Annotated in this window: 110 protein-coding genes and 2 tRNA genes (1 of these 112 only partly in view); 44 read left to right on the forward strand and 68 right to left on the reverse strand. The window is 72.5% G+C overall.

Features of this window, described 5'->3' with window-relative positions:
* Nucleotides 1-57 precede the first annotated feature (57 nt).
* A complete protein-coding gene (gene htpG, locus ACWEN0_RS41205) occupies nt 58-1,953 on the reverse strand; it encodes a molecular chaperone HtpG (protein ID WP_451985944.1) in 1,896 nt (631 codons plus the stop codon).
* 161 nt (nt 1,954-2,114) lie between these two features.
* Between htpG and ACWEN0_RS41210 the strand changes: the two genes are divergently transcribed.
* The 3 genes from ACWEN0_RS41210 to ACWEN0_RS41220 all read left to right on the forward strand — a co-directional run bounded on the left by ACWEN0_RS41210 (nt 2,115) and on the right by ACWEN0_RS41220 (nt 5,047).
* Nucleotides 2,115-3,053 carry an alpha/beta hydrolase family esterase gene (locus tag ACWEN0_RS41210; protein ID WP_451985946.1) on the forward strand — a complete coding sequence of 313 codons (939 nt, stop codon included), beginning with the start codon at nt 2,115-2,117 and terminating at the stop codon, nt 3,051-3,053.
* 64 nt (nt 3,054-3,117) lie between these two features.
* Nucleotides 3,118-3,579 carry an HNH endonuclease gene (locus tag ACWEN0_RS41215; protein WP_451985948.1) on the forward strand — a complete coding sequence of 154 codons (462 nt, stop codon included), beginning with the start codon at nt 3,118-3,120 and terminating at the stop codon, nt 3,577-3,579.
* Nucleotides 3,580-3,694: 115 nt separating this feature from the next.
* Complete coding sequence (locus ACWEN0_RS41220; protein WP_451985950.1) at nt 3,695-5,047, forward strand: protein kinase domain-containing protein; 1,353 nt, start codon at nt 3,695-3,697, stop codon at nt 5,045-5,047.
* Here ACWEN0_RS41220 and ACWEN0_RS41225 read toward each other — a convergent pair.
* On the reverse strand, nt 5,044-5,928 hold the full coding sequence (locus tag ACWEN0_RS41225) for a LysR family transcriptional regulator (RefSeq protein ID WP_451985952.1): 885 nt from the start codon (nt 5,926-5,928) through the stop codon (nt 5,044-5,046). The genes ACWEN0_RS41220 and ACWEN0_RS41225 overlap by 4 nt on opposite strands.
* A gap of 71 nt (nt 5,929-5,999) precedes the next feature.
* On the opposite strand from ACWEN0_RS41225, the gene ACWEN0_RS41230 reads away from it, so the two are divergent.
* Nucleotides 6,000-6,917 carry a DMT family transporter gene (locus ACWEN0_RS41230; protein ID WP_451985954.1) on the forward strand — a complete coding sequence of 306 codons (918 nt, stop codon included), beginning with the start codon at nt 6,000-6,002 and terminating at the stop codon, nt 6,915-6,917.
* Here the strand turns inward: ACWEN0_RS41230 and ACWEN0_RS41235 are convergent.
* Genes ACWEN0_RS41235 through ACWEN0_RS41265 form a run of 7 tightly spaced genes read right to left on the reverse strand, consistent with a single transcriptional unit; the run spans nt 6,823 to nt 16,940 of the window.
* Nucleotides 6,823-8,649 (reverse strand): exo-alpha-sialidase, encoded by a 1,827-nt coding sequence (locus ACWEN0_RS41235; protein WP_451985956.1) that lies wholly within the window; start codon nt 8,647-8,649, stop codon nt 6,823-6,825. The genes ACWEN0_RS41230 and ACWEN0_RS41235 overlap by 95 nt on opposite strands.
* 2 nt (nt 8,650-8,651) lie before the next feature.
* The gene (locus ACWEN0_RS41240; protein WP_451985958.1) at nt 8,652-10,613 is read right to left on the reverse strand and encodes a beta-galactosidase; all 1,962 of its coding nucleotides are present in this window, start codon (nt 10,611-10,613) and stop codon (nt 8,652-8,654) included.
* Nucleotides 10,613-11,536, reverse strand: a complete 924-nt coding sequence (locus ACWEN0_RS41245) for a dihydrodipicolinate synthase family protein (RefSeq protein ID WP_451985960.1) — start codon at nt 11,534-11,536, stop codon at nt 10,613-10,615. Before ACWEN0_RS41245 ends, ACWEN0_RS41240 begins: the two co-directional genes overlap by 1 nt.
* A complete protein-coding gene (locus ACWEN0_RS41250) occupies nt 11,536-12,474 on the reverse strand; it encodes an oligopeptide/dipeptide ABC transporter ATP-binding protein (RefSeq protein ID WP_451985962.1) in 939 nt (312 codons plus the stop codon). The genes ACWEN0_RS41245 and ACWEN0_RS41250 overlap by 1 nt, the downstream gene beginning before the upstream one ends.
* A complete protein-coding gene (locus ACWEN0_RS41255) occupies nt 12,471-14,375 on the reverse strand; it encodes a dipeptide/oligopeptide/nickel ABC transporter permease/ATP-binding protein (protein WP_451985964.1) in 1,905 nt (634 codons plus the stop codon). Before ACWEN0_RS41255 ends, ACWEN0_RS41250 begins: the two co-directional genes overlap by 4 nt.
* Nucleotides 14,372-15,331 (reverse strand): ABC transporter permease, encoded by a 960-nt coding sequence (locus ACWEN0_RS41260; RefSeq protein ID WP_451985966.1) that lies wholly within the window; start codon nt 15,329-15,331, stop codon nt 14,372-14,374. The genes ACWEN0_RS41255 and ACWEN0_RS41260 overlap by 4 nt, the downstream gene beginning before the upstream one ends.
* A 13-nt stretch (nt 15,332-15,344) precedes the next feature.
* On the reverse strand, nt 15,345-16,940 hold the full coding sequence (locus ACWEN0_RS41265; RefSeq protein WP_451985968.1) for an ABC transporter substrate-binding protein: 1,596 nt from the start codon (nt 16,938-16,940) through the stop codon (nt 15,345-15,347).
* A 140-nt stretch (nt 16,941-17,080) separates the two neighbouring features.
* On the opposite strand from ACWEN0_RS41265, the gene ACWEN0_RS41270 reads away from it, so the two are divergent.
* Entirely contained in the window at nt 17,081-17,806 is a 726-nt protein-coding gene (locus ACWEN0_RS41270) for a FadR/GntR family transcriptional regulator (protein ID WP_451985970.1), read from the forward strand.
* A 124-nt stretch (nt 17,807-17,930) separates the two neighbouring features.
* On the opposite strand, the gene ACWEN0_RS41275 is transcribed toward ACWEN0_RS41270, so the two are convergent.
* From ACWEN0_RS41275 to ACWEN0_RS41295, 5 genes are all read right to left on the reverse strand, one after another.
* Complete coding sequence (locus ACWEN0_RS41275) at nt 17,931-18,569, reverse strand: LuxR C-terminal-related transcriptional regulator (protein ID WP_451985972.1); 639 nt, start codon at nt 18,567-18,569, stop codon at nt 17,931-17,933.
* Between the two features lie 2 nt (nt 18,570-18,571).
* On the reverse strand, nt 18,572-18,961 hold the full coding sequence (locus tag ACWEN0_RS41280; RefSeq protein ID WP_451985974.1) for a hypothetical protein: 390 nt from the start codon (nt 18,959-18,961) through the stop codon (nt 18,572-18,574).
* A 29-nt stretch (nt 18,962-18,990) separates the two neighbouring features.
* On the reverse strand, nt 18,991-20,199 hold the full coding sequence (locus ACWEN0_RS41285) for a cytochrome P450 (RefSeq protein ID WP_451985976.1): 1,209 nt from the start codon (nt 20,197-20,199) through the stop codon (nt 18,991-18,993).
* Nucleotides 20,200-20,360: 161 nt separating this feature from the next.
* Nucleotides 20,361-21,752 carry an aspartate aminotransferase family protein gene (locus ACWEN0_RS41290; RefSeq protein WP_451985978.1) on the reverse strand — a complete coding sequence of 464 codons (1,392 nt, stop codon included), beginning with the start codon at nt 21,750-21,752 and terminating at the stop codon, nt 20,361-20,363.
* A gap of 117 nt (nt 21,753-21,869) precedes the next feature.
* Nucleotides 21,870-22,364 carry an Lrp/AsnC family transcriptional regulator gene (locus ACWEN0_RS41295; RefSeq protein WP_451985980.1) on the reverse strand — a complete coding sequence of 165 codons (495 nt, stop codon included), beginning with the start codon at nt 22,362-22,364 and terminating at the stop codon, nt 21,870-21,872.
* A gap of 172 nt (nt 22,365-22,536) precedes the next feature.
* Here ACWEN0_RS41295 and ACWEN0_RS41300 point away from each other — a divergent pair, with 172 nt between their 5' ends.
* The gene (locus tag ACWEN0_RS41300) at nt 22,537-23,910 is read left to right on the forward strand and encodes an APC family permease (protein WP_451985982.1); all 1,374 of its coding nucleotides are present in this window, start codon (nt 22,537-22,539) and stop codon (nt 23,908-23,910) included.
* Between the two features lies 1 nt (nt 23,911).
* Here the strand turns inward: ACWEN0_RS41300 and ACWEN0_RS41305 are convergent, their stop codons facing one another.
* Nucleotides 23,912-24,463, reverse strand: a complete 552-nt coding sequence (locus ACWEN0_RS41305) for a copper resistance CopC family protein (RefSeq protein WP_451985984.1) — start codon at nt 24,461-24,463, stop codon at nt 23,912-23,914.
* A gap of 225 nt (nt 24,464-24,688) precedes the next feature.
* Between ACWEN0_RS41305 and ACWEN0_RS41310 the strand changes: the two genes are divergently transcribed.
* The 7 genes from ACWEN0_RS41310 to ACWEN0_RS41340 are packed head-to-tail and all read left to right on the forward strand — an operon-like array spanning nt 24,689 to nt 28,666.
* On the forward strand, nt 24,689-25,180 hold the full coding sequence (locus ACWEN0_RS41310; RefSeq protein WP_451985986.1) for a L,D-transpeptidase: 492 nt from the start codon (nt 24,689-24,691) through the stop codon (nt 25,178-25,180).
* Nucleotides 25,181-25,192: 12 nt separating this feature from the next.
* Nucleotides 25,193-25,987 (forward strand): putative protein N(5)-glutamine methyltransferase, encoded by a 795-nt coding sequence (locus ACWEN0_RS41315; protein ID WP_451985988.1) that lies wholly within the window; start codon nt 25,193-25,195, stop codon nt 25,985-25,987.
* Entirely contained in the window at nt 25,984-26,460 is a 477-nt protein-coding gene (locus ACWEN0_RS41320; RefSeq protein WP_451985990.1) for an RNA polymerase sigma factor, read from the forward strand. The genes ACWEN0_RS41315 and ACWEN0_RS41320 overlap by 4 nt, the downstream gene beginning before the upstream one ends.
* Nucleotides 26,457-27,050 carry a methylated-DNA--[protein]-cysteine S-methyltransferase gene (locus tag ACWEN0_RS41325; RefSeq protein WP_451985992.1) on the forward strand — a complete coding sequence of 198 codons (594 nt, stop codon included), beginning with the start codon at nt 26,457-26,459 and terminating at the stop codon, nt 27,048-27,050. The genes ACWEN0_RS41320 and ACWEN0_RS41325 overlap by 4 nt, the downstream gene beginning before the upstream one ends.
* A gap of 40 nt (nt 27,051-27,090) precedes the next feature.
* Nucleotides 27,091-27,804, forward strand: a complete 714-nt coding sequence (locus tag ACWEN0_RS41330; protein ID WP_451985994.1) for a 2OG-Fe(II) oxygenase — start codon at nt 27,091-27,093, stop codon at nt 27,802-27,804.
* Entirely contained in the window at nt 27,801-28,178 is a 378-nt protein-coding gene (locus ACWEN0_RS41335) for a hypothetical protein (protein ID WP_451985996.1), read from the forward strand. Before ACWEN0_RS41330 ends, ACWEN0_RS41335 begins: the two co-directional genes overlap by 4 nt.
* On the forward strand, nt 28,178-28,666 hold the full coding sequence (locus ACWEN0_RS41340; protein ID WP_451985998.1) for a methylated-DNA--[protein]-cysteine S-methyltransferase: 489 nt from the start codon (nt 28,178-28,180) through the stop codon (nt 28,664-28,666). The genes ACWEN0_RS41335 and ACWEN0_RS41340 overlap by 1 nt, the downstream gene beginning before the upstream one ends.
* On the opposite strand, the gene ACWEN0_RS41345 is transcribed toward ACWEN0_RS41340, so the two are convergent.
* A complete protein-coding gene (locus ACWEN0_RS41345; protein WP_451986000.1) occupies nt 28,667-29,269 on the reverse strand; it encodes a LysE/ArgO family amino acid transporter in 603 nt (200 codons plus the stop codon).
* 70 nt (nt 29,270-29,339) lie between these two features.
* On the opposite strand from ACWEN0_RS41345, the gene ACWEN0_RS41350 reads away from it, so the two are divergent.
* On the forward strand, nt 29,340-30,218 hold the full coding sequence (locus ACWEN0_RS41350) for a LysR family transcriptional regulator ArgP (RefSeq protein WP_451986002.1): 879 nt from the start codon (nt 29,340-29,342) through the stop codon (nt 30,216-30,218).
* A 13-nt stretch (nt 30,219-30,231) separates the two neighbouring features.
* Here ACWEN0_RS41350 and ACWEN0_RS41355 read toward each other — a convergent pair whose 3' ends face one another.
* The gene (locus ACWEN0_RS41355; protein WP_451986004.1) at nt 30,232-31,596 is read right to left on the reverse strand and encodes a hypothetical protein; all 1,365 of its coding nucleotides are present in this window, start codon (nt 31,594-31,596) and stop codon (nt 30,232-30,234) included.
* Between the two features lie 107 nt (nt 31,597-31,703).
* Between ACWEN0_RS41355 and ACWEN0_RS41360 the strand changes: the two genes are divergently transcribed.
* Nucleotides 31,704-32,945, forward strand: coding sequence for an ATP-grasp domain-containing protein (locus ACWEN0_RS41360; RefSeq protein WP_451986006.1), 1,242 nt, complete (start codon nt 31,704-31,706; stop codon nt 32,943-32,945).
* Nucleotides 32,946-32,965: 20 nt separating this feature from the next.
* Nucleotides 32,966-34,993 carry a hypothetical protein gene (locus ACWEN0_RS41365; RefSeq protein WP_451986008.1) on the forward strand — a complete coding sequence of 676 codons (2,028 nt, stop codon included), beginning with the start codon at nt 32,966-32,968 and terminating at the stop codon, nt 34,991-34,993.
* Here ACWEN0_RS41365 and map read toward each other — a convergent pair.
* The 6 genes from map to ACWEN0_RS41395 all read right to left on the reverse strand — a co-directional run bounded on the left by map (nt 34,965) and on the right by ACWEN0_RS41395 (nt 40,931).
* Complete coding sequence (gene map / locus ACWEN0_RS41370; protein WP_451986010.1) at nt 34,965-35,744, reverse strand: type I methionyl aminopeptidase; 780 nt, start codon at nt 35,742-35,744, stop codon at nt 34,965-34,967. The genes ACWEN0_RS41365 and map overlap by 29 nt on opposite strands.
* Before the next feature lie 80 nt (nt 35,745-35,824).
* Nucleotides 35,825-37,126 (reverse strand): aldehyde dehydrogenase family protein, encoded by a 1,302-nt coding sequence (locus ACWEN0_RS41375; RefSeq protein WP_451986012.1) that lies wholly within the window; start codon nt 37,124-37,126, stop codon nt 35,825-35,827.
* Between the two features lie 4 nt (nt 37,127-37,130).
* Nucleotides 37,131-38,615: a CoA transferase gene (locus tag ACWEN0_RS41380; RefSeq protein ID WP_451986014.1), complete on the reverse strand. Its 1,485-nt coding sequence runs from the start codon at nt 38,613-38,615 to the stop codon at nt 37,131-37,133.
* Nucleotides 38,612-39,508, reverse strand: a complete 897-nt coding sequence (locus tag ACWEN0_RS41385; protein ID WP_451986016.1) for a 3-hydroxyacyl-CoA dehydrogenase family protein — start codon at nt 39,506-39,508, stop codon at nt 38,612-38,614. The genes ACWEN0_RS41380 and ACWEN0_RS41385 overlap by 4 nt, the downstream gene beginning before the upstream one ends.
* Nucleotides 39,505-40,251 (reverse strand): acetoacetate decarboxylase, encoded by a 747-nt coding sequence (locus ACWEN0_RS41390; protein ID WP_451986018.1) that lies wholly within the window; start codon nt 40,249-40,251, stop codon nt 39,505-39,507. Before ACWEN0_RS41390 ends, ACWEN0_RS41385 begins: the two co-directional genes overlap by 4 nt.
* A gap of 53 nt (nt 40,252-40,304) precedes the next feature.
* Nucleotides 40,305-40,931: a TetR/AcrR family transcriptional regulator gene (locus ACWEN0_RS41395; RefSeq protein ID WP_451986020.1), complete on the reverse strand. Its 627-nt coding sequence runs from the start codon at nt 40,929-40,931 to the stop codon at nt 40,305-40,307.
* A gap of 65 nt (nt 40,932-40,996) precedes the next feature.
* Here ACWEN0_RS41395 and ACWEN0_RS41400 point away from each other — a divergent pair, with 65 nt between their 5' ends.
* Nucleotides 40,997-42,514, forward strand: a complete 1,518-nt coding sequence (locus tag ACWEN0_RS41400) for an FAD-dependent monooxygenase (protein WP_451986022.1) — start codon at nt 40,997-40,999, stop codon at nt 42,512-42,514.
* 43 nt (nt 42,515-42,557) lie between these two features.
* Here ACWEN0_RS41400 and ACWEN0_RS41405 read toward each other — a convergent pair whose 3' ends face one another.
* Entirely contained in the window at nt 42,558-43,577 is a 1,020-nt protein-coding gene (locus ACWEN0_RS41405; protein WP_451986024.1) for a hypothetical protein, read from the reverse strand.
* Between the two features lie 121 nt (nt 43,578-43,698).
* On the opposite strand from ACWEN0_RS41405, the gene pip reads away from it, so the two are divergent.
* Nucleotides 43,699-44,625 (forward strand): prolyl aminopeptidase, encoded by a 927-nt coding sequence (pip, locus tag ACWEN0_RS41410; RefSeq protein WP_451986025.1) that lies wholly within the window; start codon nt 43,699-43,701, stop codon nt 44,623-44,625.
* Here pip and dmpG read toward each other — a convergent pair.
* Nucleotides 44,622-45,647 (reverse strand): 4-hydroxy-2-oxovalerate aldolase, encoded by a 1,026-nt coding sequence (dmpG, locus tag ACWEN0_RS41415; protein ID WP_451986026.1) that lies wholly within the window; start codon nt 45,645-45,647, stop codon nt 44,622-44,624. The two genes, pip and dmpG, sit on opposite strands and share 4 nt — an antisense overlap.
* Nucleotides 45,644-46,543: an acetaldehyde dehydrogenase (acetylating) gene (locus ACWEN0_RS41420; RefSeq protein ID WP_451986028.1), complete on the reverse strand. Its 900-nt coding sequence runs from the start codon at nt 46,541-46,543 to the stop codon at nt 45,644-45,646. The genes dmpG and ACWEN0_RS41420 overlap by 4 nt, the downstream gene beginning before the upstream one ends.
* 75 nt (nt 46,544-46,618) lie before the next feature.
* On the opposite strand from ACWEN0_RS41420, the gene ACWEN0_RS41425 reads away from it, so the two are divergent.
* A complete protein-coding gene (locus ACWEN0_RS41425; protein ID WP_451986030.1) occupies nt 46,619-47,002 on the forward strand; it encodes an OsmC family protein in 384 nt (127 codons plus the stop codon).
* A gap of 82 nt (nt 47,003-47,084) precedes the next feature.
* Entirely contained in the window at nt 47,085-47,300 is a 216-nt protein-coding gene (locus ACWEN0_RS41430) for a hypothetical protein (RefSeq protein WP_451986032.1), read from the forward strand.
* A gap of 99 nt (nt 47,301-47,399) precedes the next feature.
* Here ACWEN0_RS41430 and ACWEN0_RS41435 read toward each other — a convergent pair whose 3' ends face one another.
* The 3 genes from ACWEN0_RS41435 to ACWEN0_RS41445 all read right to left on the reverse strand — a co-directional run bounded on the left by ACWEN0_RS41435 (nt 47,400) and on the right by ACWEN0_RS41445 (nt 51,087).
* Nucleotides 47,400-48,890: a rhamnogalacturonidase gene (locus ACWEN0_RS41435; protein ID WP_451986166.1), complete on the reverse strand. Its 1,491-nt coding sequence runs from the start codon at nt 48,888-48,890 to the stop codon at nt 47,400-47,402.
* Between the two features lie 196 nt (nt 48,891-49,086).
* Nucleotides 49,087-50,280, reverse strand: coding sequence for an elongation factor Tu (gene tuf, locus ACWEN0_RS41440; RefSeq protein ID WP_451986034.1), 1,194 nt, complete (start codon nt 50,278-50,280; stop codon nt 49,087-49,089).
* Nucleotides 50,281-50,514: 234 nt separating this feature from the next.
* Nucleotides 50,515-51,087: a cupin domain-containing protein gene (locus tag ACWEN0_RS41445; protein ID WP_451986036.1), complete on the reverse strand. Its 573-nt coding sequence runs from the start codon at nt 51,085-51,087 to the stop codon at nt 50,515-50,517.
* Between the two features lie 18 nt (nt 51,088-51,105).
* On the opposite strand from ACWEN0_RS41445, the gene ACWEN0_RS41450 reads away from it, so the two are divergent.
* The 3 genes from ACWEN0_RS41450 to ACWEN0_RS41460 are packed head-to-tail and all read left to right on the forward strand — an operon-like array spanning nt 51,106 to nt 53,245.
* On the forward strand, nt 51,106-51,591 hold the full coding sequence (locus tag ACWEN0_RS41450; protein ID WP_451986038.1) for an N-acetyltransferase family protein: 486 nt from the start codon (nt 51,106-51,108) through the stop codon (nt 51,589-51,591).
* 5 nt (nt 51,592-51,596) lie between these two features.
* Nucleotides 51,597-52,586, forward strand: coding sequence for a sigma-70 family RNA polymerase sigma factor (locus tag ACWEN0_RS41455; protein ID WP_451986040.1), 990 nt, complete (start codon nt 51,597-51,599; stop codon nt 52,584-52,586).
* Nucleotides 52,587-52,618: 32 nt separating this feature from the next.
* Entirely contained in the window at nt 52,619-53,245 is a 627-nt protein-coding gene (locus tag ACWEN0_RS41460) for a hypothetical protein (protein WP_451986042.1), read from the forward strand.
* Here the strand turns inward: ACWEN0_RS41460 and ACWEN0_RS41465 are convergent.
* Nucleotides 53,190-53,774, reverse strand: a complete 585-nt coding sequence (locus ACWEN0_RS41465) for a helix-turn-helix domain-containing protein (RefSeq protein ID WP_451986044.1) — start codon at nt 53,772-53,774, stop codon at nt 53,190-53,192. The genes ACWEN0_RS41460 and ACWEN0_RS41465 overlap by 56 nt on opposite strands.
* A 76-nt stretch (nt 53,775-53,850) precedes the next feature.
* On the opposite strand from ACWEN0_RS41465, the gene ACWEN0_RS41470 reads away from it, so the two are divergent.
* The 3 genes from ACWEN0_RS41470 to ACWEN0_RS41480 all read left to right on the forward strand — a co-directional run bounded on the left by ACWEN0_RS41470 (nt 53,851) and on the right by ACWEN0_RS41480 (nt 56,008).
* Nucleotides 53,851-54,783: an NAD(P)/FAD-dependent oxidoreductase gene (locus ACWEN0_RS41470; protein WP_451986046.1), complete on the forward strand. Its 933-nt coding sequence runs from the start codon at nt 53,851-53,853 to the stop codon at nt 54,781-54,783.
* A 40-nt stretch (nt 54,784-54,823) separates the two neighbouring features.
* A complete protein-coding gene (locus tag ACWEN0_RS41475; RefSeq protein ID WP_451986048.1) occupies nt 54,824-55,279 on the forward strand; it encodes a group II truncated hemoglobin in 456 nt (151 codons plus the stop codon).
* 162 nt (nt 55,280-55,441) lie between these two features.
* Nucleotides 55,442-56,008: a TIGR03086 family metal-binding protein gene (locus tag ACWEN0_RS41480; RefSeq protein ID WP_451986050.1), complete on the forward strand. Its 567-nt coding sequence runs from the start codon at nt 55,442-55,444 to the stop codon at nt 56,006-56,008.
* Here ACWEN0_RS41480 and ACWEN0_RS41485 read toward each other — a convergent pair.
* Complete coding sequence (locus tag ACWEN0_RS41485; RefSeq protein WP_451986052.1) at nt 55,980-56,885, reverse strand: NAD-dependent protein deacetylase; 906 nt, start codon at nt 56,883-56,885, stop codon at nt 55,980-55,982. The two genes, ACWEN0_RS41480 and ACWEN0_RS41485, sit on opposite strands and share 29 nt — an antisense overlap.
* Entirely contained in the window at nt 56,885-57,787 is a 903-nt protein-coding gene (locus tag ACWEN0_RS41490; RefSeq protein ID WP_451986054.1) for a bifunctional helix-turn-helix transcriptional regulator/GNAT family N-acetyltransferase, read from the reverse strand. The genes ACWEN0_RS41485 and ACWEN0_RS41490 overlap by 1 nt, the downstream gene beginning before the upstream one ends.
* 87 nt (nt 57,788-57,874) lie before the next feature.
* Between ACWEN0_RS41490 and ACWEN0_RS41495 the strand changes: the two genes are divergently transcribed.
* Nucleotides 57,875-59,239: a serine/threonine-protein kinase gene (locus tag ACWEN0_RS41495; protein ID WP_451986056.1), complete on the forward strand. Its 1,365-nt coding sequence runs from the start codon at nt 57,875-57,877 to the stop codon at nt 59,237-59,239.
* Here the strand turns inward: ACWEN0_RS41495 and ACWEN0_RS41500 are convergent.
* Nucleotides 59,229-60,143: a DUF3800 domain-containing protein gene (locus ACWEN0_RS41500; protein ID WP_451986058.1), complete on the reverse strand. Its 915-nt coding sequence runs from the start codon at nt 60,141-60,143 to the stop codon at nt 59,229-59,231. The genes ACWEN0_RS41495 and ACWEN0_RS41500 overlap by 11 nt on opposite strands.
* 138 nt (nt 60,144-60,281) lie before the next feature.
* On the opposite strand from ACWEN0_RS41500, the gene ACWEN0_RS41505 reads away from it, so the two are divergent.
* On the forward strand, nt 60,282-61,817 hold the full coding sequence (locus tag ACWEN0_RS41505; RefSeq protein ID WP_451986060.1) for a hypothetical protein: 1,536 nt from the start codon (nt 60,282-60,284) through the stop codon (nt 61,815-61,817).
* On the opposite strand, the gene ACWEN0_RS41510 is transcribed toward ACWEN0_RS41505, so the two are convergent.
* From ACWEN0_RS41510 to ACWEN0_RS41520, 3 genes are read right to left on the reverse strand one after another with little or no spacing between them, the layout of a single operon-like run.
* Nucleotides 61,814-62,245, reverse strand: coding sequence for a Rieske (2Fe-2S) protein (locus ACWEN0_RS41510; RefSeq protein ID WP_451986062.1), 432 nt, complete (start codon nt 62,243-62,245; stop codon nt 61,814-61,816). The two genes, ACWEN0_RS41505 and ACWEN0_RS41510, sit on opposite strands and share 4 nt — an antisense overlap.
* Nucleotides 62,246-62,255: 10 nt before the next feature.
* On the reverse strand, nt 62,256-62,807 hold the full coding sequence (locus ACWEN0_RS41515) for a DUF6529 family protein (RefSeq protein WP_451986064.1): 552 nt from the start codon (nt 62,805-62,807) through the stop codon (nt 62,256-62,258).
* Nucleotides 62,807-63,457 (reverse strand): hypothetical protein, encoded by a 651-nt coding sequence (locus tag ACWEN0_RS41520; RefSeq protein ID WP_451986066.1) that lies wholly within the window; start codon nt 63,455-63,457, stop codon nt 62,807-62,809. Before ACWEN0_RS41520 ends, ACWEN0_RS41515 begins: the two co-directional genes overlap by 1 nt.
* Nucleotides 63,458-63,608: 151 nt before the next feature.
* Between ACWEN0_RS41520 and ACWEN0_RS41525 the strand changes: the two genes are divergently transcribed.
* Together ACWEN0_RS41525 and ACWEN0_RS41530 are read left to right on the forward strand one after the other, a co-directional pair.
* The gene (locus ACWEN0_RS41525) at nt 63,609-64,631 is read left to right on the forward strand and encodes an alpha/beta hydrolase (protein ID WP_451986068.1); all 1,023 of its coding nucleotides are present in this window, start codon (nt 63,609-63,611) and stop codon (nt 64,629-64,631) included.
* On the forward strand, nt 64,628-65,485 hold the full coding sequence (locus ACWEN0_RS41530) for an alpha/beta fold hydrolase (RefSeq protein ID WP_451986070.1): 858 nt from the start codon (nt 64,628-64,630) through the stop codon (nt 65,483-65,485). Before ACWEN0_RS41525 ends, ACWEN0_RS41530 begins: the two co-directional genes overlap by 4 nt.
* On the opposite strand, the gene ACWEN0_RS41535 is transcribed toward ACWEN0_RS41530, so the two are convergent.
* The 7 genes from ACWEN0_RS41535 to ligD (ACWEN0_RS41565) form a co-directional block, all read right to left on the reverse strand.
* A complete protein-coding gene (locus ACWEN0_RS41535) occupies nt 65,443-65,784 on the reverse strand; it encodes a DoxX family protein (RefSeq protein WP_451986072.1) in 342 nt (113 codons plus the stop codon). The two genes, ACWEN0_RS41530 and ACWEN0_RS41535, sit on opposite strands and share 43 nt — an antisense overlap.
* A 94-nt stretch (nt 65,785-65,878) precedes the next feature.
* Nucleotides 65,879-66,343, reverse strand: coding sequence for a GNAT family N-acetyltransferase (locus tag ACWEN0_RS41540; RefSeq protein ID WP_451986074.1), 465 nt, complete (start codon nt 66,341-66,343; stop codon nt 65,879-65,881).
* The gene (locus ACWEN0_RS41545) at nt 66,340-66,528 is read right to left on the reverse strand and encodes a hypothetical protein (protein WP_451986076.1); all 189 of its coding nucleotides are present in this window, start codon (nt 66,526-66,528) and stop codon (nt 66,340-66,342) included. The genes ACWEN0_RS41540 and ACWEN0_RS41545 overlap by 4 nt, the downstream gene beginning before the upstream one ends.
* Complete coding sequence (ligD, locus tag ACWEN0_RS41550) at nt 66,525-67,517, reverse strand: non-homologous end-joining DNA ligase (protein ID WP_451986078.1); 993 nt, start codon at nt 67,515-67,517, stop codon at nt 66,525-66,527. Before ligD (ACWEN0_RS41550) ends, ACWEN0_RS41545 begins: the two co-directional genes overlap by 4 nt.
* A gap of 32 nt (nt 67,518-67,549) precedes the next feature.
* Nucleotides 67,550-67,969, reverse strand: a complete 420-nt coding sequence (locus ACWEN0_RS41555) for a DUF6292 family protein (protein WP_451986080.1) — start codon at nt 67,967-67,969, stop codon at nt 67,550-67,552.
* Between the two features lie 56 nt (nt 67,970-68,025).
* A complete protein-coding gene (locus tag ACWEN0_RS41560; RefSeq protein WP_451986082.1) occupies nt 68,026-68,430 on the reverse strand; it encodes an STAS domain-containing protein in 405 nt (134 codons plus the stop codon).
* Between the two features lie 235 nt (nt 68,431-68,665).
* Complete coding sequence (gene ligD / locus ACWEN0_RS41565; protein WP_451986084.1) at nt 68,666-69,589, reverse strand: non-homologous end-joining DNA ligase; 924 nt, start codon at nt 69,587-69,589, stop codon at nt 68,666-68,668.
* 61 nt (nt 69,590-69,650) lie between these two features.
* On the opposite strand from ligD (ACWEN0_RS41565), the gene ACWEN0_RS41570 reads away from it, so the two are divergent.
* On the forward strand, nt 69,651-69,872 hold the full coding sequence (locus ACWEN0_RS41570; protein WP_451986086.1) for a hypothetical protein: 222 nt from the start codon (nt 69,651-69,653) through the stop codon (nt 69,870-69,872).
* 44 nt (nt 69,873-69,916) lie between these two features.
* Here the strand turns inward: ACWEN0_RS41570 and ACWEN0_RS41575 are convergent.
* From ACWEN0_RS41575 to ACWEN0_RS41590, 4 genes are all read right to left on the reverse strand, one after another.
* Nucleotides 69,917-69,987, reverse strand: a tRNA-Cys gene (locus ACWEN0_RS41575).
* A gap of 84 nt (nt 69,988-70,071) precedes the next feature.
* Nucleotides 70,072-70,144, reverse strand: a tRNA-Leu gene (locus ACWEN0_RS41580).
* Between the two features lie 267 nt (nt 70,145-70,411).
* Nucleotides 70,412-71,152: an ANTAR domain-containing protein gene (locus tag ACWEN0_RS41585; RefSeq protein ID WP_451986088.1), complete on the reverse strand. Its 741-nt coding sequence runs from the start codon at nt 71,150-71,152 to the stop codon at nt 70,412-70,414.
* Between the two features lie 59 nt (nt 71,153-71,211).
* Nucleotides 71,212-71,595, reverse strand: a complete 384-nt coding sequence (locus ACWEN0_RS41590; protein ID WP_451986090.1) for an STAS domain-containing protein — start codon at nt 71,593-71,595, stop codon at nt 71,212-71,214.
* 216 nt (nt 71,596-71,811) lie between these two features.
* Here ACWEN0_RS41590 and ACWEN0_RS41595 point away from each other — a divergent pair, with 216 nt between their 5' ends.
* Entirely contained in the window at nt 71,812-72,732 is a 921-nt protein-coding gene (locus ACWEN0_RS41595) for a PfkB family carbohydrate kinase (RefSeq protein WP_451986092.1), read from the forward strand.
* 5 nt (nt 72,733-72,737) lie between these two features.
* On the opposite strand, the gene ACWEN0_RS41600 is transcribed toward ACWEN0_RS41595, so the two are convergent.
* Nucleotides 72,738-72,920: a hypothetical protein gene (locus ACWEN0_RS41600; protein WP_451986094.1), complete on the reverse strand. Its 183-nt coding sequence runs from the start codon at nt 72,918-72,920 to the stop codon at nt 72,738-72,740.
* An 88-nt stretch (nt 72,921-73,008) separates the two neighbouring features.
* Nucleotides 73,009-74,577, reverse strand: coding sequence for a glycoside hydrolase family 13 protein (locus ACWEN0_RS41605; protein ID WP_451986096.1), 1,569 nt, complete (start codon nt 74,575-74,577; stop codon nt 73,009-73,011).
* 40 nt (nt 74,578-74,617) lie between these two features.
* Between ACWEN0_RS41605 and ACWEN0_RS41610 the strand changes: the two genes are divergently transcribed.
* Complete coding sequence (locus ACWEN0_RS41610; protein ID WP_451986098.1) at nt 74,618-75,442, forward strand: class I SAM-dependent methyltransferase; 825 nt, start codon at nt 74,618-74,620, stop codon at nt 75,440-75,442.
* A 19-nt stretch (nt 75,443-75,461) separates the two neighbouring features.
* Here the strand turns inward: ACWEN0_RS41610 and ACWEN0_RS41615 are convergent, their stop codons facing one another.
* From ACWEN0_RS41615 to ACWEN0_RS41650, 8 genes are read right to left on the reverse strand one after another with little or no spacing between them, the layout of a single operon-like run.
* A complete protein-coding gene (locus ACWEN0_RS41615) occupies nt 75,462-75,845 on the reverse strand; it encodes a hypothetical protein (protein WP_451986100.1) in 384 nt (127 codons plus the stop codon).
* 8 nt (nt 75,846-75,853) lie between these two features.
* On the reverse strand, nt 75,854-78,949 hold the full coding sequence (locus ACWEN0_RS41620; RefSeq protein WP_451986102.1) for a WXG100 family type VII secretion target: 3,096 nt from the start codon (nt 78,947-78,949) through the stop codon (nt 75,854-75,856).
* Complete coding sequence (locus ACWEN0_RS41625) at nt 78,949-79,266, reverse strand: hypothetical protein (protein ID WP_451986104.1); 318 nt, start codon at nt 79,264-79,266, stop codon at nt 78,949-78,951. Before ACWEN0_RS41625 ends, ACWEN0_RS41620 begins: the two co-directional genes overlap by 1 nt.
* Nucleotide 79,267: 1 nt before the next feature.
* Nucleotides 79,268-79,525 carry an acyl carrier protein gene (locus tag ACWEN0_RS41630; protein WP_451986106.1) on the reverse strand — a complete coding sequence of 86 codons (258 nt, stop codon included), beginning with the start codon at nt 79,523-79,525 and terminating at the stop codon, nt 79,268-79,270.
* Nucleotides 79,518-81,137, reverse strand: a complete 1,620-nt coding sequence (locus ACWEN0_RS41635) for a fatty acyl-AMP ligase (RefSeq protein ID WP_451986108.1) — start codon at nt 81,135-81,137, stop codon at nt 79,518-79,520. The genes ACWEN0_RS41630 and ACWEN0_RS41635 overlap by 8 nt, the downstream gene beginning before the upstream one ends.
* Nucleotides 81,138-81,147: 10 nt before the next feature.
* Entirely contained in the window at nt 81,148-81,744 is a 597-nt protein-coding gene (locus tag ACWEN0_RS41640; protein WP_451986110.1) for a cysteine hydrolase, read from the reverse strand.
* Nucleotides 81,737-83,125 (reverse strand): MFS transporter, encoded by a 1,389-nt coding sequence (locus tag ACWEN0_RS41645; RefSeq protein ID WP_451986112.1) that lies wholly within the window; start codon nt 83,123-83,125, stop codon nt 81,737-81,739. The genes ACWEN0_RS41640 and ACWEN0_RS41645 overlap by 8 nt, the downstream gene beginning before the upstream one ends.
* Nucleotides 83,122-83,565, reverse strand: coding sequence for a MarR family winged helix-turn-helix transcriptional regulator (locus ACWEN0_RS41650; protein WP_451986114.1), 444 nt, complete (start codon nt 83,563-83,565; stop codon nt 83,122-83,124). The genes ACWEN0_RS41645 and ACWEN0_RS41650 overlap by 4 nt, the downstream gene beginning before the upstream one ends.
* A gap of 131 nt (nt 83,566-83,696) precedes the next feature.
* Between ACWEN0_RS41650 and ACWEN0_RS41655 the strand changes: the two genes are divergently transcribed.
* On the forward strand, nt 83,697-84,176 hold the full coding sequence (locus tag ACWEN0_RS41655) for a DUF2087 domain-containing protein (protein WP_451986116.1): 480 nt from the start codon (nt 83,697-83,699) through the stop codon (nt 84,174-84,176).
* On the opposite strand, the gene ACWEN0_RS41660 is transcribed toward ACWEN0_RS41655, so the two are convergent.
* Entirely contained in the window at nt 84,173-85,114 is a 942-nt protein-coding gene (locus tag ACWEN0_RS41660) for a sigma-70 family RNA polymerase sigma factor (RefSeq protein ID WP_451986118.1), read from the reverse strand. The genes ACWEN0_RS41655 and ACWEN0_RS41660 overlap by 4 nt on opposite strands.
* A gap of 41 nt (nt 85,115-85,155) precedes the next feature.
* Nucleotides 85,156-85,671: a bifunctional nuclease family protein gene (locus tag ACWEN0_RS41665; protein WP_451986120.1), complete on the reverse strand. Its 516-nt coding sequence runs from the start codon at nt 85,669-85,671 to the stop codon at nt 85,156-85,158.
* A gap of 160 nt (nt 85,672-85,831) precedes the next feature.
* Here ACWEN0_RS41665 and ACWEN0_RS41670 point away from each other — a divergent pair, with 160 nt between their 5' ends.
* Nucleotides 85,832-86,302, forward strand: coding sequence for an SRPBCC family protein (locus ACWEN0_RS41670; RefSeq protein WP_451986122.1), 471 nt, complete (start codon nt 85,832-85,834; stop codon nt 86,300-86,302).
* Nucleotides 86,303-86,383: 81 nt separating this feature from the next.
* The gene (locus ACWEN0_RS41675) at nt 86,384-87,817 is read left to right on the forward strand and encodes an MFS transporter (RefSeq protein WP_451986124.1); all 1,434 of its coding nucleotides are present in this window, start codon (nt 86,384-86,386) and stop codon (nt 87,815-87,817) included.
* Here ACWEN0_RS41675 and pdxR read toward each other — a convergent pair.
* Nucleotides 87,742-89,154 carry a MocR-like pyridoxine biosynthesis transcription factor PdxR gene (pdxR, locus tag ACWEN0_RS41680; protein WP_451986126.1) on the reverse strand — a complete coding sequence of 471 codons (1,413 nt, stop codon included), beginning with the start codon at nt 89,152-89,154 and terminating at the stop codon, nt 87,742-87,744. The two genes, ACWEN0_RS41675 and pdxR, sit on opposite strands and share 76 nt — an antisense overlap.
* A gap of 81 nt (nt 89,155-89,235) precedes the next feature.
* Here pdxR and ACWEN0_RS41685 point away from each other — a divergent pair, with 81 nt between their 5' ends.
* Entirely contained in the window at nt 89,236-90,453 is a 1,218-nt protein-coding gene (locus ACWEN0_RS41685) for an MFS transporter (RefSeq protein ID WP_451986128.1), read from the forward strand.
* Here the strand turns inward: ACWEN0_RS41685 and ACWEN0_RS41690 are convergent.
* On the reverse strand, nt 90,428-91,900 hold the full coding sequence (locus ACWEN0_RS41690) for a helix-turn-helix domain-containing protein (protein ID WP_451986130.1): 1,473 nt from the start codon (nt 91,898-91,900) through the stop codon (nt 90,428-90,430). The genes ACWEN0_RS41685 and ACWEN0_RS41690 overlap by 26 nt on opposite strands.
* A gap of 164 nt (nt 91,901-92,064) precedes the next feature.
* Here ACWEN0_RS41690 and ACWEN0_RS41695 point away from each other — a divergent pair, with 164 nt between their 5' ends.
* Genes ACWEN0_RS41695 through ACWEN0_RS41705 form a run of 3 tightly spaced genes read left to right on the forward strand, consistent with a single transcriptional unit; the run spans nt 92,065 to nt 94,770 of the window.
* On the forward strand, nt 92,065-93,078 hold the full coding sequence (locus ACWEN0_RS41695; protein WP_451986132.1) for an amidohydrolase family protein: 1,014 nt from the start codon (nt 92,065-92,067) through the stop codon (nt 93,076-93,078).
* A gap of 1 nt (nt 93,079) precedes the next feature.
* On the forward strand, nt 93,080-93,754 hold the full coding sequence (locus ACWEN0_RS41700) for an iron-sulfur cluster assembly protein (protein WP_451986134.1): 675 nt from the start codon (nt 93,080-93,082) through the stop codon (nt 93,752-93,754).
* Nucleotides 93,751-94,770, forward strand: a complete 1,020-nt coding sequence (locus ACWEN0_RS41705; RefSeq protein WP_451986136.1) for an NAD(P)-dependent alcohol dehydrogenase — start codon at nt 93,751-93,753, stop codon at nt 94,768-94,770. The genes ACWEN0_RS41700 and ACWEN0_RS41705 overlap by 4 nt, the downstream gene beginning before the upstream one ends.
* 146 nt (nt 94,771-94,916) lie before the next feature.
* Here ACWEN0_RS41705 and ACWEN0_RS41710 read toward each other — a convergent pair whose 3' ends face one another.
* The 3 genes from ACWEN0_RS41710 to ACWEN0_RS41720 form a co-directional block, all read right to left on the reverse strand.
* The gene (locus tag ACWEN0_RS41710; RefSeq protein ID WP_451986138.1) at nt 94,917-95,705 is read right to left on the reverse strand and encodes a hypothetical protein; all 789 of its coding nucleotides are present in this window, start codon (nt 95,703-95,705) and stop codon (nt 94,917-94,919) included.
* An 86-nt stretch (nt 95,706-95,791) separates the two neighbouring features.
* Nucleotides 95,792-97,309 (reverse strand): CehA/McbA family metallohydrolase, encoded by a 1,518-nt coding sequence (locus ACWEN0_RS41715; protein WP_451986140.1) that lies wholly within the window; start codon nt 97,307-97,309, stop codon nt 95,792-95,794.
* Nucleotides 97,310-97,409: 100 nt separating this feature from the next.
* The gene (locus tag ACWEN0_RS41720) at nt 97,410-97,736 is read right to left on the reverse strand and encodes a hypothetical protein (protein WP_451986142.1); all 327 of its coding nucleotides are present in this window, start codon (nt 97,734-97,736) and stop codon (nt 97,410-97,412) included.
* 530 nt (nt 97,737-98,266) lie between these two features.
* On the opposite strand from ACWEN0_RS41720, the gene ACWEN0_RS41725 reads away from it, so the two are divergent.
* On the forward strand, nt 98,267-98,506 hold the full coding sequence (locus ACWEN0_RS41725) for a hypothetical protein (RefSeq protein WP_451986144.1): 240 nt from the start codon (nt 98,267-98,269) through the stop codon (nt 98,504-98,506).
* A gap of 294 nt (nt 98,507-98,800) precedes the next feature.
* A complete protein-coding gene (locus tag ACWEN0_RS41730; protein ID WP_451986146.1) occupies nt 98,801-104,269 on the forward strand; it encodes an ATP-binding protein in 5,469 nt (1,822 codons plus the stop codon).
* Between the two features lie 63 nt (nt 104,270-104,332).
* Here ACWEN0_RS41730 and ACWEN0_RS41735 read toward each other — a convergent pair whose 3' ends face one another.
* Together ACWEN0_RS41735 and folP are read right to left on the reverse strand one after the other, a co-directional pair.
* Nucleotides 104,333-105,073 (reverse strand): pyrimidine reductase family protein, encoded by a 741-nt coding sequence (locus tag ACWEN0_RS41735; protein ID WP_451986168.1) that lies wholly within the window; start codon nt 105,071-105,073, stop codon nt 104,333-104,335.
* On the reverse strand, nt 105,070-105,939 hold the full coding sequence (gene folP / locus ACWEN0_RS41740; protein WP_451986148.1) for a dihydropteroate synthase: 870 nt from the start codon (nt 105,937-105,939) through the stop codon (nt 105,070-105,072). Before folP ends, ACWEN0_RS41735 begins: the two co-directional genes overlap by 4 nt.
* Nucleotides 105,940-106,135: 196 nt before the next feature.
* Between folP and ACWEN0_RS41745 the strand changes: the two genes are divergently transcribed.
* Nucleotides 106,136-107,455, forward strand: a complete 1,320-nt coding sequence (locus ACWEN0_RS41745; protein ID WP_451986150.1) for a M14 family zinc carboxypeptidase — start codon at nt 106,136-106,138, stop codon at nt 107,453-107,455.
* Nucleotide 107,456: 1 nt separating this feature from the next.
* On the opposite strand, the gene ACWEN0_RS41750 is transcribed toward ACWEN0_RS41745, so the two are convergent.
* The gene (locus ACWEN0_RS41750) at nt 107,457-108,488 is read right to left on the reverse strand and encodes a class I SAM-dependent methyltransferase (protein WP_451986152.1); all 1,032 of its coding nucleotides are present in this window, start codon (nt 108,486-108,488) and stop codon (nt 107,457-107,459) included.
* Nucleotides 108,489-108,550: 62 nt separating this feature from the next.
* The gene (locus ACWEN0_RS41755; protein WP_451986154.1) at nt 108,551-109,036 is read right to left on the reverse strand and encodes a PadR family transcriptional regulator; all 486 of its coding nucleotides are present in this window, start codon (nt 109,034-109,036) and stop codon (nt 108,551-108,553) included.
* A gap of 557 nt (nt 109,037-109,593) precedes the next feature.
* Here ACWEN0_RS41755 and ACWEN0_RS41760 point away from each other — a divergent pair.
* Nucleotides 109,594-110,151 carry the beginning of a sialidase family protein gene (locus ACWEN0_RS41760; RefSeq protein ID WP_451986156.1) on the forward strand. The gene runs 939 nt beyond the window's last position, so only the first 558 of its 1,497 coding nucleotides appear in the window; the start codon lies at nt 109,594-109,596; its stop codon lies off the right edge, out of view.

Below are 110,151 nucleotides of genomic sequence, written 5' to 3' on the forward strand. Positions count from 1 at the left end.
TTGTGTGGGGGGGGGGGTAGCCCCCCCCCCACCACTCACGACGAGCCGCGGCAGAACTCAGAGGGTCTTCTCCAGGCGGCTCGCCAGCAGCTTGATGAAGCGGGCCGGGTCGCCCAGCTCGCCGCCTTCGGCGAGCAGGGCCATCCCGTAGAGCAGTTCGGCCGTCTCGGCGAGCCCGGCGTCGTCCGGGCGCGCCGCGTGGGCCTCGCGCAGGCCGGTGACCAGCGCGTGCTCCGGGTTCAGCTCGAGGATGCGCTTGATCGGCGGCAGCTCCTGCCCCATCGCGCGGTACATCTTCTCGAGCGTCGGGGTCAGGTCGTGGGTGTCCCCGACGATGCACGCCGGCGACGTCGTCAGCCGCGACGAGAGCCGGACCTCCTTGACGTCCTCGCCCAGCGCCGTGCCCATCCAGCCCAGCAGGCCTTCGAAGTCCTTCTTCTGCTGCTCACGCGCGACCTCGGTGGCCTTCTTGTCCTCGTCCGACTCGAGGTCGACCTGGCCCTTGGCGATCGACTGGAACTGCTTCCCGTCGAAGCCCGGCACCGCGTCGACCCACATCTCGTCGATCGGGTCGGTCAGCACCAGCACCTCGTAGCCCTTGGCCCGGAACGCCTCCATGTGCGGGGAGTTCTCGATGGCCGGGCGCGACTCGCCGGTCATGAAGTAGATGTGCTCCTGGCCGTCCTTCATCCGCTCGACGTACTCGCGCAGCGAAGTCGGCTTCTCCGCGTCGTGCGTCGAGGAGAACGACGAGATCTCCAGGATGGCTTCGCGGTTCTCGAAGTCGTCGAGCAGGCCTTCCTTGACCGCGCGGCCGAACTCGCGCCAGAACGTCGCGTACTTCTCGGCGTCGGCGGTCATCATCGACTTCACCGTCGAGAGGACCTTCTTCACCAGGCGACGGCGGATCAGCTGGATCTGCCTGTCCTGCTGCAGGATCTCGCGCGAGACGTTCAGCGAGAGGTCCTGGGCGTCGACGACGCCCTTGACGAACCGCAGGTACTCCGGCACCAGCGATTCGCAGTCGTCCATGATGAAGACGCGCTTGACGTACAGCTGCACGCCGCGCTTGCGCTCCCGCAGGAACAAGTCCATCGGGGCCTGCGACGGCAGGAACAGCAGGGCCTGGTACTCGAACGTCCCCTCGGCGTTGAGCCGGATCGTCTCCAGGGGGTTCTGCCAGTCGTGGCTGACGTGCTTGTAGAACTCGTGGTACTCGTCCTCGGTGACCTCGCTCGACGAGCGCGCCCAGAGCGCCTTCATCGAGTTGACCGTCTCGGGCTCGGCGTCTTCGCCTTCGCCCTTCATCCGGATGGGCCAGGTGATGAAGTCGGAGTACTTCTTGACGATCTCCCGGATCTTCGCCGGGGACGTGTAGTCGTAGAGGTGGTCCTCGGCGTCTTCCGGCTTGAGGTGCAGGGTCACCGTGGTGCCCTGCGGCGCGTCTTCGACCTCCTGGATCGTGTACGTGCCTTCGCCGGTCGACTCCCAGCGGACGCCTTCGGCGGTGCCGGCCTTCCGGGTCACGAGGGTGACCTTGTCGGCGACCATGAAGCTCGAGTAGAAGCCGACGCCGAACTGGCCGATGAGGTCCTGCGACGCCGCTGCGTCCTTGGCTTCCCTCAGCTTGGTCAGGAACTCCGCGGTGCCGGACTTGGCGATCGTGCCGATGAGGGCGACGACGTCCTCGCGGCTCATGCCGATGCCGTTGTCCCGGACCGTGAGGGTCCGCTCGGCCGGGTCCGTTTCGAGCGTGATGTGCAGATCGGTGGTGTCCGCGCCGAGGTCCTTGTCGCGGTACGACTCCAGCCGGAGCTTGTCGAGGGCGTCGGAGGCGTTGGACACGAGCTCCCGCAGGAAGGTGTCCTTGTTCGAGTAGATCGAATGGATCATCAGCTGCAGCAGCTGACGCGCTTCCGACTGGAACTCCAGCGTCTCGATCGGGGTGGTCACTTCCGTTCCTTTCGGTGCAACGGCCGAGGTGGGCCGATCCTACCGACGGGGTCCGACAACCCCGGCCGTCACCCGGTCGCGCACTTTATGAACGCAATCTGGCAGGCCCGGTCGAGCGGGGTGATGCTGGCCACGCCCCGCTGCCGATCAAGGAGGATCGAGTGCCCGGACGCCTTCCCCGGTGGGCCGCCGCGTTCGCCGCGGCCTGTGCCCTGACCACCGCCTTCGCCGCTCCCGCCGCCGCGGCGGGCGTCGTCGACCACCCCGTCCGCACCACCGGCTGCGGCCGCGCCGCGCCGGTCCCGGCCGGGGTGACGACCACGCGGCACGTCGTCTCGGGCGGCCTCGACCGCGAGTACACGGTGCACCTGCCGGCGCACTACGACCCACGGCGGGCGTACCCGCTGCTGCTGTCGTTCCACGGCCACAAGCGCACGTCGCAGTACCAGGAGGAGCTGTCCGGCTTCTCGGCACTGGACGCGATCTCCGTCTACCCGCAGGGCCTGGTCGGCACCGACGGCGAGACGGCGTGGACCGGCGCGCCCTATTCGGCGTCGGCCGACGACGTGCTGTTCACCAGCGACCTGCTCACCTCGCTGCAGCGCACGCTGTGCGTCGACGTCGACCGCATCTTCGCGGCCGGGAAGTCCAACGGCGGCGGGTTCGTCGGCGTGCTGGCGTGCCGCCTGGCCGGCCGGATCGCGGCGTTCGCCCCGGTGTCGGGCGCGTTCTACCCGCAGGGCGGCGCCTGCGCTCCGAGCCGGGACGTCCCGGTCCTCGACTTCCACGGCACCGCCGACACGACGATCCCCTACACCGGCAACCCGGCCAAGGGCCTGCCCGCCATCCCCGACTGGCTCGCCGCGTGGTCCACAAGGGACGGTTGCCTCCCGAAACCCGTGACGTGGACGCCGGTTTCCGGCGTGCTCGCCCAGAAGTGGCTCGGCTGCGACCACCACGGCGCCCTCGAGCACTACCGCGTCGAAGGGGCCGGGCACGTCTGGCCCAGCACGCAGCCGAACAACGACTCGGCCACCCCGGCCGTCATCGACGCGACCCCGGTGATCTGGCGGTTCTTCCGCGCGCATCCGCTGCGCTGAAACACGATTGACGCACCGCTTTCCTCTCGGCGACGATTTTCGCCGAGAGGAAAGAAGGTGTGTTGTGAAGGTACTCGTCCTGAACGCCGGTTACGAGCCGCTGCAGACCGTGTCGGTTCCGCACGCGATCCGGATGCTCGTGCGGCACGTCGCCGAGATCCACGAGGCCGAGGACGGTCTCGCCTACGGCCTGTTCCCGCGCCCGAAGATCGTGCGGTTGCTGCGTTATGTCGTCATGAAGTGGCGATATACGCAGCCGCCGCGCTGGTCCCGCCGCGGGGTGCTGACCCGCGACGGCCACCGCTGCGCGTACTGCGGCCGCCGCGCGACGACGATCGACCACGTGACGCCGCTGAGCCGCGGTGGCGCGCGGACGTCGTGGCTCAACACGGTCGCCGCGTGCGGTGGCACGTCCCGCAGCTGCAACGCCCGCAAGGCGGACAAGCTCCCGGCCGAGGCCGGGATGACGCTGCGGTTCACGCCGTACGTGCCGACGTGGGACCAGCTGCACGTGCCCGCCGCGTGACGCGCGGCCTGCCCCCGGGCAGGCCGCGCCCGTCGGCGTGCCGGGGCCGGGGTCGTTAAGCTCGAACCGATCGTCCCCCGCATCCGTGTGTTCCGGGGAAGGCCGGGAGGTCGTCGTGACCGACGCAGGACAGCTGATCGCCGGGCGCTACCGGCTGGCCGAGCGGGTCGGCCAGGGCGCGATGGGCGTCGTCTGGCGAGCTCGTGACCAGCGGCTCGACCGGGTCGTCGCCGTGAAGCAGCTGGGCTACGAACCGGCGATCGGCCAGGCCGCCGGCGCCGAGGCCGCCCAGCGCGCCCAGCGGGAGGCCCGGCTGACCGCGCGCCTACGGCACCCGCACGCGATCACGGTCCACGACGTCGTCGAAGAGGACGGCGAGCCGTACCTGGTCATGGAGTACCTGCCGTCGCGGAGCCTGGCCGACCTGCTGCTCGACCGCGAAAGCCTGCCCGCCGACGAGGTCGCGCGCATCGGCGTGCAGGTCGCGTCCGCGCTGGCCGCCGCGCACGCCGAGGGCATCGTGCACCGCGACGTCACCCCCGCCAACGTCCTGATCGGCGACTCCGGGATCGCCAAGATCGCCGACTTCGGCATCTCCCGCGCCACCGGCGAAGGCACGGTGACCGGCGGCGGCTTCATCGCGGGCACGCCCGCCTACCTGTCCCCCGAAGTCGCAAGCGGCCGCGACGCCGGCTTCCCCGCCGACGTGTTTTCCCTCGGCGCCACGCTCTACCGCGCGCTCGAGGGCGTCCCGCCGTTCGGCAACGACGACAACGCGATCGCGTTGCTGCTGCGGGTCGCCCGCGAGAACCCGATCCCGCCGCGGCACCGCGGCCCGCTCGCCGAGGTGCTCGGCCGCCTCCTGCACCGCGACCCGGCCCAGCGCCCGGCGATGGCCGAAGTCCAGGACCTGTTCGAGGCTGTCACCGGCGGCCGGCCGCTGCCGCCGCCCCGCCCGCGGCCCCGCACCGAGACGCGTCTGCTGCGCGTCCGCCGGTCGAGGCGCGGCGTGGTACTGGCCTGCGCCGGCGGCGTGGTGCTGCTGGCGCTGGGGGTGGTGATCGGGACCGCGGTCGTGCCGGACCGCGGCACGCCGGTCGCCGCCGCGCCCGTGACGTCCACGTCGCCACCGCCGGCCCCGTCGACGACCCCCGCCGACCTGGGCTGCGCCGCTCGCTACGAGGTGACGAACTCCTGGCCGGGCGGCTACCAGGTGCAGGTGACGGTCCGCAACGACCGCTCCGCCGACCTCGCGGGCTGGAGCGTCCGCTGGGCCCTGCTGGACGGGCACCACATCACGGGCCTGTGGAACGGCACCTTCACGGTGGAGGGCTCGACGGTGACGGTCGACAACGCGGCCTGGAACGCGAAGCTCGACGCGGGCGGGTCGACGACGTTCGGCTTCATCGCCCTCACCGGCACGGGCGACGCCGCCGGGCGTCCGCAGCTGACCTGCCGGACGGTCTAACCGCCGACGGTCCACTCACCGCCCGCACGCTCCAGCCGGTCCAGCACCGCCCGGATGTCCGGCCGCCGCGCCGTCCCCGGCCGGGTCAGCGCGAACACCCGCCGCGTCAACGGCTCTTCCAACGGGTGCAAGCCGACGTCGAGCGGACCCGGCGGAAGTGCCATCGCCGGGACCAGTGCGACTCCGGCACCCGCGGCCGCCAGCGCCACGAGCACCGCGAAATCCGGGGACTCCGCGACCACCGACGGCACGAACCCCGCCGCGCCGCAGGCTCGTTGGATCATCTCGTAGCACGACAGATCCGACGTCGGGACCAGCCACGGCTGTCCGGCGAAGTCGGCCAGGCGGACCGGCGTTCCGTCCGCCGGGCCGGCCATCGCCAGCAGCACCGGGTCCTCGAGCAGGGCCCGCTCCTCGAACCGGGACGGGACGTCCCGAGGCAGCAGCGAATAGCTGTGCACGACGGCGATGTCGACGTCCTGGCGGCGCAGTGACTCCAGGGCCGTGCCCGGCTCCTGCACCAGCAGGCGCAGCGAGACCGGTCCGCCCCACGCGCGCGGCAGCAGTGCACGTGCCGCGGAAGCGAACGCGGCCACCCGGACCGTCCCCGAGCCGTTCTCGGTCACCTCGGCCAGGGCCGACTCCGCCGCGGCCAGGTCGTCGAGGATGACTTCCGCGTGCGAGACCAGCAGCCGCCCGGCCGGGGTGAACGCCAGGCCCCGGCCCTGCTTCTCCAGCAGCGGGACGCCCGCCTCCCGTTCGAGGGCCGCCAGGTGCTGGGAGACGGCGGGCCCGGTCAGGTGCAGTGCGGCAGCCGTCGCGGCGACGGTCCGGTGCTGGGCGAGGGCGTACAGGACGCGCAGGCGGCGAAGCTCCAACATGAAGTCAGACTTCCTGATCCAAGAAGAAACCGTAACTGGTGCTTACGCAGCATACCGCTGACGATGGACGGGTGAAACTCTTCGCACTCGCCCTCACCGTCGTCCTGTGGGCGGCGGCGTTCCCCGCCATCAAGGTCGGCCTCGACGGCTACGGCGTCGCCGGGCTGTCCTTCGCCCGGCTCGCCGTCGCGTCGGCCGTCCTGCTGCTCGCCGCGCCGATCCTCAAGGTGCGCCTGCCCCGCCGCAGGGACCTGCCCCTGATCGCGGTGTGCGGGCTCGCCGGGATGAGCGCGTACCAGGTGCTGCTCAACTGGGGTGAGGTGCACGTCCCGGCGGGCACCGCGAGCCTGCTCGTCTCGGTGGCGCCGGTGTTCAGCGTCCTGCTCGCCGCGGTGTTCCTCGGCGAGCGGCTGACCGCCACCAAGGTCCTCGGCAGCGCGGTGGCGCTCGGCGGCAGCACGCTCATCGCGGCCGGCAGCGGCCTGGCGTACTCGAGCGCCGCGTGGGTCGTCCTGGCCGCCGCGGCCGTCCAGGGCGTCTACCACTTCTGCAGCAAGCCCCTGCTCAAGCACTACACGGGACTCGAAGTCGCCTGCTACGCCATGTGGGCCGGGACGCTCTTCCTCCTGCCCCTCGCCCCGGAAGCCTTGCGTGGCAGCGAAAACCCGCAGGCGACGATCGCCGTGGTCTTCCTCGGCGTGCTGCCCTCGGCCGCCGGGTTCGTCGCGTGGGGCTGCGCCGTCGCGCGGCACTCGATCGCCGTCGCGACCGGCGCGCTCTACCTCGTGCCCGCGATCGCCCTCGCCGTCGCGTTCGTCTGGCTGGGCGAGGTCCCGACCTGGGTGGACGCCGCCGGCGGCGCGCTCAGCATCGCCGGCGTCGTCCTCATCTCCCTCAGGCGCGGAGCCGGTCGAACGGCAGCCGCAGCACCTGCCCGGCCGGCACCGGCGCGTTCACCCGGCGGATCGCGTCGAGCTCCGGTGCCGTGAGAGCCCGGCGGTAGAACCGGACCTCGTCGAACGAGCCGGTCCAGCGGAACTGGTTGTCCAGCCGCTGGCCCAGCTGCAGCTGGAACGACACCGTCCGGCTGACCGACCCGGCGGCCGCGGCGCCGGAGGCGACCTGGACGCCGTCGACCCACAGCAGCAGCTTCCCGCCGGTGCGTTCCAGGGCGACGTGGTGCCACGCCTGGTCGTCGTACGCCTGGCTCGTGGTGATCGACGCGCTCCCGGCCGCCGTGGTCATCATCGCGATCAGACGGTGGTTCGCGGGCTCGCCGCGCAGCCACAGCTGCGGCGCGGTGGCCCCCATCCCGCCGAGCCAGAACAGGACCTGGTTGCCCTTCGTGGCGCCGTACCGGAACCAGCCCGTCCAGGTCAGGTCGCCGTCGCCCGGCGGCTGCGCGGGGTCGTAGGGCACACGGACGTAGTCGTCGGTGCCGTCCAGGGTCAGCGCGCCGCCGAAGCGTCCGGCGACCGGGGAAGCGCCCCCGAGCACCCGGGCGTCCGCATGCCCCGAAACGTCCGGTGTGGACGGACCCGCGGAGTTGTGCCACCCCAGGGATGACTCGTCGAAACGCGCGAAGCGGATCTCGTCCCGGGCGTCGACGGCGCCGCCTTCGTACACGAGCCCGATCCTCGGGCCGCCGATCTGCACCAGGTCCGAGTACCCGGACCAGTCGGTGGTGAGCTGCGTGCCCTGTTCGGCGTTCTCCCACGTCCGGCCGTTGTCGTAGGACGAGCGGATCATCATCCAGCGGCGCCGGTCGGTGTCGGACGGCGACGAGAACAACAGCCGGTTCCCGACGCGCAGGATCGAGCCCTGCACCATCGGCGTCACCAGGTCGGGGATGGTGGTGAAGGACTTGGTGAACGTCTGGCCACCGTCCCGGCTGAGGGCGTAGTCGCGGTTGCCGATGTCGGTGCCGCCCTGCTCGCGGCCGCCGGCGTAGACCGTGCCGTCGGGCAGCTCCACGACCGTGACTTCGGACGGCTTCTGCGTGTACGTCCCGCCGACCGGGTGCGGATAGCTGTTCACGGCGCCGACGTGCCAGGTCCGGCCGCCGTCGTCGCTGTAGACCAGCCCGGCGTGGTTCTCGACGGAATGCGTCCCGTCGCTGGTCTCCGCGTTGACGCCGAACACCAGCCGTCCCGCGTGGCGGCCGTGCGTCAGCTGGATGCCGTGCACCGGCCCGGACGCGTACCAGGAGTCCCAGTCCGGCAGCTTGGCCTGCGCGCTGATGTCGACCGGCGCGGACCAGGTCAGCCCATCGTCGTCGCTGTACTGAGAGTGCGGGGTGCGCGGGCACGGGACGTCGCACGCCTTGTCGTCGGTGCGCCCCTTGTTGTACGTCGTGATCAGCACGATCCGGCCGGTCCGGCTGTCCACGACGGGCACCGGGTTGCCGTGCGTGTCCCCGCCGCCGCGGTTGACGACCTGCAGCGGCGACCACGTCTTGCCGCCGTCGGCCGAGCGCTTCAGCACGAGGTCGATGTCCCCGGTGTCGCCGCAGTTGTCGATGCGGCCTTCGGCGAAGGCCAGGAGCGTGCCGTGGGTGGACTTCACGATCGCCGGGATCCGGAAGCAGCTGTAGCCGGGATCCTGCGACGCTTTGAACAGCACCTGCTGGTCGAACGGCGGCGCGGCCTGGGCCGGGCCCACGGCGACCAGCGAGCCCGCCAGCAGGGCCACGAGCGCGGCCCCTCTCCCCAGTGTTCTCATTCTCATCCCTTCAGGACGGCGACACCTCGCGGGGCGAGCCGGACGCGCCCGACCGGCCGCGAGGGGTCGGTGAGCAGGTCCGGCGCGGCGTGCGGCAGGTCGACGGTGACCGGCTCGGTGCCGTGGTTGAGCAGGATCAGGTAAGCGCTTTCCCCGCCGTGCCGGACGACGGCCTGCACCCCGGGCGGTGCCTCGATCACGGGCGTCACCCCGGCTTCCGCCGCGATCCGGCCCAGCACCGCACCCAGGTCCGGCCGGGTGCCGACGTACCAGGCGACGCCGTCACCGAACGCGTGCCGGGTGATCGCCGGGCGCATGGCCAGCTCGCCGGCTGCGAAGGAGGCGACCACCTCGGCGCCTTCGGGCTCGATCCACTCGGCCCAGATCGTCCCGGCACCCGTTGTGCCGTCGGTGAAGTCGAGGGCGATGCTCCCGTCGAGCGGCCAGAACTCGTCGACGCGCAGGCCGAGGATGTCCCGCAGCGGCGCGGGGTGCCCGCCGAGGTAGGCGCGGTCGCAGCCGTCGACGATGCCGGAGAAGTACGACACCACCAGGTGCCCGCCACCGGCGACGTACTCGCGCAGGTTGTCGGCCGTCGGCTGCTCCAGCAGGTACAGGTTCGGGACGACGACGAGCCGGTACCCCGAAAGATCCCGTGAAGGGTGGACGACGTCGCACGTGATGTTGGCGTCGAACAGCGGCGCGTAGTGCGCCAAGTGCGTCTCGAGCTGCTCCAGCTCGGCCGGGTGCGAGTCCAGTTCGAGGCCCCACCAGCTCGGCCAGTCGTGCAGGAGCGCGACGTCGGCCCGCACGCGCGTCCCGGCCAGCTCGGGCACGCGCGCCAGTTCCCGGCCGAGCGCGGCCGTCTCGCGGAAGGTGCGGGTGTCGCGGCCGCCGTGCGGGACCATCGCCGAGTGGAACTTCTCCGCGCCGCCGCTGGTCTGCCGCCACTGGAAGAACAGGACCGCGTCGGCGCCCTGGGCGATCGCCTGCCAGCTCCCGAGCCGCATCGCGCCGGGTGGCTTGGGGCTGTTGCGGGTCCGCCAGTTCACCGCGCTCGGCGCCTGCTCCAGCAGCAGCCACGGCCGGTCCTTCGCCGACCGGACGAGGTCGTAGGCGAACGCGGCCTCGACGTGGGCGCGCGGGTCGTACGGGTCCGGGTAGGAGTCGAGGCTGACGACGTCCTCGTGCGGCGTCCAGGTGTGCCAGTCGAGGGCTTTCTGCACCAGGCCGGCGAAGTTGGTCGTGAGCGGGACGTCCGGTGTGATCCGCCGCAGCACCTCCTGCTCGGTCCGGAAGCAGCCGAGCGCGGCGTCGGAGGAGAACCGGTGGAAGTCGAGCTGCTGAGCGGGGTTCGGGAACGTCGGCGCGACGCGCGGCGGCAGGATCTCGTCCCACGCGGAGTAGTGCTGGGCCCAGAACGTCGTCGTCCACGCGGCGTTGAGCGCCTCGATCGTCCCGTAACGCTCTCGCAGCCAACGGCGGAAGTCCGCGGCGGACTCGTCGCAGTAGCACGCGCGGATGTGGCAGCCGAACTCGTTGCCGACGTGCCACATCGCCAGGGCCGGATGACCCGCGTAGCGCGTCGCCAGCTCCGTGACGAGCCGTGCGGCGTGCGCGCGGTAGACGGGGCTGGACGGGCAGAACTGCTGCCGCGCCCCGGGCGAGAGCCGGACGCCGTCGGCGCGCACCGGGAGGATCTCCGGGTGGGCGCGGGACAGCCACGGCGGCGGTGACGCGGTCATCGTCGCCAGGCACACCTGCACGCCCGCTCCGGCGAGGCCGGCCATGACGTCGTCGAACCAGCCGAAGTCCCACTCCCCCGGCTCCGGTTCGACGCCGGCCCACGAGTAGATCCCGGCCGTCACCATCGTGACGCCCGCTTCGGCCATCAGCTCCAGGTCTTCCCGGCGGACCTCTTCGGGCCAGTGCTCGGGGTTGTAGTCGGCGCCGTAGCGGATCATCAGAGCAGGCCCGCTTCCGCGAGCTTTTCCTTGATCCGCAACAGCTCCTCGTCGTCGAGGGGCAGCTGCGGCGGCGCCATGACAGCGTTGTCGATGAACCCGCGCAGCTTCATCGCGGCCTTGAACGCGCCGAGCCCGGCCGACCCGCGGCCCATCCGGCTCGGCGGCGCGACGGCCGTGATCGAGAACAGCTTCATCAGGCGTTCCTGCTCGCGGCGCGCCGCGGCGAGGTTGCCGGACTTGAAGTGGTCGTGGATCAGCACGTACCCGACGGGGTCGACGTTGCCGAGGCCCGGGACCGCGCCGTCGGCCCCCATCGCCAGGGCCGCGTCCACGACCAGCTCGGAGCCGGTGAACACGGCGAAGGAGTCCAGGCCGCGGTCGCGCTTGCCGAGCAGGACGGCGCGGAAGGACGCCTCGTCGCCGCTGGAGTCCTTCAGCGCGGCGAGGACGCCGTCGGCGGCGAGGTCGAGCACCATCGGCCCGTCGAGCTTCGTGTGGACCGCCACGGGGATGTCGTAGGCGACGATCGGCAGCGACGTGCGCTCGTGCAGCAGCCGGAAGTGCCGGTCGACCTCGGCCACGTGCGTCCGGGTGTAGTACGGCGCGGTGACGACGACCGCGTCGGCCCCGGCCGCTTCGGCGGCCTTGACGTGCTCGGCGACCCGCAGCGTCGTCATGTCGATACAGCCGGCGAGCACCGGGACGCGCCCGGCGACCTGGTCGACCGTCGTTTCGACGACGACCCGGCGCTGCGCGTCGGGCAGGAAGGCGACCTCGCTCGAGGAGCCCAGGACGAAGACACCGTGCACGCCGGCGTCGAGCTGGAACTCGACGTGGCGCCGCAGCGAGTCGGTGTCCACGCTGAAGTCGTCGTTCAACGGCGTGCACAGCGGCGGGACGATTCCGGCGAACTTCGGCATCAGGTGCTCACTCCGGTAGGCAGATCTGGGTGGATGCAGCGGTAGGTGTGCCCGCCCTCGGCCGCGGCGAGCGGCGGCAGCTCCGCCGCGCACTCGCCGGTGGCCTTCGGGCAGCGGGTGCGGAACGGGCACCCGCTCGGCGGGTGGGTCGCCGAGGGCACCGGGCCGGCGAGCACGATCGGCTCGACCGGGTGGAGCAGGCTGGGTGTCGCGGAGAACAAGGCCCGCGTGTAGGGGTGACGGGCCTGCGCCCCCACCGGGGCTTCTTCGACGATCCGGCCCAGGTACATCGTGACGATCCGGTCGCTCATCTTGGCCACGGTCTGGATGTCGTGGGACACGAAGACCATCGCCAGGTCCAGCTGTTCGCGCAGGTCGAGCAGCAGGTTGAGGATCTGGGCGCGGACCGAGACGTCGAGGGCGGACGTCGGCTCGTCGGCGACCAGCAAGGCGGGGCGCAGGGCCAGGGCGCGGGCGATGGCGACGCGCTGGCGCTGCCCGCCCGACAGCTGGCCGGGCACCGCGTCGGCGACGCTGTCCGGGAGGCCGACCAGGGACATCAGCTCCCGGACACGCTCGTCGCGCTCGGTCGGCGTCCCGGCCCGGTGGACGTCGAGGGGGTCGCGGATGATCTTGGCGACGGCCAGCCGCCGGTTGAGCGCGGTCGAGGGGTCCTGGAAGACCATGCCGACCTCGCGCCCGGACGTCCGGGGCTTCCCGCGGAACCGGACGCCGCCCGCGGTCGGCCGCTGCAGGCCGACGATCACCTTCGCCAGGGTGGACTTGCCGCAGCCGGACTCGCCGACGACGCCGATCGTCTCGCCCGGGTTCACCACGAGGTGGGCGTCGGTGAGGGCGTGGACGTGGTCGTGGCCGAACAGCCCGCGGCCGCGGACCTTGTGGACGACGTGGACGCCGTCGACCTCCAGGAGGTTCACGCCGTCGCCTCCTTCTCGCGGGCGATGTCGACCGCCGGGAAGTGGCAGGCGACGAGGTGGTCGACCGGCTCGCCGAAGCGGACCGGGGGTTCGTCGTGGCACTTCGCGCGGGCCGCCGGGCAGCGGCCGGCGAAGCGGCAGCCGGCCGGGAACTCGGCCGGGGCCGGGACGACCCCCTTGATCTGCGTCAGCCGGGCCTCGTTCTCCTCCAGCGACAGCACGGCGCTGAGCAGGCCGCGCGTGTAGTGGTGCCGCGGCGAGCCGACCACCTCGGCGGTGGTGCCCAGCTCCGCGACCTGGCCGCCGTACATGACGACGACGCGGTCGGCGAGCTCGGACACCAGGGCGAGGTCGTGCGAGACGAGGACGAGCGCGAAGCCGAGCTCTTCCTGCAGCCGCAGCAGCAGCGCCATGATCTGCGCCTGCACGGTGACGTCGAGGGCGGTCGTGGGCTCGTCGGCGACGATCAGCTTCGGGTCGCGCGAGAGCGCCATGGCGATCAGCACGCGCTGGCGCTGGCCGCCGGACAGCTCGTGCGGGTACGCCCGCAGCGTCCGTTCCGGATCGAGGTTGACCAGGTCCAGCAGTTCGGCCGGGGTGCGGGTGCCGCCGCGGCGGCAGAACTGCTTGAGCTGCGCCCGGATGGTCATCGCCGGGTTGAGGGAGCTCAGCGCGTCCTGGTAGATCATCGCGATGTCGTGGCCGAGGTGCCGGCGGCGCTCGCCGGGCTTGAGCGCGAGCAGGTCTCGCTGCGCGAACCGGATCTGGCCGGACACCCGGGCGCCCGCCGGCTGCAGGCCGAGGATCGACAGGGCGGTGAGGGTCTTGCCGCAGCCGGACTCGCCGATCAGGCCGAGGACCTCCCCGGCCCGGACGCTGAAGGACACGCCGTCCACGACGTCGACGCCCTCGTGGCGGCCGGGGAACGCGATCCGGAGCCGGTCGACCTCCAGGACCGGGTCGCGGTGGTCCAGGGATCGCGCGGTGCGGGCCAGCCGCTCCCCCGCCTCCCGCAGGCCGGCGATCGGCAGGACGGGCGCGGTGTCGGCGTCGTCGCGGGCTTCGACGGCCTTGGCGACCTCGGCCGCCTTGACCGCGCGGGCCGAGGGCGCGGCCCAGGCGTCGGAGATCCGCTCGGACAGGATGTTGAGCGCCAGCACGGTGCTCAGGATCAGCAGGCCGGGGAACAGCGTCGCCCACCAGCCGCCGGTCAGCACCAGGTCCTTGCCGTCGGCGAGTACCGAGCCCCACGACGGGTCCGGCGGCTGGATGCCGGCGCCGATGAACGACAGCGAGGCCTCGAAGACGATCGCGTCGGCCACCGTGACCGTGCAGTAGACCAGCACCGGGGCGGCGCAGTTGATCGCGACGTGCCGGGTCAGCACGAAGAACCGGCGGGCGCCGATGACGCGTTCGGCCGCGACGTAGTCCTCGCCGTACTGCGCCAGGACGTTCGCCCGGATCACCCGGGCCACCGGCGGCGTGTTGAGGAACCCGATGGCCAGGACCAGCACGAGGATCCCGTGCCCGAACACCGCGACGAGCACCGCGGCCAGTGCGATGCCGGGGAACGCCATGACGACGTCGAGGACGCGCATGATCACCGCGTCCACCCGGCGGTGCGACGTCGCGGCGAACGCCCCGATCACCGCTCCCGACACGAGCGCGAGCGCCACCGCCCCCAGGCCGATGGCGAGCGACCAGCGCGTGCCGGCGACGAGCCGGGAGAAGATGTCGCGGCCGGACTGGTCGGTGCCGAACCAGTGCGCGGCGCTCGGACCGCCGGTGTCGGTGCTCAGCGCGTCCGGGTTGTGCGTGGCCAAGAGCGTGCCGAGCACGGCGACCAGCACCAGGACGCCGAGGAGCGCGAGGGCGGGCCACGACCCGCGCAGGCGCTTCACGCGTGGCTCCGCAGGCGCGGGTTCGCGATCAGGTACAGGACGTCGACGATCAGGTTGACCAGCACGAACCCGATCGCGATCGTGATCACGAAGCCCTGCACCTTGGCGGTGTCGCCGTCCTTGACGGCCTGGATCATGTTCTGCCCCATCCCCGGCAGCGCGAACATCGTCTCGATGACGACCGCGCCGCCCAGCAGGTAGCCGACCCGCAGGCCGAGCACGGTCAGCGGGGTGACCAGCGCGTTGCGCAGCACGTTGCGCCCGACCACGACCACCGGCGGCAGCCCGCCGCCGCGCGCGGTGCGGACGTAGTCCTTGTCCAGCTCTTCGACCATCGACGTCCGGATCACTCGGGTCAGCTGCGCCGCCACCGGCAGTGCGAGGGAGATCGCGGGCAGCGTCAGCGAGTTCAGCCAGCCGCCGAAGGAGTCGGCCGGGCTGACGTACCCGCTGGTCGGGAACAGGCCCCGGCCGACGGCCAGCCACTGGACCAGCAGCAGCGCCACCCAGAACGCCGGCGCGGCGACCCCGGCCAGGGTGACCACGCGGATCGCCTTGTCCGGCCAGCGGTCGCGGAACAGCGCGGACGTCACGCCGAGCACCAGCGAGGACACGAGCGCGATGACCAGCCCGAGCAGGGTCAGCTGCACGGTGAGCGGCAGCGCGGTCGCGATGGTCTCGCCGACCGGCTGCTTGGTGATCACGCTGGTGCCCCAGTCGCCCTGGACCAGGTGCCAGACGAAGTGGACGTACTGCAGCGGCAGCGGGTCCAGCAGCCCGTTCTCCAGCCGGAACTGCTGCAGCTGCTCGGCGGTCGCGTTCGCGCCGTCGAACGCGGCGAGCGCCGGGTCGGTGGGCGCGAACCGCATCACGACGAACACGAACAGGATGACGCCGAGCAGCAGCGGGATCAGGGCGAGGACGCGGCTGAGCAGCATCCGCACGACGACGGCCACGGGTGTTCTCCTCCTAGACCGGCTTGGCCTGGTTCAGGTAGATGCCCGGGTAGCCCTGGGCGTGCACGCCGGTGATCGCCTTCGGGTCCCAGGCCGTGCCGAGCTGGGTGAAGACGACCGGGTAGATGACGGCCTGCTCGGAGATCCGGTCGAGCAGCTGCTTGGTGAGCGAGCTCCGCTTGGCCTCGTCGGTCTCGGCCGCGGCCTGGTCCTGCAACGCGAGCAGCGCCTGGGCGTCCGGGCCGGTCCAGCGTGCGTACTTGCTCGTGAGGATCGACTTGGCGTCGTAGTAGTAGCGGATCATCAGGTCGGGGTCGTTGCCGAACTGCAGCGGGTTGTTGGTCGTGGCGACGACCTGGAAGTCGTGGCTGGCGTCGAGTTTCGAGAACAGCGCCTTGGTGTCCTGGGAGTCCAAAGTGGTCTGGACGCCGATCGCGTCCCAGCCCTCCTTGATCACCTTGACGCAGTCGGCGACCAGCGAGGTGTTCGTCGTCGACAGCGTCACCTCGAGGGTGCCGACGCCGGCTTGCTGCAGCAGCTGCTTCGCCTTTTCGGGGTTGTAGGCGAAGTCCTGCGACGCGGGCTGCGAGGACGGCAGCTTCGGGTTGATGAACGACGTGCCGGGCGAGCCGGCGCCCTTCAGGCCGATCTCGACCATCTTCTGCTTGTCGATGGCGTAGTGCAGCGCCTGCCGGACCAGGTTCCTGTCGAACGGCGCGTGCGCGGTGTTGAAGAGCAGGAAGAGGTTGTTGCCGCCGTCGGCGAACTCGACCGTGCGGCCGGCTTTGCGGAGCTGGTCGGCGTTGGCGGCCGGGATGTTCTCGGCGATCTGCGCGTCCGGGTTCGCCCCGGAGATGGCGGCGACGCGCGGCGCGGAGTCCACGATGGACTTCCACAGCATCTTGTCGTAGGCCGCCGGGCGCGGGCCGGTGTAGCCGGCGAACTTCTCGAAGCTCGTGTGGCTCAGCGGTGCCTGTTCGACGACCTTGTACGGGCCGGAACCGACGACCTTGCCGGCCGCGGCGTCGGCCCACTTGCCCTCGAAGACGTGCTTCGGGACGATCTTGCAGCACTGGATGCGCCGCAGCGCGTACGGGAAGGGGAACTTGAGGACGAACTCGACCGAGCGGTCGCCGGTCTTGCGGACCTCCTTGAGCCAGGTGGAGAAGAAGCTGTGGACCAGCACGTTCTCCTGGTCGTCCAGCGCCCTGGCGTAGGTGAAGACGACGTCGTCGGCGGTCACGGGCTGCCCGTCGTGCCACTTGGCGCCGTCTCGGAGGTCGAACTTCAGGCTCGTGCCGGTCGCGTCGGGCAGCGCTTTCGCCAGGCCCGGGAACGGCGCGCGGGTGATCGGATCACCCTCCACGAGGGACTCGTAGCAGTGCAGGATCGCCGCCATCGAGAACGCGGACGCGGTCTGCAGCGGGTCCCACGACTGGTTGTTGCCGTAGCCGACGACGGCGGTCAGCGAGCCCGCCGAGCTGCCGGTCTTGTTGGTGGACGCGGGCCCGCCGCAGGCGGCGAGCACGGTGGGGAACGCCACGGCCGCCCCGGCGAAGGTGGTGTAGCGCAGCAACTGGCGGCGGCTGAGCGACGGGCTCTGGGACATCGCTGTCTCCGGGGGCTCGAACGGTAGGACGTGGGACGTCCTATGACCGGCGTGAGCCTAGGATGCGTTCGCGTGCCGGTCAACCCTTCTGGACGTATGACGTAGGATGTCCTCTCACGACGCATCCGGGGAGGACAGCAGTGGCCCGTCCGCAGCGCAGCGAAGAGATCACCAAGCGCATCATCGACCTGATCGTCGAGCGGGAGCTCCCGCCGGGCGCGCCCATGCCCACCGAGCTCAGCCTGATGGAGGACATCGGCGTCAGCCGCAACTCCATCCGCGAGGCGATCAAGGCCCTCCAGGCCCTCGGCATCGTCGAGATCCGCCACGGCTACGGCACGTTCGTCGGGTCCGCCGGGTCCGAGTCGCTGCAGACGTGGCTGCTGTTCCGCACCCGCGCCCGCGGCGCCACCGACGTCGGGCGGCTGCGCGACCTCCTGGAGGTGCGGGAGATGCTCGAGACCGAGCTGACCCGCCGCGTCGCCACCGACCACCGGCCCGAGCTGGTCGAGGACCTGCAGGCCTGCGTCGCACGGATGAAGCGCAAGGGCCCCGACGCGGCGGACGCCGACCGCGAGTTCCACGACCTCATCTGCGCCGAGGCCGGGTTCGACCTCGCCCGCGAGCTGACCGGGTTGTTCTGGGACGTCTACCAGATCGCCGAAAGCGAGCTGGGCGGGCCGGCCGGTTCCCCGACGGCCACCGCGAAGCGGCACCAGGCCATCGTCGACGCGCTCCTGCTGCGCGACGCCGACGCCGCCGCCGAAGCCGTGCACCGGCACTTCGACGAGGTCCGCAAGCGGGCGAAAGCCGGGCCGTACGGCGGTTTCGGCGTCGCGCGCCCGGTTCCGGCCGCCCGGTCCTGACTGTCCGTCGTTCGCCCGGTCAGGGTAGTTCGACTGGGCCGTGGAGTCCACTTTGGACGTCTCGATGGATCCCGGCGGCGGGCGGGGGCCGGGCTACGACGCCACGGGGTGTCCCGCAGCCCCTTCAGCCCGGCCGGCACAGCCCTCGCTCGTAGGCCAGCAACCCCGCCTCGGTCCGGTGCGCGCAGCCCAGCTTGCGCACCACCTGGGTCACCAGGCCGCGCGCCTCGGGCTCCGCCAGCTCGAGCCGGGCCGCGATCTCGACGTTCGTCAGGGCCTGGCCCACCAGGACCAGGATTTCGCGCTCGCGCCAGGACAGGGCGTCGACGCGCGCGAGCCGCTCGTCGCGCGGCCCGGAGAGCCGGGTCGCCGCCGAGACGAGCCGGCGGGAGGCGTCCGGGGAGAGCACCACGTGCCCGTCCGCGGCCAGGCGGACCACCTTGATCAGCTCGTTGCGGCGGGCCGACCGGAGCAGGAACCCCGATGCCCCGTCACGCAGGGCACGCAGGATTCCCGCGTCGGAGTCGAACGTCACCAGCGCCACCACGGCCGGGCGGCGGAAGACCGGGCCCAGCGGTCCCAGGCGCAGGTCCAGCAGCAGGACGTCCGGGAGCCGGCGGCGCAGCGTCAGCGCGGCCGTCTTCGCGTCGGGCGCCGAGCCGACCACCTCGATGCCGTCGGCCTCGGCCAGCAGGGCGGCGAGGCGGGCCCGCACGGCCGGGTCGCGTTCGGCCACGAGCACCCGGACCGGCGGGGCGGGCACGGTCAATCCCGGGGCCGCAGGCGGATCAGCGGCAGGTCGGTGCGCGAGGCGCCCACCAGGTCACGCCCGCCCGGGCCGCGCAGCCGCAGCTCGCGGAAGCGCACCGCCGACAGCTGCGCGGCTTCGATCGGGTAGACGTCGCCGTAGCGCTTGATCTTGTCGACGAGCTCCTTGCCCAGCAGCTCCACCAGCCCGGCGTGCCGGGTCGCGCCGCCGCCCAGTGGCACGTCCAGCTCCTTGCGGACCTCGGGGAAGCGCTGGTCGAGCTCGACGGCCAGCTGGTGGATCGTGACGTAGGCGGGTCCGAACTCCGACGCGTCCGGCCCCGGCGGGATCTCCTTCAGCACCTTGATGAGCTTGTCGTCCATCGCGAGCTTGTCCCACAGGGTCACGTTTTCCTCCCGTCGCGGCCGCCGCAGGTCTACCAGAGGACCGGCACGCGGTCCACTCCCCCGGTGACCCGGTTCGTCCGGACCTCCAGTTCGTCGACCGGCACCGCCAGCCGCAGGCCCGGGAACCGCCGGAGCAGCGAGCCGAACACCACGCGCAGCTCCGTGCGCGCCAGGCTCGCGCCGATGCAGAACCAGCCGCCGTAAGCGAACGCCACGTGGGGGTTCGGCTTGCGGCCGGGGTCGAACTCGGCCGCGTCCGGGAACACCGACGAGTCCCGGTTCGCCGCGGCCAGCGAGAGGACGACGGCGTCGCCGCGGGCGACCGTCACGCCGCCGAGTTCGACGTCGTCGTGCGCGTACCGCAGGATGCCGAGCCCGCCCGGGGCCGCCAGCCGCAGGATTTCCTCGACCACGCCGTGCGCCCGGCCGCCGGGGTCGGCGGCCAGCGCGTCGCGGCGCGCGAGGTCGGTGAGCAGGTACAGGACGCCCAGGTCGATGCGGTTGGACGTCGTCTCGTGGCCGGCGAACAGCAGGCCGGCGGCGAGCCGGGCGAGGTCGTCGTCGGTGAACGCGGGGTCCTGCGCCTGCGCCCGGACCATGTCCGAAACGACGTCCTGCCCGGGCTCCCGTCGTTTCGCGGCGGCGAGCCGGCCCATGTAGGCGGCGAACTCCTCGAGCGCCGCGTCGGCGCCGGTGCCGATGTCCATCCGGCCCATCCGGTCGGACAGCACCCGGAACGTGGCGCGGTCTTCGTACGGGACGCCGAGCAGCTCGCAGATCACCAGCACCGGCAGCGGGAACGAGAGCAGCTCGTGCAGGTCGACCGGCCCGCCGTCGAGCCGGGCGCGCTCCATCGCGTCGTAGCAGCCGTCGGCCAGTTCCTGGACGTGGCCGGCGAGACGGCGGATCCGGTTGGCGGAGAACGCCGGCACGAGCATCTTCCGCATCCGCGCGTGCCCGGCGTGCTCGGTTTCGTGGTCGCCCTGCGGCCGGCTGAGGATGGCGGCGTCCGACAACGCCGACGCCTGCTCGGGCGCGGGGTGCGAACGCCCGAAGCGCAGGTCGGTGAACACCGCGCGGACCTCGTCGTACCCGGTGACCAGCCAGGCGGGGTCGCCGGCCGGGGTGGTCACCCGCACCACCGGCCCTTCCCGGCGCAGCACCTCGAAGAGCGGGGCGATCTCCAGGACGTTCGGCCGCTCGAACGGCAGGCGCGGGGTGTCCGTGGTCGCGGTCATCGGGTCTCCTCCCGGGTGCGCGGCCGGCAGGCGACGCGGGCGGCCCGGTCACCGGCCGCTCCCCCGGTCCCCCTGCGCTCCACGGTACTCGGGAACCCGGCCGTGGGGCGGGGAAAACCGGTTCCCCGCCCCATCGGACCAAGATCATCGCCCGGGCGGGCCTACAGCAGCTTCCAGGCCCGGGTCAGCGTGTCGCGCAGGATCTGCTCCATCTCGTCGAACTCGGCCTGGTCGCAGACGAGCGGCGGCGACAGCTGCACGACCGGCTCGGCGCGGTCGTCGGCGCGGCAGTACAGCCCGGCTTCGAACAACGCGTCCGACAGGAACCCGCGCAGCACCCGCTCGGATTCCTCGGCGCTGAACGTCTCCTTGGTCGCCTTGTCCTTCACGAGCTCGATGCCGTAGAAGAACCCGGCCCCGCGCACGTCGCCGACGATCGGCAGGTCGGTCAGTTTGTCCAAAGTGGACCAGAAGGCCGCCTCCCGGGAAAGCACGTGCCCGTAGAGGTCTTCCCGCGCGATCAGGTCGAGGTTCGCCAGCGCCACCGCGCAGGAAACCGGGTGGCCGCCGTAGGTCGAGCCGTGCATGAACGTCGTCGACCCGCGGGTGAACGGCTCCATCAGCCGCTCCGAAGCGAGCACCGCGCCCAGCGGCGCGTAGCCGGACGTCAGCCCCTTCGCCGTGGTGATGATGTCCGGCTGGTAGCCGTAGCGCTTGGCGGCGAAGTCGTGGCCGACGCGTCCGAACGCGCAGATCACCTCGTCGGACACCAGCAGGACGTCGTGCTCGTCGCAGATTTCCCGCACGCGCTCGAAGTAGCCCGGCGGCGGGACGAAGCAGCCGCCGGTGTTCTGCACCGGCTCGAGGAACACCGCCGCGACGGTGTCCGCGCCCTCGAACTCGATCGCCTGCTCGATCTGGTCCGCGGCCCAGCGGCCGTAGGCCGCGTAGTCGTCGGCGTGCTCGGTCGCCCGGTAGAAGTTCGTGTTCGGGACGCGCAGCGTGCTCGGCACCAGCGGCTCGAAGTCGGCCTTCGCGCCCGGGATGCCGGTGATCGACAGCGCGCCCTGCGACGTGCCGTGGTAGGCCAGCGCGCGGCTGATCACCTTGTGCTTGGCCGGCTTCCCGACCAGCTTGAAGTACTGCTTGGCGAGCTTCCATGCCGTCTCGACCGACTCACCGCCGCTGACGGTGAAGAACACGCGGTTGAGGTCACCGGGCGAGGCGTCGGCCAGCCGGGACGCCAGCTCGATCGCCGTCGGGTGCGCGTGGCCCCACAGCGGGAAGTACGCGAGCTGCTTGGTCTGCCGCGCGGCGGCCTCGGCGAGTTCCTCGCGGCCGTGGCCGACCTGGACCGCGAACAGGCCGGCGAGCCCGTCCAGGTAGCGCTTCCCGCGGGCGTCCCAGATGTACGGGCCTTCGCCGCGCACGATCACCGGGACGTCGGTGTCGTCGTAGGCGGAGTGGCGGGTGAAGTGCATCCAGAGGTTGCTGCGGGCGGCCTGCGCGAGACCGGAGGCATCGACGGCGGCGCGGTCGGCGGTAGTGGTCATGCCCCGGTTATCGCACGCGTCGACCAGCCATTGCAAGTGATTCAGTCGTACGGCCGATCCTGAGCGACTAATTCAACATCAATTAAGCCACAATACCTTCGGATTTAGTCGTCACACTCAGCGAGTCCCCCACTGGTAAGTCTGCTTCCGCAGCTTGAGGTAGACCATCGCCTCCGCATGCCGGACGCCGGGCAACGCGCGGATCCGCGTCGAGATCAGCTGGAGCAGCGCCTCGTCGTCGGCGCACACCGCCTCGCAGAGCAGGTCGTAGCGGCCGGCGCAGAGGATCACGTACGCGATTTCGTCCATTTCGGCCAGTGCGTCACCGACCGGCTCCAGCGGGCCGTCGACCGTGATCGCGACCATCGCCTGCCGGAACAGCCCGACCTGCAAGGGATCCGAGACGGCGACGATCTGGATGACCCCGGAGTCCGACAGCCGCTGCACCCGCTGCCGCACCGCGGCCTCCGAGAGGCCGACCGCCTTGCCGATCGTCGCGTACGCGCGCCGCCCGTCTTCCTGGAGCTGCGCGATGATCTGCCGCGAGATGTCGTCGAGCACGGGCGGCGCCGGCCGGCTCGGGGTGTCCTGGCTGCTCACGCCCCGGATCATCCCCGAAGCGGGCAGTGCGGGGCAAACCCTACCCCCTCGTCACAGTCAGTGACTAAATCCGAAGGTTCGGCCGCGTGCAGACGACGGATTCAGTCGAGTTTGCGGCGTTGACAACACCGAAACGGTGCTGTTCCATCCGTCGCACCTTGCCCCCGGCCGGAGGGAACGCCCCGTGACCCGCACTCCCGCCCCGCCCGATGCCGACACCGCCGCCGTCCCCGCCGGACGCCGCTCGCTGACCCGTTCCATCGGCGTCGGCGGCGGCACGCTGCTCACGCTCAGCTGCGTGACACCGGCGTCGTCGCTGTTCGTCCTCGTGCCCCCGCTGTTCGCCGACCTCGGCACCGGCACCGCGCTCGCCATCGCCCTGGCCGTGCTCCTCTGCGTCGGGATCGCCTTCTGCTACTCGGAACTCGGCACGCTCGTCCCGAGCGCCGGCGGCGAGTACGCGATGGTGACGACCGTGGCGAACCGGTTCGCGGGCTGGCTGACGTTCGTGGTGGCGTTCATCGTCGTCCTCGTCGTGCCGCCGATCATCGCGCTCGGCGTCGCCGACTACCTCGCCGCCGTCGTGGACATCAGCCCCTCGGTCGCCGGGGCGCTCGTGATGCTCGCGTCCACCGTGATGGGCCTGCTCAACCTGCGGTCCAACGCCTGGATCACCGGGATCTTCCTGGTCATCGAGATCGTCGCGATCTTCGTCGTGTCACTGCTCGGGTTCACGCACACCACGCAGAGCCCGGCCGTGCTGGTGAAACCGAGCCTCGGCACGAGCGGGATCGGGCTGATCGCGGTCGTCGCCGGGCTGGCCGTCGCACTGTTCGTCGTGCAGGGCTTCAGCACCGCCGTCTACCTCGCCGAGGAGATGCGCGAGCCGCGCCGGACCGTGGCCCGCACGGTGTTCTGGACGCTCGGGATCAGCGCGCTGGTCATCCTGGTGCCGGTCGTCGCGATCACCCTCGCCGTGCCGGACACCGCCGCGCTCGCCGGCGTCGACCTCACCGCGCTCGTCACCGGCTGGAGCACCTCGGCGGTCGGCGTCGCGATCAGCCTGTGCATCGCAGCGGCCATCGTGAACGCCGTGATCGTGATGGTCATCCAGAACTCGCGGGTGCTGTACGCCTCGGCGCGCGACCAGGCGTGGCCGACGCCGGTGAACCGCGCGATGAGCGTGGTCAGCGAACGGTTCGGCGCGCCGTGGGTCGCGACGCTCGTGGTCGGGCTCTCCGAAGCCGTTCTCTGCTTCGTGCCGGTGGACACGCTCAGCGGCGTCACCGGGGTCGCCGTCGTGGCGCTGTACCTCAGCGTCGCGGCCGCCGCGCTGCGGGCGCGCCGGGCCGCGCACCGGAAGCCGCACGTGTGGCGGATGCCGGCCTGGCCGGTGATCCCGGTGCTGGCCGTCGCGGCTTTGGCCTACGTCCTGGTCGAGCAGAGCGCGCTCGACCTCGGCATCACCGCGGGCGTGCTGCTGGTTTCGGCGCTGTACTGGTGGGGCTACCTGCGCCGGCGTCCCGAACGCTGGGTCGTGACGGTCCCGCAGGAGTAACTCAGCGCTTCGGGCCCTTCAGCACGCGAAGCAAGGCGACACCCGCGGCCAGCACGGCGGCGACCGAGACCAGGATCCAGATCCAGCCGGGGATGCCGACGTCGACCTTGGCCGGCGCGGCGACGTCCGACTCGGGCGTGGCCGAGGGCGCCGCCGAGCCGGGCGCCGCGGCCGACCGGGAGGCCGCGGTCGTGAGGGTGAAGTGGATGGTGCCCGTGACGTTGTCGCCGTCGTCCGCGATCACCTTCCAGGTCAGCGTGTACGCCTGGGCCGGGCCAGCCGGGACCACGGACGCCGTCACGACCGCGCCCGCCACGGTCGGCGTGGCGACCTTCCACGCCGTGCCGTCGCGGCCGGTGACCTTGAGCGCGTCCGGCGGCAGCGTCACGGGCTCGCCGAAGGTGAGCCGGACCTCGGCCGGCGCGGCGGCGAGGGCGGCGCCTTCGGCGGGTGAGCTGGATTCGAGCTCGGTGTGGGCCGCGGCCGGTCCGGCCAGCACGACCAGGCCGGTGAGGGCGGCGAGAAGGGCTCCGAGCACACGACGCGGCGTCATCCGGACATCCTGCCCTATCCGCCCGTGCAGTGTTCGCGTCCACCCGTGCACCCTGGCCGCGGAGCCCGGCGCTCAGCTTGGTCATGGTTCGACCTCGACCCGCCGGGTACCCCGCCCGGTGGCCGCGGTGCACGCGGGGACAACCCGGCTGCACGCGCGGCTCAACCTCCGGGGCCGCCCGGCCGTACTGGTCACCGGAAGGTCGCTCGGCGAGGGGATGGACGGATGCGCGGATCCGGGGTGGTGACGGTGCTGGGACTGGCGCTGGTCACGGCGGCGTGCTCGGCGCCGCGCGCGACGACGCCCGGCCCGATCGCCGAACCCGAGCCGCCGGCGAAGGCGGCCACGACGGCACCCCCGTCGCCGCCGTCGCCGCCGTGCGACGTCACGACCGGGGCGTGCGTGAGCCTCGCCCGGCGCCTGGCCTGGCTGCTGCGGGACGGCGAGGTCGTCCGCGGCCCGGTCCCGGCCGGGTTCGGGCCGCCCGATCAGACGACGCCGGCCGGCTCGTTCCACGTCGTCTGGAAGGACCGGGAGCACACGAGCAGCGAGTACGGCACGAACATGCCCAACTCGGTGTTCTTCGCCGCCGGCGGCATCGCCTTCCACGCGGGGCCGCTCGACGCGCCGTCGCACGGCTGCGTCCACCTCTCGGACACCGATTCGGCGGCGTTCTTCGACGGCCTGAACGTCGGGGACGCGGTGCAGGTCCGGTAGTCTCGCTCCCTGTTGGACACCGCCACTGTCGTTTCGCGCCTGCGCGCCGCGGGCTGCGTCTTCGCCGAGGACGAGGCCGAGCTGCTCCTCGCCGCCGCCGCGACCCCCGCCGAGCTCGCCGCCCTGGTCGAGCGCCGGGTCGCCGGGCTGCCGCTGGAGCACCTGCTCGGCTGGGCGGAGTTCCACGGCCTGCGCGTCACGGTGCGGCCCGGGGTGTTCGTGCCGCGGCACCGCACCGAGTTCCTCGTCGACGTCGCCGTCTCGCTCGCGCCGCCGGACCCGGTGGTGCTCGACCTGTGCTGCGGTTCGGGCGCGCTCGGCGCCGCGTTCGCCGCGGTGAAGCACCCGAGTGAGCTGCACGCGGCCGACGTCGACGACGCGTCCGTCGCGTGCGCCCGCGAGAACCTGCCCGGCTTCCGCGTCCACCAGGGCGACCTCTTCGACGCGCTGCCGTCGTCGCTGCGGGGCCGGGTCGACGTTCTCCTGGCGAACGTGCCGTACGTGCCTTCGGACGCCGTCGCGACGATGCCGCCCGAGGCCCGGCTGCACGAACCCCGCACCGCGCTCGACGGCGGGTCGGACGGCCTCGACCTCGCCCGGCGCGTCGCCGCGGGTGCGCCGGGCTGGCTGGCGCCCGGCGGGACCGTGCTCGTGGAATCGAGTGCGCGCCAGGCGCCCGTGCTGGCCGCCGTCTTCGCCGAAGCGGGCCTGACGCCGCGCGTGCACGAGTCCGACGAGCTGGGCGCGACGGTCGTCACGGGCACCCGATCTCACGTTCCGGCGGTCCCGGGCGTCTCCGGGGTGTGATCGTGAAACCGTTCGAGCAGATCGTGGCCGAGCACGGGCCGATGGTCCTCCGGGTCTGCCGGGCCGTGCTGGGCCCGGCCGACGCCGAAGACGCCTGGTCGGAGACCTTCCTCTCGGCGCTGAAGGCGTATCCCGAGCTGCCCGCCGACGCGAACGTCCAGGCGTGGCTCGTCACGATCGCGCACCGCAAGGCCATCGACGTCACCCGCGCGAAGGCACGCGGGCCGCTCCCGGTCGGCGACGTCCCGGACCGGCCCGGCCGCACCGAGGAGCGGGACGGCGACCTGTGGGACGCCCTGGCGAAGCTGCCGGACAAGCAGCGTGCCGCCGTCGCCTACCACTACCTGGCCGGGCTGCCCTACCGCGAGATCGCGGAGATCACCGGGGGCAGCACGGACGCCGCCCGCCGGGCGGCCGCCGACGGCATCAAGGCCTTGCGGGTCACCTATCCCCTGGAAGGAGCGCGCTCATGACGGACCTCTTCGCGACGCTGCCGCCGCCCGACGACGCCACCACCCGCCGCCTGCACGACAAGCTCACCGCCGCCGCATCGCGGGAGGGGCTGCTGGACGTCGCCTACCGGGTCCTCGACTCCCCGGTCGGCCCGCTGCTGCTCGCCGCGACGCCCGAAGGCCTGGTCAAGGTGGCTTTCGCCCGCCAGGACCACGACGCCGTCCTGACCGGCCTGGCCGCCGCGGTCAGCCCGCGGATCCTGCAGGCCCCCGGCAAGCTGGACGCGGTCGCCCGGCAGCTCGACGAGTACTTCGCCGGCGGGCGGCGGGCGTTCGACGTCCCGCTGGACTTCCGGCTGGCCCGCGGGTTCCGGCTGGCCGTGCTGGCGCACCTGCCGGACATCGCCTACGGCCGCACGGAGAGCTACGCCCAGGTCGCGGCGGCCGCGGGCAGCCCGAAGGCGGTCCGCGCGGTCGGCACGGCGTGCGCGCTGAACCCGCTGCCCCTGGTGGTGCCGTGCCACCGGGTCGTGCGCTCGGACGGGTCGTACGGGCAGTACGCGGGCGGCGAGGAAGCCAAGCGGCTGCTGCTCACGCTGGAAGCCGCGTAACCCGATCTCACGTTTCGCCGCGGCGGCGCGTCTACCGGGCATGAGCACTTACGAAAACCGCGTCGCCGCGGCCGACTGGGCCGCGGTGGCCGCCGAGGTCGACGACCACGGCTGCGCGCTGCTGCCCCGGCTGCTCACCCCGGCCGAGTGCGCCCGGCTCGTCCGGATGTGGGACGAGCCGGGGCACTTCCGGGCGACGGTGAACCTGCGGCGTCACCGCTTCGGGGACCACGGCGACTACCACTACTTCGCCGCGCCGTTCCCCGAGCCGGTCGAGCGGTTGCGGCAGGCGCTCTACCCGCGGCTGCTGCCGATCGCCCGCGACTGGTCCGCGCGGCTGGGCCGCGAGGCCGAGTGGCCGTCCACTTTGGACGAGTGGCTGGCCGTCTGCCACGACGCCGGGCAGCGGCGGCCGACGCCGATCCTGCTGCGCTACGAAACCGGCGGCTGGAACGCGCTGCACCGCGACCTCTACGGCGACAAGGTGTTCCCGCTGCAGGTCGTGATCAACCTCAACGACCCGGGTGCCGACCACACGGGCGGCGAGTTCCTGCTGGTCGAGCAGCGGCCGCGGGCCCAGTCGCGCGGCACGTCGACGCTCATCCCGCAGGGCCACGGCCTGGTGTTCACCACGCGCGACCGGCCGGTCCGCTCGGCCCGCGGCTGGTCGGCGGCACCGGTGCGGCACGGCGTGTCGGTGGTGCGTTCGGGGCGGCGGCACACGCTCGGGCTCGTGTTCCACGACGCGACGTGACCGGCCCGGAGCTCGACGCGCTGCTCGGCCTGATCGGCCGGGCGCGGCACATCGTCCTCGGCACCGCGGCCGACCCGGCCTCGCGAGCCGACGGCGAACGGATCGCCGCGGCGTGGGGCGGCCTGGTGCTGGCGACGGTGACGTGGCCGGAGACGGCGGCGTCGTGGCTGCGCCAGGCCCGCCGGTTCGCCGCGCCCGACCCGGACGTCTGGGTCGTCGCCGCGACCCCGGCCGGCTGGGCGTCGATGGTGCGGCGACTGGAGAAATCGACGTCGTGGCGTCCTCATCGGACGGTCGTCACGGCGGCATTGGCGGAGGTCCGGCTGCCCGGCGTGCGCGGCGCGCGGGCGGACGGCAGTACCTGGGAGGACTGATGAAGCACACGGTGGCCGATTCCCCGATCGGCGAACTGACCCTGGTCGGGTCCGGCGAGGTCGTGCGGGGGCTGTATTTCCCGCACCACTGGACGCGGCCGGACCGGACGACGTTCGGCCCGCGCGACGACACGGCGTTTCCGTCGGCCGTCGAGCAGCTGAAGGAGTACTTCGCGGGCCGGCGCCGGGAGTTCGACGTCCCGGTCCTCGCCGAGGGCCCGGCGTTCGAGCAGGCCGTCTGGGCCGAGATCGCGAAGATCCCGTACGGCTCGACGGCGACGTACGGCGAGCTGGCGCGCTCGGTGGGCGCGTTGCCGCACGAGGTCGGCGCGGCCGTCGGGCGGAACCCGCTGAGCATCCTGGTGGCGTGCCACCGGGTCGTCGGCAAGGACGGGAAACTCACGGGTTACGCGGGCGGGGTGAAGCGCAAGCAGTTCCTGCTGGAGCTGGAGCGCCCGCCGGCTTCGGAGAGCGGCCGGCTCTGGTGATCAGACGCGGCCGAGCAGCATCGTCGCGCCGAGGCCGGCCATCGTCACGGCGATGACGACGTCGAGCACCCGCCACGCGACGGGCTTGGCGAACACCCCGGCCAGCCGCTTGGCGCCGAAGCCGAGCGCGCTGAACCAGACGGCACTGGCGACGCCGGCGCCGAGGCCGAACAGCCACCGCCCGTCCCCGTGGGCGACCGCGACGGAGCCGAGCAGCAGGACGGTGTCGAGGTAGACGTGCGGGTTGAGCCAGGTGAAGGCGACGCAGGCGAGCACGGCCTTCCGCAGCGGCGTGCGGTCCTCCCCGACGGTCATGACCGAGGGCCGGAACGCGCGCCGCGCGGCCAACGCCGCGTAGGCCAGCAGGAACAACCCGCCGCCGACCGCGATCACCCCGATCGCGGTGGGCCACCGCTGGAGCACGGCCCCGATCCCGCTCACGCCGAGCCCGATGAGCACGAGATCGGAAACGGCACAGATGACGACGAGCGGCGCCACGGCACCCCCGCGCAGGCCCTGCTGCAGCAGGAAGGCGTTCTGCGACCCGATGGCGACGATGAGCGAGAGGCCGGTCCCGAACCCGGCGGCGAGCAGTGGAAGCACGGTTTTTACCGTATGCGCGTCCCGGTGCATCACTCCAGCTAAAGATTCTTACGTAACATTAGCGCTCGTGATGTCAGATCTTCCCCTCGACCAGGTCAGGACGCTGCTGGCGGTCGTGGACGAGCACAGCTTCGACGCCGCGGCGGCGGTCCTGCACGTGACGCCGTCGGCGGTGAGCCAGCGGATCAAGGCCCTCGAGCAGCGGACGGGCCGAGTGCTCCTGCTCCGCACGAAGCCGGTGTCGCTCACCTCGTCCGGCCAGGTCCTGGTGCGCTTCGCGCGTTCCCTGGCCCAGCTGGAGCAGGACGCCCTGGCGTCCCTGGGCCTGGGCTCACCGACGCGAACGCTGTCGATCGCGGTGAACGCGGACTCCCTGGCGACGTGGTTCCTCCCGGCCCTCGCCCGGGTCCCGTCGTCGCTCTCGGTGTGTTTCGACCTGCAGCGGGAGGACCAAGACCACACAGCGGCGTTGCTGCGTGAGGGGTTGGTCATGGCGGCCGTGACGGCCTCGCCTCAGCCGGTGCAGGGGTGTTCGTCGGTCCGCCTGGGCCGGATGCGCTACCGGGCGATGGCCTCTCCTGCATTTCTTGCCCGCTGGCTGTCCGAGCCTCTTCCCGTGTCTCTGCCCGCGGCGCCGGTGATCGTGTTCGACCGGAAGGACGACCTGCAGGACCGATTTCTCCGGGGCCTGACGCGTCGCCGCAACTTCACGTTGGTGCGGCACCACGTCCCGGCATCGGAGTCCTTTGTGGACGCAGTGGCGGCCGGGCTCGGGTGGGGCATGGTGCCGGAGATCCAGGCGACGTCCCGCGGCGAGGCGTTGGTGGACCTCGCCTCCGGGCGGCCGTTGGACGTGCCGTTGTACTGGCAGCAGTGGAAGCTGGACTCTCCTGCTTTGTCTGCCGTGGCGAAGGCGGTGGCGGAGGGCGCGAAGGAAGCGCTTCGCTAGCCCGATGGACGGCTCAGTCGTCAGCCGAAAGAGCCTGGAGTTCCTCCACAGTAAGCCGCTGCGCAGGATCTGCCGCTCCGCCCACGAACCGTAGCCCTTCACGCCGCAGGACTTCCGTGACCGTGTCGGCACGACCGTCCTCCCACCGGAAGCCGGCCGAGGGTGAGCCGTCGGCCGAAAGCAGACGCCAGGCGTTCTCGCACTGCCGGCAGCTGCTCACATGCCGGCCCAGCGGCTGACCTGCAGTACCCACAACCGCGGCAACATCGCCATAAGTGGCCCAACGGCCGGCCGGAACGCGCGCCAGCAACCGATGCAAGCCGGACCAGTCGAATCCGCTCTTACCCGCGCCGGTGCCCGCGAGGCCGGCGAGGGTCTGCCCGTCGGCCGTCGCGACGACCTCCGTTGCCGCACCTGCCGGTACCGCCGCCTGGGCCTGCTTGTACAGGTACTTGACCAGGCCGGTCACGGTGAAGTTGCCGGATGCTCCCCAGTCGGCCGCCTCCGTCCCCGACCAGCGCAACGGCCGGGTGGGCGTTCCGGCCCAGACCGCGCGGTCGCGGCGGGCGGTGGCGGCCCACGCCGCGAACTGGCCCGCGTCCGGGCCCGCCGCGAGCACGATCAGCTCGGTGCCCGGTTCCAGCGCGCCGCTGGCGACCAGCTGGCGCACCGCCGGTTCCGGCCGGGAGCCGCGACGTTCATCCTCGTCTCGCTTGCGCTTGGCCAGCAACGGCGACACCGTGAACTCCTCGACCTCCGGCACCGGGTATACGGCGGAGACGGAGATCACCGGTCCTCCGCCGGCCTGGTACGCACTGACCGCACGCAATGTGATGTCCACGCCCATTTCCCGCAGCCACACGGCGACCGCAGTCGTCGAGGGCGTAAACCCGCCCGCCAGCAACACGATCCGTGGCTGGCCCAACGGCGCTCCCGCCAGTCCCCCGACGTCTTCCCCCAGATGTGCTTCCAGCCGCGCGAATGCCTCGTCCTCGCTCAGGACCTCGCCCCGGCCCGCCAGCCACTCCCGGTACTCCTCGGCCAATGTCTCGGGCGTGAACCGGCTGCAGTACGCGGCGTACTTCAACGCCTGCAGCTCGACCGTCTCCGGTGCCACGTCGCGTTTGAGTTCGGCCACCACCAAGTGGCCATCGGTGTCCAACGCCAGGACATCGAGCCGGTCCCGCGCCCGACCTCGTGACGACGTCCACCGATCGCACTCGCTCGTGACGATCAGCATGCCCGTGCCCAGCATCTCCGGGTGGGCGAGGACCCACTCCTGCAAGTGGTCGCGCTCCCTCAGACCGGCCTGGGCCAACGTGATCGGGGTCGCGCGTCGGGCCGCGGCACCGGTGACCTGGTAGACCAGTTCGTCCATGGCCCGACCGTACCGCCGCGCCGCTCGTTCAGCCCCATCGGTTACCTCCCGGTACGGTGAAGGCACGACACCGACCACACGCACGCGCCGAACCGGAGGAATGGTCCATGCCCCAGCCCGAATCGGCCGCCAAGGATCCTGACAAGGGTTATCTGGCCCTGCTCGGCTGGAGCCTCAACGCGGTCGAAGCCCTCGACCGGTTCGATCGGCGGTACGTCGTCGTCGCGCCGGAGTGGGCCGAAGAGTACTGCGTCGACCACGATATCCCTTACGTGCCTTGGAACTTCGAACGGCTCAACGACCGGTCGCTCGAGATCGCCGAGATCCTCGCCGACCGGGGCGTCGACGTCGCCATCCCGCTCTTCGAAGAGACCGTCGAGTGGGCCGGGGCCATCAACGCCGTGCTGCTCGACAACCCGCGGCTGTTCGGGCAAGCCATGCTGCTGCGGGACAAGTCGTTGATGAAGCGGCGGGCGCAGCTCGGCGGGATCCGGGTCGGGATCTTCGAAGAGGCGCACGACCGCGACGACGTCATCCGCTTCCTCAAGCGGGTCAACCAGACGCTGCTCAAACTGGACGGTGACCCCAACGACCCGATCCACCTCAAGGCCTTCGACAAGGCCGGCTGTCTCGGGCACCGCGTCATCCGCACGCCCGACGAGGTCGACACCATCCCGGACGACGAGTTCCCCGTCCTCATGGAGTCCCACCTCGACGGCTGGGAATTCGCCGTCGAGGCGTGGATCCACAACGGGAAGATCAAGTTCCTCAACATCTCCGAGTACGTCACGCTCGGGTATTCCGTGTTCGTGCCGGCCACTTCGGAGCTCGAGAGGTACCGGCCGCAGATCACCGCGCAGATCGAGAAGCTCATCAAGACCTTCGACATCGAGTTCGGCTTCGTGCACCCGGAGTACTTCGTCACCAGCGACGGCGAGATGTACTTCGGCGAGGTCGCCTACCGGCCGCCGGGGTTCAAGGTCTTCGAGCTGCTCGAACGGGCCTACGGCTTCAACGCCTACCAGGGCCTGGCGCTGGCCTTCGACCCCAAGACGACCGAGGAGGAAATCGACGCCTTCTTCCCGCGCGAGGTCGTCGACGCGACCGGCGTCGCGGGCTGCTTCGGCGTCTATCCGCGCCGGCGGGTCGTCAGCGACCTGCAGATCCCCGAGCAGACGCGGGACGACGACTACTACGAATCCCACGACCTTTCGGCGCCGCTCGAGGAAACGGTCACCAAGCGGACGGCCTTCGGCACCCACTGGGGCCTGCTCTACTTCTTCGGCGACGACGCGTACCGGATGCGCGATCTGCTGAAGGAGCAGGAAGAGTACGACTTCTACGTCTGATGTGGAGGGCGGAGAAGCCCGTGAAACCGACCTCCGGCGCGATGCTGGACAAGCGCGTCGCCGCGCTGGACGACGCCGTCCAGGCCATGGCCGAGACCCGCGACTTCGGCAAGCACACCAAGCTGAGGCGCGTCCTGGAGGCGCTGCGGCGGGTCCTGCTGCTCCCGGGCGGGCCCGCCGCGGTCCAGGCCAGAGCGCAAGCGATCGAAGAAGCCGGCCTGTTCCAGGGCACGGACTGGGCGACGCCCGAGATCCTCGTCCCGGCCCTCGTCGGGCCCGGCCTGCGCAGCGAAAACGGCGACACCGTCGTCATCGAGGCGACCAGCGAACTGCGGATGCTCGCCGTCGCCCGTGGTGACTTCAAGCACCCGACGCTGTCCGCCGAGGACGCGCACCAGTTCCTGTCCCAGGTGCTGGCGATGAACCTGGAGCTGCTGTTCACCCCGCCCAGCGAGGCGGAACGGGTGCGGCAGGGCCGCACCGCGCAGCTGATCCGGGACCTGTTCGGGCACATCGCCGACGAGGTCGGCTACGACAGCGTCCTGGACGAGCTGGTCGACGAGATCTGGCGGATCCTGCGCCAGCGGCCGATCCAGGTCGACCAGGTACAGTCGCTGATCACGCGCATCGCGGTCTACCGCGGCGACCCGGACGTCGGACTGGGCGCCGCCTCCAGCCAGGGCATCGACCGGCTCATCACCAGCCTGTTCGGCACCACCGAGGCGTGCCGCGAGGACCCGGGCATCGACGTCTTCCGGTCGCGGCTGGAGGCGATGGACGCCGGCGGCCTGCAGTACGAGGCCACCGGGTTCGCCCGGGCGATGCACGACACGGGCCTGGTCTCGCCCTACCACGCGGAGCTGGTGCGGTTCCTGCGCCACGAAAGCGACTACCTGCTCGGCGAGGCGCTCGGCCTGTCCGAAACCGGGCGCAACTGCCTGCTGCGCTACCGCGACCTCGTGCACTGGCTGATCGAGGCGGCCGTGCACCCGCAGACCGCGCAGTGCATCTACGGGCTGGCGCTGCTGCTCGACCGCGGCATCCTCTACGAGCCGCCGGTGGTGCCCGCGCTGTGGCGTCAGCTGGCGCTGGAGCTTTCCCCGGCCGCGCGGGAACGGTTGACGACCGTCTTCGGCGACCAGCCGGGGCCGGAGGCGCGGCTGGTCGCGGGCGTGCTGTCGATGCTGGGGCTGCCGCTGGGCGTCGGGCAGGGCGACAACCCCACCTGCCAGTCGGCCCGCGCGCTGTCGATGTGGGCCTACAACGACCCGGACTACCTGCTGCAGATCGTCGCCTGGGCCGCGCGCGACGACGAGGTCATCATGCACTTCGAGGGCCAGCCGATCTCGTCGAAGGACAGCGCGGCCGGGCTCGCGGCCACGCTGCCGATGGACCTGGACCCGGTGTCGCTGCTCGTGGTGCCGCACCTGGACCGGATCTACGCGGAGATGGGGCGGCGGTGCGCCGGCCGGCCGGGCGACCCGCACCGGTGGGTCAACCCGGAGTTCCACGGCTGGTGGACCGCCCGCGGCTTCCGGATCAACGTCGACGTCGCGACCGGGCAGCTGATCGACCTCGACGAGTTCTACCGGCACTTCCACGCGAGCTACCACCCGACCTACAACGGCGGGCAGCCGCTGATCCACCCGCAGCCGGCCGGGGTCGCCGTCACCGACAGCGCCGCCCGGTACGTCGGCTGGCACGCGATCACGATCCTGCGGGTCGCCCCGGACCCGCAGGAAGTCATGCGCGTGTACTTCTTCAACCCCAACAACGACAGCGGCCAGGACTGGGGTGACGGCGTCGTCGTCTCCACCGCGGGCAACGGTGAGCGGTTCGGCGAGGCGTCGCTGCCGTTCGACCAGTTCGCGTCGCGGCTCTACATCTTCCACGTCGACCCGCTGGAACGCGGGGCGCCGGAGAAGGTGCCCGCCGAGGACGTCACGCGGATCCTGGGCTACGTCGAGCGCAGCTGGGGCGTGGACCGGCTGCCGGGCGGCGAGCTCCAGGCGGCGGGCCCTAGCGTCCCTCCGCCTCCCGGCGAGTGAGGACCAGGGGCGCGTCCTCGGTGACGGCGATCGTGTGCTCGGAGTGGGCCGTGCGCGAGCCGTCGGCCGAGCGGATCGTCCAGCCGTCGGGGTCGTAGACGATCTTGTCGGTCGTCATCGCGAACCAGGGCTCCAGCGCCAGCGTGAGGCCCGGCCGGAGCTTCATGCCGCGGCCCGCCTGGCCCTTGTTGGAGACGTGCAGGTCCTCGTGCATGGTGCGGCCGATGCCGTGCCCGCCGAACTCGGTGTTCACCGGGTAGCCGTAGGCGGTGGCGACCGCGTAGATCGCCGCCGAGATGTCGCCGAGGCGGTTGCCGGGGCGGGCCGCGTCGATCGCCGCTTCCAGGGCCTCTTCGGTGGCGCGGACGATCCGCTGGTCCGCTTCGGCCGGCGTGCCGACGATCACCGTGCGCGCCGAGTCGGCCGCCCAGCCGTCGATGCTGACCGCGAGGTCCGCGGTGAGCACGTCGCCGTCGCGCAGGACGTAGTCGTGGGGCAGCCCGTGCAGCACCGCGTCGTTGACCGACAGGCAGATGACGTTGCGGAACGGGCCCTTGCCGAAGGACGGCGCGTAGTCCCAGTAGCACGACTCCGCGCCGCGCCGCTTGATCATGCCGCGCGCGTGGTGCTCCAGGTCCATCAGGTTGACGCCCACGTCGGCGAGCTCGCCGACCGCGGTGAGGATCTCGGCGACGAACCGCCCGGCCACGTGCATGCGGTCGATCTCCGCAGGCGTCTTGAACTCGATCACGAAAACCTCACGTCGGGGATACCGGTATTTCTATACCGACACCGTAGCACGGCGCCGGTATAGAAATACCACTACGCCGGTCACAGCGGCTTGTCGAGGACCGCCTTCAGGTTGGAGAAGGTGTCGATCGAGTACTTGCCGTGGTAGCGCCCCATGCCGCTCTCCCCCACCCCGCCGAACGGCAGGTCGGGGGCGGTCAGGTGGGCGACCGGAAGGCCGAAGCCGACCGCGCCCGACGACGTCTCGGCCAGGATCCGCCGCTTCGTCTCCGCCGAGCCGGTGAACGTGTACAGCGCCAAGGGCTTGTCCCGGCCGGTGATGAACGTCAGGGCGTCGTCCAGGGATTCCACGCGCAGGACCGGCAGGATCGGCCCGAAGATCTCCTCGCCCATCACCGGCGAGTCCGGCGGGACGTCCGCGAGGACGGTCGGCGCGATGTACTTCGCGTCCCGGTCCGTCTGACCGCCGGTCACCACGCGGCCGCTGCCCAGCAGGCCCGACAGCCGGTCGAAGTGCCGGGCGTTGACGATCCGGCCGTACACCGGGCTCCGCGCCGGGTCGTCGCCGAAGCGCTCGCGCAGCACGTCGGCCAGCAGCTTCTCCAGCCGCTCGCCGGTGTCGCCGACGGCCAGCACGTAGTCCGGCGCGACGCACGTCTGGCCGGCGTTCATGAACTTCCCGTGGACGATCCGCTCGGCCACGACACGCAGGTCGACGTCGGTGTCGACGACGACCGGGCTCTTGCCGCCCAGCTCGAGGACGACCGGCGTGAGGTGCTGGGCCGCGGCCGTCATCACGATCCGGCCGACGGTGCCGTTGCCGGTGTAGAAGATGTGGTCGAACCGCTGCGCCAGCAGCTCGGTGGTCTCCGGGACCGCGCCCTCGACGACCGCGACCGCCGAAGTGTCCAAATAGGACGGGACGTGCCGCGCGATCGCGGCCGACACCGTCGGCGCCAGCTCGCTCGGCTTGACGACGGCGGCGTTGCCCGCGGCCAGCACGCCGACCAGGGGTGCCAGCACGAGGTGCAGCGGGTAGTTCCACGGGCCGATGACCAGGGCGACGCCGAGCGGCTCCCGCACGACCCGGCCGGCCCCCGGCAGCAGGTACCGCGGCAGTGGCGCGTCTTCCGGCGCGACCCACGCGTCGAGGTGGTCCAGGGTGTGGTCGATTTCGTTGGTGACGAAGGTGATCTCGGCACTGCGGGCTTCGGCCGCGTTCTTGCCCAGGTCGGCGTGCAGCGCCGCGAGGAAGTCGTCGGCCTGCTCGGTCAGCATCGCCCGCAGCGCGGTCAGCTGGGCGCGCCGCCAGTCGAGGGGCTTGGTCACGCCGGACGAAAACGTCGTGCGCAGGCGCGAAACGACGTCGGGGACGGAACTCATCGGGTTACCTCCGGGGCAGCCATTCGGCGCGGCCGGAGCCGCGGGGCACGAGGATCGTGGAGTACGCACCGGGGGTCTCGGACATCCGGACCTGGTCCGTGACGCCCTGGTAGTGCCCCAGCGGCGTCTCGGCGGTGAACGTCTCCGGGTCGAGGTAGGCGTGCCGCCCGCCGGTGCCGGCCACCGAACGGGCGTAGTCCTTGTCGAACACGCCGAGGCTGATGATCCACAACGCGATGCGCGTCAGGGAGATGTGGACGCGGTAGCTGCCACCCTCGGTGGCGCGGCGCATCAGCGCGGCGCAGATGCCCGCCGTGGCCAGCCACGGGACGAGGTAGTCGTTCACCACGCCGATGTGCGGCAGCACGGGCTGGTCGGGCGAGCCTTCCAGGGTCATCATCCCGGCGACGCAGCCCGCGGTCTGGTCGAACCCGACCCGCGTCGCCCACGCGCCGCGCTCGCCGTGCAGCGAGACGGTCGTGTGGATGATGCCGGGCCGGATCTCCGCGGCCCGCTGCGGCGAAAGTCCCAGCCCGGAAACGAACCCGGGGCGGCGGTTGGCGTAGAAGACGTCGGCGCCGCGCAGCAGCTCGTGCACCTTCGCCGGATCGTTGGGGTAGTCCACTGTGGCCGACCGGACCCCGACGTTCGCCGTCGAGTAGACGACCGGGTTCTCCCATTCCGACGGCCGCCACAGGTTCAGCGCGTCGCCGCCGTGCAGGGCCAGGGACCGGCCGATCGCCGCGCCCGCGATGACGTGGCCCATGCCGAGCGCCCGGACCCCGTCGAGCGGCTGCGCCGCGCCTCCGGGCAACGGCTCCGGGGCCGAGTCACCGATCTTCTCGAGCTCGATCAGCGGGAGGCCGGCCAGCACGTCGCGGTACTGCCGGGTCTCCAGGAACTCCTCGGTGCTGCGGACCATCGGCATCACGACACCCGCGTCGGCGCCGGCTTCCTCCAGCTCGGCGGCGTCCCAGCGCGCGATGGCGGCGGCGAGCGCCGTGGCGTCGTCGTAGGTGCGGAGCAGCTTGAGGGTCCTGGACTTCAGCTTCGGGTAGATGTTCAGCGGCATCACCCAGCGGCCGTCGCCCGCGCGGTAGAACTTCAGCGACAGCGGGCTGGCGGGGTCGGCCGTGTTGGTCGGCGGGAGGCCGTTGAGCAGCTCCCACTTCTTGTCGTAGAACGGGCACAGCCGGTGCGGCGCCGTCCGCAGGTCCATGGCGATGTCCTGGCCGGGACCGCCGCGGTGGCGCCACACCGCGGCCAGCGCCACGGACTTCGCGACCAGCCCGATCGCCGGGGCCGCACCGAGCCGCACGACACTCGGCACGACCGGGTCCGCGCCGGTGAACTCGACGCGGCCGCCGGAGTCCTTTTCGGACAGTCCGACGTCGGACAGCACCTCGTTGAGCGCCGCGTGGATGTCGAAGTCGTCTTCGGCGGAGATCGGGTTCGCCAGCGCGGCGCGGATCCGGTCGGTGACGCTCATCGGCCCAGCGCCTTCATCAGGGCGATCTGCGCGGTGTCACGGGCTTCCGCCAGTTCGGCGATGGTCCCGCCGAAGTCCGACGCCTGCTCGCTGAGCAGCTCGACCGTGGCCTCGTCGAGGTCCGGCGTGCCGAGCTGGCCCCAGCGCTTGCGCAGGCCCGGGCCGAGGTGCTCCAGGAAGTGCGGCAGCCCGCCGGGGCCGCCGCCGAGGTGGAAGCTCAGGAACGGCCCGCTCACCGCCCACCGCTGCCCGAGCGAGGACGTGACGACCTCGTCGAGCTGCTGCTCGGTGACCACACCCTCGGCGACCAGGTGCACGCACTCGCGGAAGATCGCGGCCTGCAGCCGGTTCGCGACGAACCCGGGCACCTCCTTGGCCAGCACGATCGGCTTCTTGCCGAGGCCGCGGTAGAACTCCACCGCCCGCTCCACCGCCTCGGGCGAGGTCTTCTCACCGGGTACGACCTCGACCAGCGGGATGAGGTGCGGCGGGTTGAACGGATGCCCGACGACGAGCCGATCCGGCCGCTTGAGCGCGGTGGCGATCTCGGTGGCGGGAATGCCCGAGGTCGAGGTCAGCAGCAGTGCCGCCACAGGCGCGTTTTCCTCGATGGTCCTCCAGATGCGGTGCTTGAGGTCGAGCCGCTCGGGTCCGTTCTCCTGCACGACGTCGGCGTCGGCGACCGCCTGGGCCAGATCGGGCTGGAAGGTCACGACGAGGTCGGTGGGCAGCCCGAGCTCCCGCAGCGCCGGGGTCAGCTCGGCGAGGCCGGCCCGCACGGTCTCCTCGATGCCCGGCGCGGGGTCGCTGACGACGACGTCCAGCCCGTGCGCGGCCATCAGGCCCGCCCAGGAGACGCCGATGACCCCGCCGCCGACGATGGTCGCCTTCATGCCTGCTCCCCCGCGAGGTAGTCGTGCACGGCCGCGGCCCGGCCGAGCGTGAGGTCGGTGAGGATGTGGCTCGCCGACACGATCTCCAGCACGGGGAGGTCGGCGAGCGGGGCCAGCGCGTGCGGCACGAGGTGCAGCCGGGCCGGCCCGGTCCAGGCGCCCTTGATGGTGAGGTCCGAGATCCGGCTGCGCGCCAGCTCGCAGATCCGCGGCTTCCCGTCGTAGCCGGGGACGATCTTGAGCATGTACGTCGGGGCGGTCAGCTCGGCACGCGCGTCCGCTTCGGCCAGTTCGCGGTGCTTGTACCCCATGGTGGCCAGCGCGACCCGGACCGAGCCGTAGTCCAGGGTGCCGACCAGGGTGTCGGAGTCGGCGAAGAGCCGGGGCTTCCCGAGCTTCTTCGGGTAGGCGGCGACTTCGCGGCCGCTGGCGATGGCGGGGTGGCTGTCGACGTACATCCCGAGCGTGAACTCCCCCGGCTCCCCGTCGTGGGTGACCATCGCGACCTGCCCGGACTCGGTGTAGTCGCCGAGGCCGGTGACGTCCGGCATCCGCATCACCTCGAACCGCACGAGCGGTTCGGGGACTTCGAGCGGCTCGGGCACCAGGGCCCGCAGCGCCGTGGGATCGGTGCGGTAGGTGATGTTCAGGTACTCCCGGTCGGTGAACCGGTAGGGCCCGCGGGGGAAGGCCGGCGCGGAAAGCGGCGTGGTGACCTGGCGGAGAACCTCGTCCTCACGCATGGGCGGCATCCAAGATCACGATCGCAACCTACCTCCGGACCGCGCGAGCCGCATCAGCTGCCGGGGAAGTCCCCCACCCCGTGTTCGGCCAGGTCGAACGCCTCGTCGATGACCGCGACCTGCTCGCGCCGGACGACCTCGGCGTCGTCGCCGGCCACGATCCGGGTCATCGCGTGCGAGAACACCGTCGCGATCGCCGTCGTCAGCAGGCCCGCCACCATCCGGGACCGGAACGCGTTCCCGGTCTCTTCGGTGAGCACCTCCGTGATCGCCTGGGCGATTTCCCGTTCCTGCTCGAACCACCGGGCCATCAACGCGGGGCTGGACGTCAGCACCCACCAGAACCCGGGACCGCCGGCGATCGCGCCCGACAGCGGGTGCCCGGCGGCCAGCAGCTCGTGCTGGTGCCGGCGCAGCGCGGCGGCGGCCGACACGCCTTCCGGCCGGGACCGCACGACCTCGGTCAGCTCGGCGAGCCGGTCCGCGTGGCGGTCCAGGAAGAGGTCTTCCTTGCGGGGGAAGTAGTTGAACACGGTCATCTTCGAGACGCCCGCAGCTTCGGCCACTTCCGCCACCGTCACGTTCTCGAAGCCGCGCTGGATGAACAGCCCGGTGGCGACGTTCGAGATCAGCTCTCTGGTCGCCTGCTTCTTCCGCTCGCGCAGTCCGTGATCCGCCATGAGCCGAGAGTATAGACTGAGCACAAAGTTTGACTCGGTAAAATTTCTGCGGCACCATCGGAGCCATGAACTGGGATGTGGTGATCTCCGGGGGCGGGCCGGTCGGGTTGATGCTGGCCTGCGAACTCCGGCTCAGGAACGTGGACGTGCTCGTCGTCGAGCGGCTGACCGAACCGGACCCGACGATCAAGGCCGGTTCCGTCAACCTCACGACGGCCGAAGCCTTCTACCGCCGCGGCCTGCTGCCCGCGGTGGACGAGGTCGTGCAGCAGAACTTCGAGAAGATCCAGGAGTTCCTCAAGTCCCGCGGCGGGGGCGGGCCGAAGCCCGCGATGCCGGTGGGGCACTTCGCGGGGATCATGGTCGCCTCGCACGGCGTCCACTTCGACGACCCGGCCTTCCGCGACGTCGGGCCGGCGGCCCGGGTGGTCGTGATCCAGCAGCAGGCCGTCGAGGCGATCCTCGCCGCGCGCGCCGCCGAGCTGGGCGTCGAACTCCGGCGGGGCGTCGAGGTGACCGGGTTCGACGCCGAAGCCGACGGCGTGACCGTGCGGCTGTCGGACGGCGACCCCGTGCGCGCCGGCTGGCTCGTCGGCTGCGACGGCGGCCGCAGCTTCGTCCGCAAGGCGGCCGGGTTCGACTTCCCCGGGACCGGCCCGGCCATCACCGGGCGGCAGGCGCTCGCCGAGCTGACCGGCGCCGAGGTGCTGCCGGGCGGCTGGCAGCACGGCAACGACGGGCTCTACGTCCACGGGCCGATGCCCGGCCGGATGCTCACCGTCGAGTTCGACGGGCCGCCGGAGGACCGCGAGGCCCCGATCACCGCGCAGGAGATCGAAGACAGCTTCCGGCGCGTCTCCGGCGCGGACATCCGCGTGACCAAGATCCACAGCGCGACGCGCTTCACGGACAACGCACGGCAGGCGACCACCTACCGCAAGGGCCGGGTGCTGCTGGCCGGCGACGCCGCGCACGTCCACTCGCCCTTCGGCGGGCAGGGGCTCAACCTCGGCATCGGCGACGCGGTCAACCTCGGCTGGAAGCTCGCCGCGACCGTCCACGGCACGGCGCCGGATGGCCTGCTCGACACCTACACCGACGAGCGGCACCCGATCGGCGAGTGGGTCCTCGAGTGGACGCGCGCGCAGGTCGCCCTGATGCGCAGCGACGTCCGGACGAAGGCGCTGCGCCAGGTCGTCACCGACCTCCTGCTCACCGACGACGGCGCGACCTATCTGGCGAAGAAGCTCTCCGGGGTCCTGCACCGGTACCCGCTCGAGGGCGAGCACGACCTCACCGGCCGGGGCGCGCCCGACTTCGAGTTCGCCGACGGCACCCGGCTCGGCGAGCACCTCCAGGACGGCAGGGCGCTGCTGCTCGACCTCGCCGACGACGCCGGGCTGCGCGAAACGGTGGCCGGCCTGGCCGGCCGGGTCGGGGTGCTGACCGCCAAGAGCGTCGGCGAAGGGGCCTTGACCGGCGTCCTGGTCCGGCCGGACGGCTACATCGCGTGGGCTCGCGAAGACGGTTCGGCGACCGGCCTCGACACGGTGCTGCGCCGGTGGTTCGGCGAGCCCGCCTGAGGGCCGGACGGGGGCGCGCCGCCACGGCGCGCCCCCGAAAACCTCAGTAGGCGACCGCGAACGCGTGACTCATCGCGTCGTTGTGCGTCGCGGCCGAACCGGCCGCGTCCGGCAGGCCGCTCGCCGCCAGCTGGACCGCGCCCGTCGACCCGCTCAGCCAGTCCGTCTTCACGTAGAAGTTGAACTTCGGCACGCAGCCGTTGCCCGTGGCCGCCGCGAAGTGCGTGTTGAGCGGGACGACCAGGTGGTGGACGTCGCGGCGCACGACCGCCGTCACGCTCGAGGACGCATCCGACTTGCACAGCGTGCCGTCGGCCTTCCACTGGTTGACGAACAACGTCACGCGCGCCGTCATCTCGTTCACCGGGCAGTCGTAGTTCGCCGGTTCCGGGTAGCAGGCCATGAGTTCCATGTCGCCGAAGACGCTGAGCCCGGTCACCGGCGCCGTCTCGAAGATCTCCGTGCCCGGCTCGCGGACCGTCTTCGCCGACGAGTTCAGGGCGATGACGCGCCCGGACGGCGTGTCCCCGTCGTCGGCCTGGGGCGGCGTGCCCGCGGTGGTGTTCGCGACGCTGGTGTCGGCGAACTTCAGCTCGCCGCTCACCAGGCGCACGGTCGAGGTCCCGAGCCCGAGGTTCGCGCTGCGCAGGTAGGTCGTGCAGGTGACCGTGCCGGCCGCGCCGGGGTGCACCAGGAACCGGGTCGTGACGCCGATGTCGCGCAGCGACGCCGGCGCGTCGGCGCTCGCGATCAGGACGTTCTGGCCGAGCACCTCGTTCTTCGTCCAGCCGCTGGTGCTCGCGCAGCGGACCTCGTTGTCGATCAACGTCGTGTTCGACGCGTTGTTCGCGCGCAGCGTCGAGTAGACGTACGCGGTCTGGTTCGCCGTCATGGACAGCTGGACCGAGCCCAGCGCCGCCACGTACTGGGTCTCGTGCGGCGAGGTCACCGTGCGCGGGGTGAACGTCACCGCCGTCGCCGCCTGGGCCGCGCCCGCCGTGCCGAGCAGCCCCGCGAACGTGGCCGCGCAGGCCAAAGCCGCGGCGAAGATCCTGCGTTTCATCGAAATCCCCTCGAAAGAAGTGGGTTCGTCCGGAATGATCACCGGCCGGAACCGATTCTGGCGCGGGCACGGCGCGACCGGACCGGTCGGTAGCGGACATTGACCGGAGGTGGACACCCGCATGGCCGAGCTGTTCCCGCTGAACGAGCCCGACGCCCAGGGGCTGCTCGACGTCGGCGACGGGCACCGGATCCATTGGGAGACCAGCGGCAACCCGGCGGGCAAACCCGCGGTCGTGCTGCACGGCGGGCCCGGCCAGGGCAGCACCCCGGGCATGCGGCGGGTGTTCGACCCGGCCCGCTACCGGGTGGTGCTGCTCGACCAGCGCGGCTGCGGCCGGAGCGTCCCGCACGCGACGACGTCCGTGCGGGACAACACCACCGACCACCTGGTCGCGGACCTGGAGAAGCTGCGCGAACACCTGGGCATCGAGCGCTGGCTGGTCACCGGCGGCTCGTGGGGCACGACGCTGGCCCTGGTGTACGCCGAACGCTTCCCCGAACGAGTGACCGAACTCGTGCTGAGCGCGATCAGCACCACGCGCCGCTCCGAGATCGACTGGCTTTACCGTGGTGTGGGCCGCTTCTTCCCCGAGGAGTGGGCGCGCTTCACGCTGGGCGCCGAAGACGACGTTGCCGCGTATGCGCAGCTGATGTCCTCGCCGGATCCCTCGGTCCGGGACCGGGCGGCGGCCGCGTGGTGGCGGTGGGAGAACGTGGTCCTGTCACTGGAGCCCGGCGCCGCCCCGGTGACCGACGAACCGGTGGACGACGCGACGCGCGCGTTCGTCACCCTCACCACGCACTACTACGCGAACGCGGGCTGGCTCGAGGAAGGCGCGGTGATCCGGGACGCCGGCCGGCTGGCCGGCATCCCGGGCGTGCTGATCCACGGCCGCCTCGACCTGAGCTGCCCGGTCACCACGGCGGTGGAACTGGCCGAAGCGTGGCCGGGCGCGGAGTTGTTCGTCGACGACCACTCCGGGCACCGCGGCAGCGACGTCAAGCGCGACTGGAAGCTCGCGGCCCTGGACCGCTTCGCGGGTTAGCCCTCCGCGGCCAGCGTCACCGCGACGTCGATGATCATGTCCTCCTGACCGCCCACCAGGGCGAGCTCGCCGCACCGGCGCAGGATCGCCTGGGCCGGAACGCCGTACCGCTCCGCCGCGCGCTCCGCGTGCAGCAGGAAGCTCGAGTACACCCCGGCCCAGCCCTGGACGACCGCGTTGCGGTCCATCTTCGGCCAGCGGTTCAGGTACGGGCGCACGACCTCCTCGGCCGCGTCGAGCAGAGCGCCGACGTCGAGGCCCGTGTCGATCTCGAGGCGGTCGAACACCGCCGCGAGGACCTCGGTCGGCGAGTTGCCGGCGCCCGCGCCCAGCGCGCAGAGCGAGCCGTCGATGTAGCGGACGCCCGCTTCGTACGCCAGGACCGAGTTCGCGACACCGAGCGAGAGGTTCTGGTGGCCGTGGTAGCCGACCCACGCCGTGTCGCCGACCTCCGCGACCAGCGCTTCGAACCGTGCCCGGGCTTCGTGCATCAGCAGCGCGCCGGCCGAGTCCGTCACGTACGCCGCCTGGCAGCCCGCGTCGACCATGATCCGCGCCTGCTTGGCCAGGTCCTCCGGTGGCGTCCGGTGCGCCATCATGAGGAACCCTGCGGTCTCCATGCCGAGTTCGCGCGCCAGCCCGAAGTGCTGCGGCGAGACGTCCGCCTCGGTGCAGTGCGTGGCCACGCGCACCATCTCCGCGCCCGCGTCGAACGCCCGCTGGAGGTCCTCGGCGGTGCCGATCCCCGGCACGAGCAGCACGGCGATCTTGGCCTGCTTCGCCTCTTCGCGGGCCGCGGCGATCAGCTTCAGCTCGTCGACGGCGGAGAAGCCGTAGGTGAACGACGAGCCGCCCAGACCGTCGCCGTGCGTCACCTCGATGACTTCGACACCCGCGCGGTCCAGCGCGCGGACGGTGTCGCGCACCTGCTGCTCGGTGAAGCGGTGGGCCATCGCGTGGCTGCCGTCGCGCAACGTCGTGTCGACGATCCGGACGTCGTGCTTCAGTTCGGACCGGCTCATGCGGACACCTCCTGCTTGGCCTGCGCCATCAGCTCTCCGACCCGCGCGGCCGCAGCCGTCATGATGTCGAGGTTCCCGGCGTACTCGGGCAGGTAGTCGCCGTTGCCGCGGACCTCGAGGAAGATCCCGACGCGGGCGTGGCCGTCCCAGTCCTCGCGCGCGTCGTCGAACTGCGGGTCCGCGCGCAGCGTGTAGCCGGGGACGTACTTGCGCACCTCGTCGACCATTGCGTGGATCGACGCCGTGATCGCGTCGCGGTCGGCGCCGGGCCCGATCGCGCAGAACACCGTGTCCCGCATGATCATCGGCGGTTCGACCGGGTTGAGGATGATGATCGCCTTGCCGCGCCCGGCACCGCCGATCTCGGCCACCGCCTGCGACGTCGTGCGCGTGAACTCGTCGATGTTCGCCCGCGTCCCCGGGCCCGCGCCGCGCGACGCCACCGACGCGACGATCTCCGCGTACGGCACCGGCGTCACCCGGGAAACCGCGTGCACCATGGGAATCGTGGCCTGGCCGCCGCAGGTGATCATCGAGACGTTCGGCGCGTCGAGGTGGGTGCCGAGGTTCACCGGCGGGCACACCATCGGGCCGAGGTGCGCCGGGGTCAGGTCGATGGCCTGGATGCCGGCTTCCTCGTACCGCGGGGCGTTCGCGGCGTGCGCCTTCGCCGACGTCGCCTCGAACACGACCTCGGGCAGGGGGTCCTGCCGCAACAGCCAGTCGACCCCCTCCGCGGACGCCGCGATCCCCTGCGCCCGGGCGCGCGCGAGCCCGTCGGACTCGACCACGCCGACCATGTAACGGACTTCGAGAACTTCACTGCGTCGCAGCTTCGCCAGCAGATCGGTGCCGATGTTGCCGGGGCCGACGATCGCCGCCATCACGGGAGCCATGCCCCGACCGTCGCACCGCGCTCGGTGCCGATGACAGCCTTGTGTTCCGACCAGTGGAACGTCGACACTGGTCCGATGGCATTCGAGGTCGTGGCGGGCGCGGGGTCCCTGCGCAGCGAGACAGGCGTGCGGTTCCCCCACCGCTGGACGGATCCGGGCGTGAGCGTCGACACCGAGTTCACCGGCGGTCACCTGCTGAACCTGGCGGCGGCCGGCTGCGTGCTGAACGACCTGTACCGGGAAGCCGGGCAGCTCGGCATCGAGCTCGCCGGCGCCCGGGTACGCGCCTCCGGCGGCTTCGACACGACCACGTGGACGTCCACCGGCATCACCTACGCCGTCGAACTGGACTCGACGGCGCCGGCCGAGGACCTCGCGCGGCTGCTGGAGGTCGTCGACGCCGTCGCCGAGATCCCGCGGGCGCTGCGAGCCGGGGCCCCGGTGCACCGCGCGCCCTGACGCCTTCGCGGGCGCCGGGCGCCGGTTTGATCGACTCCCGATCGGGGCAGATTCGAGGAGAAGCCGGATCGAGGAGGGTTCGATGGCCGAGCGACGTTGGCGCTTCATCCCGGCGACCGCCCCGCTGTGCTGGCTCAACCTGGCCGCGGGAGCATTGCTGCTGTTTTCGAGCGTGCTGACGATGACGGAAACGGACTCGGGAGTACCGGTGCTGTCGGTGGTCGCGGGCGTGGCGGCGGTGGCGCTGATCGTCCTCGCGACGATCGGCCTGGCGCGGCCCCGGTTGCGGGGTCGTTGAGCCCGGCCCGGACCGCGGTCGCGACGTCAGCGCGGGAGTCGCCGGTGGTCGGGCGGCCGCGCCGGGCCCCGCGGCGGCGCCGGGGCCCGGGCAGGCGGCTCACAGCTCCTGGTGGTCCGCGTGCTCCACCCGGGCGTCCGGCACCGGGCGGCCGTCGCTCACGCGGAAGTCGTCCACGTCGTCCAGCACGAACGTCGGGGTTCCCTCGACCTTGTCCGCGCGGCAGTGGTGCACGTCGAGATCTGCCACGTCGCGCACCACGAACGCCGGCCGGGTGTCCTGCGCTCCGAAGTGGACGTCCACATTGTCCAGACTGATCCCGCGCGCGTGCCGGAAGAAGAACCCGTACGCCGGCAACGTGCCGAACATCGACGGCTCCGGGTACGCCGTTTCCAGCTCCGGCGGGTTCTGCACCGCGTCGCCCGGGGTGAGGCCGCCCGCCAGGTGGTGGCGGATGGAGCTCAGCTTGACGTCTTCGATCGGGTGACCCGGGATCCCGGCGATGCACGACGGATAGCGCGGATCCGCGTCGACCGTCGTCACGTCGCTGATGCTCACCCGGCGCAGGAAGCCGACCGGGCTGCCCGCCGGCCCGCGCATCCGCGCGCCCAGGCGGAGGAACAGCGGCATCTGGACCTTGCGCATGGTCAGGTTGCTGATCGTCACGTCCTCGAGCCAGCCGCCGTCGACCGTCTCCAGCGCCAGGCCGCGGCAGTACTCGAAGACGACGTTCGAGATCGCGATGTTGCGGAACCCGCCGTTGGCCTCGGTGCCGAACTTGACCCGGCCGGTGCGCCCGTACGACGCCGTCTTGAACGTGCCGTCCACCAGCGTGCCCAGGTCGTAGCCGCTGACGAAACAGTTGTCGATGGTCACGTTTTCCGTGTCGCGCACCCGGTTCAGCGCGTACGAGCTCTTCAGCACGATCGCGTCGTCGTTGGGCGAGTTCACCGTCGTGTTGGCGATGCGAACGTTCTTGCAGCAGTCGATGTCGATGCCGTCGCGGTTGGTGTCGATCACCAGCCCGTCGATGCGGAAGTTGTCGACGCCGGTCGGCAGGATGCCGAAGTGCCCGCCGTTGACGATCGTGATGTCGCGGATCGCGACGTTGCGGCACAGCTTGAGCGCGATCGCCTTGTTGCCGTTGAGCGGCGCGGATTCCGCGCTGCCGCCGGCGACGAGCCCCTTGCCGTCGATCTTGCCCGGGCCCTCGATGGTGACGTTCTCGAGGTTCTCGCCCCAGATCAGGCTGTTGTGCCAGTGGCTGTGCCCGAAGTCCTGGTACGGGTTGCCCGCGCCGGGCTCGGCGGGGTCGTACCCCTTGCCGCCGGCCGGGGCGGCCGCGAGGATCGTCGCGTTCGCCCCCAGGTACAGCGCCACGTTGCTCTTGAGGTGGATCGAATAGCTCGCGTACGTGCCGGCCGGGAAGTACACGGTCCCGCCGCGCCCCGCGGCCGCGTCGATCGCGCGGTTGATCGCGGCGGTGTCGATGGTGCAGCCGTCACCCTTCGCGCCGAACTTCGTGACGTCGAAGAAGCCGCCTTGCGAGAGCTCCTCGGCTCCGGCGGCCGGTGATCCGACGAATGGCAGTGCGGCAGCACCCGCCGCACCCCAGGTGACCGCCTGCCGGCGGCTCACCGATCTACCCACGTCTGCTCCCTGAAATCGCCATGGCGGAAGCACCTCGCGGCGCTCCCGACGGCGGATCGGGATGTGACTCAGGCTAGGAAGATTCATCCGATGAGTCAAGCTCGTCCCCGCCCGGGGACGGGGACGAGCCCGATCTTCAGTCCAGCACCTCGCGCACGGTGCCCGCGGCCACCGTGAGGCGGCCTTCGCGCATCGCGAACCCGAGGCCCGGGCTCAACGCGACCGGCTGGCCGAGTTCCACGGTCAGCGAAGCCGCCTCGCCCGGCCGGACCACGCTGACGCCGTCGTCGAGCGTGACCACTCCGACGACGTCACTCGTGCGGAAGTGGAACTGCGGCCGGTAGTTCGCCGCGAACGGCGTCCGCCGGCCACCCTCGGCCGCCGACAGCACGTGGACGTCCGCGCGGAACCGCGTGTGCGGCCGCACGCTGCCCGGCAGGCAGACGACCTGGCCGCGCCGGACCTCGCCGCGCTTCACCCCGCGCAGCAGCACGGCGGCGTTGTCCCCCGCCTCGGCGCGCTCCATCGGCTTGCCGAACGTCTCGAGCCCGGTGGCCACGCTCGCGACGGCCGGGCCGAGCCCGATCACCTCGACCGCCTCACCGACCGCGAGGGTGCCCTGCTCCACCGCGCCGGTCACGACGGTGCCGCGGCCGGTGATGGTCAGGACGTTCTCGATCGGCATCAGGAACGGCAGGTCCAGCCGGCGCGGCGGCACCGGAACGTGCTCGTCGACGGCGGCGAGCAGGTCCAGGATCCGTTGCGTCCACAGCGGGTCGCCCTCGAGCGCGCGCAGCCCGGACACGCGGACCACCGGCACGGCGTCGCCGTCGAAGCCGTAGCGGGTCAGCAGCTCGCGCACCTCGAGCTCGACGAGGTCGAGCAGGTCCTCGTCGTCGGCGAGGTCGGCCTTGTTGAGCGCGACGACGAGGTGCTCGACCCCGATCCGGCGCGCCAGCACGACGTGCTCCCGGGTCTGCGGCATCGCGCCGTCCTGCGCCGAGACCACGAGCACGGCGCCGTCCAGCTGGGCCGCACCGGTGATCATGTTCTTGACGTAGTCGGCGTGGCCGGGCATGTCCACGTGCGCGTAGTGCCGGGTGGGCGTCTCGTACTCGACGTGCGCGATGGTGATGGTGATGCCGCGCTCGACCTCCTCCGGCGCGCGGTCGATGCGGTCGAAGGCGACGTAGTGGTTGGCACCACCGGGCTCCCGCTCGGCGAGGACCTTGGTGATGGCCGCGGTGAGGGTGGTCTTCCCGTGGTCGACGTGCCCCATCGTGCCGATGTTGAGGTGCGGCTTGGTCCGCACGTACTGCTGCTTGGTCATGGGATTTCCCTGTGCTGAGAGGTGAATGCGCGCGAAACCGGGCGAGCGCGGCGACCCTCCCCCGGCGGTTCCGCGGCAGGACAGGGGAATCGGGGAAGGGTCAGCTTCGAGCGCCGCTCAGCCGTGCCGAACCGGCGCTCGGCAGGGACGAGCCTGCGAGCGTCGCGCGATCGGACACGGGGAACATGCCGGGAAGGTTCGCACGGCGGCGGTCACCGTGTCATCCGGTTTTCCCTACGGACGCGCGGAACGCGGGCGCATCACGAGCGCGGCGACGTGGTACTCGCAGGGTTCGTCGGCGCGGTTCGCGTACGAATGCGTTACGTCGGCGGGAAAGTACAGCGAATCTCCCGCCGCCAGCACGTACTCCGCCGATCCGACGCCCAGCCACAGCGTGCCCGACGCGACCGTGACGAACTCGTGCGAACCCGGGGCGTACGCCGGGAAGTCGCCCGCGTCGCACCGCGGTGGCAGCGTGGTCCGGATCCATTCGAAGTTGACGCCCGGGACGACCGGGGTGAGCACCGTGCGGTGCCAGCCGCCCGGTTCGGCGACGTGGTCCTGCTCCGCCGCGCGCCGGACGACCACCCGGTCCGTCTCGAGGTCGGCGAGCAGCCGCGACAACGACAGCCCGAGGCCGTCGGCGATGCGCGACAGCACCACCACCGTCGGTGTCTTCTCGCCGCGCTCGATCGCCGACAGCATGCTGACGCTCACGCCGGCTTCCGCGGCCAGCGCGCTCAGCGCCAGACCGCGGTCGGCCCGCAGGGAGTGCAGGCGGCGGCCGAGGCTCACGGGGTCAATCATTCCCCTATAATACAGATCATGTCCACTATAGAGGAAGCGACGGAGGCCGACGCCGAAGGCATCGCGGCCGTCTTCGCGCCGTACGTCACCGATTCGGTCGTCACGTTCGAGACCCTTCCGCCGACCGCGGACCAGTGGCGCGCGAAGATCCGCGAGAGCGAGCTGCCGTTCCTCGTCCTGACCGACGGGCGCATCCTCGGGTACGCGCTGGCCACGCCGTGGCGGCCGAAGCCGGCGTACCGGCACACCGTCGAAACCACGATCTACCTCGCGCCGGAAGCCACCGGCCGGGGCTACGGACGACGGCTCCTGGACGAACTGCTGAAGCGCTGCGCCGACGCGGGCGCCCGGCAGGCGATCGCCGTCGTCGTCGACTCCGGCAGCGACGCGTCACGCGCCCTCCACCGCTCGGCCGGGTTCACCGACGCGGGGGTGCTGCGGCGCGTCGGGTTCAAGCACGGCCGCTGGCTCGACACGTTCCTGATGCAGCGCGATCTAGGCTGACGGCCGTGGAAACGGACCTGCAGGCCGCGGCTCGGGGCGACCGGGACGCGTTCGACCGGCTCGTGCGGCCGTACCAGAGCGAGCTGCGCGCGCACTGCTACCGGATGCTCGGCGCCCTGCACGACGCGGAAGACGCGCTGCAGGAGGCGTTGCTCGGGGCGTGGCGCGGTATCGCCGGCTACGAGGGCCGCAGCTCGGTGCGCGCGTGGCTGTACCGGATCGCGACGAACGCCTGCCTGAAGCTGATCAAGCAGCGTCCGAAACGCATGCTGCCCCGCGACCACCACCCGGCGGCGAACCCCGGCGACCCGCTCGCCGACCCGGTCGACGGCGAGGCGTTCGTCGAGCCGTACCCCGAGGACGACTGGGATCCGCAGCGCCGCTTCGAGCTGCGCGAGAGCGTCGAGCTGGCGTTCGTCGCCGCGCTGCAGCACCTGCCCGGCACGCAGCGGGCGGTGCTGATCCTGCGCGAGGTGCTCGCGTTTTCCGCTGCGGAGGTCGCCGAAGCGCTCGACACGTCGGTCGCGTCGGTGAACAGCGCCCTGCAACGGGCCCGGACCACCCTGAACCGGCAGGCACCGTCGCGGAGCCAGCAGGCGACGTTGCGCAGCCTCGGCGAAGACGCGGAACGCGCTCTGGTGGCGAACTTCGTCGCCGCGTGGGAACGCGCGGACGTCCCGGCGTTGCTGAAGCTGCTCACCGACGACGCCCGCTTCACGATGCCACCGCTGCCCGCCTGGTTCGACGGCCGCGACGACGTCGCCCGCTTCCTGTCCGGCACCGTGTTCGCCACCCCGTGGCGGCTGGTGCCACTGCGGGCGAGCGGCCAGCCGGCGTTCGCGTGCTACCAGCGCCACCCGGACGGCGTGTTCCGCATCGGCTGCGTGAACGTGCTGACACTGCGAGACGACCGGATCGCGGAGATCACCGGCTTCCTCGACCCGGCGATGTACGCGGGGTTCGGCCTGGCCGCGGAGTTGAAAAACCAGCCGTAGCGCGCGGATTCCCGACGGGCGATGATGCGTCGATGACCGTCGCGCCGGATCCGACCACGATCATGCTCGCCGAATACTCCGCGCTTCGCAGCGAGACCGAACGCCGATCGACGATCCAATGGAGTGTCTTCGCCCTCCAGATCGCCTCGGCCGGCGCGATCATCAGCGTCGCGATCGCGTCCGCCACGCAATTCGTCCTGCTGCTCGTGGTCCCGCTTTCGTCGTACATGCTGGGCAACCGCTACCTCCTGCACGACTTCCACCTCAAGCTGATCCACCGGTACATCCGCGACGATCTGAATCCCCGGTTGTCCGGGAACCTCCTTTGGCAGTCCTGGCGGGACGAGCAGCTGAAGCGCGAGACCGAACCCCGTCGGTGGTTCACCGCGACCGGGTGGAACCCCGGGCACCCCACCCAGCTGGCGTTCGCCGGGATCGCCGCGCTCGCCCTCGCCGGCGCCCTGATCGCCGGGATCTTCCTCTGGGCCACCCGGGCGCCCGCCTGGTACGTCGTCACCGGGTACGGGCTGGCCTGCCTGGTCGACGCCCTGGCCACGCTGCAGCTCTACCGGACTTTCGGCACCGCGCGCGACAAAGACCCCGCTAACGCGACTTCGCCCGCAGGTGCAGTCGCTCCCCTTGCTTCCCGAACAGGCTGAGGATCTCCGCCGGCCGTCCCACCGCGCCGAACCAGTGGGGCAACCGGGTGTCGAACTCCGCCGCCTCGCCCGGGCCCAGGGTCATGTCGCGGTCGGCCAGGACCAGGCGCAGGCGGCCCGACAGGACGTACAGCCACTCGTAGCCTTCGTGCACCTGCGGGTCCGGCTCGCCCGTCTCCGGTTCCAGGATCATCTTGAACGCCTGGGGCGCGCCCGGCTGGCGGGTCAGCGGCAGGACCGTCATCGTCGCGCCGTTGGCCCGCGGGAGGCGGCGGGGGGTCAGGCGGACGCGGGGGTCGCCGACCTCCGGGGCGCCGACCAGCTCGTCCAGCGGGACCTGGTGGGCCTGGGCGATCGGCAGCAGCAGCTCGAGGCTCGGCTTCCGCTGGCCGGACTCCAGCCGTGACAGCGTGCTCTTCGAAATGCCCGTGGCCGTCGAGAGGTCGGCCAGCGTGACCCGCCGCTGGGTGCGGACCCGCTTGAGGCGGGGGCCGACCTCGGCCAGGGCCTGGGTGATCGCGTCGGTCATGCCTCCAGGAAACGCCCTTGTCCCGGAAACGGCAACATTTGTTGTCGGAATCGCGAAGCGGGTTCAGGGTGGCGGCATGACCGAAAACAGCTATGACGTCCTGGTGGTGGGCGGTGGCGCCGCGGGCCTCAACGCCGCCCTGATGCTCGGCCGGGCGCGGCGGCGCGTCCTGGTCGTCGACGGTGGTTCGCCGCGCAACGCCCCGGCGTCGCACATGCACGGGTTCCTGTCCCGCGACGGCCTGCCGCCGTCGGACCTGCTCGAGATCGGCCGCGAAGAGCTCACCGGCTACGGCGTCGAGCTCGTCCAGGACCAGGTGGTGCGGCTCGAAGAAGGCTTCACGGCCGAGCTCGCGAGCGGCCGGACGCCGACCGCCCGGCGCGTGCTGTTCGCGACCGGCGTCCACGACGACCTGCCGGACATCCCCGGGCTGCGCGAAAGCTGGGGCACCGACGTGGTGACCTGCCCGTACTGCCACGGCTACGAGGTGCGCGACCGGCCGCTCGGCGTGCTCGGCACCGAACCCGCGAGCGTCGAGCACGCGCTCCTGGTGCGCCAGTGGTCGCCGGACGTCGTCTACTTCGCGCACACCGAACCACTGTCCGAAGAGGACCGGGTGCGCCTCGACGCCCGGGGTGTCCGGGTTGTCGAAGGCACTGTGACGGCCGTCAGGCGCGAACACGGCCACCTCACCGGCGTCGAGCTCGGGAGCCGGTTCGTGCCGCGGGTGGCGCTGTTCGTCAGGACGAAGACCGTCGCGCACGACGAGCTCATGCGCGGGCTCGGCTACGAAGAGACCGACGCGATGGGCCGGACGAACGTGCCGGGGCTTTGGGCGGCCGGGAACGTCGTCGACGCGCGGGCCACCGTGATCATCGCCGCGGCCCAGGGCGCGGCCGCCGCCGGTGCGCTCAACCACGACCTCGTGGGCGAAGACGTCCGGCGGGCGGTCGACGCGTTCGGCGGCTTCACCCCGGCGGCGGAGCGCGCGGCCGCGGCGGCCCGCTGACGTCCTGGCGCCGGGCGGCCGGCCGTGCCAGGCTCGGCGTGTGCGTCCGACGTTGTACGAATTCGCCGGCGGCGACCCCGCGTTCCTCGCGCTGGCCGCCGCCCACCACGAGCGCTGCCTGGCCGATCCCGAGCTGAACCACCCGTTCTCGCACCCGGGACAGCACCCGCGGCACGTCGAGCGGCTGGCGCGGTACTGGGCCGAGGTCATGGGCGGGCCGCCGCGGTTCTCCGAGGAGTGCGGCGACCATTCGGCGATGCTGCGGCTGCACGCCGGCAACGGCGACATGGCCGACCTCGGCCGCCGGTTCGTCGACTGCTTCGTGCGGGCCGCCGACGACGCCGGCCTGCCCGCCGATCCCGAGTTCCGCGCGGCCCTGCGGTCCTACATGGAATGGGCCGTGGCCGAGGTGCTCACCTACCCCGGACCGGCCGAGGACGTCCCCGCGGGGCTTTCCGTGCCGCACTGGTCGTGGACCGGGTTGCAGCCGGTGTAACGCCCGGGGCGCCCGCCGCGTCTTGTGAGCAACGACCGGCTGTGGAGGTCCGTCGCAGAGCCGGCCCCGGGCGCGTTACCCCCCAACCCGCCCGGGCCGGCTCGTCCACGACGGCCGGATCCCGCGTGCGCGGGGGCACCGCGCTACTCCAGAGTGGAGACCATGCTCCTCGACCGCTTCCTCGTCGCCAGCCGGGACTTCGAACGCCACCTCCGCACGGTCGCCCCGGACGGCTGGGGCGCGCCGACCCCGTGCCCCGAGTGGGACGTGCGGACGCTGGTGAACCACATGACCCGCGGCAACCTCAACTACATCGAGCTCACCCGCGGCTGCAGCCGCGACGAGTTCCGGGCCATGCGCGACGCCGACGCGCTCGGGGACGACCCGGTCACGGCGTTCACCGACTCGGTCCGGGCGTTCGCGGCGGTGTTCGCCGAGGACAGCGTGCTGGACCAGGTCCTCGACTACCCGCCGGGCAAGCTGACCGGGCGGCGCGCGCTGGCGATGCGGACCGCGGACAGCGTCGTGCACACCTGGGACCTCGCGCGGGCCCTCGGCGCGGACGAGACGCTCGATCCCGGTCTGGTCGCGTGGATCGACGAGGACTACGAAGCCATCTTCGCCGGGCTCACGCTGGGGCCGCGGTTCTTCGCCGAGCCCGTGGCGGACGCGCCGGGCGCGTCGCTGCAGGACCGCGTGCTCACGCGCTTCGGCCGCGATCCTCGCTGACGGCGCAGTCCAGCCGCGCCGCCAGCTCGGTGAGCGCCCGGCCCAGCGGCCGGTCGACCCGCACCGACGCGTAGCGGTCGCCGCGGGTCTCGCCGTGGTTCACGATCACCACGGGCTTGCCCGCGGCCGCCGCGTGGCGGACGAACCGGAGCCCGGACATCACCGTCAGGGACGAGCCGAGCACGAGCAGCGCGCCGGCGTCGTCGACCAGCCGGTAGCACTGCTCGACGCGTGGCCGTGGCACGTTCTCGCCGAAGAACACCACGTCCGGCTTGAGCACGCCGTCGCACTCCGCGCAGGGCACGAGCGTGAACCGGCGCGCGACGTCCTCGGCCAGCTCGACGTCGCCGTCCGGGTTGATCCGGGTGGCGGCGCCGTCGAACGCCGGGTTCGCCGCGCGCAGGCGCCGGTCCAGCTCGGCGCGCGGGCTGGTGCGGCGGCAGCCGAGGCAGATCACGCGGTCGAGGCTGCCGTGCAGCTCGACGGCGTCCGGGACGCCCGCCGCCTGGTGCAGGCCGTCGACGTTCTGCGTGATGACGCCGCCGAGGTAGCCGCCTTCGCGCAGGGCGGTGACCGCGCGGTGGCCGTCGTTCGGGTCGGCGCGGGCGATCGTGCGCCAGCCGAGGTGGCTGCGCGCCCAGTACCGCTGCCGCCCTTCGGCGCTGGTGACGAACTCGTCGTAGGTCATCGGCGTGTGCCGGCGCAGGCTGCCGGTTTCGCCGCGGTAGTCGGGGATCCCGGACTCGGTCGACAGCCCGGCGCCGCTGAGCACGGCGACCCGCCGCCGGGCGACGACCTCGGTCAGCTCGTCGAGGCTCGACGTCCGGGGCAGCGGCGCGTCCGGCGACGTCCAGCTGAGGGTGGGGCGAGTCCGCACTAGGCCAGGGTACGTGGGCCGGGCAGGTGTTTCTCGAACCAGTGATCGGCGTAGTGCTCGTCGTTGAACGCCGGGACCTCGCGGTAGCCCGCCGCCCGGTACAGGCCGATGGCCTCGCCGAGCGAACGGTTCGTCTCCAGCCGCAGCGTGCGGACGCCTTCCGCGGCCGCGTACGCCTCCAGCTCGGTCAGCAGCCGCCGGCCCAGCCCGAGGCCGCGGGTGGCCGGCGAGACCCACATGCGCTTGACCTCGGCAGGCGCGTCGCCATGGACCTTCAGCGCGCCGCAGCCGACCGGCTCTTCGTGCAGCGTCGCGACGAGCAGGACGCCGGCCGGCGGCGTCATCTCGTCGTCGGCGGCGGAGATGCTGAGCCCGGGGTCGAAGCCGTCGTCGAACCGCTCGGCGAGCTCGGCGAAGTAGGCGCGCAGGCAGGCCCGGGCCTTCGGGTGCCCGGGCGGGAGCGGGGCGACATCGACCGCGGAGGCCGTCAGCAGGCGTTCGACCTCGGCCATCGCGGCGACCAGCCGGGTGCGCTGGCCGCCGGACAGCGGGGCGAGGAGCGTGGCGGCCGCGTCGTCGGACAGCCGGTCGAGCGTGGCGCGCTCGGCCAGGCCGGCCTCGGTGAGCCGCGCGACGCGGACGCGGCCGTCGGCGTCGCCCGGCTCGACGCGGACCAGGCCGTCCTGCTCCAGCCCGCGCAGCAGCCGGCTGAGGTAGCCGGAGTCGAGGTCGAGCCGGGACCGCAGCTCGCGAACGGCAAGCCCGGCCGCGCCGATCTCCCACAGCACGCGGGCCTGGCCGAGCGGGCGGTCGCGGCTGAGGAAGGCGTCGTCGAGCGCGCCGGCGCGCTGGGTGACCGTCCGGGTGAACCGCCGGACGCCGTCCACGAGGTCGCGGTCCATTCTCTGACTTTAGTCAGCCATCGGCGTGTAACGCCACGGCGGGCGGCACGACTACCCGGTGTCCGGATGCCTGGTGGAGGGAAGCGCGTGAGCCGGCAGTTCGGGCCCTACCGCGTGGAATCGCTCATCGCCCGCGGCGGCATGGGCGAGGTCCACCGCGCCTACGACACGCGCCACGACCGCGTGGTGGCCCTCAAGCTGCTCGCCCCGGACTTCGCCGCCGACCACGAGTTCCAGGAGCGGTTCCGTCGGGAGGCGCACGCGGTGGCGCGGCTGCGCGAGCCGCACGTGATCCCGATCCACGCCTTCGGCGAGATCGACGGGCGCCTCTACCTCGACATGCGGCTGGTCGACGGCGGCGACCTCGGCACCCGGCTCACCACCGGCGGCGCGCTGGCGCCGGCCGACGCGGTCGACGTCGTCGGGCAGGTCGCCCAGGCACTGGCCGCCGCGCACGCCGAAGGCCTGGTGCACCGGGACGTCAAGCCGTCGAACGTGCTGGTCGGCGCGAGCGGGTTCGCCTACCTCGTCGACTTCGGCATCGCCCGCGCGGCCGGGCCCGGGAGCGGCTTCACGGCGACCGGCGGCGCCGTCGGGACCCTCGACTACATGGCGCCCGAGCGGTTCACGGACGCGCCGATCGACCACCGCGTCGACGTGTATTCGCTCGCCTGCGTGCTGCACCAGTGCCTGACCGGCGGCAAGCCCTTCGCGGCGACCACCGCCGCGGCGCTGGTCGGCGCCCACCTGCACCGGCCGCCACCGCGGCCCAGCGCGCTGCGGCCCGGGCTGCCCGCGGCGTTCGACGCCGTGATCGCGCGGGGCATGGCGAAGGACCCGGCGCAGCGCTTCGGCGGCGTCACGGAACTGGCGGACGCCGCCCGGGCCGCGCTCCGCGGGACGAGCGGTTCCCCGACCCGGCAGGCCACGCGGGTGGCACCACCGGCGCCCGCACCCCCGGTCCGGCGGCGGTCGAAGGCGCCTTGGTTCGTGGCCGGGGCGGCCGTGGTCGCCCTCGCGGCGGTCATCGGGTGGTCCGCGGCGCTCAAACCCTCGGCCCCGGCCGGCACGACACCTCCTCCGGCCCCGCCGGTCACGACGACGCCGGTGGCCTCGGGTGTCGCGAGCGGCCCGGATCTCGGCCTCGCGACCCCGATGACCACGCCCGCGTGCGACGGCTCGTACGTCGTGGTGCTCGGCTCCGCCATCACCCCGGTCCGCTACCGCGCCGACGTCCAGGGCTTCCTCGACGCCCACCCCGGCGCGGGCTACCTGCACACGCCGACGACCGGCTGCCGCTCGTTGCGGCAGCGGGTGAACGGCGCCGACGTCTACGCCGTCTACAGCGGGCCGTTCGCGACCAAGGACGCGGCGTGCGCGCGGCGCAGCTCCGGGGCCTACGTCAAGCGGCTCGACAACACGACACCGCCGACGCAGGTCATCAACTGCTGACCGCGTTCCACACGGAGTTCGTGTCCACAAAGGACCGCAGCAGGCCGGTCAGGCGGGCGTCCCCGCGCCCGTTCAGCTCGTCGGAAGCGATGCGGCGGGCGACCCCGGCGAGGAAGTCGGCGACCTGCACGCGGGCGTCGGAGCGCGAGTCGACGAACCGGACGCCGGCCAGCCGGTGCCCGAGCGCCGCCTTGAGCTGCAGCACGCGTTCGCCGGTCAGGGCGAGCTGTTCGTCGTGGACCAGCGCGACCGGGGTGCCGTCGGCGCTGAAGTGCCGGACCGTGTGGGCCACCGCGGGCACCAGCGGGTCCAGCACCGGCACCAGGCCCGGGTCGGTCTCGAGGCGGGCGCGGTAGGCGGCCACGCGTTCGGCACCTGCACTGAGCAGGCGCATGATTTCCCCGGCTTCGCCCTCGCCGGCGAGTTCCCGGGCCAGCGCGAAGAACTCTTCCGGCGACGTCGTCACGCCACGCCGGGGCCGCAGGCGCAGCACGCTGGTGAAGGCGGCCAGGAAGTACGCCCAGCGGTCGCGGCCGAACGCGGCCGGACCCTGGCGGTGGAGCGTGCGCGCCATGACGTCGGTGCCGTGCTCGGCCAGCAGCGTGACCGCGGCGCGCACGGCGAAGAACGTCTTGTCGGTCAGGTGCACGTGGCCGTGCCCGGCCAGCGGGCCGCCGGGGTCGAGCAGCCACTCGAGCACGCGGCGGTGCTTGGCGCGCAGCAGGTGGTTCGCCTTGTACTCCTCGGCGGGCGAGCCGATGCGGTCGCGGATCTCCGCCACGCAGGCGCGCGCGGCCGCCGGGGTCAGCCGGACACCGGCGTGGGCGAAGACGTCGGTTTCGCCGCCGACGAGGTTTTCGCCCTCCGAGCCCGACTCGTCGCAGGCGATCTCGACCGGGCTCACGAGTGCGATGGTGCCAGACCCGCCGGGCCGCGGCGACCGATTACCGGCGCCCGGGCGCGGTCACGGTTGGGCCACGGCAGGTAACGACCATGCCGGGTCAGGTGACTCGGGAAGAGTAGGTGTTCTGGGAGGCGTCGAATGGCCACCAACGACCGGCCCGCCCGGCTCGCCCTCATGGCGGCCGTGGTCGTGCTGCTGCTGGGCGGAGCCGCGGTCCTCGTGCGGCAACGGGTTTTCCCGCCGGAGACGGCCGGTCCGGGTGGGACGGTCGCGGTCGCCGGGATCCAGGTCGTCGCTCCGGCGGGCACGCGCGTGTCGGTGCGCCCGGCCGCGGAACCGCGCTCCCCGGCGCCGCTGACGCGGCGGATCGGCGGCGGCGCGGAGCTGAGCTTCGACGGGCTTCCGCCGCACGTGAGGATTTCGGTGCCCGCCGCGCCGCCGCCGGGGTTCGCGCCCGTCGTCGTCATCGCCGACGGAACCCGGCTCGTCCCCGCCGGCTACGACCCCGCGACCCGGAGCATCGTGGCGGCGGTGGCTCAGCCGGGCGGGTTCTGGGGCGGGCTGCTCGACCTCGCCGCGCTCGGCCGCGAGGTCGTGCCGGATCCGGCGCCGCGGCCGGACTGCGCCGGCCGTCCGGCGAGTTCCGCCGGGGTGACCGTCGACGTCGGCGAGCCCGATCCGGCGGCGCCGGTGTGGGCGTGCGCCACCGCCGCCGACGGCCGCGCGAGCATCACCCTGACCTCGAACGCGCGCGTGCCCTACCGGCTCGCCCTGCCGCCGGGCTGGCCCGAGCCGACCGCGCGGACCACGGCCGAGAGCACGTCCGCCGTGCAGTTGTTCGGCCGCCCGCGCCAGCGCGACCTGCTCTGGCCGGGCTCCGCCGTCACCTACGACGTCCCGTTCGGCAGCCTGCCCGCGACCCTGCGCGGCCAGGCGGAGCCCGGCCCGGCCCTCGGGACGGCGCTGGCCGCGGCGGCGCACCGCGCGGCCGTCCTGTTCGGCCTGGCCGGCGGCCCCGGCCCGGCGCCGGCCGTGCTGACCTGCGCCGCGGACGCCGGGGCCGCCCACTACGCCGCGGACCGGCCGTTCGCCGAGGTGGCCGGTGACGTCTGGGCGGCACTCGCGCCGTGCCACCCGGACGGCGGCGACCTCGTCGGGCGGTTCCTCCCCGCGGGCCCGGTGACGAGCGGTCTCGCCACGGCCGGTCCCGCGCTCGAGGTCCCCCTCACCACCGGCCGCGCGCAGCGGTTCACCCAGACCGTCGAGTACCGGCCGAGAACCGGCGCCACGACGACCCGCGCGTCCGGCACCTGCGGTGCGGTTTCCGCGGTGTCCGGCCGGCACGACGCCTACCGCTGCACGACCGGCGACACCACCTACGACCCGTGCTTCGCCGCGCCGGGGACGCGGCCGCAGGTCGTCTGCCCGACGTCGGCGACGAAGGCCGTGCTGCTCGGCTACACCGGCGCGCTGCCGGCCACGCCCCAGGACGGTGGCACGGCCGACCCCTTCCTGCTCACACTGGAGAACGGCCTGCAGTGCCTGGCGGTCTCGGGTGACCCGGCCGTCCGGTACGCCTGCGCGGACGGCCGGACCGTCCTGCGCGGCGCCCCGGACCAGTCGAGTCCGGTGTGGACAGTCGACGGGCGGACCGTCGCGAAGGCCTACACCTAGGCCAAGGTGATCTTGCCGCCGGTCACGGTGACGGACTTCTTCGCCAGCGCCTGCGTGGCCGGGCCGTTCGCGACCGAGCCGTCGGCGATCTTGAACTTGCTGCCGTGGCACGGGCAGTTGATGGTGCCGCCGGCGACGGTGTCGACGGTGCAGCCCTGGTGCGTGCAGACCGCCGAGAAGGCCTCGAACGTCCCGGCGGCCGGCTGGGTCACCACGACCTGCTTGTCCGCGAACACCTTGCCCCCGCCGACCGGGACGTCGGCGGCCGCGCCCAGCTCGGTCCCGGCGGCCGCGGCAGGGGGTGCGGCCGCGGACGTCGCACTGCCCGAGTTGCCGCCGTAGGTGCTGCAGCCGGCCACCAGCCCGGCGCCGACGACCGCCAGCGCCGTCCGGCGCGCGACCCCCGGCTCCACTTCGTCGTTGCCCACGATCGTCCCCTCAGAACTTCAGGCCGGATTGGGTGAAGAACCACAATGACGCGCTCAGCCACAGGCCGACCAGCGCGGTGAAGACGAGCCCGCCGACGACGGGCAGCGACCAGCCGGGCGCGTTGTCCTTGCGCAGCAGCAACATCTTCGCGACGAACACGCCGTAGAAGAAACACCCCAGCAACGAATGCAGGAGGACCCGGGTGTCGAACGACTGGAACCCGAGCGCGTACAGGCAGTGCAGCGCGACCGGGATCGAGACGAGGAACGCCAGCCGGCCGGACCAGCGGTGCACCGGCGAGACCCATGCGGGGACCGTGCGGCCGAGCTTCCCGTACATCGCGAGCGCCGAGACCAGCTGGACGAGCGCCAGCACGACGACGACGGTGGCCAGCCACGCCTTCACCGACTGCGCGCTCGAGAATCCGGCGATGTTCACCGCGACGCCGGTGGGCGTGTGCAGGTTCCCGTAGACGCCGAGGACCACCGAGACGACGGCGCCGACCACCAGCGGGACCAGGAGCGCGACCGCCGCGCGGTTGCCGGCCGCGGGGGCGGTCATCAGAAGTCACCGGTCCCGGCCAGGCCGCTGATCGCCTCGGCGGTCACGGGCGCGCCGTCGACGATCGCGGTGCCGGCGGCCGGATCGAGCGCCGGGGCGGCCGTCGAGTCTTCGCCGGTCGTCAGGACGCCGACCTGGCTGCCGTCGGGCTGCACGATCCAGCCGACCTTGGCCGCCTTGCCCTTCACCTTGGGCGTCGCGCGGTAGAGGCCCGCGGGCTTCTTCGCCGGGGGCGCGGTGAACTGCCAGGTCCGGCCCGAGGCCGTCACCGTGCCGGTGACCGAGGCGGCGTCGTAGCTACCGGTCAGGCTGGAGTTCTTGGCGCCCTTGAGGTCCAGCTTCCCGCCGGCCGTGACGCCCTGCAGCCAGGCTTCGACCTTCTTGCCGTCGCAGAGGTAGGCGATGGCGTGGCCGTCGCGCACCGAGACCGCGACGGACGCGCCGCCGCCGGTGACGCGCCCGGCGTAGTCGGCCCGCGCGGGCGCCTCGGCTCCCGGCGCCTCCGACGTCGGTTTCGGGGGCGGCCCGGCCGTGGTGCTCACGGCGGCCGCGTCGGCGGCGCCGGCGACCGGCGCGGCGCCGGTTCCGGTCGCCAGGTTGACGATCCCGATGCCGCCGGCGAGCACGACGCCGGCGAGCAGTGTGAACAACGGCCCAGGATGTTTCATGGTCTTCCCCGCATTCCCCTGACCCACCACCGTGCCCATAACACGGCTGTCGGGCCGAAGCGGCTCAACGCTACGCGCGGAAAAGAGGTATCGCTTAGCCCCTGCAACCGGTTCGGCGTGGTTGACTGGCCGCATGCTGCCCTGGGACGGCGAACTCGCCGGCCGGCTCGACCGGCACACCGTGGACTCCGCGCTGCTGCGGGACAACCCGCTCGGCGACCCGCACGAGCGGCCCCTGTGGGTGTACGTCCCGCCGGGCTACGACGACGGCGACGAGCGGTACCCGGCCGTGTACGTCATCCAGGGCTACACCGGGCACCTGGCGATGTGGGCCAACCGGACGCCGTTCCGCCAGCCGTTCGTCGAGACGGCCGACGCGGTCTTCGCGGACGGCGCCCCGGGCTGCGTCGTGGTGTACGTCGACGCGTGGACCGCCTACGGCGGCTCCCAGTTCGTCGACTCGCCGGGCACGGGCCGCTACCACTCGTACCTGTGCGACGAGATCGTGCCGTGGGTCGACGCGCGCTACCGGACGATCCCGGACCGCGAATCCCGCGCGATCGCGGGAAAGTCGTCGGGCGGCTTCGGCGCGATGATCACCCCGATGCTGCGCCCGGACCTGTTCGGCGCCCTGGCGACCCACGCGGGCGACTCGCTGTACGAACTGTGCTACGTCCCGGACTTCGGCAAGGCGGTCCGGGCCCTGCGCGAGTACGACCAGGACATCCACGCGTGGTGGGCGGACTTCCGCTCGCGCCCCGCGTTCACCCACCCGGCGGACCCGACACTGCTGCAGCTGCTCGGCGTCTCGGCGTGCTTCTCGCCGCGCCCGGACGGAACCCCGGAACTGCCGTTCGACCCGGCGACGGGCGTGCTGCGCCCGGAGGTCTGGCAACGCTGGCTGGACTGGGACCCGGTCCGCATGGTCCCGTCCCGCGCCCCGGCGGTCCAGTCGTGGCGAGCGGTGTGGATCGACGCGGGCACGAGCGACGAGTACTTCCTCGACGTCGGCGCGGAGGCCTTCCGGGCGGAGGTCCTCAAGGCGGGCCTGCCGGAGGAGCGGCTGCACTTCGAGCTGTTCGACGCCGGCCACGCAGCGATCGACTACCGGTACCCGCTTTCGCTCGCCTGGCTGGCCGGGAAGCTGGCCCGGTGAACGTCCTCGAGACCGACGTCGCCCTGCCGGACGGACGCTCCCTGCACGTCTACGACACCGGCGGGCCCGCGCGGCTGACCGTCTTCTGGCACCACGGGACGCCCAACCTCGGGGCGCCGCCCGGGCCGCTGCTGCCGCCGGCCGGACGGCTCGGTGTGCGCTGGGTGTCCTACGACCGGCCCGGCTACGGCACTTCCACGCAGCTGCCCGGCCGGACGATCGGGAACGCCGCCGAGTGCACCGCCGCCGTCGCCGACGCTCTCGGGATCGAGCGCTTCGCCGTCATGGGGCACTCCGGGGGCGGCTCGCACGCCCTCGCCGCCGCCGCGCTGCTGCCGGATCGCGTGACGGCCGTCGCGAGCCTCGCCGCCGTCGCGCCGTTCGAGGCCGGCGGCTGGTTCGACGGCATGGCCGACGGGAGTGCCGCGTCCCTGCGTGCCGCCGCGGACGGCCGGGCCGCCAAGGAGAAGTACGAGGCGTCCGCCGAGTTCGATCCGGACGTCTTCACCAGCGCCGACTTCGCCGCCCTCAAAGGATCCTGGGCCTGGCTCGACGACGTCGTCCGGCCCGCACTCGGCGCGGTCGGGCTCATCGACGACGACCTCGCCTACGTCGCGCCGTGGGGGTGTGACCCGGCGGCCATCACCGCGCCGGTGCTGCTCGTGCACGGCGAGGACGACCGGATGATCCCCGCCGGGCACAGCAAGTGGCTGGCGGCGCGGTGCCCCGCCGCCGAGCTGCGGCTCTCCCCCGGCGACGGGCACCTCTCCGTGCTGGACCAGGCCGCCGACGCGCTCACCTGGCTCGCCGGTCAGGACAGCAGCGCCAGCGACGCAACCGCCGGCGCCATGTAGATCACCGGGAACGCCAGGTGCCCGTACGACCGCGCGCGGGCCACGGTCACGAGGGCACCGAGGAAGTACAGCACCAGCCCGATCGCCGCGGCGATCCCGATCGGCGGCCAGACCAGGCCGGCCACCAGGCCCAGCGCACCGGCCGCCTTGGCCGTGCCGAGCCACGGCCACCACGCCTCCGGCACGCCGTAGGAGGTGATCGGCTCCACGACCCACTTCGCGCGGGTGAAGACCGAGACGGCCGAGAACCCGGCCAGTGCGGCGCCGACGAGGGTGACGATCACGTAAGCGGTGGACATCGGAACTCCTCCAGGGCTTGCGGACGCCGGTGCTCCGGGTCCGTCACCCCCACGACTCCACCCACCGGGTCGATGTGACCGGCCGTGACCGCGATCACAACACGAGCCGCAGCACCGGTTCGCCGTCGTCGATCTCCCCGGTCGGGACGAACCCGAGCTTCCGGTAGAACGCCCCGGGCCCGTCGTCGCCCGGCTGGTGGCTGGTCAGCAACTCGGTGGCGCCGTCCGCCCGCACGAGCGCGACGACCTGCGCGAGCACGGCCCGGCCGATCCCCCACCCCTGGTACCGCGCGTCGACGATCAGCCGCCACAGGTAGTACGGCCCGAGGATGCCGGGCCGGCCGGGCGGCACGTCCCAGCTGAGCATCACGAACCCGACGGGCTCGTCCCCCACGTAGACGGCCCGGTACCAGGGCTCGGCTTCCGGCGTGCTCGCGGCGTCCGCCAAGGACTTCGCCACCGACGAGACGAACCGTTCCTGCCGGGGGTGCACGCGCAGGGCACAGACGGCGTCCCGGTTCTCGTCGGTGATCTCGACCAGGCGAACGAACGGCGTCACGACGCGCCCGCCGGCTCCGGCGAGGTCCCGACGGGAGGAGGTCCGCGAAACGCGATCGGCCGCGCGCCGATAACGCGCACATCCTCCCGCAGCGCCATCTCCACGCCGCTCCACCGCTCGACCCGGCGGCCGCGCAGCGACGTGAACTCCCGCACCGTCTCGGCCAGCCACGCGGACCTGGTCACGATGTTCCCGTCGGCTTCGGCACGCCCACCTCGTCCGGGCTCCGGTCGGGACGCAAGCCGCGCCAAGACGTGTGGCGCAGCCGGAGGTCCGGCGTCACGCGGCGGAAGACCACCTCGCCGACCAGCTCCGGCTCCACCCAGTGGGCGCCGCGGGCGCGGTCGCGGGGCAGCTCGTTCACGAACGGGGAGTCCTCGCGGGACAGCGGGGTGAGCACGTCGCGGAGGCGGTCGAGGGCGTCGTCGGTGAAGCCCGTGCCGACGTCGCCGATGTACACCAGGGAGCCCGTGTCGTCGTAGCCGCCGAGCAGCAGCGCGCCGAGCGTGCCCGTGCGGCGGCCGGCGCCCGTCCGCCAGCCGCCGACCACGACCTCGCGGGTCTGGGTCAGCGCTCGTTTCGTCCACAGCGGCGAACGGGCGCCCGGTAGATACGGCGCGTCGAGGCGCTTCGCGACGACGCCCTCGATCCCGTGCTGGGCCGCCGTCGCCAGCAGCTGGTCCGGCGTGATGTCCGCGCGGGTGTACCACGGCGGCACGACGAGCCGGCCGTCCTCGGGGCGGACCAGCTCGGCGAGCAGCGCGCGCCGCTGCTCGTACGGCCGGTCCAGCAGGGACTCCGTGCCGACCCGCAACAGGTCGAAGGCGAAGTAGACCACCGGGACCTCGGCTCGCAGCTTCGCCGTCGGCTCGTGCATCGCGCGGCGCTGCATCAGCTCGAACTCCGGGCGGCCGGCCGCGTTCAGCGCGACGACCTCGCCGTCGAGCACCACCGCGTGCCCGCCCATCGCCGGTCCGAAGACGTCCTGCAGCTCGGGGTAGCGGTGGGTGTGGTCGCTGCCGCTGCGGCTGGTGATCCGGGCCTCGCCGGTGTCGGCGACCCGCGCGCAGCCGCGGAACCCGTCCCACTTCCACTCGTAGCCGTGGTGGTCGTCGTCCGGCAGCGGCCCGTCGACGGCCAGCATCGGCGCCACCGCGTCCGGCATCGTCCCCATCGCTCCAGTGTGGAGGATCGACGCCCGGCGCGTCACCCGGCCGGCAGCAACGGCAGCAGCTCCTGGTGGCGGCCGGCGCGGCGCAGCACGGGTGAGCCGGGTCCGTCGGGTGCCAGGTCGCCGGCCCGCAGCGCGGCCAGGAACCGCACGACCACGAACGGCTCCGGCAGGATGTCGGCGCCGCCGAGGTAGGCCAGCACGATCATCTCCTCCCCGCACGCCGCCTCGACCGCGACGGCCCAGCCGTGCACCTCGTCCCACAGCAGCGCCACGTCGCGCTCGGGGAACCGGCGCAGCCGCCAGTCCACCGCGACGTAGGCCGACACCGGGACGTCGACGTCCACGGTGCAGGACTCGAAGCCGCAGCCGAGCGCCCCGGCCACCTCCCCGAGGTACGCGCGCAGGCCGCGCTGGAACCAGAACTCCAGATCGGTGTCGATCAGGCCGGACACCCGTTTCCCTTCTCCCGGACCCCGGCCGCGCACCCTGCGCGGCCGTTCGAAGCGGATCACCCGAGCGCCGCCAGCGCGTCGGCCCGATCCCGGTAGCAGGAGAAGCCGGCGACCCCGGTCCCCCGCAGCACCCGCCACATCGACGGCGTGCACACCACCCACGCGAGCGGCACGCCCAGTTCGTCGGCGCTCTGCTGCACCTGGTGCAGCGCCCGCAGGCCGACACCGGAGCAGAACGTCACGCCGCCGAGGTCGACGACCACCGCATCCCCCGGTTTCGCCGCCGTTTCGACGCATTCGACAAAAATGGCGACGGTGGCGAGATCGATGTCACCCACCACCACGAGAAGGGTGGTGCGGTCGCCGGGGAACAGCGTGGTCACCGAAAACGGCTCGCACCACGCGCCCGCCGCGGAACGGCCGAAGGCTCGCGACAGCCGCGGCGGTTTCTGGATCTTCATGACCGGCTCCGGCGGCTCAAGATGGTGGTTTACGCGTAGACGGTACCCACTTCGTCCAGCTTGGCGCACAACTGAATCCGCCCGGCCGTCGGGCCGTGCACCGACACGGCCGTCTGCACGTGCAGTGCTCCACAAAGGACTGTCCGAATCGCCTGGTGGAACCATTCCTTCTCACCGTCGTGGAGCGCCGACGGGAACCGGAGCGGATTCGCCGATGAATTGCGAAATCCGAAATTCAGCCGAACGCAGGAATGGGTACGCGCGTTCGGTCCAGTTCGGCGAAGAGGTCGCCGACGTCCTCGACCCGGTCGAGCACCTCGTCGGCGGTGAACCGCAGGTGGGTCACGTGCCGGCAGGCCCGGACCTCGTCCCACGTGACCGGGGTCGACACCGTCGGCTCGTCGCGCCCGCGAAGCGAGTAAGGCGCCACCGTGGTCTTGAACGGGTTGTTCTGGCTCCAGTCGATGAAGACCTTGTTCGGCCGCAGCGTCTTCGTCATCCGCGCCACGACGAGGTCCGGCGTCTCCGCGGCGAGCCGCTCGGCCAGGGCCCGCGCGTACTGCGACGTCTCGCCGGGGTCCGTGGTCACGACGCCCGCGTAGAGCTGCATGCCCTTGGAGCCGCTGGTCTTCGCGACCGGGGTCAGCCCGTCGCCGGTGAGCACGTCGTGGAGCCGCTCGGCCACGCGGCAGCAGTCGACGACCGTGGCGCCGGGGCCGGGGTCGAGGTCGAACACGAGCCGGTCCGGGGTGCTGCGCTCGTCGCCGGGCTCGACGGTCCACTGGTGGACGTGCAGCTCGAGCGCGGCGAGGTTGGCCGCCCAGACCAGCTCGGGCAGGTCGTTGATCAGCGGGTAGTCGACGATCTCGTGCTCCTTGCCGCGGCCGCCGCCGACCTCCAGCCGCGCCGTGCGGACCCAGCCGGGCGCGTGCCGGGAGACGTTCTTCTCGAAGAACGAACCGCCGTCGACGCCGTCGGGGAACCGCACGAACGTCATGGCGCGGTCGCGGATGTGCGGCAGCAGCAGCGGCGCGATGCGCGTGTAGTAGTCGAGCACCTCGCCCTTGGTGAACCCGTGCCGCGGGTAGAGCACCTTTTCGAGGTTCGAGAGCGTCAGCTGCCGCTCGCCCACCTGCACCGTGATCCGGCTCCCCGCCACACCGCCCACGCTATCACCCAAAGTTATGATACGCTCGTATCAACAACGGGGAGGGGAGATCGTGAAGTTCGACGTGCTGCAGATCCTGGGGGCGGTCCTGACGGTGCTGGGTGCCCAGGGCGCCATCCGCCTGCTGGTCGACCACGGGAACACCGGGCTGCTCGGCTGGCTGGACGCGGGGTTCGCCGGGACCCTGATCGGCTACGTGGTGGCGACGGCGATCGGCGTGGTGCTCGCCGGGTGGGCCCACGACCGGGCCAAGGCGCTCGGGCGCCGCGAGTAGGCCGCGGCCGCGGCCGAGCGCCGGCGCCCGGCCGCGGCGACCGGAGACCCACCCGGGAGTCGAACCCGGACCGGACGGCTTTGCAGGCCGTCGCACGACCGTCGTGAAGTGGGCCGGAGTGGAAGACGAGGGGGTCGAACCCTCCCCGGCGATCGTGCAAGGATCACCTGCGCTCCGGCGCGTCTCCCGCATTTTCTCGTACCCCCACCAGGATTCGAACCTGGACTGGACGCGTTCTGAACGCGTTGCCTCTCCCGTTGGGCTACAGGGGCGAAAGAGCCGCGAAAAGAAAGGCGCGGCAAAAAGAAAACCGCCCGGCTCGGTTTCCCGAGGGGGCGGCTCCCGGACGCGACGGTTTCCCGTCACGGTGGGGAGCTCGCGCCACCCGGCAGGCAGGCGAGCCGCGCGCACCACGAACACACGGCGAGTGCCCGCCGCCGGTTCGCCCGCGTGCTCGTCATGACTTCTCCTCGCCGAAGTGGTGTGCGGTCAGCATGCACCCGGCCCCGCGCCGCCGTCAATCGGTTATCGCCGGGAATTCACACCACGCCACTGGAAACCACGCGGGCGACGAATTGCGTCGCGACTTCGCGCAGTTTCACGTTCTCGCGCTGCGACTGCCCGACGAGGAGGGCGAACGCGGCGTCGGCGTCGATCCGGCGGATCGCCATGAGCATGCCCTTCGCCTGGTCGATGACCGCGCGGGAGGTCAAAGCCGTCCGCAGGTGCTCGGCCGTCTCGCGGGCCTTGACGTAGCGGTGGTAGACGCGGAACACCGCCTCCACCGCGGTCGTGTACAGCTCGAGCAGCTGCGCCTCGATCTCCGCGAAGCCGTCGTCCTGGCGGCCGTAGCAGTTGACCGCACCCGAGTAGCGCTCGTCGGCCACCAGCGGCGCGGCGAGGAAGCTGCCGAAGCCCGCCTCCCGTGCGCCGCGGGCGAAGGCGGGCCAGCGTTCCGTGGCGCCGGCGACCGGGGTGCGGACGATCTTGCCGCTGCGGACCGCCTCGAGGCACGGGCCGTCGCCGACGCGGTACTGGTCGTCGTCGAGGTCCGTGACGACGGCCGCGGTCGACGACGCCGTGTGTGGCTCGTCCCCGCCCACGAGCGTCACGGACGCCTCGTCGACGCCCGGGACGGCCTGGCGCACCTGCAGGCACACGTGCCGCAGGAGGATCCGGAAGTCGTCCTCCTGCCCCAGGACGGCCCTCAGGGCTTCGAGCGCCCCGGTGACTTCGTCGAGCCGTGGTGAAGCCGTCGCGGCGGCCTCCGGCCGGTCCATGTGCGCTCCTCCCGCCGGGAACCGATCACTTCCGGGTACCCACTCCACGCCCGGTCGTATCAGGGCCGGGCCACCGCGAGCAGCTCCCGCAGCGCGTCCGACAGGGACGCGAACATCGGGACCACCGCCGCCAGGCCGGTGATCCGGAACAGCCGCGCCAGGGTCCGGCTGTTCGCCACCACCCCGAACCGGCTGCCCTCGGCACCGGCGCGCTCCGCGGCGGCGGCCAGGGCCCGCGCGCCGGCCAGGCCGAGGAACGCCACGTGGCTCAGGTCCACCACCGTCGTGCCGGGCGGGACCGTCGCCAGCTCGCGTTCCAGGATCGGCAGGGTCAGGGCGTCGATCTCCCCGGCGAGGGTCAGCACCAGCAGGCCGGGGCGGTACTCCGTCCGGCGCGCCGTGAGCGGCGCGGACCGGGTGGGGACCGGGGTCGTCGGGGACACGGGTTCGGCACGCCTTCCGCGCCGGCGGGGCCGGCGTCGCCGCGGGGTGATCAAGGACTGGGTCTTGATACCCAAACCGGCGCCGGGGAAACGCCCGGTTCCGCGTCCCGGGCGCGCACGTCGACCCGAACGTGCGGTTTATCCCCGGTTTCCGGCCGGGTAGCCGATCTTCGCCAGCCGAAGAGGAGGCGCCATGACCGAGCGGTGGTACCGGTGATGTTCAGCGAAGTCGTCGTCGTCGGGCAAATCGCCCGTGACCTGGTGATCGGCGCACCGGACGGACCGGCGCCGGTGCGGGACCGGCAGGAGCTGCTCGGCGGGAAGGGCGCCAACCAGGCCGTGGCGTTGAGCCAGCTCGGGACGGCGGTCTCGCTGGTCGGCGTCGTCGGCCAGGACCGCGTCGGCGACGCCCTGTGCGCGCTGGCCCGCGCCGACCGGATCGGCACCGCGCACGTGACCCGCCGGCCCGGCGTCGAAACGGCCCTGCTCGTCGACATGGTGGACGGCCACGGCCGGCACCGGCACATCGAGCACGTTCCGCCGGAGACGCTGGTCACCGAGGCGGACGTGCTGGCCGCGGCCGCGCCGATCTCGGCCGCCGGCTCGGTCATCGTCCAGCTGCGGCAGCCCGCTCCGGCCGCCTTGCTGGCGGCCCGCCTCGCCCACCGGGCGGGGACTCGCGTGGTCCTGGACGGCGCGCCCCGGGACGATTCCTCCGCCGCCGACCTGCTCGCGCTCGCCGACGTCGTCCGCGCCGACGGCCCCGAGACCGAGCGGCTCACCGGCCACCCGGTGGACGACGTCGCCGGCGCCGCCCGCGCCGCGGCCGAGCTGCGGCAGCGGGGGCCGTCGCTGGTCGTGCTCGAGGTGCCCGGGCGCGGGCACCTCTTCGCGGGGCCGGAGGGCTCGTGGTTCGTCCCGCACGAAACCGACGTCGTCGACCCGGCCGGGGCGGGAGACGCGCTGGTCGCGACGCTGACCGCGGCCCTGACCCGCCGCCGCCCGCTGGAGACGGCGGCCTGCCAGGCGGTCGCGGCCGCCGCGGCGACCACCCGGCACGCGGGCGGACGGCCGCGGTTGTCCCGTCCCGCGCTCGACCGGCTGCCGCCCCGGCGGCTCGAGGCCGTCCACGCCTGAGGTCCTCAGCTCGCGCGCCCGTCGACCGCGGCCAGGACCAGCGCCGCGCAGTGCCGCACCGTCACGCCGCGCTCCTGCGCCATCGAGATCAGGGTCCGCTGCGCGGCCGCGCCCGTCATCCCCTGGGCCACCAGGACTTTCAACGCCAAGGCCACGACGTCGGTGGCGGGCGGTCGTGCAGCAGGCATCGAGGTGACCTCCGGCTCGGCGACGGCGAACGCGACCGGATACCCCGGCGATCCGCGCTTCACACCAGCCCGGCCGGCCGGAATCCGCTCAGCGCCCGCCGAGCCACACCGCGCCGTCCGGCGGCACGCGGTCGCCGTCCAGCGGCTCGCTCGACAGCAGCACCCGCGACCCGGCCGGCAGCTCGAACGGCTCGCCCGACAGGTTCACCACGCACGCGAAACCCGGTTCCCGCACGAACGACAGCACCCCGGGTGCGGCCGGCGACCACGTCATCGTCCCGTCGCCCAGCGCCGGGTGCTCCCGGCGCTGGGCGAGGGCGGCGCGGTACAGGGAGAGCATCGACCCCGGGTCGGCCGCCTGCGCCTCCGCGGTCGCCGCGGCCCAGCGGGCGGGCTGCGGCAGCCAGGTCCGCACCCCGTCGGGGGCGAACCCGAACGGCGGCTCGGTGCCCGACCACGGCAGCGGCACCCGGCAGCCGTCGCGGCCGCGGCGGGTGTGGCCGGAGCGTTCCCACGTCGGGTCGGCGAGCACCTCCTCCGGCAGGTCCTCGATCTCGTCCAGCCCCAGCTCTTCGCCCTGGTAGAGGTACGCGCCGCCCGGCAGCGCGAGCATCAGCAGCAGTGCGGCCCTGGCCCGCCGCGTGCCCAGCTCGAGGCCGGGACCGAACCGCGTCACGTGCCGCACGACGTCGTGGTTGGACAGCACCCAGGTCGCGGGCGCGCCGACCGCGTCCAGCGCTTCAAGGGTCCGGTCGATCACGTCGCGCAGCGCCCCGGCGTCCCAGGCGCAGCGCAGGAAGTCGAAGTTGAACGCGGTGTGCAGCTCGTCCGGGCGGACGTAGCGGGCGAGGCGGTCCGGCCGGTCGACCCACGCCTCGGCGACGAACACCCGGTCCGGGCCGAACTCGCCCGCGACCCTCCGCCACGAGCGGTAGATCTCGTGCACGCCGTCGAGGTCCCAGTGCGGGTGCGCGTCGCGGTCCGGCGGCTGCGCGATCTCTTCGTCATCGGCGCCCAGATCGGGGAAGGCCGGGTCCTTGCGCAGGCCGTGGGCGACGTCGATGCGGACGCCGTCGACCCCGCGGGCGAACCAGAACCGCAGCAGGTCCTCGAAGTCGGCCCGCACCTCGGGGTTCTCCCAGTTCAGGTCCGGTTGCTCCGGGGCGAACAGGTGCAGGTACCACTCGCCGTCGGCCACACGGGTCCACGCCGGGCCACCGAAGACGCTGCGCCAGTCGGTGGGCGGCAGTTCGCCGTCGTCGCCGCGACCGGACCGGAAGTGGTACCGCGCCCGTTCGGGGCCGCCCGCGAGCGCCGCCCGGAACCACGGGTGGCGGTCGGAGGTGTGGTTCGGCACGACGTCGATCAGCAGCCGCAGGCCCGCCCGGTGCGCCTCGGCGATCAGGTCGAGCACGTCCTGGTCGGTGCCGAACAGCGGGTCGACGGCCCGGTGGTCTTCGATGTCGTAGCCGCCGTCGACCATCGGCGAGCGGTACCACGGCGTCGTCCACACGGCGTCGACACCGAGGTCGGCCAGGTAGCCGAGGCGGGCGCGCAGGCCCGCGAGATCCCCGGTACCGTCGCCGTTCGCGTCGGTGAAGCTGCGCGGGTAGACCTCGTACACAACGGCGTCGCGCCACCAGTTCGCGGAGTCCATGACACCCGAGTATCGCGATCACCGCCGTACGCTGCAGCACGTGACCTGGGAATGGGACCCGTCGCTGTACGCGGGCAGCGCCGCCTACTACGCCCGCGGCCGCGCGGCCTATCCCCCGGAGCTGGCCGCGGCGTTCGCCACCGAGCTGGGCCTGGACGGTTCGGGACGCCTGCTCGACGTCGGCTGCGGGCCCGGGTCGCTGACCCTGCTGCTGGCCGGGTCGTTCGCCGAGGCCGTCGGGGTCGACGCCGACGCGGACATACTCGGCGAGGCCGGCCGCCTCGCGGCCGCGACGGGGATGGCGAACTGCCGGTGGGTGCACCGGCGCGCCGAGGAGCTGCCCGCCGGCCTCGGGACGTTCCGGCTGGTCACCTTCGCCCAGTCGTTCCACTGGTTCGACCGGCCGCGCGTCGCCGGAGCGGTGCGCGGCATGCTCGCGCCCGACGGCGTCTGCGCCCACGTGCACGCGACGACCCACGAAGGCGTCGAGGGCGACCACGCGCTGCCGCACCCGGTGCCGCCGAACGACGCGATCGCGGCGCTCGTCCGGGCGTATCTCGGCCCGGTGCGGCGCGCCGGGCGGGGCGGGCTGCCGGACGGCACGCCCGCGGGTGAGAGCGAGATCTACCGGGCCGCGGGGTTCACCGGACCGCGGCGGTTCGAGGTCCCGGGCCGGGTCGTGACCCGCACGGAGGACGACGTCGTCGCGACGGTGTTCTCGCTGTCCAGCTCGGCACCGCACCTGTTCGGCGACCGCCGCGCGGAGTTCGAGGCCGACCTCCGGCGGCTGCTGCGGCACGCGAGCCCGGACGGCGTGTTCGCCGAACAGCTGCGCGAGATCGCCGTCGACCTCTGGCGGCCGTGACGTCCACTGTGGACGACGGCTACCAGGGGTTGTTCTGGAAGTCGTCGTCCTCCTCGGCCGCCCGCGGCCGGCGGGCGCGCCGGCCCGCGTCGTCCCTTGTGGACGGTCGCGGCGGCGCCGCGGCGAACGGCGGCGCCTCGCCCGCGGCGGAGTACTCCTCCCCGTCGAACGCGGACGGCGGCTCCGCGTTCGACCGGTCGGTGCTCCAGCCGGACTTCGTCTTGCGCTGGGCCAGCTCGCGGCGGTGCATGACGTACCGCTCGGCCGCCTGGACCTGCTTGGTCATGTACTCGTGCGACTGGGCCTTGATCTCCTCGCCGCGCTGCTCGCGCAGGGCCCGGCGCTCGGCCTGCTCGCGGACCAGGCCGTCCAGCTCGGCCTTCATCCCGGTGATGTCGGTCATGCGTCCTCCTACCAGGTCCGGGCGGACGGCGGGTCTTCGTCGTCGTTCAGGGAGCCGATGATCCGCCGGCCGGGCTCGCCGAGGTTGTCGAAGAGGGCACCCTCGATGTGGTAGGCGGGCGAGCGGCGTTCGCTGTCTCCCCCGCCGCCGCCGTGCGCACCGGCCCCCATCGCGCCCATGCCGGGCATGCCTCCCATCGACTGGCCGGGCGCGCCCGCCGGAGCGGCCGCCTGGGCGAACGCGGCCGCGGGCTGCGGCTGGGCCGCCCCGACACCGGCACCGGTGTGCGCGCCGCCGGACGTCGGCGTGTCCCCGAGACCGCCCCCGCCCGCCGGCTCGAAGCCGGACGTCGAAGGAATGCTCCCGCCGCCACCGTGCGCCCCGAGACCCCCGCCTCCGCCGCCGCCGTGCGAGCCCGCCCCGGCGTGGTCGCCGCCGTGATCGCCGCCGTGCGAGCCCGCCCCGGCGTGGTCGCCGCCGTGCGAGCCCGCCCCGCCGTGGTCGCCGCCCGGGGTGAGGTCTTCGAGGGTGCCGCGGTGGGTGGGCAGGTCGTCGTCGAGCTTCTTGCCGGGGGTGTCGCCGAGGGCGTCAGCCGGCTTCTTGTCGTCCTCGCCGAGGGTGTAGGTCGTCGGGGTGCCCTTGCCGTCGTCGACGGTCACCGTCGTCGGGCCGTCCGGACCGTCGGGGCGCTCGGCGGTGATCTTGAGGTCGCCGTCCTGGATGTGGATCTTGCCGTCCGGACCCGGGTGGAAGGCGCCGTCCGTCCCTTGTGGACCGTCGCCGGCCTTGGCCGTGCCGTCGGACCAGTCGAGCTTGAAGTCCTTCGGGTCGCCGTGGCCTTCGCCGACCTTGATGTCCATCTTGCCGTCGTGGTCGGGTTCGGTCATTTCGAAGGTCTTGTCGCCCTGCTTGACCTTCAGCGTGTCGGGGGTGTCGTCCCCCTTGCCGTCGCCGTCCTTGCCGTCGTCGCCGAGCAGGCCGTCGGGCTTGCCGTCGCCGTTCTTGTCCGCCCCGGGAAGGCCGTCCGGCTTGCCGTCGCCGTTCTTGTCCGCCCCGGGATGGTCGCCGTCCGTGCCGGTGCCCGTGTCGCCGAGGCCGCTGCCGCCGGGGTCGGTCTTGATGCCGTCGCCGCTGAACTCCTTGAGCGCGTCGGCCGCCTTCTTCTTGGCGTCCTCGGCGGCCTGCTCGGCCGCGGCTTTGCCGTCGTCGCCGGAGGAGCCCGAACCCGAGCCCCCGCCGGAACCGGAGCCGGAACCGCCGCCGCCGAGGCCTTCGGCGCCGCCGAGCCCGGAACCCGAACCACCGCCCGCGCCGGCGCCGGAGTCGGTCTGGATGCCGGGACCGCTGAACTCCTTGAGCGCGTCCGCCGCCTTCTTCTTGGCCGCCTCGGCGGCCGCGGCCGCTTCGTCCTGACCACTGGACGACGGAGGCGGCACCGACGACGGCTTCGTGTCATCGGAACCGGAACCCGAGCCGGAGCCCGAGCCGCCGCCGAGGCCGGATCCGCCGCCGTCACCGGATCCGGTCGACAGATCGGGGATCGACGGCATCGAACCGCCACCACCCGCCCCGGAGCCCGAACCGGACCCACCGCCCGAGCCGGACCCGCCGCCGGTGGACACGTCCGGGATCGGCGGCACCGAACCCCCACCACCGCCGGTCCCGGAGCCCGAGCCACCACCGGTGTCACCGCCCGCCCCGCTGGGCAGGTCGGCGCCGGAGCCCGAACCACCACCGGGGATCCCGGAACCGGAACCGGAGCCGCCCTCGGGAATCGGCGGCACCTGGCCACCCGAACCACCGGAACCCGAACCACCCGAGCCGGACCCCGAACCGGAGCCGGACCCAGACCCCGAGCCACCCGAGCCCGAGCCGGAACCCGACCCACCGGGACCGCCGCCACCCGGCGCACCCGAGCCCGAGCCGCCGGGCATCGACACGCCCTCGAACTCGTTCTTGATGGCGCCCATGACCTTGTCGAGGGCGTCGTAGGCCTGGTCGACCAGGTCCTTGGTGTCCTTGCAGGTCTTCTCGAAGCCCTTGTAGAGCCGGTCCCACATGTCGGGGTTGAACTGGTTCTGGATCCACTGCTTGGCCAGGTCCTGGCCGTGCTTCTTGATCTCGTCGCCGTCGCAGCAGCCCTGGTCGTTGAGGGTCTTGACCAGGTTGGTGCCGAAGTTGAGGTCCATCCAGCCGGCGATCTGGGCCAGGTCCGACTCGTTGCCGTGCTCGCCGTTGGCGACCGCGACGACCTTCTGCGCCATCGTGTAGTCGGCCTTGCCGACCAGGTCGGTGTACATGCCGATGACGGCGTCGGCCTTGCCCTTGCACAGCTGGAACACCGTGGTCGCGGTGTTGAGCGTCGCCTCGCTCGCGTTGCCGAGCGTCTGGGACAGCTTCGCGGCCTTGGGCTGGATCTTGTCGTTGTAGGTGTCGGACGCGGCGTCCGCGCCGGCGCCGCTCCACGTCTTGTACAGGATGCCCAGCTGGGAGCCGGTGTCCTGCACGGTCCGGTCGACGGTCTCGGAGCCGGTCTTGAAGTGCGCGGCGTCGTCGACGAAGTCCTTGAAGCTGATCCCGCGCTGCTCGTCGAACGGCGTGCGGATGTCCTTGTCGAGGTCGAGCGCGCGGGTGTTGCCGCGGCAGTCGTCCGGGATCTTGGCCAGCAGCGACCCGAACGTCTCGAACAGCTTCAGCGCGGGCGCGGCGGCGTCGAAGATCTCGTCGGACGTCTTCGTGCCGGTCGAGTCGCCGCCGTTTTCGCCGGCGGCGGGCGGCTTGGTGTCGTCGAGCTTCGCCTTGCCGTCGTCGACGGCCTTCTTTTCCTGGTCCTCGTTGTAGCTGTTCTGGTCACCGCTGGACTTGGCCTTGTCGTAGGCCTCGTCGACCGACTGCCCGGCGAAGAGCGGGTTGGCGTTGTACGCGTTCGCGTACTTCTCGGCTTCCTTCCGCTTCTCCTTGATGTCGTCCGGTTCCTGGTCGGCCAGGAACGGCGGCGGAGGCGGGTTCTCGCGCAGCCAGCTGCTGATCAGCGTGCTCTTCTGCGCGGCGGGGACGCTCGGGTCGTCCAGGATCGCCTTGACTTCGCTCCACTTCTTCGCCATCAGAGCGAGCCTCCGGCGTTGGTGATCGCGCCCGCCTGGTTGTCTTCGTTGGTGCTGTAGCTCGACCCGGCGGTGCCGAGGTTGGTGCCGAACGAGCCCAGGGTGCTGCTGTACCCGGAGACCGCGGCCCACAGCGCCTTCGCGCCGGTCGCGTACTTCTCCCCGTGCGCGGTGTGCGCCCGGCCGAACTTCTCGGCGGTCACCAGCGAGTTCTGCAGGTCCGGGTTGTCGTCCAGCAGGTGCTCCGCCAGGTCACCGATGGTCTTGGACGCCGTCGACAACGCTTCCGTCGTCGCGGTGTACCCCCCGCCGCTCATGTCAGCGCCTCTCCTCAGGTCCGCCTGTTGCCAGGGCTTCCGCGAGCACGTCGGCCACGGATCCCACGTCCGTGAACCGGTCGAGCTGGTCCAGGTCGATCGTCACGCCGTAGTAGACCTCCAAAGCCGCCAGGAGCTTGATCCGGCCCTTCGAGTCGATGCCCAGCTCCTCCAGGGGAGCGTCGGGCTCGACGAGGGCCGGGTCGAGCCGGAAGGTGTCGCTGACGACCTTCGTGACCTCGGCGCGGTGATCACCCACGGAAGTCACCATAACGTGCCCGCGCGGCCGACCGGGCGACCTTGCCACTGGAAGTGCGCGGAAGTCCGCCGGAAGGGACCAGACGTACCGCACGGAGCGTGAGGTCGTGCTCCCGTGACACCGCGCGCAGCACCGCCCGGGTCACTTCTTTGACGTCCGCGTCGGCGTCGCGCGCCCATTCGGCGACCACCATGGCGCCCTCGCCGCTCTCGTCGGCGACGCCGAACGCGGCGACGCGGTCGCGGCGGACCGCCGGGTGGGCCTCGCCCGCGGCGGCCTCGATGTCCTGCGGGTGGAAGTTGCGGCCGTCGACGACGATGAGGTCCTTGAGCCGGCCGGTGACGTAGAGGTCGCCGCGGTGCACGACGCCGAGGTCGCCGGTGCGCAGCCAGCCGCCCATGCCGTCGAGGACGCCGCCGAACGCGCCGGCGTCGCCGCGGCCCCAGTAGCCGGTCGCGACGTTCGGGCCGTGCACCCAGATCTCGCCGACCGCGCCCTCGGGCTGCTCGTGTCCCTCGTGGACGATCCGGACGAGCTGCCCGACCGGGCGGCCCACGGACACGAGCTCCGGTCCGTCGACGGTTTCGACGGCCTGGCCCTGCGCGAGGGCTTCGCGGTCGAACTTCGCGCCACGCGGGCCTTCCGGTCCCGCGCTGGCGACGTACACGGTGGCTTCGGCGAGGCCGTACGACGGCCGGTACGCCTCGCGCCGGAAGCCGTGCGGGCCGAAGACCTCGAGAAAGCGGTCCACGGTGCGCGGGCGGACGGGTTCGGCTCCGTTGAGCGCGACCCGCACGCCGGAAAGGTCGAGGTCGTCCCCGGCACCGGCGTCGGCCGCGAGGTCGTAGGCGAAGTTCGGGGCGGCGGTGAACACCGCCGGGTGGTCCGCCATCTGCCGCAGCCACCGCCGGGGCCGGTGCACGAACTCGGCCGGGGCCATGAACACCGCCCGCCCGCCGGCGAAGACCGGCAGGCACAGCAGCTGGATCAGGCCCATGTCGTGGAAGAACGGGATCCAGCCCGCGCACGTCGTGCCCTCGTCGACGCCGTAGGCCCGGCTGCCCTGCCAGCAGGCCGCGACGATCGCCCGGTGCGGGATCACCGCGCCGGCCGGCTCCCGCGTCGACCCCGACGTGTACTGCAGGTACGCGGGGCTTTCCGGCTCGGCCGGCACCGGGTCGGTGCCCGGCCCGGTCAGCTCGTCGACCACGACGACGGCGCCGCCGCCGGGGACCCGGTCCGCCGCGGCCGACGACGTCAGCCACACCCGCGCGCCGCAGTCGTCCAGCACGCCGGCGAGCCGCTCGGCCTGCGCGGCGGTGCCCGGCGGCATCAGCGGGACGGCGACGAGCCCGGCGGCCAGCGCGCCGAAGAACGCGAGCGGATAGGCCAGTTCCTGCCCGGCGAGGATGGCGACGCGCTCCCCCGGTGCCGCGACCTCGCGCAGGGCGCCCGCCACCACGCGGACGCGCGCGGCGAACTCGGCCCACGTCAGCGTGTGCTCGACGCCGCGTGTGTGGTCCTGGTGGGTGAACAGCGGGCGCTCGTCGTCCGCCCGCGCGAACAGCCGCTCCACGATCGAGGTGCGCAGGACGTCTTCGGGCACCGTCACGCCAGGCAACCTACTGGACGGCCCAGAGCCCGCCCAGCCCGGCCACGTCCACGACCGTGGCGGTGCGGGGGAACAGCGTGCCGGTCAGGAAGTCGTGCGTCTCCTGCTCGCGGTCGCCGCAGCCGTCGCGCAGGACGACGATCCGGTAGTCGCGGTCCATAGCCTCGCGGACGGTGCTCAGCACGACGCCGCTGGTGCTCAGCCCGGCCAGGACGAGCGTGGTGACCCCGCGCTTTTCCAGCTGCTGCTCGAGGTCGGTGGTCGAGAACGCGCCGACGCGGATCTTGCGCACCGAGACGTCCTCGGGCCGCGGCGAGAACCGGGCGTGGATCTGCGTGCCCGGGGCGTCGGCGCGCATCGCGTCCCGCATCTCGGCGGCCGCGGTGAACCGGGCGAACATGCTGGTCCCGGGGATCGCGTCGAACTCGGCGTCTTCGAACGCGACGCGCACCCAGCCGACGTGCCCGCCGCGCGCGCGGACGTCCTCGACCACACCGGCGACGCGGTCGAGCAGCGGACCGGTGTCGGGCAGCTGCCCGACGATCCCCTCCTGGTAGTCCATCACGAGCAGGGCCGTGCGGTTCGGGTCGAGTGCGGTGTCAGTCATCGATCTCTTTCTCGGTTCGGGTGGTGCGTCGGGACAGGGAACGGTCGAACACGGTGACGAGCAGGAAGACCACGCCGATGCCGACGAGCAGCAGCGCCAGGTCGTGCAGCCCGCGGGTGTCGGCGGCGGCGCCGTAGAAAGCGCCCTGCAGCGCGGAAGAGACGATCGCGCCGAGGTAGCCGAAGGTGCGCAGCAGGCCGGCGGACGCGCCGATGTCGTCGGGGTTCGCCTGGCGGTAGACGGAGTTCTGCAGCGCGAGGCTGTTCAGCCCCTGCGGCACCCCGGCCACGAGCGCGACGACCACGAGCAGCCAGACCGGCGCCGCCCCGTCCAGGGTCAGCAGCAGCGCGCAGCCGGCGAGCTGCCCGAGCGCGGCGACGGCGAGCTTGCCGCGCACCGCCTCGCGGCGCCCGGTCAGCAGCGACACGGCGATCCCGGTCGCGAACAGCGGCAGCGTGGCCAGCCCGGCTTCCGCCGCGGACAGGCCGCGGCCGTGCTCGAGCCATTGCGTGTAGCCGTAGAGGAAGCTGTACGCCACGACGTACGCCAGCAGCGCGCGGCCGTAGGTGCGCAGCAGCGGGCCGTTGCGCCCGAGCAGCCGCAGGTCGATGAACGGGTGGGCGTGCTTCAGTTCGCGCACGGTGAAGCCGGCGGCCCCCACGACGGTGATCGCGAGCAGGTACCAGTCCCCCGCGCCCGGGTGCATCAGGAACAGCAGGAGCGCGACGAGCGTGCCGGCGAACAACGCCATGCCGGGGAAGTCGAGGTCGAACGAGCCCGTCTTCGCGGGCTTCGCGACCTTCGGGAACCGGCGGGCGCCGAGGACGAAGGAGACCAGGGCGATGGGGATGTTGATCGCGAAGGTGGCCCGCCAGCCTCCGACGCCGATGAGCAGGCCGCCCAGCGCCGGGCCGATCACCGAGATCGTCTGGGTGGAGATCGCCAGCACCGTGAGCACGGACGCCGGGCTGTCGCGCCCGGTCCGGTCGCTCTCGTCGCGGATGAGCCGCATCGCCGCCGGGTAGCCGGCGCACGTGCCGAAGCCGAGGACGACCCGCGCGACGATCAGCACGGCGAGGTTCGGCGCCAGGGCGCCGATCACGCCCGCCAGCCCGACCAGGGCCGTCGCGGGGAGGAAGAGGCGGCGCGGGCCGTACCGGTCGATCAGCCGCCCGGTCACCGGCTGCCCGACGGCGGTCGCCAGGTACAGCGCGGAGATCAGCCACGCGGTCGCCGACGCCGGCTGCCCGAAGGCGACGCCGATCGGCACCAGCGCGACCGCGATGATCGTCGAGTTGACCGGGTTGAGCACGGCGCCCGAGACGAGCGGGGCCAGCAGCTTCCGGTCGAAGCCGTCGCGGACCCGGTCCCGCGTCGTCATGGTTCGACGACGCGGCCGAGCAGCGCCAGCGCCTCGTTGACCACGGCCAGTTCGTCCTCGGTGAGCCGCTGCGCGAGGGTGCGGGAGAGCCACTCCTCCCGCGACGCGCGGGCGCCCTGACCGTACGCGCGCCCTTCGGGCGTGAAGTGGATCAGCTGGCGGCGGCCGTCCGCCGGGTCGTCCTCGCGGCGGACCAGGCCGAGCTTCTCCAGCGCGGCCACCGTCGCCGCCATCGACTGCGGCCGCACGCGCTCGGCGCCGGCCAGCACGCTCGCCGTCGTCGGCTCCAGCTTCGCGAGCCGGGCCAGCGCCGAGGCCTGCGCGGAGGTCAGGTCGCCGACCTGCGTCGCGTCCATCATCTTCCGCCGCAGCCTGCCGACGAGCACGCGCAGCGTCTGCGCGGCCGCGACCGCCGATGCGGGAACCGTCTTCGAAGCCATATCGACAGGCTAGGCTTATCAGTTATGACTGTCAAATTTTCGGGACGAGCACGCCGGCTCCGGCCGCGCCGCCGGTGTCCACAGTGGAAAGCTCGTGCACCGGCGGCACGGGTCCGGGTACCGTCCGCACCATGCCCGTACCTTCCGCACTGGTCGCCGCGCTGGCCGACCCCGGACGCCTCGAGCTCTTCGCCCGCATCTGCACGGCGCCCGGCGGGCTGTCGGCCGGCGAGGTCCCGGCCAAGCTCGCGAAGCGGCTGCTCGAAGCCGGGCTCGTCACCACGGCCGGCGACCGCTACCACGCCGTGCCCGAGGTCTTCCGCGACGCGCTCGCGAAGGCCCCCGCCGATCCGCTGGAAGCCCTGTTCAGCCACGGCCGCCTGGTCGGCATCCCCCGCGCGCCCCAGCGGCGGCGAGCCCTGCTCGAGCACCTCGCCGAGCGGTTCGAACCGGGCCGGCTCTACACGGAGCGGGACGTCCGCGAGAAGCTGACGATGGTGCACGACGACCACGCGACGCTGCGCCGCTACCTCGTCGACGAAGGCCTGCTGCAGCGCAGCAACGACGGCCGCACCTACGGCCGTCCCGCCGAAACCCGTGCGGCCGGCTAGACGACGGCCGGCAGGTCGAACAACGCCAGCACGGCGGGATCGGCGAACACCACGTTGTGCGCCACGCCCGCCCCGGTCACCGTGAACACCTGCACGGTGTGCAGCCGGTACTCCCCCGTTTCGTCGCGGCAGTACGCCACCAGCGCGGGCTGGCCGTTCGCCGCCGCGCGGGTCATGCGCCAGTCCGGGCCGCGCATCGCGAACAGGCGGTCCAGGAACCGGCCGTAGTTCTCGCGGCCGCGGAACCACAGCGGCACCGGCGGCATCTCCATCACGACGTCGCCGGTCAGCAGCTCGACCAGGCCCGCGACGTCGGCGCGCTCGAACGCCCGCACGTAGCGGTCCAGGACCGCCTCGACCGCGCTGTCGGCCGGCTCGGGGACCTCGTCCGCCGACAGGTCGCCGAGGCCCGCGCGGGCGCGCTGCAGTGCGCTGTTGACCGCCGCGGACGTCGTGTCGAGGAAGCCGGCGACCTCCGCCGCGCTGAACTCCAGGACGTCGCGCAGGATCAGCACCGCGCGCTGCTTCGGCGGCAGCGTCTGCATCGCCGCGAGCAGCGCCAGGCGCAGCGTGCCGCGGCGGGCCAGGCGCAGGCCGGGATCGTCGAGGCGCGCGTCCGGGAACGGCTGCAGCCAGGGGATCTCGAACGACGGCGTCAGCGGCGCGCCCGGGTCCTCGCTCGCCTGGCCGAGCCCGGAGGGCAGCGGCCGCCGCGCGCGGCCTTCCAGCGCGGTCAGGCAGACGTTGGTGGCGATCCGGTGGAGCCAGGTGCGCACCGACGCGCGGGCGGAGTCGTAGCTCTCCCACGCCTTCCACGCGCGGACCAGGGTGTCCTGCACCAGGTCTTCGGCCTCGTGCACCGAGCCCAGCATCCGGTAGCAGTGCACCAGGAGCTCACGCCGGTGCGGCTCGGTGCGGGTCACGAAATCCTGCCTCATCGTCCCTCCCGCCGGAGAATGTACCGGCGGACGGGCCGGTATTACAGGTCGTCGAAGTCCTCGGGGCGCAGGCCGTCGAGCTCGGCGCGGAACCGGGCGACCTCGGCCTCGGTGTCGAGCAGGTCGGAGGCCGGTCCTTCGGTCTCCTGCTCGACCTCGAGCTGCACGGACGCGACGTCGAGGACCTCTTCGGCGACGCTGATCGGCGCCCCCTGGCGCAGGCCGAGCGCGACGGCGTCGCTGGGGCGGGCCGACACGCGCGTACCGGACGCGAGGACGAGGTCGGCGTAGAAGATCCCGTCCCGCACCTCGGTCAGCTCGACCGCGGCGACGCCCTGGCCGAACGCCGCGAGCACGTCGCCGAGGAGCTCGATCGTGCCCGGGCGGGGTTGTGCGACCTGCTCCCGCGCGCGCACGAGCGCTTCGGCCTCGCCGTACCCGATCATGATCGCCAGCCAGCGACGGGCCCCCTCCGGCTCGCGGAGGAGCATCAGGGGCGCCTCCCCCGGCACCGGAACGGCCATCCCGACGACTTCGATCGGGATCATGCTGACCACCCCACCCTCCGTCCAACGGAATCCTCGCGCGCGGGGTACCCAGTTCGCACGCGCGGCAACCCGTTTCCGGCTGCGGAATTTTCACCGCCCGCTCTCCTCCGCTGCGGACTTCGCCGTGACGCCTTGCCGGACGTGTCCGGACGCTGTCACCGTCGAGGGCGTGGAGCCGACGATTTCGCGCAGCATCGACGTTCCGGTCGCCGCGGAAACGGTGTGGTCGTGGGTCACCGACCTGCCGCGGATGGGCGAGCTGAGCCCGGAGAACGTCGGCGGCCGCTGGCTGGACGAGCCGGGCCCGGGCGCGCGCTTCCGCGGCCGCAACCGCAACGGCGACCTGCAGTGGTGGACCCGGGTTCGCGTCGTGGCGTTCCAGGAGAGCCGCCGCTTCGCCTTCGACGTGCGGACGCCGATCGGGTCGCGGGTGTCGCGGTGGGAGTACGTGCTGACCCCGACGGCGCAGGGGTGCCGGGTGACCGAGAACTGGTACCGGATCGGCAGCTGGGTCGTGCGGAAGTTCATGGGCCCGCGCGTCACCGGCCGCGCCGACCGGCCCGGGTACAACGTCCGGTCGATCGAGCACACCCTCGCGGCGCTCAAGGCCCGGGCCGAAGACCACGCGGCGGCGGCGTGACTTAGGTCGCGCCGAACTGGTCAGTCTCTTGTTGAGACCCACCCTTTCGGGCTAGGTTGAGTTTTCCAACCTAGGAGGGTCATGCCCGACACCGCGCCGAAGCCCGGGCTCGTGCTGCTGGTCGTCTCGACGGCGGCGTTCCTCGCGAGCCTCGACACCTTCATCGTCACCGTCGCGTTCCCCGGGATCCGGGCCGCCTTCCCCGGCGACGACCTCGCCACGCTCTCGTGGGTGCTCAACGGGTACACGGTGTTGTTCGCCGCCTGCCTCGCCCCGGCCGGGCGGCTGGCCGACCGGTACGGCCGCAAGCGCCTGTTCCTCCTCGGCGTCGCCGTGTTCACCCTCGCCTCGGCCGCCTGCGCGGTGGCGCCCTCGATCCCCGTGCTGATCGCTTTCCGCGCGGTACAGGCGATCGGGGCCGCGCTCGTCATGCCGACGTCGCTCGCGTTGCTGCTGACGGCGTTCCCGGCCCACCGGCGGCCGATGGCGGTCGGCGTCTGGGCGTCGGTCGGCGCGGCGGCCGCGGCCCTCGGCCCGCCCGTCGGCGGCCTGCTCGTCGAGGCGTCCTGGCGCTGGGTGTTCCTGGTGAACCTGCCGATCTGCGCGCTGACGCTGCTGGCCGGGCCGCGGGTGCTGCGCGAGTCGCGGGACACCTCGAGCGGCGTCCCCGACCTGCTCGGCGCGGCGGGTCTCCTGGCCGGGGTGGGCGCGCTGGCCTACGCGCTGGTCGAGGCGTCCGACCACGGCTGGGGCGCGCGGCCGGTGCTGCTGGCGTTCGCGGTCGCCGTGGTCGCGCTGGCGTGGGTTCCGCTGCGCTCGGCGCGCCACGCGGTGCCCGTGCTGGACCTGCCGGCCCTGCGCGTCCCGACGCTCTGGCTGGCGTGCGTGACGACGGGCGTCTTCGCGGCCGGGTTCGCCGCGATGCTGTTCGGCAACGTGCTGTTCCTGACGTCGGTCTGGCACGACTCGATGCTGGTGGCCGGGCTGTCGCTGGCGCCGGGCCCGGCGATGGTGGTCCCGGTCTCGATCCTGGGCGGCCGGTTCGTGCACCGCTTCGGCCCGGGCCCGGTGGTCGCCCTCGGCGGCGTCTCGTTCGGCGCCGGCGTGCTGATTTGGTTGCTGCGCATGGGTTCCGTGCGCGACTACGCCGGGGCGATGCTGCCGGGACAGCTGCTGACGGGCATCGGCGTCGGGCTGATCCTGCCGAGCCTGTCCGGGGTGGTGGGCACGGTCCTGCCGCCGGCCCGCTGGGGCGCGGGTTCGTCGATGGTCAACACGACGCGGCAGATCGGGACGGTGCTGGGCACGGCGGTGCTGGTGGCCGTCTTCGCCGGGACGCCGGACCTGACCGGCTTCCGGCACGGCTGGCTGCTCGTCCTGGCGACCGCGGTGGCGACGTCGGCGGGCGGGCTGCTGATCGCGGCGCGGCGCCGCACGGATCACTTCGTGGAGCCCCAGGCCCTGTCGAGTGCCGCGAGCCCCGCGTCGATGCGGTCCGCCGGGATCGAGCCGTAGCCGAGCACCAGCCCCGGCGCCGGGTAGCCGCCGCACAGGTCGGAAAGCGTCTGGACCGCCACCCCCGCGGCCGAGGCCCGGGCGGCGACCGGCTCCAGGTCGACGTCGGCGCGGGCGCACAGGTGCAGGCCCGCCGCCGACGGGACCACCGCCAGCCGGCCCGCGAAGGCACCGTCCAATCCGGACACCAGACGCTCGTGCCGTTCGGCGTACACCTTCGTCGCGCGGCGGATGTGGCGGGCGAACAGCCCTTCGTCGATGAACTGTGCCAGCGCTCCCTGCGCCGGGACGTCGCCGTGCCAGTCCGTGAGCCGGCGGGCGTGGCGCAGCGCGTCGCGGAGTGACGCGGGTGCGACCAGGAAACCCAGGCGCAGCATGGGAAGGAGCGTCTTCGAGAACGACCCCACGTACGCGACGCGCCCCGCGCGGTCCAGGCTCTGCAACGGTTCCAGGGGCCGGTCCGAGAAGCGGAACTCGCTGTCGTAGTCGTCCTCGACGACGACCGCGTCCACCCGCTCGGCCCACGCCAGCAACGCCGTGCGGCGAGCCAGGGACATCGGCGTGCCGAGCGGGAACTGGTGCGAAGGCGTGACGTACACCAGCTTCGTCTTCGGCGGCAGCGCTTCGACGTCGAGGCCTTCGCCGTCGACCGGCACGCCCGTGACTTCGGCGCCGTGGGACGCGAAGAGCAGTTTCGCCTGCCGGTAGCCGGGTTCCTCGACGGCCACCCGGTCGCCCGGCGAGAGCAGCACCCGGCACAGCAGGTCGAGGGCCTGCTGCGCGCCCTGCGTGACGAGCACGTCGTCGGCGTCGGCCCGCACCGAGCGCGAAACGCCCGCGTGCCGGGCGATCGCCGCGCGCAGGCCGGGGTGGCCGCCGGGGTCGGCGTAGTGCGCGAACCCGGCCGCGGCCCGCAGTTCGCGCGCGACCAGCCGCCGCCAGGTTTCGAGGGGGAACAGCGCGGCGTCGGGGATGCCGACCCGGAAGTCGTACTCCGGCGCCGCCGCCGGGACGACCGGCGAGGGCAGCGACCGCCAGATCGCCTTCGGCCGCGGCCCGGGTCCCGACGGCGCCGTGCGGGACCGGACGCGCGCGGGCAGCGAGCCGCTGACGTACGTCCCGGCGCCGACGCGGCCGGTGAGGAACCCGTCGGCGGTGAGCCGGTCGTAGGCGACCGCCACGGTGTTGCGGGAGACGGCGAGCCGCCGCGCCAGCTCCCGTGTCGGGGGCAGCCGCTCCCCCGCCCGCAGCCGGCCGTCCAGCACCGCGTCGCGCAGCTGGCGGTAGATCCGGACGGACAGGTCGCCGCGCCCGGCCAGGCTGACGTGGAAGTCCATCCGGCGAGCCTACATTGGCCCAATCCGATTCGACGGAATTGGATCTGGGATCGGGCCAAGTGGGGCTCTAACGTTGCTCGCATGACGTTGATCCAGGACCGCACCAGCCGCTTCCTCGCCGCCGCCCAGCTGGCCGGCTCGCTCGGCGACGGTGCCTTCCTGACCTGCTCGGTGCTGTTCTTCACGCGGATCGTCGGCCTGACTCCGGCGCAGGTCGGGCTCGGCCTCACGCTCGGCTGGACCGTCGGCACGCTCGCCGGGGTGCCGATCGGCCACCTCGCCGACCGCCACGGCGCGCGCGGTTCGGCGGTCCTGCTGGCCTTGGCGACGAGTGTGGCGATCCTGACGTTCCTCTTCGTCCGCACGCCGCTGCCGTACGTCCTCGCCGCCTGCCTCTACTGCACCTGCCAGACCGGGCAGGCCGCCGTCCGCCAGGCACTGCTGGCCACGCTCGCCGACCCGGAGCGGCGGACGCGCGTGCGGGCCCAGCTGCAGTCGGCGGGCAACGCCGGGCTCGCGATCGGTGCCGGGCTGGGCGGGCTCGCGCTCTCGGCCGACACCGCCCCGGCGTACCTGACGGTCTTCGTGCTCGACGCCGCCGCGTTCGTCGCGACGGCCCTGCTGCTGCACCGGCTCCCGGCCGTCCCGCGGCTGTCGGATCCACGCACCGGCGAGCCGAAGCTGGCCGTGCTGCGCGACCGGCCGTACGCCCTGGTGACGCTGCTCAACGCGCTCCTGTTGCTGCGCATGCCGTTGCTGAGCGTCGCCATCCCGCTGTGGATCGTCGAACGGACCGCCGCGCCGGGCTGGGCGGTGTCCGCGCTGTTCGTGCTCAACACGGTCGTCGTGGTGCTGCTCCAGGTCCGCGTCGCCGGACGGCTGGCGAGCCTCGGCGCGGCGGCGCGGATGGTCCGCCGCTCCGGTGTCCTGCTGCTCGCCTCCTGCGTGGCGTTCGCGCTGTCGGCGGCCGGGACTTCGCCGTGGGCCGCCTTCGGGGTGCTGGTGGTGGGCGCGCTGATCCAGGTGTTCGGCGAGATGCTGCAGTCGGCGGGCACCTGGGAGATCGGCTTCGGCCTCGCCCCGGCCGACCGGCAGGGCCAGTACCAGGGGTTCTTCGGCACCGGGGTCTCGGTGGCCCGCGCGCTCGGGCCGGTGCTGCTGACCACGGTCGTGGTCGGCTGGGGCCTGGCCGGCTGGCTGCTGCTGGGCGCGGTCTTCCTGGCCGCGGGCTGGGCGATGGGCCCGGCGGTCCGCTGGGCGCAGGCCTCGCGGGTTACGACTTCAGCTGCCGTGCGTTGAGGCCGTACTGCGCCATCTTCCGGTAGAGCGTCGCCCGGCCCATGCCGAGCTTCCCCGCCGCCTGCACCACGGTCGCGCCCGGCTCCGAAAGGCAGCGGACGATCTCGTCCCGCTCCAGCGCCTGCAACCGGCTTAGCCGGTGCCCGACGCCGGTGAAGATCTCGGCCGCCAGGTGCGCGGTGTCGATCACGTCCGACCGCGAAGCCGCTTCGCGCACCACACGGCGAAGCTGCTTCGCGTTCTCCGGCCACTCGTACGCCGTCAGCGCGCGGGACGCCGCCGAGGTGAACGTGACGTCCCGGCGCCGGTCGCGCCGGGCGAAGTGGTGGGCCAGCGGGAGGACGTCGTCCGGCCGGAACCGCAGCGCCGGGACCTCGACCACCCGGTCGACCAGCGGCCGCAGCGCCGGCGGCACCGACCCGGCGTCCTCCGCGGTGAGCACGAACGGCGGCGGCCCGTCGGCACCGGCCTCGGCGAACCGCCGGGCCAGCTCCTCCGCCGCCCACGCGGGCAGGCCCTCCACCCCCGACACGATCACGCACGTGCCGTCCTTGGCCAGCTCGGGCGTCCACAGCGTGAGCCACGTGTCGACGTCGTCCGGCGCCGGCGGGCGCGCGTTCAGGACGCGCTCGCGGGGCCGCAGCTCCCGCCGCGCCAGCGACGCCAGCGCCGTCTTGCCCACGCCGGGCTCGCCGACGACCGCGACCACGCGCCCGGCCCGGAACGCCGCCTTCGCTTCCCCGACGGCGGTCGTCCAGGCGGGCGACAGCCGCGGCAGCGTGCCCGGGTCGACGCGGTCGGCGTAGACCCGGAACACCTCGCCGCGCGGGGTCGGCCGGGCGGTGCGCCCGGACGCGCGGGCCAGCATCAGCGCCGCCGTGTTCCCGGCCGCGGCCTGCGCGAGCGCCAGCAGCAGCTCCGAGGACTGCTCGGACCAGGTCGTCAGGTTGACGCTGCCCGCGAGCGCGCCGGTGAGCGGGTCCAGCACCGGCACCGCCGCGCACGTGTACCCGCGCAGGTCGGTGCAGTAGTGCTCACCCGCCCGGACCAGCGACGGCGCCCGGTCGGCGAGGGCGAGCCCGAGCCCGTTCGTGCCCGCGTTGCTCTCCGCGAAGTAGAACCCGGGCGCCAGGTGCACCCGGTCGAGCGAGCGGTTGATCGACGCGTCGGTGCACAGCCGGCTCAGCACCAGGCCTTCGCTGTCGGTGATCATCAGGCTGATCGGCTCGTTGGCCAGCGTCGCCTGCAGCCCGCGCAGCACCTCGCTGCCGCATTCGTAGAGCAGCGAGCCGGTGTCGACCGCGCCGGAGAACACCGGCAGGACCTCGTCCTCGGGCACGCCGTAGCGTTCGCTGCGCTGCCACGACGCCCGCAGCCGGGGCGCGATCGCGGCGGCTCCCGCGCGCGCGTCGAACGACCGCGTGACGTGCACCTGCGGGTTCTCCACCTGGACCTCCCGGGACGCGGCTCTGCGCCGGACTCCTCCACCGTACGTCGTCCGGCCCGGCGACGGCGACGCCCGCTGTCTCAAACTGAGACACGCGAAGGGTCCCTGACCAGCGCCGACGTCCCTACCGTCCCAGCCACACACGAAGACGTGGAGGGATCCGGATGTACAGCAAGGACGGCGAGAACTACTTCATCGTGGACGCCCACGTGGCCCTCTGGGACGCCCGCCCGGAGAACCAGCGGACCATCCACGGGAAGCAGTTCATCGACTGCTTCTACGACTACCACCGCAACCTCAGCCCGGAGTCCGAGGTGTGGCCCTACGAGGACTACCTCTACCAGGGCGGCGAGCGGCTGATGCGCGACCTGTTCGAGAACGGCTACGTCGACCACGCGATCTTCCAGCCCGCCCACCTCGGCGCGTTCTACAACACCGGCTTCGGGCAGACCGAAGAAGCCTTCGCGCTCCAGCAGAGGCACCCGGACAAGCTGACCTACAACCACAACTTCGACCCGCGGTTCGAGCAGGCCGGCATCGACCAGCTGCGGCGCGACGCCGAGCGGTTCGGCCTCAAGGGCGTCAAGCTCTACACGGCCGAGTGGCAGGGCGACTCGCGCGGCTACAAGCTCGACGACAAGTGGACGTACAAGTACTTCGAGGCCTGCCAGGAGCTGGGCATCAAGAACATCCACGTCCACAAGGGACCGACGATCCGGCCGCTGGACCGCGACGCCTTCGACGTCGCCGACGTCGACCACGTGGCCACCGACTTCACCGACCTCACCTTCGTCGTCGAGCACTGCGGCCTGCCGCGGCTGGAGGACTTCTGCTGGATCGCGACGCAGGAGCCGAACGTCCACGCGGGCCTCGCGGTGGCGATGCCGTTCATCCACACCCGGCCGAAGTACTTCGCGCAGATCATCGGGGAACTGCTGTACTGGCTCGACGAGGACCGCATCCAGTTCTCCAGCGACTACGCGATCTGGACGCCGAAGTGGCTGATCGAGCGGTTCGTCGACTTCCAGATCCCGGAGGACCTGCCGGAGTACGCGCCGCTGACCGTCGACCAGAAGAAGAAGATCCTCGGCCTCAACGCGGCGGCGCTGTACGACATCCCGGTGCCCGAGGAGCTGCGGCTCGCGCCGGTCGAGACCCAGGCCGTATCGGTGGCCTGAGATGGACGCCTACACCGCGCTGGACGCGGTCCTCGACCCGGAGCTCGACGAGCCGATCACCGACCTCGGCTTCGTCAAGTCGCTCGACGTCGACGGCGGGCGGGTGACCGTCCACTTGCGACTGCCGACGTCGTTCTGCGCGCCGAACTTCGCCTACCTGATGGCGTCGGACGCGAAGGACGTGCTGACCGCGCTGCCGTGGACCACCGAAGTGGTGGTCGAGCTCGACGACCACCACGACTCGGACCTGATCAACGCCGGGCTGGCCGCGGACGCGGGCTACCGCGGCACGTTCGGGCACGAGGCCGACCAGGACCTCGAGGAGCTGCGGGAGATCTTCCGCCGCAAGGCCCACCAGGCGGCGATGGAGCGCGCCCTGACCGTGTTGCTGCGCGCGGACGAGGACGTCGACCTGCACGGCGTCACCCTCGCGGACCTGCCCGAGGTGCCCGCGTCCGCGGCCCTGCTGCGGCGGCGAGCGGCGCTCGGGCTGCCCGGCGAGCCGTCGTCGCCGGTCCTGGTCGACCACGACGGCACCCCGTTCCCCCGCGAAGAAATCCCGCTGCGGCTGCGGTTCGCCCGGTCGGTCCGCATTTCGATCGAAGGCAACTCGCACTTCTGCCGCGGGCTGCTCCGCACCCGCTACCCCGAAACCCGCACGGAGGCAACAGCATGAAAGCGGTCCAGGTCGTCGGGTACGACGCGCCCCTGCGGATGACCGACGTTCCCGAACCGGAGGTCACCGGCCCGTACGACGTGATCGTGCGGATCGGCGGCGCCGGGGTCTGCCGCACCGACCTCCACATCCTGGAAGGCCAGTGGCAGGAGAAGTCGGGCGTCACCCTGCCCTACACGATCGGGCACGAGAACGCGGGCTGGGTGCACGCGGTCGGCAGCGCGGTCACGAACGTCGCCGAGGGCGACAAGGTGATCGTGCACCCGCTGATCACGTGCGGGCTGTGCCGGGCGTGCCGCTTCGGCGACGACGTCCACTGCGAGCAGTCGCAGTTCCCGGGCATCGACACCGCGGGCGGCTACGCGGAGTACCTCAAGACGTCGGCGCGCAGCGTCGTGAAGATCGACGACGCCCTCGAACCGGCCGACGTCGCGGCGCTGGCCGACGCCGGCCTGACGGCGTACCACGCGGCGGCGAAGGCGGCGCGGCGCCTGCGTCCGGGCGACAAGTGCGTCGTGATCGGCGCGGGCGGGCTCGGGCACATCGGCATCCAGGTGCTCAAGGCGATCTCGGCGGCCGAGCTGATCGTCGTGGACCGCAACCCGGACGCGGTGAAGCTGGCGCTGTCGATCGGCGCCGACCACGGCGTGACCGGCTCGCCGGTTTCCCAGGTCCTCGACCTCACCGACGGCCACGGCGCGGAGGCGGTGATCGACTTCGTCGGCGAAGGCGGCGCGACCCGTGACGGCATCGCGATGCTGCGCCGCGCGGGCGACTACCACGTCGTCGGCTACGGCGAGAACATCGACGTCCCGACGATCGACATCATCTCGACGGAGATCAACCTGATCGGCAACCTGGTCGGCTCGTACAACGACCTGTGCGAGCTGATGGTGCTGGCCGCGCAGGGCCGCGTCAAACTGCACACGGCCCAGTACGCCCTGGACGACTTCCAGGCCGCGCTGGACGACCTCGACAACGGCCGCATCCGCGGCCGAGCCATCCTCGTGCCCTGACGACCCGTGCGCGAAGAGGCATCACGCGTGATCCAGCAGGCATCACGCGTGATCGGACGGGCATCACCGCGATGCCCCGCCAATCACGCGTGATGCCCCTCCAGACACGCGTGATGCCTCTCTGATCACGCGTGATGCCCGTCGGGTCATTGGCTTTGCCGGGCCGCCGGGGCTTGGTGCAGTGAGAGGTCCGGGCCGGCGGCGGAATCCTGGGCCCAGGCTCCGGACTCCGCCGTCCAGGTCTGGCCGGCGAAGCTCACCTTGTCGACGCCCAGCGCCTCCGCCCGGGCGACCAGCCAGGTCGCGTACGTCCAGCCCTGGGCCGCCGGGTGCGCGCCGCTCAGCTTGGCCGTGCCCAGCTCCGCCGTGGCCGCGGCGGCGATGTCCGCCGGGGCCGCCAGGGTCAGGTTGCGGCAGGTCAGCGCGGCCGGGAACTGGCCGTTGAACGCCGCGGCCAGCGCGCGGGACTGCGGCTCCCACTGGGCGTACGCGTCCGGGACGCCGGAACGCTGGATCTCCTGGGCCGCTTCCGTGATCGGCAGCGTCTCCCAGCCCGGCAGCTTCTCCAGCTTCTGGTAGAACGCCGTCGACGCGTAGACCGGGTCGCGCAGCTGCGCGACCGTGCCCCAGCCCTGGCTCGGCCGCTGCTGGAACAGCCCGACCGAGTCGCGGTCACCGCTTTCCAGGTTGCGCAGCTTCGACTCCTGCAGAGCCGTGGCCAGCGCGACCGTCGCCGCGTGCGGCGGCAGCCCCAGCTTGGTCCCGACGGCCGAGATCGTCGCGGCGTTGCCGGTCTGCTCGGGCGTGAACGTGTACGCGGTCTGCCCGGGCAGCGCCACCGTGCAGCCCGGCGTGCGGACCGGGCTGCGCGACAGCACCACGACCACGACGATCCCCGCGGTCAGCACGACGACCGCCCCCAGGAAGATGGCCACCTTCAGGCCACAACCACGCACCCTGCCTCGCCTTCACCCGTTCGCCCCAGTCTGCCAAAGCAGGACGCGGGGCGACGGGCGGAGGTTCAGTGGCCGACGCCGAGGAAGATCGGGTTCGACATCGCCACCATGGCGTTCGGCTGGCTCGTGTTCGGGCCGCCGGACGGGCGGCGGACCTCGACGCGCACCCAGCGCGAGTACCGCGGGTAGGTGGTCCACGTCACGGTCGCCGCGCCCGAGTCGCCGACCGTCTCCGTGTGCTCCGGGCCCAGCTGGTCCAGGAACGTCACCGTCGTCCCCGGGACGCCGCCCACCACCGCGCGCACCGTCACCGGGGTCCCGATCCCCAGCGGCAGGCGCTCGCCGATGCCCGCCGTGCGGCCGCCGCCGGACGCCGTGAAGTCCAGGTTCACCGCCGACGACTCCGCCAGCCACGACCGGCCGGCCTTCAGCCCGGCCAGCAGCTCCTGGCGGCGCAGCCGGTCGGCGTACACGACGGTGTGCGGCAGCGCGACGCGCTGGTCCGGGTTGTGCGCGTCGGAGTCGCCGATCGCCGGGATGAACCGGCCGCCGCGCAGGAGGCCGTCCCAGTGGATGACGCTCGCTTCGTCGTCCTGGGTCCACGGGCCGTTCCAGACCTCGACGAGGTCGGCGATCTCGTACGCGAACTCGTAGGTGCAGCCGAAGCAGTTGGCGAACGGGTGCGCCGCGGTGACCAGGCCGCCCGCGCGGTGCACCTGGTCGGTGAACCGGCGGAAGTCCTGCGGGTCGGCCGCCCGGTAGCGCCAGTCGATCCAGGTCCCGGCGGGCAGGCCGATCGCTGGCCAGTGCCCCGACCGCGTCGTGACTTCTTCGCCGTTGAGGATCAGCAGGTCGTCGGTCGCGTAGTCGCCCCAGACGAGCTGGGAGCTGGACGTGTTGTGGTCGGTGGAGATCATGAAGTCCAGGCCGGCGGCGCGCGCGTCGGCGACCAGCTGGTCCGGCGTGCGGCGGCCGTCGGAGTGGACGGTGTGCAGGTGGCCGTCGCCGCGGTACCACGCGCGGCCCCGCTCGCGGGCCGGCGCGGACTCCGGCGCCGGGTTCGGCTTGAACGGCGCGGCGTCCGGGCCGAAGGTGAGCGTGATGTCGACCCGGTAGTTCAGGCCCTGCGGCGCGACGGTGTACGGGCCGAGGATGACGTGCCAGCGGCCCGGATTCACCGGGCCGGCGAGGTAACCGGGCGTCGCCTCGCCGGCGTTGATCGAGAACCGGTCGCGGAAGCCGCCGGACCAGCCGCGGAAGCCGCGGGCGTTGCCCAGTTCGTGGCCTTCCGGGCCGAACATCCCGATGTCGCAGGCGTTCCCGCGGGTACCGGCGGGCACCGAGGGCCGGTCGTAGGAGTAGACGACGTCGATCTGCTTGACCCCGCGCGGCACGTCGACGGGCAGGTAGTACCAGTCCGGGATGTCCGGCTTGAAGGTGCCGGTGACGGTCCTGGTCTGCGTGCCGGTGCCGCCCGGCTGGTCGGCGAACGCGACGCCGGGCAGCATCCCCATCGCCGCCCCGGCCGCGGCCACGCCGCTCGCGCGCAGCAGGGTGCGCCGGCTGAAGTCCCCAGAACTCATGCGTACCTCCGCATCGAAAGACGCCCCGACGCTAGGCGGCGAACGCGAACGCCGACAAGGAACCGGCGGTGAACTTTCGGCGTGCGGCGGCCCCTGCCGGTCAGGACCCGGCGCGCCGGGCGAGGATCTTGGCGAGCGCGACGACGGTGACGGCGGCGGCGATCCCCAGCCGCGTCACGTCGACGGCGGGCACCCAGGTCACGGTCCCGCCCCGCACGACGAACGCCCCGGCGGGCCGGGCGAACACCCCGAACCCGGCGCCCTCCCGCACCGGCAATGCGCCGTTGTCGTCCGCGCCGCCGCCTCCCCCGCCGAAGACCGCGGCGGCCGGGATCACGATGGTGCCGTCACGGTCCACCGGTTCGCCGTAGACGAGCTTCGCGGTGAAGAGGTCGCGCGCGGTCGTCGCCAGGTGCCCGAGTTTCATCCCGCCATCATGGCGCGAACCGGGGTGCCGCGGCGGGGAACGTCCGCGAGCGTGCGCCGGTCCGGATCGTTGCCCGTCGCCGGGATGTCCACTGTGGCCGGTTCCGGCTGACGACCGGCCGTGACCGGGAACGGGCCACGGAATCGGTGCAGCCCTGAAAAAATTCGGCTGAAGGTGTGGGACCGCAACGCATCCGGCGATTTTCGGCGGATGCGCTTGTAGCGTCACAGCGCGTGCCCGCCGAGAGGGACGGCGGTGCACCGGGGCGGACGGGCCGGCACCGCGTCGGGGGGTGCCGGCCCGTTCTCGTGCCGACCACCGGGGCCGCGGGTCAAGCAGGGGTTGACGGCGATCCGCCCAGTTCACCGTCGTGACCGGCGGAAACCGGCCGGACGCTGCGAAATTCGTGACGAACCCGGCCGGTCCTCGCTGACTTTTCACCCGCAGCGGGTGTGAACTACGTGTATCCGGGGCATTAACCGGTGACACCTGTGCTTCAAGGGGAGTGCCCGGACCGAGGGGAGACCGCGATGACCTTCGACTTCGTCAGCCGCTGGCTGGGCAGGTATCGCGAACGGCCCGGGGTCACGGTGGACCTCTCGTGCGGCGGCCGGGTGACCCTGCGCGAGATCGACGGGCGCCCGGTGCTGGCCATCACGACGGCCCCGGGTCCGGACGGCCGCTGCAGCGTCGCCGCCGTGCCGCTTTCGGAGGCCGAGCGCCACGAGCTGGGCCACGTGCTGGAGTCGGACGTCCTCCTGGCGTCCTGAGCCCGGCAGCCCCGGGAACAAGGGTCCCGTACCGGCGCTTCACCGGGGGTTTCCCTACCGGTTTCCGTCGTAGGCTACGCACCGTGCTTTGTGGCAGTCCTCGCGAGAATCACGGCCCCCACAGTGTGGCGCGGGTCGCTTTTTGTGGGGTTCCCACAACTCAGCCGCCTCGGCATGCGCCATGGCGGACAGTGGTCTACCCGGTGGTAATCCAGCAGGGTGTAGACAGGTGCAGGCGACGCTCCGGGACAGGTGCGTCGCCTTCTGTGCGTGGGTACTTGGGAGGCTCAGCCGGTGTTCAGTCGTGTCGCCATCGTCAACCGCGGAGAGGCCGCGATGCGGCTCATCCACGCCGTCCGGGATCTGTCGGCGGAAACCGGGACGCGGATCGAGACGGTCGCCCTCTACACCGACGCCGATCGCACCGCCACGTTCGTCCGTGAGGCCGACGTGGCCTACGACCTGGGTCCGGCCGCGGCGCGTCCGTACCTCGACCTGGCCAAGCTCGAGCGGGCCCTGGTCGAGACGAAGGCCGACGCCGCGTGGGTCGGCTGGGGCTTCGTCGCCGAGGACCCGGCGTTCGCGGAACTGTGCGAAAAGGTCGGCGTCACCTTCGTCGGGCCGAGCGCCGACGCGATGCGCAAGCTCGGCGACAAGATCGGCGCCAAGCTGATCGCCGAAGAGGTCGGCGTGCCGGTCGCGCCCTGGAGCCGCGGCGAGGTCGCGACGCTCGAAGACGCCCTGAAGGCCGGCGACCGGATCGGCTATCCCCTGATGCTCAAGGCGACCGCCGGCGGTGGCGGGCGCGGCATCCGCAAGGTGGCCTCGGCCGACGAGCTGGCCGACGCCTACGAGCGCACCAGCCAGGAAGCCCTGCGCGCGTTCGGCTCCGGCGTCGTGTTCCTGGAGCGCCTGGTCACCGGCGCCCGGCACGTCGAGGTCCAGGTCATCTCCGACGGCGCGACGGCGTGGGCGCTCGGCGTCCGCGACTGCTCGGTGCAGCGGCGCAACCAGAAGATCATCGAAGAGTCCGCCTCGCCGGTCCTCGCGCCGGAGCAGACCGCCGAGCTGAAGGCGTCGGCCGAGCGGCTCGCCGTGGCCGTCGGCTACCGCGGCGCGTGCACCGTCGAGTTCCTCTACCACCCGGGCGACAGGCTGTTCGCCTTCCTCGAGGTCAACACCCGCCTGCAGGTCGAGCACCCGATCACCGAGATCACCACCGGCACCGACCTGGTCCGGCTGCAGCTGCACGTCGCGAACGGCGGCAAGCTCGAAGGCGACCAGCCGGCCGAGAGCGGCCACGCCGTCGAGGCGCGCCTGAACGCCGAAGACCCCGACCGCGACTTCGCGCCCTCCCCCGGCCGCATCTCGCGGCTCGCCCTGCCGGCCGGGCCCGGCATCCGCGTCGACACCGGCGTCAGCGAGGGCGACAGCATCCCCGCCGACTTCGACTCGATGATCGCGAAGATCATCGCCTACGGCCGCGACCGCGACGAGGCGCTGGGCCGCCTGCGCCGCGCGATGGGCGAGACCACCGTCATCATCGACGGCGGCGCGACCAACAAGAGCTTCGTGCTCGACCTGCTCGACCAGCCCGAGGTGATCGACGCCAGCGCCGACACCGGCTGGATCGACCGCGTCCGCGCCGAAGGCCGCCTGGTCACCCACCGCCACTCCGCCGTCGCGCTCGCCGCGGCCGCCATCGAGGCCTACCAGGACGAGGAAGAAGCCTCGGTGCAGCGGCTGCTGTCCACCGCGCACGGCGGCCGCCCGCAGGTCCAGCACGAGAGCGGCCGCCCGCTCGACCTCAAGCTCCGCGGCGTCGGCTACCGCGTCAGCGTCGCCCGCGTCGGCGAAAAGCGCTTCCGGGTCGGTGTTTCGGCCGGTGCCGACGTCCACCACGCCGACGTCGAGATCAACCGCTTCGACGCCCACACGGGCCAGATCCTGGTCAACGGCGAGCGTTTCCGCCTCGTCTCGGCCACGCACGGCCCGATCCACCTCGTCGAGGTCGACGGCGTCACCCACCGCGTCAGCCGCGACGAAGGCGGCGTCGTCCGCTCCCCCGCGCCCGCGCTGGTCGTCGCCACGCCGCTGGCCGTCGGCGACGAGGTCGAAGCGAACGCGCCGATCCTCGTGCTGGAGAGCATGAAGATGGAGACGGTGCTGCGCGCGCCGTTCCGCGCCCGCGTCCGCGAGTGCCCGGTGTCGGTCGGCAGCCAGGTCGAGACGGGCGCGCCGCTGATGCGCCTGGAGCCGCTGCAGGACGACACCGAGGACGAAGCGGCCACCGAGGCCGAGACCGTCGAGATCGAGCTGCCCGCCGAGCCCGCGGGGGTCTCCGCCGAAGCCCGCGTCGAGCGCGGTCTCCAGGACCTGCGCAGCCTGCTGCTCGGCTTCGACGTCGACCCGGCGGAGCGCAAGCGCGTCCTGGCGGCCTACACCGCCGCCCGCGCCGAGCTCGGCGGCCGTCCGGTCGAAGGCGAGCTGGAGCTGCTGACCGTCTTCGCCGACCTGTCCGAGCTGACCCGCAACACCCCGGGTGGCGAGGCCGACGCCGAGTCCGACGGCCCGGTGCACAGCCCCCGCGAGTACTTCCACAGCTACCTGCAGAGCCTCGACGTCGAGCGCGCGGGCGTCACCGAGGGCTTCCAGGCGAAGCTGTCGAAGGTGCTGGCCCACTACGGCGTCACCGACCTGGAGCGCACCCCGGAGCTGGAGTCCGCGGTGTTCCGGATCTTCCTGGCGCAGCAACGGACTTCGGCCGACGTCGCGGTCGTCTCCGAGCTGCTGCGGCTGTGGCTGGCCGGAGCGGCGCCGGTGGAGGCGCTGCGCGAACGCGCCGGGCTCACCCTGGAGCACCTCATCGAAGCCACGCAGGTGCGCTTCCCCGCCGTCTCCGACCTCGCCCGCGGCGTCGTGTTCCGCTGGTTCGCCCAGCCGCTGCTGCGCCGCCACCGCGCCGAGGTCTACGCGGCCGTCCGCACCGAGCTGCACTACCTCGACCAGCACCCGGACGCGCCGGACCGCGCCGAGCGGATCCAGGCGATGATCACCGGCTCGCAGCCGCTCGTCCGGCTGCTCGGGCAGCGCATCGGCCGCCCGGGCCGCGACCACGCGCCGCTGCTGGAAGTGCTGACCCGCCGCTACTACGGCAACCGCCGGCTGTCCGGCGTCGCCGTGCGCGACGCCGCCGGCTGCCGGTGGCTGACCGCGTCCCTGGACACCCCGGACGGCGCGCTGCCGCTGGTCACCACCGCCGTCGACTTCGCCGCCCTGCCCGACGCCCTGCGTGCGCTGGGCGAGGTGGCCACCGAAGGCGTGGTCGCCGACCTGTACGTGCGCTGGGAAGACCAGCCGGAGGTCGACGCGACCGCCGAGCGGCTCGGCGCGCTGCTGGCCGAGCACGTGGTCCCGGAGAGCGTCCGCCGGATCGTCATCACCGTGGCCGGCACCGGCGGCGCGGTGATGCACCACCACTTCACCTTCCGGCGCGACGACGCGGGCTTCGCGGAAGACCGGCTGATCCGCGGCCTGCACCCGCAGATCGCGCAGCGCCTGCAACTGCAGCGGCTGGCCGAGTTCGACCTGACCCGGCTGCCGTCGGCGGACGAAGAGATCTACCTCTTCAAGGCCGTCGCCAAGACGAACCCGGCCGACGAGCGGCTGATCGCGATGGGCCAGGTCCGCGACCTGACGCCGCTGCGCGAGGCCGACGGCCGCCTGGTCGCCCTGCCCGCGCTCGAGGACGCCGTCACCGCGTGTCTCGCCGCGATCCGGAACATCCAGGCGCAGCGGCCGCAGAACAAGCGGTTCGACACCAACCGGATCATGATGTACGTCTGGCCGCCGACCGACCTGACGACCGAGGAGCTGAACACGCTCGTCCAGCGCATCCTGCCGACGTCGGTGGGCGCCGGGCTGGAGGAGGTCCAGTTCCTGGCCCGCCGCCGCACCGAGGCCGGGAAGCTGACCGAGCTCGCCGTCCGCGTCGCGTTCGACCCCGGGCACGGCGCCAAGCTGCACCTCGAGACGCCGTCGACCGAGCCGGTGAAACCGCTGGACGCCTACCGCCTCAAGGTGCTGGGCGCGGCCCGCCGCGGCACGGTCTACCCCTACGAGCTGACCGACCTGCTCGCCGGCCCCGGAGGCACCTTCGTCGAGCACGACTTCGACGAGGCCGGTGCCTTGGTGCCGGTCGACCGGCCGAAGGGGCAGAACACGGCGGCGATCGTCGCCGGTGTCGTGACGACGCCGACCGAGCGGCACCCCGGCGGCGTAAGGCGCGTCGTGCTGCTCGGCGACCCGACGAAGGCGCTCGGTGCGCTGTCGGAGCCGGAGTGCTCGCGGGTCATCGCGGCCCTCGACCTGGCCGAGCGGATGCGCGTCCCGCTGGAGTGGTTCGCCGTCTCCGCGGGCGCGCGGATCTCGATGTCCTCGGGCACCGAGAACATGGACTGGGTCGCCGCGGCGCTCAAGCGGATCGTCACCTTCACCCAGGACGGCGGCGAAATCAACATCGTCGTCGGCGGCATCAACGTCGGCGCCCAGCCGTACTGGAACGCCGAAGCCACGATGCTCATGCACACCAAGGGCATCCTGGTGATGACGCCGGACTCGGCGATGGTGCTCACCGGCAAGCAGGCGCTGGACTTCTCCGGCGGGGTCTCGGCCGAGGACAACTTCGGCATCGGCGGCTACGACCGCGTGATGGGCCCGAACGGCCAGGCGCAGTACTGGGCGCCGAACCTGCCGGCCGCGCGCGAAGTGCTGATGGCGCACTACGAACACACCTACGTCGCGCCGGGCGAGACCGGGCCGCGGCAGGTCACCACGACCGACCCGGTCGACCGCGACGTCTCGCCGTTCCCGCACGCGGTCGTGGGCAGCGACTTCACGAACGTGGGCCAGATCTTCTCGGCCGAGCACAACCCGGACCGCAAGAAGCCGTTCGACATCCGCACGGTGATGCGTGCGCTGTCCGACCAGGACCACCCGGTGCTGGAGCGCTGGGCGGGCATGGCGGACGCGGAGACCTCCGCGGTGCAGGACGTGCACATCGGCGGCCGCCCGGTCTGCCTGATCGGCATCGAGTCGCGCTCGGTGCCCCGCCGCGGCTTCCCGCCCACCGACGGCCCGGACGCGTTCACCGCGGGCACGCTCTTCCCGCGGTCGTCGAAGAAGACGGCGCGCGCGATCAACGCGGCGTCGGGCAACCGGCCGCTGGTGGTGCTGGCGAACCTCTCCGGGTTCGACGGCTCCCCGGAGTCGCTGCGCAAGCTGCAGCTGGAGTACGGCGCGGAGATCGGCCGGGCGATCGTCAACTTCGAGGGCCCGATCGTGTTCACCGTGATCTCCCGCTACCACGGCGGCGCGTTCGTGGTGTTCTCCAAGGCGCTCAACCCGAACATGACGGTGCTGGCGCTGGAGGGCTCGTTCGCCTCGGTGCTGGGCGGCGCCCCGGCGGCCGCGGTGGTGTTCGCGGGCGAGGTCAACAAGCGCACGGCGAACGACCCGCGCGTGACGGACCTGCAGGCGCAGGTCTCGGCGGCCGGCGCGGCCGAGCGGGCCGCGTTGAACGCGAAGCTGGCCGAGGTCCAGTCGTCGGTCCGCGCGGAGAAGGTCAGCGAAGTGGCGGCGGAGTTCGACCGCGTGCACAGCGTTCAGCGCGCGGTGGAGGTCGGCTCGGTGGACGCGATCATCAGCGCGGCCGAGCTGCGCCCGCGGATCATCGAGGCCATCGAACACGGCCTGAAGAAGTAGCGCTGTCGTGAGTGTTCAGGGCGGTTGGCGCCGCCCTGAACACTCACGACAAGGCAGCCCGCGCTAAGGCACCAGGTAGCGCGTGAGCAGGCTCGCGCCGTCGGTCAGGACCGTGGCCAGCTTCAGCTCCAGGGGGTCGAAGGCGCCGCCGACGGCCGCGCGGTCCGCTGTTCCCGCCACCAGGTAGGGCGCGACCGTCAGCCGGAACTCGTCGACCAGGCCCGCTTCGGCCAGCGACGCGAACAGCTTCGGGCCGCCCTCGCAGTCGATCCGCCGGAAGCCGCGTGCGGTCAGGGCGGCCACCGCCAGGTCGAGGGCCACCTCGCCCTCGCCCGCGACGACCACCTCGGCACCCGCCGCCTTCCACGCGTCGCGCAGGTCCTGCGGGGCCCGCTCGCTGGTGACGACGATCGTCGGCACCGCGGCGTCCGTGATCACCGGTGCGTCGGGCGGCAGGCTCGCGCCGGTGGTGACGACCGCGATCGGCGGGATCGGCTCGAGCCCGTGCCGGCGGCGCCGGTCCGCCGTCTCCGGATCCGGGTGGACGCCGTCGAACTCCTCGACCACCGCCGTCCCGGCGCCGAGCAGGACGACGTCGGCGAGGTCGCTGCCCAGCTTGAACACGACCCGGTCGGGATCGGTCGAGAGCGGGCGGGACCGGCCGCCGACGGTGATCGCGCCGTCCGTGCTCGCCACGAAGTTGACGACCAGCCACTTCTCGGCGTCCGGAAAGCGGTACAGCTCTTCGAGGTCGCCCGTGCCGAGTTCGCGGACGTCCTCGGGGGGCCAGATCTGCCGGATCACAGCCACCGCACCGCGTTCTTCGGCGGGCGGTCGCCGAGGATGCTGGCGATCATCTCGACCGTCTGCCGCGTCTGGCGGACCTGGTGCGCCCGGAACATCGCGGCGCCGTGCGCCGCCGCGAGCGCCGTGGCCGCGAGGGTCCCGGTGACCCGGTCGTCCATGGGGACGTCGAGCGTCTCCCCCACGACTCCCTTGTTGGACAACGCCATCAGCACCGGCCACCCGGTGGCCACCAGCTTGTCGACGTTCCGCAGCACCTCCAGCGACTGGTAGGTGTTCTTCGAGAAGTCGATGCAGGGGTCGATCATGACGCCTTCGCGCGGGACTCCCTTCGCGACCGCCCGTTCGGCGAGTTCCGTGGTGTCCGCGACGACCGACGCCACGACGTCGTCGTACTGCGGCTTCACCGGGTCCGTGCGCGGGTCGAGCCCGTCGACGTGGGCGCAGATGTAGCCGGCGCCGTGCTCGGCGGCGACGTCGAGGATCTCCGGCTCGTACGCGGCCCAGTTGTCGTTGATGAGGTCCGCGCCCGCGCGGCACACGGCGTCGGCGACCTCGGCGCGGTAGGTGTCGACGCTGATCACGACATCCGGGAAGGCCGCGCGGATCCACTCCACGGTCGGCACGACGCGGGCGAGCTCCTCCGCGACGGTGACCTCGGGGCCGGGGCTGGCGGGCACGCCGCCGATGTCGATCACCGAGGCGCCGTCTTCGAGCGCCTTGCCGACGGCCGCCTTCGCGCGGCCTTCCTCGTACGTCACGCCGTTGTCGTAGAACGAGTCCGGAGTCCGGTTGACGATCGCCATCACCATCGCGTGGTCGCTGGTGAGGCGTCTTCCCCGGAAGACGAGGTCGTGGATCGGCATGCGCACTCCGTTTCGAGATCGGCCCTGGCTGCTTCCGAGCATAGTGAGAACGCGGGCGCGGGACCGGCCGCGACCGGTTTCGCGACTTTCGGGGGTGTGCCGGGTTTGTCCCCGCCGACACACTGTGCGTGCCGATCCGGTGACCGCGGGTTCCCGGTGCCGGCGCCCATCCGTCGCGGCGTGAGGAGATCCTCCGATGGCGTCAAGGTCCCTGTCCCGGCTCGCCCTCGCGGCGGCCGGTGTCCTGCTCAGCACGCTGGCCGCCGGCACGGCGGCCGCCCAGCCGGCCGACACCCCGGTGTTCTGGCGGGTGCCGGCCACGACCGCCCAGGCCCAGGCGCTGGCCGCGGCGGGCTTCGACGTGGAGGAGGGCGACGCGGGCGCCGCGCTCGTCGTCGGCGGGCCGTCGGTGGCGGCGAAACTGCGCACGCTGGGATATCGCCCGTCGTTCTTCGACACCGTCTACAAGGAACTCCCCGCGCAGGCGAACTCCCTGGCGGCGGACACCTTCTACGGCGGGTACCGCACGGTCACCGCGCACGAGAACCACCTCGCCGCGGTCGCCGCCGCCCACCCCGACCTGGCCACGAAGTACACGATCGGCCAGTCGTGGAAGAAGACCAAGGGCCAGGGCGGCCACGACGTCCAGGCCCTCTGCCTGACGAAGAAGCAGGCCGGCGACTGCACGCTTTCGACGACGTCGCCGAAGCCGAAGTTCTTCCTGATGGCCCAGATCCACGCGCGGGAGCTGTCCACCGGCGAGCTCGCCTGGCGCTGGATCGACTACCTGGCCGACGGCTACGCCACCGACGCCACCGCGAAGTCCATTCTGGACACCACCGAGGTGTGGGTGGTGCCGATCGCCAACCCGGACGGCGTCGACATCGTCGCTTCGGGCGGCAACTCGCCGAAGCTGCAGCGCAAGAACGCCGACAACACCCGCGGCGGCTGCACCGGCACGAACATCGGCATCGACCTCAACCGCAACTCGACGTTCAAGTGGGGCGGCGACTCCAACTCCCCCTGCGCCGAGACCTACCAGGGCGTGAGCGCCGGGTCCGAGCCCGAGACGCAGGCGCTGGAAAAGCTGGCCCGAGCGATCTTCCCCGACCAGCGCGGCACCGGCAACAACGACCCCGCGCCGGCGACGGCCAAGGGCACGATGATCACGCTGCACAGCTACGGCAACGACATCATCATCCCGTGGGGCTTCACCCAGGCCACCTCGCCCAACGACGCGCAGTACCGCAAGCTCGGCGCGAAGTACGCGGCGTCGAACGGCTACCTGGTCGGCACCAACGAGGAAACCGTCGGCTACGACACGAGCGGCACCACCGACGACTTCACCTACGGCGAACTCGGCGTCGCGAGCGTGACGTTCGAGGTCGGCGGGTCGAGCGGCAGCTGCGGCGGCTTCCTGCCGAAGTACTCCTGCGTCGACAGCACCTTCTGGCCGAAGAACAAGGGTGCGCTGATCACCGCCGCCAAGGCCGCGGCGGCGCCGTACCAGCAGTGAGTCAGGGCCGGCAGGCGTAGACGCAGTTCTGCGGACGCGGGGAATCCAGCACGTCGACGTGCCGGAACCCCGCGTCCGCGAGCATTTCCCGCGCCTTCTCGGTGCCCCACATCGCGCCCAGCGCGGCCCCGCCCTCGGCCAGCGACGTCGTCGTGCAGTACATCAGGCTGATCGAGTAGCACAGCGCCGCCAGCGGGTTGCCGACGTTCTTCTCGACGTGGCTGGAGAAGTTGGTGTCCACCATGAAGAACAGGCCGTCGTCCGGCAGGGCGCCACGGACCCGGCGCAGCACGACGTCCGGCCGGTCCTGGTCGTGGACGGCGTCGAACGCGGTGATCACGTCGTATTCGCCGGTCAGCTCGGCGGCGTCCCCGACGGCGAAGCCGGCGTTCGGCAGGCCGTGCGCGGTTTCCTTCGCCTGCTCGACGACGCTCTCGTTGATGTCGAGCCCGGTGAAGTGCGACGCGGGGAAGGCCCGGGCGGCGACCGCGATGGCGTTCCCGGTGCCGCAGCCCAGGTCGAGCACGCGCACGCCCGCCGTGAGCCGCTCCTTCAGGCCGGGGACCGCGCCGAAGAAGCCGTCGACGAGGTGCTCGCGGTAGACGTGCTTCCAGCTGTCGCCGGTCTTCGCGCCCAGGGTTTCGAGGTAGGGCCCGTACGCCGACCTCGGGACGCCGCCGCCCTCGGCGAAGCTGCGCTCCAGCTCGGGCAGGACGCCGGTGAACGCGCTGAGCGTGAGCAGCGACGGCATGAGGTTCGCCGCGGTGTCCCCGAGGAGGAACTTCGCGTGCTCCGGTGGGAAGGTGTACTCCCCGGCGTCGAGGGTGAAGATGCCGCCGGTGACCATCGCGCCGAGCCATTCCCGCACGTAGCGTTCGTGCAGCCCGGCGCGTTCGGCGAGGCCGGCGCTGGTGGCGGGCCCGCGGGCGGCGGCCTCGAACAGCCCGGTGCGGTGCCCGACGCCGATCAGCATGGTGAGGGCGCTGCCGGTCATGGTGGCGGTCAGGTGCGCCGCGAAGTCCTTCTCCTCCATGCGACCGGAGCCTACCCGCCCGGCAGACCGTCCGATGTGGACAATCTGCCGGACGGGCGCGGTCAGTCCTCGTCTTCGAGGCCGGCGTCGGCCAGCACGGCGTACACCCGGCGGCGCGCGTCGGCGAGGATCTTCTTCACCTCGGCGACCTGGGCGTCGGTGCCGGCCTGGCCGACCTGCGCGGTGGCACCCGAGAGCTCCCCGAGCGCGTGCCACAGGGTGGCGAAGCGGTCGGCACCGGGCTCCTCTTCGGGTTCGGCCCAGAGCTCGGCGAACTCGGCTTCCCGCCCGGCGACGTGCTCCCGCCCGGCCTCGGTCAGCTCCGCGACCCGGCGGCCGCCGGTCTCGGCCGTGCGGACGAGACCCTCGTCCTCCAGCTGCTGCAGAATCGGGTAGACGGAACCCGGGCTGGGTCGCCACCGGTCGTGCGTGCGGCGCCGGATCTCCTGCATCAGCTGGTAGCCGTGCCTGGGTTCTTCGGCGAGCAACGCGAGCACGGCGGGCCGCACCGGCCGGCTCGGCCCGCGCCCGCCCCGGAACTCCTGCACCCGCTGGAAGGCACCGCCCCCGCCGAACCACCCACCAGGACCCCCGAAGGAGCCGGGCCCACCGGGAAAGCCGGGGAACCCGGGCCCACCCGGCGGCTGCGGCGGATGGGGCGGCCGCGGCGGAGGGGGCGGGAAGCCGCCTCGCGCCAGGTCGGGGCCGGCTTCCCAGTCCTCGTGGCCAGGCGGCTCGTGGTCGCCCGGGTGCCTCAGCGGGCCGTGCTCGTGGTGCCCGCCCGGACCCACCCCGTGCCCGAAGCCCGGGTGACCGAACCCGGCACGACCAGCGAAACCGTGCTCCTCGCCGCCCCCGAAGCCGCCGAACACCCGTCGTGCTCCTGCGCTCATCTCCATGACCATCCCCTTCCGTCACCATATCGCCGACACCTCGACGATATATCGCCGTTGGGTCGGCCGCAACCGCCGCCGCGTTCACCGGGAATTTCCCTTCCGGCAAGGTATAGGTCGTTATACGCCGGGTTGTACGGGTCTTGTACGGGCCGCATCGACGCTGTCGCCGAGACGTAGGACGTAGAACGAATCTGTTGGGAGCCCCTACCGTGAAGATCACCCGGATCGCCGGAGGCCTGCTGGCCGGACTGCTGGGGTGCGCCGCCGTCGCCGTTCCGGCGGCCGTCGGCGCCGCCACCGCGCAGGCCGACGTCGCCAGCACCCTGGTGTTCACCAAGAACACCGAAGGCCATGACTGCTACCGCATCCCCACCGTCGTCAAGGCGAACAACGGCGACCTGCTCGCGTTCGCCGAAGGCCGCAACGGCGGCGACAGCACCTGCGCCGACCTCGGCGCCATCGACCTGGTGATGAAACGCTCTTCCGACAACGGGAAGACGTGGAGCGCGCTGAAGACCGTCATCACCGCGTACGGCGACACCAAGGGCAACCCGGCGCCGATCGTCATCCCGGGCAGCAACCGGATCGTGCTGCTGTCCACCATGCAGTGCTACACCAACCCGAAGTGCGGCCGGATCCCGCGGGTGTCCCTCAGCGAAGACAACGGAAACACCTGGAGCGCACCGAAAACGCTCACCACCGAGCTCGGCTTCGCGAGCGCGCCCGGCTGGCTGGCCACCGGGCCGTCGCACGGGATCGTGCTGACC

This window comes from Amycolatopsis sp. NPDC004378 (genome assembly GCF_053602455.1).

What these genes read in the sequence shown, in the direction of transcription:
- ACWEN0_RS41430 (WP_451986032.1), top strand. Translation starts at nt 47,085, where the DNA reads ATGGCCGAGCGACGTTGGCGCTTCATCCCGGCGACCGCCCCGCTGTGC.
- ACWEN0_RS41405 (WP_451986024.1), bottom strand. Translation starts at nt 43,577, where the DNA reads ATGAAACGCAGGATCTTCGCCGCGGCTTTGGCCTGCGCGGCCACGTTC.
- ACWEN0_RS41615 (WP_451986100.1), bottom strand. Translation starts at nt 75,845, where the DNA reads ATGACCGACATCACCGGGATGAAGGCCGAGCTGGACGGCCTGGTCCGC.
- ACWEN0_RS41350 (WP_451986002.1), top strand. Translation starts at nt 29,340, where the DNA reads ATGTCAGATCTTCCCCTCGACCAGGTCAGGACGCTGCTGGCGGTCGTG.
- ACWEN0_RS41505 (WP_451986060.1), top strand. Translation starts at nt 60,282, where the DNA reads ATGGCCACCAACGACCGGCCCGCCCGGCTCGCCCTCATGGCGGCCGTG.
- ACWEN0_RS41535 (WP_451986072.1), bottom strand. Translation starts at nt 65,784, where the DNA reads ATGTCCACCGCTTACGTGATCGTCACCCTCGTCGGCGCCGCACTGGCC.
- ACWEN0_RS41725 (WP_451986144.1), top strand. Translation starts at nt 98,267, where the DNA reads ATGACCTTCGACTTCGTCAGCCGCTGGCTGGGCAGGTATCGCGAACGG.
- ACWEN0_RS41515 (WP_451986064.1), bottom strand. Translation starts at nt 62,807, where the DNA reads ATGACCGCCCCCGCGGCCGGCAACCGCGCGGCGGTCGCGCTCCTGGTC.
- ACWEN0_RS41245 (WP_451985960.1), bottom strand. Translation starts at nt 11,536, where the DNA reads ATGCCGAAGTTCGCCGGAATCGTCCCGCCGCTGTGCACGCCGTTGAAC.
- ACWEN0_RS41325 (WP_451985992.1), top strand. Translation starts at nt 26,457, where the DNA reads ATGACGGACCTCTTCGCGACGCTGCCGCCGCCCGACGACGCCACCACC.
- pdxR (WP_451986126.1), bottom strand. Translation starts at nt 89,154, where the DNA reads ATGGACTTCCACGTCAGCCTGGCCGGGCGCGGCGACCTGTCCGTCCGG.
- ACWEN0_RS41355 (WP_451986004.1), bottom strand. Translation starts at nt 31,596, where the DNA reads ATGGACGAACTGGTCTACCAGGTCACCGGTGCCGCGGCCCGACGCGCG.
- ACWEN0_RS41695 (WP_451986132.1), top strand. Translation starts at nt 92,065, where the DNA reads ATGTACAGCAAGGACGGCGAGAACTACTTCATCGTGGACGCCCACGTG.
- ACWEN0_RS41525 (WP_451986068.1), top strand. Translation starts at nt 63,609, where the DNA reads ATGCTGCCCTGGGACGGCGAACTCGCCGGCCGGCTCGACCGGCACACC.
- ACWEN0_RS41235 (WP_451985956.1), bottom strand. Translation starts at nt 8,649, where the DNA reads ATGAGAACACTGGGGAGAGGGGCCGCGCTCGTGGCCCTGCTGGCGGGC.
- ACWEN0_RS41400 (WP_451986022.1), top strand. Translation starts at nt 40,997, where the DNA reads ATGAACTGGGATGTGGTGATCTCCGGGGGCGGGCCGGTCGGGTTGATG.
- ACWEN0_RS41340 (WP_451985998.1), top strand. Translation starts at nt 28,178, where the DNA reads ATGAAGCACACGGTGGCCGATTCCCCGATCGGCGAACTGACCCTGGTC.
- ACWEN0_RS41715 (WP_451986140.1), bottom strand. Translation starts at nt 97,309, where the DNA reads ATGAGTTCTGGGGACTTCAGCCGGCGCACCCTGCTGCGCGCGAGCGGC.
- ACWEN0_RS41265 (WP_451985968.1), bottom strand. Translation starts at nt 16,940, where the DNA reads ATGTCCCAGAGCCCGTCGCTCAGCCGCCGCCAGTTGCTGCGCTACACC.
- ACWEN0_RS41450 (WP_451986038.1), top strand. Translation starts at nt 51,106, where the DNA reads ATGTCCACTATAGAGGAAGCGACGGAGGCCGACGCCGAAGGCATCGCG.
- ACWEN0_RS41470 (WP_451986046.1), top strand. Translation starts at nt 53,851, where the DNA reads ATGACCGAAAACAGCTATGACGTCCTGGTGGTGGGCGGTGGCGCCGCG.
- ACWEN0_RS41460 (WP_451986042.1), top strand. Translation starts at nt 52,619, where the DNA reads ATGACCGTCGCGCCGGATCCGACCACGATCATGCTCGCCGAATACTCC.
- ACWEN0_RS41310 (WP_451985986.1), top strand. Translation starts at nt 24,689, where the DNA reads ATGCGCGGATCCGGGGTGGTGACGGTGCTGGGACTGGCGCTGGTCACG.
- dmpG (WP_451986026.1), bottom strand. Translation starts at nt 45,647, where the DNA reads ATGAGCCGGTCCGAACTGAAGCACGACGTCCGGATCGTCGACACGACG.
- ACWEN0_RS41360 (WP_451986006.1), top strand. Translation starts at nt 31,704, where the DNA reads ATGCCCCAGCCCGAATCGGCCGCCAAGGATCCTGACAAGGGTTATCTG.
- ACWEN0_RS41465 (WP_451986044.1), bottom strand. Translation starts at nt 53,774, where the DNA reads ATGACCGACGCGATCACCCAGGCCCTGGCCGAGGTCGGCCCCCGCCTC.
- ACWEN0_RS41295 (WP_451985980.1), bottom strand. Translation starts at nt 22,364, where the DNA reads ATGATCCGGGGCGTGAGCAGCCAGGACACCCCGAGCCGGCCGGCGCCG.
- ACWEN0_RS41305 (WP_451985984.1), bottom strand. Translation starts at nt 24,463, where the DNA reads ATGACGCCGCGTCGTGTGCTCGGAGCCCTTCTCGCCGCCCTCACCGGC.
- ACWEN0_RS41650 (WP_451986114.1), bottom strand. Translation starts at nt 83,565, where the DNA reads ATGGCTTCGAAGACGGTTCCCGCATCGGCGGTCGCGGCCGCGCAGACG.
- ACWEN0_RS41375 (WP_451986012.1), bottom strand. Translation starts at nt 37,126, where the DNA reads ATGAGTTCCGTCCCCGACGTCGTTTCGCGCCTGCGCACGACGTTTTCG.
- ACWEN0_RS41395 (WP_451986020.1), bottom strand. Translation starts at nt 40,931, where the DNA reads ATGGCGGATCACGGACTGCGCGAGCGGAAGAAGCAGGCGACCAGAGAG.
- ACWEN0_RS41750 (WP_451986152.1), bottom strand. Translation starts at nt 108,488, where the DNA reads ATGGAGGAGAAGGACTTCGCGGCGCACCTGACCGCCACCATGACCGGC.
- ACWEN0_RS41700 (WP_451986134.1), top strand. Translation starts at nt 93,080, where the DNA reads ATGGACGCCTACACCGCGCTGGACGCGGTCCTCGACCCGGAGCTCGAC.
- ACWEN0_RS41600 (WP_451986094.1), bottom strand. Translation starts at nt 72,920, where the DNA reads ATGCCTGCTGCACGACCGCCCGCCACCGACGTCGTGGCCTTGGCGTTG.
- ACWEN0_RS41640 (WP_451986110.1), bottom strand. Translation starts at nt 81,744, where the DNA reads ATGACTGACACCGCACTCGACCCGAACCGCACGGCCCTGCTCGTGATG.
- ACWEN0_RS41290 (WP_451985978.1), bottom strand. Translation starts at nt 21,752, where the DNA reads ATGACCACTACCGCCGACCGCGCCGCCGTCGATGCCTCCGGTCTCGCG.
- ACWEN0_RS41685 (WP_451986128.1), top strand. Translation starts at nt 89,236, where the DNA reads ATGACGTTGATCCAGGACCGCACCAGCCGCTTCCTCGCCGCCGCCCAG.
- ACWEN0_RS41480 (WP_451986050.1), top strand. Translation starts at nt 55,442, where the DNA reads ATGCTCCTCGACCGCTTCCTCGTCGCCAGCCGGGACTTCGAACGCCAC.
- ACWEN0_RS41675 (WP_451986124.1), top strand. Translation starts at nt 86,384, where the DNA reads ATGCCCGACACCGCGCCGAAGCCCGGGCTCGTGCTGCTGGTCGTCTCG.
- ACWEN0_RS41620 (WP_451986102.1), bottom strand. Translation starts at nt 78,949, where the DNA reads ATGGCGAAGAAGTGGAGCGAAGTCAAGGCGATCCTGGACGACCCGAGC.
- ACWEN0_RS41625 (WP_451986104.1), bottom strand. Translation starts at nt 79,266, where the DNA reads ATGAGCGGCGGGGGGTACACCGCGACGACGGAAGCGTTGTCGACGGCG.
- pip (WP_451986025.1), top strand. Translation starts at nt 43,699, where the DNA reads ATGGCCGAGCTGTTCCCGCTGAACGAGCCCGACGCCCAGGGGCTGCTC.
- ACWEN0_RS41420 (WP_451986028.1), bottom strand. Translation starts at nt 46,543, where the DNA reads ATGGCTCCCGTGATGGCGGCGATCGTCGGCCCCGGCAACATCGGCACC.
- ACWEN0_RS41490 (WP_451986054.1), bottom strand. Translation starts at nt 57,787, where the DNA reads ATGGACCGCGACCTCGTGGACGGCGTCCGGCGGTTCACCCGGACGGTC.
- ACWEN0_RS41660 (WP_451986118.1), bottom strand. Translation starts at nt 85,114, where the DNA reads ATGAGGCAGGATTTCGTGACCCGCACCGAGCCGCACCGGCGTGAGCTC.
- ACWEN0_RS41390 (WP_451986018.1), bottom strand. Translation starts at nt 40,251, where the DNA reads ATGCGTGAGGACGAGGTTCTCCGCCAGGTCACCACGCCGCTTTCCGCG.
- ACWEN0_RS41560 (WP_451986082.1), bottom strand. Translation starts at nt 68,430, where the DNA reads ATGAAGATCCAGAAACCGCCGCGGCTGTCGCGAGCCTTCGGCCGTTCC.
- ACWEN0_RS41225 (WP_451985952.1), bottom strand. Translation starts at nt 5,928, where the DNA reads ATGTTGGAGCTTCGCCGCCTGCGCGTCCTGTACGCCCTCGCCCAGCAC.
- ACWEN0_RS41720 (WP_451986142.1), bottom strand. Translation starts at nt 97,736, where the DNA reads ATGAAACTCGGGCACCTGGCGACGACCGCGCGCGACCTCTTCACCGCG.
- folP (WP_451986148.1), bottom strand. Translation starts at nt 105,939, where the DNA reads ATGCCGATCCACGACCTCGTCTTCCGGGGAAGACGCCTCACCAGCGAC.
- ACWEN0_RS41285 (WP_451985976.1), bottom strand. Translation starts at nt 20,199, where the DNA reads ATGACCGCGACCACGGACACCCCGCGCCTGCCGTTCGAGCGGCCGAAC.
- ACWEN0_RS41745 (WP_451986150.1), top strand. Translation starts at nt 106,136, where the DNA reads ATGGCGTCAAGGTCCCTGTCCCGGCTCGCCCTCGCGGCGGCCGGTGTC.
- ACWEN0_RS41425 (WP_451986030.1), top strand. Translation starts at nt 46,619, where the DNA reads ATGGCATTCGAGGTCGTGGCGGGCGCGGGGTCCCTGCGCAGCGAGACA.
- tuf (WP_451986034.1), bottom strand. Translation starts at nt 50,280, where the DNA reads ATGACCAAGCAGCAGTACGTGCGGACCAAGCCGCACCTCAACATCGGC.
- ACWEN0_RS41645 (WP_451986112.1), bottom strand. Translation starts at nt 83,125, where the DNA reads ATGACGACGCGGGACCGGGTCCGCGACGGCTTCGACCGGAAGCTGCTG.
- ligD (WP_451986078.1), bottom strand. Translation starts at nt 67,517, where the DNA reads ATGGGGACGATGCCGGACGCGGTGGCGCCGATGCTGGCCGTCGACGGG.
- ACWEN0_RS41585 (WP_451986088.1), bottom strand. Translation starts at nt 71,152, where the DNA reads ATGGACCGGCCGGAGGCCGCCGCGACGGCTTCACCACGGCTCGACGAA.
- ACWEN0_RS41330 (WP_451985994.1), top strand. Translation starts at nt 27,091, where the DNA reads ATGAGCACTTACGAAAACCGCGTCGCCGCGGCCGACTGGGCCGCGGTG.
- ACWEN0_RS41605 (WP_451986096.1), bottom strand. Translation starts at nt 74,577, where the DNA reads ATGGACTCCGCGAACTGGTGGCGCGACGCCGTTGTGTACGAGGTCTAC.
- ACWEN0_RS41380 (WP_451986014.1), bottom strand. Translation starts at nt 38,615, where the DNA reads ATGAGCGTCACCGACCGGATCCGCGCCGCGCTGGCGAACCCGATCTCC.
- ACWEN0_RS41240 (WP_451985958.1), bottom strand. Translation starts at nt 10,613, where the DNA reads ATGATCCGCTACGGCGCCGACTACAACCCCGAGCACTGGCCCGAAGAG.
- ACWEN0_RS41705 (WP_451986136.1), top strand. Translation starts at nt 93,751, where the DNA reads ATGAAAGCGGTCCAGGTCGTCGGGTACGACGCGCCCCTGCGGATGACC.
- ACWEN0_RS41445 (WP_451986036.1), bottom strand. Translation starts at nt 51,087, where the DNA reads ATGATTGACCCCGTGAGCCTCGGCCGCCGCCTGCACTCCCTGCGGGCC.
- ACWEN0_RS41655 (WP_451986116.1), top strand. Translation starts at nt 83,697, where the DNA reads ATGCCCGTACCTTCCGCACTGGTCGCCGCGCTGGCCGACCCCGGACGC.
- ACWEN0_RS41385 (WP_451986016.1), bottom strand. Translation starts at nt 39,508, where the DNA reads ATGAAGGCGACCATCGTCGGCGGCGGGGTCATCGGCGTCTCCTGGGCG.
- ACWEN0_RS41595 (WP_451986092.1), top strand. Translation starts at nt 71,812, where the DNA reads ATGTTCAGCGAAGTCGTCGTCGTCGGGCAAATCGCCCGTGACCTGGTG.